This window comes from Streptomyces sp. NPDC096048, assembly GCF_044763415.1.
GTDB lineage: Bacteria > Actinomycetota > Actinomycetes > Streptomycetales > Streptomycetaceae > Streptomyces.
In genome coordinates this window covers 403,365-504,632 of sequence record NZ_JBIWGG010000008.1, presented here as the reverse complement: position 1 = coordinate 504,632, position 101,268 = coordinate 403,365, and the positions used below count along the sequence as shown (strand labels likewise).

At 71.9% G+C, this 101,268-nt stretch carries 88 protein-coding genes and 9 pseudogenes (1 of these 97 cut by a window edge); 53 read left to right on the top strand and 44 right to left on the bottom strand.

The window, feature by feature from the left end:
- Positions 1-98 precede the first annotated feature (98 nt).
- The 7 genes from rraA to ACIQ6R_RS24550 all read right to left on the bottom strand — a co-directional run bounded on the left by rraA (position 99) and on the right by ACIQ6R_RS24550 (position 6,230).
- A complete protein-coding gene (rraA, locus tag ACIQ6R_RS24580; protein ID WP_404223420.1) occupies positions 99-590 on the bottom strand; it encodes a ribonuclease E activity regulator RraA in 492 nt (163 codons plus the stop codon).
- 49 nt (positions 591-639) lie between these two features.
- Positions 640-1,284: a 3-oxo-tetronate 4-phosphate decarboxylase gene (otnC, locus tag ACIQ6R_RS24575; protein ID WP_404223418.1), complete on the bottom strand. Its 645-nt coding sequence runs from the start codon at positions 1,282-1,284 to the stop codon at positions 640-642.
- Positions 1,281-2,543 carry a 3-oxo-tetronate kinase gene (gene otnK / locus ACIQ6R_RS24570; protein ID WP_404223416.1) on the bottom strand — a complete coding sequence of 421 codons (1,263 nt, stop codon included), beginning with the start codon at positions 2,541-2,543 and terminating at the stop codon, positions 1,281-1,283. The genes otnC and otnK overlap by 4 nt, the downstream gene beginning before the upstream one ends.
- 90 nt (positions 2,544-2,633) lie before the next feature.
- On the bottom strand, positions 2,634-3,713 hold the full coding sequence (locus ACIQ6R_RS24565; protein ID WP_404223415.1) for an isocitrate/isopropylmalate dehydrogenase family protein: 1,080 nt from the start codon (positions 3,711-3,713) through the stop codon (positions 2,634-2,636).
- Between the two features lie 37 nt (positions 3,714-3,750).
- Complete coding sequence (locus ACIQ6R_RS24560) at positions 3,751-4,587, bottom strand: sugar phosphate isomerase/epimerase family protein (RefSeq protein ID WP_404223412.1); 837 nt, start codon at positions 4,585-4,587, stop codon at positions 3,751-3,753.
- A complete protein-coding gene (locus tag ACIQ6R_RS24555) occupies positions 4,584-5,276 on the bottom strand; it encodes an aspartate/glutamate racemase family protein (RefSeq protein WP_404223410.1) in 693 nt (230 codons plus the stop codon). Before ACIQ6R_RS24555 ends, ACIQ6R_RS24560 begins: the two co-directional genes overlap by 4 nt.
- 240 nt (positions 5,277-5,516) lie before the next feature.
- Entirely contained in the window at positions 5,517-6,230 is a 714-nt protein-coding gene (locus ACIQ6R_RS24550; RefSeq protein WP_404171702.1) for a FadR/GntR family transcriptional regulator, read from the bottom strand.
- A gap of 293 nt (positions 6,231-6,523) precedes the next feature.
- On the opposite strand from ACIQ6R_RS24550, the gene ACIQ6R_RS24545 reads away from it, so the two are divergent.
- From ACIQ6R_RS24545 to ACIQ6R_RS24535, 3 genes are read left to right on the top strand one after another with little or no spacing between them, the layout of a single operon-like run.
- Positions 6,524-7,819, top strand: a complete 1,296-nt coding sequence (locus ACIQ6R_RS24545; RefSeq protein WP_404223408.1) for a CitMHS family transporter — start codon at positions 6,524-6,526, stop codon at positions 7,817-7,819.
- 56 nt (positions 7,820-7,875) lie between these two features.
- Entirely contained in the window at positions 7,876-8,163 is a 288-nt protein-coding gene (locus ACIQ6R_RS24540) for an aldehyde dehydrogenase family protein (RefSeq protein ID WP_404223406.1), read from the top strand.
- 21 nt (positions 8,164-8,184) lie between these two features.
- Positions 8,185-8,643 (top strand): cupin domain-containing protein, encoded by a 459-nt coding sequence (locus ACIQ6R_RS24535; RefSeq protein WP_404223404.1) that lies wholly within the window; start codon positions 8,185-8,187, stop codon positions 8,641-8,643.
- A gap of 255 nt (positions 8,644-8,898) precedes the next feature.
- Here ACIQ6R_RS24535 and ACIQ6R_RS24530 read toward each other — a convergent pair whose 3' ends face one another.
- The 11 genes and pseudogenes from ACIQ6R_RS24530 to ACIQ6R_RS24480 all read right to left on the bottom strand — a co-directional run bounded on the left by ACIQ6R_RS24530 (position 8,899) and on the right by ACIQ6R_RS24480 (position 22,777).
- The gene (locus tag ACIQ6R_RS24530) at positions 8,899-9,303 is read right to left on the bottom strand and encodes a hypothetical protein (protein ID WP_404223403.1); all 405 of its coding nucleotides are present in this window, start codon (positions 9,301-9,303) and stop codon (positions 8,899-8,901) included.
- Positions 9,304-9,446: 143 nt separating this feature from the next.
- Complete coding sequence (locus ACIQ6R_RS24525) at positions 9,447-14,615, bottom strand: DUF6531 domain-containing protein (RefSeq protein WP_404223401.1); 5,169 nt, start codon at positions 14,613-14,615, stop codon at positions 9,447-9,449.
- Between the two features lie 467 nt (positions 14,616-15,082).
- Positions 15,083-15,439: pseudogene (locus ACIQ6R_RS24520) on the bottom strand (CoA-transferase); the annotation flags it as partial.
- Positions 15,382-15,519, bottom strand: a pseudogene (locus tag ACIQ6R_RS24515) (3-oxoacyl-ACP reductase); the annotation flags it as partial. The pseudogenes ACIQ6R_RS24520 and ACIQ6R_RS24515, both read right to left, overlap by 58 nt.
- The gene (locus tag ACIQ6R_RS24510; RefSeq protein ID WP_404223399.1) at positions 15,516-16,487 is read right to left on the bottom strand and encodes a fumarylacetoacetate hydrolase family protein; all 972 of its coding nucleotides are present in this window, start codon (positions 16,485-16,487) and stop codon (positions 15,516-15,518) included. The pseudogene ACIQ6R_RS24515 and the gene ACIQ6R_RS24510, both read right to left, overlap by 4 nt.
- Before the next feature lie 23 nt (positions 16,488-16,510).
- Positions 16,511-17,581 carry an MBL fold metallo-hydrolase gene (locus ACIQ6R_RS24505; protein WP_404223396.1) on the bottom strand — a complete coding sequence of 357 codons (1,071 nt, stop codon included), beginning with the start codon at positions 17,579-17,581 and terminating at the stop codon, positions 16,511-16,513.
- A 139-nt stretch (positions 17,582-17,720) separates the two neighbouring features.
- On the bottom strand, positions 17,721-18,653 hold the full coding sequence (locus ACIQ6R_RS24500; protein ID WP_404223395.1) for a VOC family protein: 933 nt from the start codon (positions 18,651-18,653) through the stop codon (positions 17,721-17,723).
- A 5-nt stretch (positions 18,654-18,658) separates the two neighbouring features.
- A complete protein-coding gene (locus tag ACIQ6R_RS24495; RefSeq protein ID WP_404223393.1) occupies positions 18,659-19,666 on the bottom strand; it encodes an amidohydrolase family protein in 1,008 nt (335 codons plus the stop codon).
- Entirely contained in the window at positions 19,663-20,793 is a 1,131-nt protein-coding gene (locus ACIQ6R_RS24490) for an FAD-dependent oxidoreductase (RefSeq protein WP_404223391.1), read from the bottom strand. Before ACIQ6R_RS24490 ends, ACIQ6R_RS24495 begins: the two co-directional genes overlap by 4 nt.
- 23 nt (positions 20,794-20,816) lie before the next feature.
- The gene (locus tag ACIQ6R_RS24485; protein WP_404223389.1) at positions 20,817-21,779 is read right to left on the bottom strand and encodes a cyclase family protein; all 963 of its coding nucleotides are present in this window, start codon (positions 21,777-21,779) and stop codon (positions 20,817-20,819) included.
- Positions 21,776-22,777 carry a fumarylacetoacetate hydrolase family protein gene (locus tag ACIQ6R_RS24480; protein WP_404223387.1) on the bottom strand — a complete coding sequence of 334 codons (1,002 nt, stop codon included), beginning with the start codon at positions 22,775-22,777 and terminating at the stop codon, positions 21,776-21,778. Before ACIQ6R_RS24480 ends, ACIQ6R_RS24485 begins: the two co-directional genes overlap by 4 nt.
- A 127-nt stretch (positions 22,778-22,904) precedes the next feature.
- Here ACIQ6R_RS24480 and ACIQ6R_RS24475 point away from each other — a divergent pair, with 127 nt between their 5' ends.
- The 4 genes and pseudogenes from ACIQ6R_RS24475 to ACIQ6R_RS24460 all read left to right on the top strand — a co-directional run.
- A complete protein-coding gene (locus ACIQ6R_RS24475) occupies positions 22,905-23,822 on the top strand; it encodes a LysR family transcriptional regulator (RefSeq protein WP_404223385.1) in 918 nt (305 codons plus the stop codon).
- Positions 23,823-23,937: 115 nt separating this feature from the next.
- Positions 23,938-24,207: pseudogene (locus ACIQ6R_RS24470) on the top strand (carbamate kinase); the annotation flags it as partial.
- A gap of 124 nt (positions 24,208-24,331) precedes the next feature.
- Positions 24,332-25,252 (top strand): universal stress protein, encoded by a 921-nt coding sequence (locus ACIQ6R_RS24465; protein WP_404223383.1) that lies wholly within the window; start codon positions 24,332-24,334, stop codon positions 25,250-25,252.
- A 108-nt stretch (positions 25,253-25,360) separates the two neighbouring features.
- Positions 25,361-26,154: pseudogene (locus ACIQ6R_RS24460) on the top strand (hypothetical protein); the annotation flags it as partial.
- A gap of 107 nt (positions 26,155-26,261) precedes the next feature.
- Here ACIQ6R_RS24460 and ACIQ6R_RS24455 read toward each other — a convergent pair.
- The 5 genes from ACIQ6R_RS24455 to ppdK all read right to left on the bottom strand — a co-directional run bounded on the left by ACIQ6R_RS24455 (position 26,262) and on the right by ppdK (position 33,680).
- On the bottom strand, positions 26,262-26,690 hold the full coding sequence (locus ACIQ6R_RS24455; protein WP_404223381.1) for an STAS domain-containing protein: 429 nt from the start codon (positions 26,688-26,690) through the stop codon (positions 26,262-26,264).
- Positions 26,691-26,848: 158 nt separating this feature from the next.
- On the bottom strand, positions 26,849-29,491 hold the full coding sequence (gene adhE, locus ACIQ6R_RS24450; RefSeq protein ID WP_404223380.1) for a bifunctional acetaldehyde-CoA/alcohol dehydrogenase: 2,643 nt from the start codon (positions 29,489-29,491) through the stop codon (positions 26,849-26,851).
- 232 nt (positions 29,492-29,723) lie between these two features.
- Complete coding sequence (locus tag ACIQ6R_RS24445; protein WP_404223378.1) at positions 29,724-30,371, bottom strand: CBS domain-containing protein; 648 nt, start codon at positions 30,369-30,371, stop codon at positions 29,724-29,726.
- Between the two features lie 91 nt (positions 30,372-30,462).
- Positions 30,463-30,846: a hypothetical protein gene (locus ACIQ6R_RS24440; protein ID WP_404223377.1), complete on the bottom strand. Its 384-nt coding sequence runs from the start codon at positions 30,844-30,846 to the stop codon at positions 30,463-30,465.
- A 131-nt stretch (positions 30,847-30,977) separates the two neighbouring features.
- On the bottom strand, positions 30,978-33,680 hold the full coding sequence (gene ppdK / locus ACIQ6R_RS24435) for a pyruvate, phosphate dikinase (RefSeq protein ID WP_404223375.1): 2,703 nt from the start codon (positions 33,678-33,680) through the stop codon (positions 30,978-30,980).
- 230 nt (positions 33,681-33,910) lie between these two features.
- On the opposite strand from ppdK, the gene ACIQ6R_RS24430 reads away from it, so the two are divergent.
- The 7 genes from ACIQ6R_RS24430 to ACIQ6R_RS24400 all read left to right on the top strand — a co-directional run bounded on the left by ACIQ6R_RS24430 (position 33,911) and on the right by ACIQ6R_RS24400 (position 42,803).
- Positions 33,911-34,855 (top strand): universal stress protein, encoded by a 945-nt coding sequence (locus ACIQ6R_RS24430; RefSeq protein ID WP_404223374.1) that lies wholly within the window; start codon positions 33,911-33,913, stop codon positions 34,853-34,855.
- A 142-nt stretch (positions 34,856-34,997) separates the two neighbouring features.
- Positions 34,998-37,256, top strand: a complete 2,259-nt coding sequence (gene pflB, locus ACIQ6R_RS24425) for a formate C-acetyltransferase (protein ID WP_404223372.1) — start codon at positions 34,998-35,000, stop codon at positions 37,254-37,256.
- 5 nt (positions 37,257-37,261) lie between these two features.
- Positions 37,262-38,014, top strand: coding sequence for a pyruvate formate-lyase-activating protein (gene pflA, locus ACIQ6R_RS24420; protein WP_404223443.1), 753 nt, complete (start codon positions 37,262-37,264; stop codon positions 38,012-38,014).
- A gap of 93 nt (positions 38,015-38,107) precedes the next feature.
- A complete protein-coding gene (locus ACIQ6R_RS24415) occupies positions 38,108-38,806 on the top strand; it encodes a response regulator (protein WP_404223369.1) in 699 nt (232 codons plus the stop codon).
- 165 nt (positions 38,807-38,971) lie between these two features.
- Positions 38,972-39,997 (top strand): type I glyceraldehyde-3-phosphate dehydrogenase, encoded by a 1,026-nt coding sequence (gene gap / locus ACIQ6R_RS24410; protein ID WP_404223368.1) that lies wholly within the window; start codon positions 38,972-38,974, stop codon positions 39,995-39,997.
- 122 nt (positions 39,998-40,119) lie between these two features.
- Positions 40,120-41,877 (top strand): GAF domain-containing protein, encoded by a 1,758-nt coding sequence (locus tag ACIQ6R_RS24405; protein WP_404223366.1) that lies wholly within the window; start codon positions 40,120-40,122, stop codon positions 41,875-41,877.
- Between the two features lie 257 nt (positions 41,878-42,134).
- Positions 42,135-42,803, top strand: a complete 669-nt coding sequence (locus tag ACIQ6R_RS24400; RefSeq protein WP_404223364.1) for an OsmC family protein — start codon at positions 42,135-42,137, stop codon at positions 42,801-42,803.
- Positions 42,804-42,897: 94 nt separating this feature from the next.
- Here ACIQ6R_RS24400 and ACIQ6R_RS24395 read toward each other — a convergent pair whose 3' ends face one another.
- Entirely contained in the window at positions 42,898-43,881 is a 984-nt protein-coding gene (locus ACIQ6R_RS24395; protein ID WP_404223362.1) for an Acg family FMN-binding oxidoreductase, read from the bottom strand.
- A gap of 271 nt (positions 43,882-44,152) precedes the next feature.
- Here ACIQ6R_RS24395 and ACIQ6R_RS24390 point away from each other — a divergent pair, with 271 nt between their 5' ends.
- The 7 genes from ACIQ6R_RS24390 to ACIQ6R_RS24360 all read left to right on the top strand — a co-directional run bounded on the left by ACIQ6R_RS24390 (position 44,153) and on the right by ACIQ6R_RS24360 (position 51,883).
- Positions 44,153-44,782 carry a hypothetical protein gene (locus ACIQ6R_RS24390; RefSeq protein WP_404223441.1) on the top strand — a complete coding sequence of 210 codons (630 nt, stop codon included), beginning with the start codon at positions 44,153-44,155 and terminating at the stop codon, positions 44,780-44,782.
- A gap of 152 nt (positions 44,783-44,934) precedes the next feature.
- The gene (locus ACIQ6R_RS24385; RefSeq protein WP_404223360.1) at positions 44,935-45,840 is read left to right on the top strand and encodes a universal stress protein; all 906 of its coding nucleotides are present in this window, start codon (positions 44,935-44,937) and stop codon (positions 45,838-45,840) included.
- 39 nt (positions 45,841-45,879) lie between these two features.
- Positions 45,880-46,902: an alcohol dehydrogenase AdhP gene (adhP, locus tag ACIQ6R_RS24380; protein ID WP_404223357.1), complete on the top strand. Its 1,023-nt coding sequence runs from the start codon at positions 45,880-45,882 to the stop codon at positions 46,900-46,902.
- Positions 46,903-46,907: 5 nt separating this feature from the next.
- Positions 46,908-47,771, top strand: coding sequence for a universal stress protein (locus ACIQ6R_RS24375; RefSeq protein ID WP_404223355.1), 864 nt, complete (start codon positions 46,908-46,910; stop codon positions 47,769-47,771).
- 148 nt (positions 47,772-47,919) lie between these two features.
- On the top strand, positions 47,920-50,616 hold the full coding sequence (locus ACIQ6R_RS24370; RefSeq protein WP_404223354.1) for a GNAT family N-acetyltransferase: 2,697 nt from the start codon (positions 47,920-47,922) through the stop codon (positions 50,614-50,616).
- 12 nt (positions 50,617-50,628) lie between these two features.
- Complete coding sequence (locus ACIQ6R_RS24365; protein ID WP_404223352.1) at positions 50,629-51,360, top strand: CBS domain-containing protein; 732 nt, start codon at positions 50,629-50,631, stop codon at positions 51,358-51,360.
- Between the two features lie 16 nt (positions 51,361-51,376).
- Positions 51,377-51,883 carry a flavodoxin domain-containing protein gene (locus tag ACIQ6R_RS24360; RefSeq protein ID WP_404223350.1) on the top strand — a complete coding sequence of 169 codons (507 nt, stop codon included), beginning with the start codon at positions 51,377-51,379 and terminating at the stop codon, positions 51,881-51,883.
- 92 nt (positions 51,884-51,975) lie between these two features.
- On the opposite strand, the gene ACIQ6R_RS24355 is transcribed toward ACIQ6R_RS24360, so the two are convergent.
- Together ACIQ6R_RS24355 and ACIQ6R_RS24350 are read right to left on the bottom strand one after the other, a co-directional pair.
- Positions 51,976-52,764: an alpha/beta hydrolase gene (locus tag ACIQ6R_RS24355; protein ID WP_404223349.1), complete on the bottom strand. Its 789-nt coding sequence runs from the start codon at positions 52,762-52,764 to the stop codon at positions 51,976-51,978.
- Between the two features lie 169 nt (positions 52,765-52,933).
- Positions 52,934-53,191: a hypothetical protein gene (locus tag ACIQ6R_RS24350; RefSeq protein WP_404223347.1), complete on the bottom strand. Its 258-nt coding sequence runs from the start codon at positions 53,189-53,191 to the stop codon at positions 52,934-52,936.
- 339 nt (positions 53,192-53,530) lie between these two features.
- On the opposite strand from ACIQ6R_RS24350, the pseudogene ACIQ6R_RS24345 reads away from it, so the two are divergent.
- Together ACIQ6R_RS24345 and ACIQ6R_RS24340 are read left to right on the top strand one after the other, a co-directional pair.
- Positions 53,531-54,600: pseudogene (locus ACIQ6R_RS24345) on the top strand (alcohol dehydrogenase catalytic domain-containing protein).
- Between the two features lie 153 nt (positions 54,601-54,753).
- Positions 54,754-55,239, top strand: coding sequence for a pyridoxamine 5'-phosphate oxidase family protein (locus ACIQ6R_RS24340; protein WP_404223440.1), 486 nt, complete (start codon positions 54,754-54,756; stop codon positions 55,237-55,239).
- A gap of 102 nt (positions 55,240-55,341) precedes the next feature.
- Here the strand turns inward: ACIQ6R_RS24340 and ACIQ6R_RS24335 are convergent, their stop codons facing one another.
- Complete coding sequence (locus ACIQ6R_RS24335; protein ID WP_404171684.1) at positions 55,342-56,007, bottom strand: CBS domain-containing protein; 666 nt, start codon at positions 56,005-56,007, stop codon at positions 55,342-55,344.
- A 157-nt stretch (positions 56,008-56,164) separates the two neighbouring features.
- The gene (locus tag ACIQ6R_RS24330; RefSeq protein ID WP_404171680.1) at positions 56,165-56,617 is read right to left on the bottom strand and encodes a cyclic nucleotide-binding domain-containing protein; all 453 of its coding nucleotides are present in this window, start codon (positions 56,615-56,617) and stop codon (positions 56,165-56,167) included.
- Positions 56,618-57,186: 569 nt separating this feature from the next.
- On the opposite strand from ACIQ6R_RS24330, the gene ACIQ6R_RS24325 reads away from it, so the two are divergent.
- The 5 genes from ACIQ6R_RS24325 to ACIQ6R_RS24305 all read left to right on the top strand — a co-directional run bounded on the left by ACIQ6R_RS24325 (position 57,187) and on the right by ACIQ6R_RS24305 (position 62,097).
- Positions 57,187-57,885: a CBS domain-containing protein gene (locus ACIQ6R_RS24325; protein WP_404223345.1), complete on the top strand. Its 699-nt coding sequence runs from the start codon at positions 57,187-57,189 to the stop codon at positions 57,883-57,885.
- Between the two features lie 157 nt (positions 57,886-58,042).
- Complete coding sequence (locus tag ACIQ6R_RS24320; protein ID WP_404223343.1) at positions 58,043-59,008, top strand: Acg family FMN-binding oxidoreductase; 966 nt, start codon at positions 58,043-58,045, stop codon at positions 59,006-59,008.
- A gap of 564 nt (positions 59,009-59,572) precedes the next feature.
- Complete coding sequence (locus ACIQ6R_RS24315) at positions 59,573-60,949, top strand: rhodanese-like domain-containing protein (RefSeq protein WP_404223341.1); 1,377 nt, start codon at positions 59,573-59,575, stop codon at positions 60,947-60,949.
- A gap of 39 nt (positions 60,950-60,988) precedes the next feature.
- The gene (locus ACIQ6R_RS24310; protein ID WP_404223339.1) at positions 60,989-61,351 is read left to right on the top strand and encodes a rhodanese-like domain-containing protein; all 363 of its coding nucleotides are present in this window, start codon (positions 60,989-60,991) and stop codon (positions 61,349-61,351) included.
- Complete coding sequence (locus ACIQ6R_RS24305; RefSeq protein WP_404223337.1) at positions 61,348-62,097, top strand: sulfite exporter TauE/SafE family protein; 750 nt, start codon at positions 61,348-61,350, stop codon at positions 62,095-62,097. Before ACIQ6R_RS24310 ends, ACIQ6R_RS24305 begins: the two co-directional genes overlap by 4 nt.
- Positions 62,098-62,138: 41 nt before the next feature.
- Here the strand turns inward: ACIQ6R_RS24305 and ACIQ6R_RS24300 are convergent, their stop codons facing one another.
- Positions 62,139-62,420, bottom strand: a complete 282-nt coding sequence (locus ACIQ6R_RS24300) for a metal-sensitive transcriptional regulator (RefSeq protein WP_018845516.1) — start codon at positions 62,418-62,420, stop codon at positions 62,139-62,141.
- Positions 62,421-62,496: 76 nt separating this feature from the next.
- Between ACIQ6R_RS24300 and ACIQ6R_RS24295 the strand changes: the two genes are divergently transcribed.
- Positions 62,497-63,063 carry a rhodanese-like domain-containing protein gene (locus ACIQ6R_RS24295; RefSeq protein WP_404223336.1) on the top strand — a complete coding sequence of 189 codons (567 nt, stop codon included), beginning with the start codon at positions 62,497-62,499 and terminating at the stop codon, positions 63,061-63,063.
- 86 nt (positions 63,064-63,149) lie between these two features.
- Here the strand turns inward: ACIQ6R_RS24295 and ACIQ6R_RS24290 are convergent.
- The 4 genes and pseudogenes from ACIQ6R_RS24290 to ACIQ6R_RS24275 form a co-directional block, all read right to left on the bottom strand.
- A pseudogene (locus ACIQ6R_RS24290) lies at positions 63,150-63,341 on the bottom strand (hypothetical protein); the annotation flags it as partial.
- 151 nt (positions 63,342-63,492) lie between these two features.
- Positions 63,493-63,702, bottom strand: a complete 210-nt coding sequence (locus ACIQ6R_RS24285) for a hypothetical protein (protein ID WP_404223334.1) — start codon at positions 63,700-63,702, stop codon at positions 63,493-63,495.
- Between the two features lie 488 nt (positions 63,703-64,190).
- Complete coding sequence (locus ACIQ6R_RS24280; RefSeq protein WP_404223332.1) at positions 64,191-64,760, bottom strand: hypothetical protein; 570 nt, start codon at positions 64,758-64,760, stop codon at positions 64,191-64,193.
- A gap of 230 nt (positions 64,761-64,990) precedes the next feature.
- Positions 64,991-65,255, bottom strand: a pseudogene (locus tag ACIQ6R_RS24275) (ZIP family zinc transporter); the annotation flags it as partial.
- A 166-nt stretch (positions 65,256-65,421) separates the two neighbouring features.
- Here ACIQ6R_RS24275 and ACIQ6R_RS24270 point away from each other — a divergent pair.
- The 5 genes and pseudogenes from ACIQ6R_RS24270 to ACIQ6R_RS24250 all read left to right on the top strand — a co-directional run.
- A complete protein-coding gene (locus ACIQ6R_RS24270; RefSeq protein ID WP_404223330.1) occupies positions 65,422-66,510 on the top strand; it encodes a YihY/virulence factor BrkB family protein in 1,089 nt (362 codons plus the stop codon).
- Between the two features lie 58 nt (positions 66,511-66,568).
- Entirely contained in the window at positions 66,569-67,117 is a 549-nt protein-coding gene (locus ACIQ6R_RS24265) for a phosphatase PAP2 family protein (RefSeq protein ID WP_404223328.1), read from the top strand.
- 85 nt (positions 67,118-67,202) lie between these two features.
- A complete protein-coding gene (locus tag ACIQ6R_RS24260) occupies positions 67,203-67,640 on the top strand; it encodes a phage holin family protein (protein ID WP_404223326.1) in 438 nt (145 codons plus the stop codon).
- Positions 67,637-68,068, top strand: a complete 432-nt coding sequence (locus ACIQ6R_RS24255; RefSeq protein WP_404223324.1) for a DUF3618 domain-containing protein — start codon at positions 67,637-67,639, stop codon at positions 68,066-68,068. The genes ACIQ6R_RS24260 and ACIQ6R_RS24255 overlap by 4 nt, the downstream gene beginning before the upstream one ends.
- Positions 68,069-68,296: 228 nt before the next feature.
- Positions 68,297-68,619, top strand: a pseudogene (locus tag ACIQ6R_RS24250) (transposase); the annotation flags it as partial.
- A gap of 158 nt (positions 68,620-68,777) precedes the next feature.
- Here ACIQ6R_RS24250 and ACIQ6R_RS24245 read toward each other — a convergent pair.
- The 3 genes and pseudogenes from ACIQ6R_RS24245 to ACIQ6R_RS24235 form a co-directional block, all read right to left on the bottom strand.
- Positions 68,778-69,779: a DUF389 domain-containing protein gene (locus ACIQ6R_RS24245; protein WP_404223322.1), complete on the bottom strand. Its 1,002-nt coding sequence runs from the start codon at positions 69,777-69,779 to the stop codon at positions 68,778-68,780.
- 133 nt (positions 69,780-69,912) lie between these two features.
- Positions 69,913-70,710 (bottom strand): annotated as a pseudogene (locus tag ACIQ6R_RS24240) (MBL fold metallo-hydrolase); the annotation flags it as partial.
- A gap of 102 nt (positions 70,711-70,812) precedes the next feature.
- On the bottom strand, positions 70,813-71,085 hold the full coding sequence (locus ACIQ6R_RS24235) for a LapA family protein (protein ID WP_404223320.1): 273 nt from the start codon (positions 71,083-71,085) through the stop codon (positions 70,813-70,815).
- A 369-nt stretch (positions 71,086-71,454) separates the two neighbouring features.
- Between ACIQ6R_RS24235 and ACIQ6R_RS24230 the strand changes: the two genes are divergently transcribed.
- From ACIQ6R_RS24230 to ACIQ6R_RS24210, 5 genes are all read left to right on the top strand, one after another.
- Positions 71,455-72,072 (top strand): hypothetical protein, encoded by a 618-nt coding sequence (locus ACIQ6R_RS24230; protein WP_404223319.1) that lies wholly within the window; start codon positions 71,455-71,457, stop codon positions 72,070-72,072.
- A 13-nt stretch (positions 72,073-72,085) separates the two neighbouring features.
- Complete coding sequence (pcaC, locus tag ACIQ6R_RS24225; RefSeq protein WP_404223316.1) at positions 72,086-73,456, top strand: 4-carboxymuconolactone decarboxylase; 1,371 nt, start codon at positions 72,086-72,088, stop codon at positions 73,454-73,456.
- A gap of 44 nt (positions 73,457-73,500) precedes the next feature.
- Positions 73,501-74,136, top strand: coding sequence for an MBL fold metallo-hydrolase (locus ACIQ6R_RS24220; RefSeq protein WP_404223314.1), 636 nt, complete (start codon positions 73,501-73,503; stop codon positions 74,134-74,136).
- 65 nt (positions 74,137-74,201) lie between these two features.
- Positions 74,202-74,981 (top strand): exodeoxyribonuclease III, encoded by a 780-nt coding sequence (locus ACIQ6R_RS24215; RefSeq protein ID WP_404223312.1) that lies wholly within the window; start codon positions 74,202-74,204, stop codon positions 74,979-74,981.
- A 72-nt stretch (positions 74,982-75,053) separates the two neighbouring features.
- On the top strand, positions 75,054-75,461 hold the full coding sequence (locus ACIQ6R_RS24210) for a DUF6278 family protein (protein WP_404223310.1): 408 nt from the start codon (positions 75,054-75,056) through the stop codon (positions 75,459-75,461).
- Positions 75,462-76,128: 667 nt separating this feature from the next.
- Here ACIQ6R_RS24210 and ACIQ6R_RS24205 read toward each other — a convergent pair.
- Both ACIQ6R_RS24205 and ACIQ6R_RS24200 read right to left on the bottom strand, forming a co-directional pair.
- Complete coding sequence (locus ACIQ6R_RS24205; RefSeq protein ID WP_404223308.1) at positions 76,129-76,530, bottom strand: DUF3224 domain-containing protein; 402 nt, start codon at positions 76,528-76,530, stop codon at positions 76,129-76,131.
- Positions 76,527-77,015, bottom strand: a complete 489-nt coding sequence (locus tag ACIQ6R_RS24200) for a hypothetical protein (RefSeq protein ID WP_404223438.1) — start codon at positions 77,013-77,015, stop codon at positions 76,527-76,529. The genes ACIQ6R_RS24205 and ACIQ6R_RS24200 overlap by 4 nt, the downstream gene beginning before the upstream one ends.
- A gap of 473 nt (positions 77,016-77,488) precedes the next feature.
- Between ACIQ6R_RS24200 and ggt the strand changes: the two genes are divergently transcribed.
- Positions 77,489-79,291, top strand: a complete 1,803-nt coding sequence (ggt, locus tag ACIQ6R_RS24195; protein ID WP_404223306.1) for a gamma-glutamyltransferase — start codon at positions 77,489-77,491, stop codon at positions 79,289-79,291.
- Positions 79,292-79,297: 6 nt separating this feature from the next.
- On the opposite strand, the gene ACIQ6R_RS24190 is transcribed toward ggt, so the two are convergent.
- Together ACIQ6R_RS24190 and map are read right to left on the bottom strand one after the other, a co-directional pair.
- Positions 79,298-81,826, bottom strand: a complete 2,529-nt coding sequence (locus ACIQ6R_RS24190) for an ATP-dependent Clp protease ATP-binding subunit (RefSeq protein ID WP_404223304.1) — start codon at positions 81,824-81,826, stop codon at positions 79,298-79,300.
- Between the two features lie 131 nt (positions 81,827-81,957).
- Entirely contained in the window at positions 81,958-82,734 is a 777-nt protein-coding gene (gene map / locus ACIQ6R_RS24185; RefSeq protein WP_404171594.1) for a type I methionyl aminopeptidase, read from the bottom strand.
- 77 nt (positions 82,735-82,811) lie between these two features.
- Between map and ACIQ6R_RS24180 the strand changes: the two genes are divergently transcribed.
- From ACIQ6R_RS24180 to ACIQ6R_RS24140, 9 genes are all read left to right on the top strand, one after another.
- The gene (locus ACIQ6R_RS24180; RefSeq protein ID WP_404171591.1) at positions 82,812-83,063 is read left to right on the top strand and encodes a helix-turn-helix domain-containing protein; all 252 of its coding nucleotides are present in this window, start codon (positions 82,812-82,814) and stop codon (positions 83,061-83,063) included.
- 126 nt (positions 83,064-83,189) lie between these two features.
- A complete protein-coding gene (locus ACIQ6R_RS24175) occupies positions 83,190-84,635 on the top strand; it encodes a hypothetical protein (RefSeq protein WP_404223301.1) in 1,446 nt (481 codons plus the stop codon).
- Positions 84,636-84,813: 178 nt separating this feature from the next.
- On the top strand, positions 84,814-85,656 hold the full coding sequence (locus ACIQ6R_RS24170) for a nitrilase-related carbon-nitrogen hydrolase (protein ID WP_404171585.1): 843 nt from the start codon (positions 84,814-84,816) through the stop codon (positions 85,654-85,656).
- Positions 85,653-86,936, top strand: a complete 1,284-nt coding sequence (locus ACIQ6R_RS24165; RefSeq protein ID WP_404171582.1) for an aspartate aminotransferase family protein — start codon at positions 85,653-85,655, stop codon at positions 86,934-86,936. The genes ACIQ6R_RS24170 and ACIQ6R_RS24165 overlap by 4 nt, the downstream gene beginning before the upstream one ends.
- A 47-nt stretch (positions 86,937-86,983) precedes the next feature.
- Positions 86,984-88,618, top strand: a complete 1,635-nt coding sequence (locus tag ACIQ6R_RS24160) for a PucR family transcriptional regulator (RefSeq protein WP_404223298.1) — start codon at positions 86,984-86,986, stop codon at positions 88,616-88,618.
- Positions 88,619-88,720: 102 nt separating this feature from the next.
- Complete coding sequence (locus tag ACIQ6R_RS24155; protein ID WP_404171576.1) at positions 88,721-89,563, top strand: nitrilase-related carbon-nitrogen hydrolase; 843 nt, start codon at positions 88,721-88,723, stop codon at positions 89,561-89,563.
- A gap of 31 nt (positions 89,564-89,594) precedes the next feature.
- Positions 89,595-90,998 (top strand): dihydropyrimidinase, encoded by a 1,404-nt coding sequence (hydA, locus tag ACIQ6R_RS24150; RefSeq protein ID WP_404171573.1) that lies wholly within the window; start codon positions 89,595-89,597, stop codon positions 90,996-90,998.
- 11 nt (positions 90,999-91,009) lie between these two features.
- Complete coding sequence (locus ACIQ6R_RS24145) at positions 91,010-92,032, top strand: TIGR03842 family LLM class F420-dependent oxidoreductase (RefSeq protein ID WP_404223296.1); 1,023 nt, start codon at positions 91,010-91,012, stop codon at positions 92,030-92,032.
- Between the two features lie 112 nt (positions 92,033-92,144).
- Positions 92,145-93,692 carry an NCS1 family nucleobase:cation symporter-1 gene (locus ACIQ6R_RS24140; RefSeq protein ID WP_404171567.1) on the top strand — a complete coding sequence of 516 codons (1,548 nt, stop codon included), beginning with the start codon at positions 92,145-92,147 and terminating at the stop codon, positions 93,690-93,692.
- Here the strand turns inward: ACIQ6R_RS24140 and ACIQ6R_RS24135 are convergent.
- The 3 genes from ACIQ6R_RS24135 to ACIQ6R_RS24125 all read right to left on the bottom strand — a co-directional run bounded on the left by ACIQ6R_RS24135 (position 93,683) and on the right by ACIQ6R_RS24125 (position 96,119).
- Entirely contained in the window at positions 93,683-94,345 is a 663-nt protein-coding gene (locus ACIQ6R_RS24135) for a hypothetical protein (RefSeq protein ID WP_404171564.1), read from the bottom strand. The two genes, ACIQ6R_RS24140 and ACIQ6R_RS24135, sit on opposite strands and share 10 nt — an antisense overlap.
- A 197-nt stretch (positions 94,346-94,542) precedes the next feature.
- Positions 94,543-95,109, bottom strand: coding sequence for a class I SAM-dependent methyltransferase (locus ACIQ6R_RS24130; protein WP_404223294.1), 567 nt, complete (start codon positions 95,107-95,109; stop codon positions 94,543-94,545).
- The gene (locus ACIQ6R_RS24125; RefSeq protein WP_404223291.1) at positions 95,106-96,119 is read right to left on the bottom strand and encodes a carboxymuconolactone decarboxylase family protein; all 1,014 of its coding nucleotides are present in this window, start codon (positions 96,117-96,119) and stop codon (positions 95,106-95,108) included. Before ACIQ6R_RS24125 ends, ACIQ6R_RS24130 begins: the two co-directional genes overlap by 4 nt.
- 167 nt (positions 96,120-96,286) lie before the next feature.
- Here ACIQ6R_RS24125 and ACIQ6R_RS24120 point away from each other — a divergent pair, with 167 nt between their 5' ends.
- Both ACIQ6R_RS24120 and ACIQ6R_RS24115 read left to right on the top strand, forming a co-directional pair.
- Positions 96,287-97,399, top strand: coding sequence for a sensor histidine kinase (locus ACIQ6R_RS24120; protein ID WP_404223289.1), 1,113 nt, complete (start codon positions 96,287-96,289; stop codon positions 97,397-97,399).
- Positions 97,396-98,127 (top strand): response regulator, encoded by a 732-nt coding sequence (locus tag ACIQ6R_RS24115; protein WP_404223286.1) that lies wholly within the window; start codon positions 97,396-97,398, stop codon positions 98,125-98,127. Before ACIQ6R_RS24120 ends, ACIQ6R_RS24115 begins: the two co-directional genes overlap by 4 nt.
- A 296-nt stretch (positions 98,128-98,423) precedes the next feature.
- On the opposite strand, the gene ACIQ6R_RS24110 is transcribed toward ACIQ6R_RS24115, so the two are convergent.
- Positions 98,424-99,488, bottom strand: coding sequence for a biotin/lipoate A/B protein ligase family protein (locus ACIQ6R_RS24110; protein WP_404171549.1), 1,065 nt, complete (start codon positions 99,486-99,488; stop codon positions 98,424-98,426).
- A gap of 113 nt (positions 99,489-99,601) precedes the next feature.
- Between ACIQ6R_RS24110 and ACIQ6R_RS24105 the strand changes: the two genes are divergently transcribed.
- Entirely contained in the window at positions 99,602-100,369 is a 768-nt protein-coding gene (locus ACIQ6R_RS24105; RefSeq protein ID WP_404223284.1) for an AraC family transcriptional regulator, read from the top strand.
- Between the two features lie 196 nt (positions 100,370-100,565).
- On the top strand, positions 100,566-101,268 hold the 5' portion of the coding sequence (locus tag ACIQ6R_RS24100; protein ID WP_404223282.1) for an iron-siderophore ABC transporter substrate-binding protein. The gene runs 338 nt beyond the window's last position; only the first 703 of its 1,041 coding nucleotides appear in the window; the start codon lies at positions 100,566-100,568; its stop codon lies off the right edge, out of view.

The window sequence follows — 101,268 nt, the reverse complement described above, 5'->3', positions numbered from 1 at the left end:
ACGATGCCGAAGGCGGCCCACCCCCCGTAGAAGACCGCGGCCACCAGGCCGAGCGCGGTGACCGCGAACGACCACCCGAAGGTTTTCAGAACCACCGGTCAGTTCACCGTGCCCTCGGGGAGGAGGACGATGCCGTCGTCGTCGGCGTGCAGGATGTCGCCGGGGTGGAAGGTGACGCCGCCGAGGACGAGGGGGACGTCGACGGCTCCGGCGGAGTCCTTGGCGCTCTTGCGGGGAATGGTGCCCTGTGCCTTGATGCCGAGACGGAGTCCGGCGAGTGTGGCGCTGTCGCGGACGGCGCCGTGCAGGACGAGGCCGGCCCAGCCGTTGTCCTGGGCGGCTCCGGCGATGAGGTCGCCGACCAGGGCGGTGCGCAGGGAGCCGCCTCCGTCGACGACCAGCACGGCGCCTTCGCCGGGAGTGCGCAGGAGGTCGCGCAGGAGACCGTTGTCCTCGTGGCAGGAGACGGTGCGGACCGGGCCGGCGAAGCTCCGGTGGGCGCCGAACTGGCGGAACGGCAGGTCGCAGACGCGCAGTTCGGTGCCGTACTGGTCGACGAGGTCGGCGGTGGGGACGGGGGTGACCATCATGGGCTCCTTGTTCGCTGGGTGGCTGCCGCGCGCGCGGCTCATCCGGCCGTCAGGGGGATGGGGGCGCGAGCGCGGCAGCCTGCTCGGGGGTGAGGGGGCGGGTGGCGTGTCCTCGCAGGAGGAGGTGCAGTTTGGCGGTCTCCTCCAGTTCCTCGATGGCGTCGGCGGCCTGCTCCAGGGAGGAACCGGCGATGACGGGCCCGTGGTTGGCGAGGAGGACGGCGTGGTGGGTGCGGGCCGTCCGCTCGGCGAGCGGTTCCAGGCCGCTGTCGCCGGGGGCGTGGTAGGGGAGGAGGGGGAGGGTGCCCACGCGCATGGCGTAGTAGGCGGTGAGCGGGGGCAGCGCGTCGGCCGGGTCCACGTCGGCGAGGCAGGAGACGGCGGCGGCGTGGGTGGAGTGCAGGTGGACGACCGCGTGCGCGCCGGGCCGGGCGCGGTAGAAGGCGGCGTGCAGGAACGCCTCCTTCGTGGGCCGGGGTCCTTCGAGGTGCGTGCCCTGCGGGTCCGTGCGCGACAGGTCGCCTTCCTCGACGGTGCCGAGACTGGATCCGGTGGGTGTGAGCAGCAGGCTGCCGTCGGCCAGGCGGACGGACAGGTTGCCGGTCGAACCGTGGGTCAGACCGCGCGTGAACAGGGAGCGGGCGGTGCGGACGATGAGCGCGCGGGCGGCCGACTCGTCCGCGTAGGCGGTCACTCGGTCTCCGTGAGGGCGCGGGTGAACAGGTCGGGGGCGCCGAAGTTGCCGGACTTGAGCATGAGGGCGAGGTCGCCGTGCTCGGTGGTGGCGTACGTCCAGGGCACACCGGGGTCGGCCTCCTCGCCGACCAGGACCGCACGGACGCCGAGGGCCGTGGTGACGGCGCCGGACGTCTCCCCGCCGGCGACGAGGAGTCGGCGTACGCCGCGCTCGACGAGGTGGGAGGCGAGGGTGCCGAGGAGTTCCTCGACCTGCGCGGCTGCTTCCGTGACGCCCAACTGGGCCTGCACGGCGGCCAGTTCTTCGGGAGAGGCGGAGGCGTAGATCAGGACGGGCAGCTCCGCCTCCTGTGCGTCGTACCACGCCAGTGCCTCGCCGGTGACGTCGCGGCCGGACGCGGCGGCGAGGACGTCGAGGTGGAGGGAGGGCAGGCCGGCGGCGTAGAACTGGGCGATCTGCTCCAGGGTGCGGGCGGAGCAGCTGCCGGCCAGGACGGCGGCCCGCCCCCGGGACGGCGTCGGTTCGGCGGCGGCCGGTCCGGTGAGGGGGTAGGCGTGTCCGAGTCCTTCGGCGAGGCCCGCGGCCCCGGCGACGACGGGCAGTTCGAGCGTGGCGGCACCGAGCACGGCGAGGTCCTCGTCGGTGAGGGCGTCGGCGACGACGTGCCGGACGCCGGCCTGCTGGTGCGCCGTGATCGCCTCGCGGACGGCCTCGACCCCGCGCCGCACGGTGGCCCAGTCGACCAGGCCCACCGGGTGGCGGGTCTGCGCGGACAGCAGGCGCACCAGGGCGGAGTCCGTCATGGGGTTGAGCGGGTGGTGGCGCAGGGGCGAGTCGGAGAGCAGCTGGTCGTGGACGAACAGGTGGCCCTGGTAGACCGTGCGGCCGTTGGGCGGGGAGGCCGGGCAGTGCACGGTGACGGCGCCGCCGGCGGCGTCCAGGAGGGCGTCGGCGACCGGGCCGATGTTGCCCTGCGGGGTGGAGTCGAAGGTGGAGCAGTACTTGAAGTAGACCTGTGCGGCCCCCTTGGCCCACAGCCACCGCTGGGCGGTGCGGGAGTCGGCGACGGCCTGGTCAGCAGGCGTGGAGCGGGACTTGAGGGCGACCACGGCCGCGTCACAGTCCGCCGGCAGGGTGGTGGTGTCGTCCGGGGCGCCGAAGACCAGGGCGGTGCGCAGGCCGGCACGCCGGAAGGCGGCGGCGACATCGGTGCCGCCGGTGAAGTCGTCGGCTATGCAGCCGATGCGCAGGGTCATGGTCGGGCTCTCTCCTCGGGCTGTGCGTCGTGCGGCTCATGGGGTCCGGGGCGGGCGGCGCGGGAACCCGCCCCGGACGACCGGGGGTTGCTACCGGCCGGCGCCGATGGCCTTGATGACGGCGGCGGTGAACTCGGTGGTGGAGGCCGAGCCGCCGAGGTCGCGGGTGGAGGTTCCGGCGGCGATCGCGTCGGCCACACCCCGCTCGATGATCTTGGCGACGGCCGCGAGCTGCTCGTCGCCGTGCTTGGCGGCGAGCCACTCGAACAGCATGGCGCCGGAAAGGATCATGGCGACCGGGTTGGCGATGTTCTGCCCGGCGATGTCGGGGGCCGAGCCGTGGGACGCCTGGGCCATGGCGGTGGTGGCGGAGGAGTTGATGGACGGCGCGGTGCCCAGCGAACCGGAGATCTCGCCGGCCAGGTCCGAGAGGATGTCGCCGAACATGTTCTCGGTGACGATGACGTCGAAGTCCTGGGCGCGGCGCACCAGGTGGACGGTCATGGCGTCGATGTGGAAGTCGTCCACGGCGACGTCCGGGTAGTCCTTCGCCACTTCCTGGCACACCGTGCGGAACAGGCCGGTGGTGAGCTTGAGGACGTTGGCCTTGTGGACGATGGTGAGCTTCTTGCGGCGCGAGCGGGCCAGGTCGAAGGCGACGCGGGCGACGCGCTCGGTGGCCTCGCGGGTGATGATGCCCAGCATGATCGCGGTGTCCGGGGTGGGCATGAACTCGCCGGTGCCCGCGAAGGTGTTGCGGTCGGCGTAGAAGCCCTCGGTGTTCTCGCGGACGATGACCAGGTCGGCGTTGTCGCAGACGGCCTTCGCGCCGGGGAAGGACTTGGCGGGTCGGATGTTGGCGAAGAGCTGGAAGTGCTTGCGCAGGGTGCCCGAGGGGTTGAGGGCGGACTTGTGCGGCTCGGGGTAGCTCACGGAGTCGTGCGGGCCGAGGTACCAGCCGTCCAGGCCGGCGAGGGCGTCCTTGGTCTCCTCGGGAACGGGGGTGCCGTGGGTCTCGATGGCGGAGGCGCCCAGCGGCAGGGTCACCCAGTCGACCTGGACGCCGGCGGCCTCGGCGGCGGCGGTGGCGATCTCGACGGACGACGGGACGATCTCGGGACCGATGCCGTCGCCTTCGAGGACGCCGAGGCGGTAGGTCTTGCTGCTCATGGTGCGGGTTCCTCTCAGAACAGGGGGGTGGGGCGGGTCAGGAAAGTGCTGTCGCGGCGTCGTTGAGCGCGGTCCAGGAGCGGGCGGCGGCCTTCGGGCTGTCACCGTCCTGGGTGTGCTCCAGAGTCAGCCAGCCGGTGAAACCGCCGGCTCGCAGCGCGGTGAACAGGGCGGGGAGCCGGGGATCGCCGATGGTCAGAGGGCCCCGGGTGGCGGGTGCGGCGAGTTGCAGACAGCCGGTGACCCCGGCGTGCTCGGTGACGGCCTGGACGACGTCGACGCCCTCGACATCGAGATGGTGGGTGTCCAGCACCAGCCCGGCCGGCACGTCGAGGGAGTCGATGACGGCGAGGGCTTCGGCAGGGGTGTGCCACAGGGAGGTGTTGGCCCGCGACTGGGGCTCCAGCGACAGGCGGCTGCCGCGCGTGGCGGCTTCCTCGGCCAGTTGCGCCACGGCCCGTTCGGCCCACAGCCGCTGCATGTCCGCGAGGCCAGGCAGGAAGGTGCCCCGGGTCTGGCCGAGGGTGACCGGCACCCCGAGGGCTCCGGCGAGACGGGCCGCGCCCAGCAGACGGGACAGGGCGTGGCGGCGGACGTCGGGGGAGGGGTCGGTCAGCGTCAGCCGGTCCTGGGCCGCGACCGGTCCGGTGCCGACGCCCAGGACCTTCAGACCGGCGGCCTCGACGGTCCGGGCGAGGGCCTCGGCGTCCTGCGCGCTGGTGTCGCGGACCTGTACCTCCACACCGTCGTAGCCCAGTTCGGCCAGTTGGCGGGCGGCCTCGGCGAGCGGTGCCGAGTGGCCGAGCGGCATGGGGGCGAGGCAGTCGGCACTGGAGACGGTGTAGGCCAGCGGCCACGGCAGCCCCGTGCTCATGACGCGACCGCCGGTGCTCCCGCCGGGGCGAGCAGGCTGCGCAGTTCGCGTGCGGCGGCGCCCGCGCCGTCCAGGACCGGCACGCCCAGCAGGTCGGCCAGGGCGTCGCGGGCCGGGGTGAGCGAGTACTGCGCCAGCAGCACCGCGTCGGCGTCGGCGCCCCCGGCCGCGCGCAGGGCGCCCGCCAGGCGCCGGGCGGCCTCCTCGGGGCGGGCCCCGGCGGCCTCCTCGCTCAGGGCGGTCACGATGTCGACCGGCTGGTCCGGGCGGACGGCCGGGACAAGTGCTTCGAGCTGGGCGACGGCCGCCGGTACGGCAGGCGGCGTCGAGGCGACGACGGCGATACGGCGGTACGGGCCGGCCAGTGCGGCCTTGAACATCGCCTCGTCGGACTTCAGGACGGGCACGTTCCACAGGGTCCGGGCGGTGTCCACGACCTCGCCGTAGGAGGAGCAGGTCAGCAGCAGGGCCTGGGCGCCGCCGTCCATCACGTTGCCGATCAGGCGGAGCATCCGCCGGCGCAGCGCGCCGGTGAGTCCGCCGACGCGGCGGGCGTCGTCCAGGAGGCGGTCGTCCAGCACGTTCCAGACCGTGGCCTGGGGGAACTCCCGCGCGAACGTCTCTTCGGCGATGCGGTGCGCGGTCGGCACGGCGTGAATCATGGCGACCAGGGGTCGGGGTTCGATCACCGGGGTTCTTACCTCTTCCGGTAGGCGGGGACCGGCAAGGGTCCCGACCGCGGGCCTGCCTCCGGCCGGCGTACGACATGTTTCCCGACGGCGGGGGGCACGGGCCCGAGATGGGGGACGGCGGCGTGGTGTCGCGGTGCCGTGCCGTCACTGTAGGCCGAACCGGTCAACCGGTCAACCGGTTGAGTCGACGCGGAGCCCGCGGGCGCCGGTACCGGCCCGGCTGCCCGCGGTCTCCCGCTACGCCTCGCGCTGTTCGAGGGCCTTCATCAGGCGACGGGACGCACCCTCCATGTGCCGGGCCATCGACGTGCGGGCGGCCTCGGCGTCACCGTTCGCGACCGCCTCGTAGATCGGCACGTGGTCGGCGTAGGCCACCTCGCGGGACCGTACAGCGCCCGTGCGCTCGACCCAGCCGCGCTGGATCATCGCGCGCATGCCCTTGAGCATGTCGCGCAGCACCGTGTTGCCGGCCAGCTCGCCGAGGGCGGCGTGGAAGGCGGTGTCCGCCTCGGGGAACTCGTCGTCCGGGCACTCCCGCATCGCCGTCAGCCGGGCCCGCAGCAGTTCGACGCCCGCCTCGTCGCGCGCCTGCGCGGCCAGGCCGGCGACGATCACCTCCAGTTCGGCACGGGCCTGCACCATGTCGCGGGCCCCCCGCTCGCCCAGGACCAGCCCCAGCTCGAACAGGCGGTAGAGCACGTCGGAGTCGGTGCCGCGGAAGTACGTCCCGCTGGACTGCCGGATCTCCAGCAGGCCGAGGAACCCGAGCGACTTGATCGCCTCGCGGACCGTGGGCCGGTTCACCCCGAGCATCTCGGTGAGCTGCCGCTCGGAGGGGATGCGGTCGCCGGGCTGGACCTCGCCGGACATCAGGTAGTCGATCAGGCGGCGGGAGACCTCGGCGGCCAGCGGCTCGCGCGGCTCGACCGTGATCCTGGCGAGTTCGGCCATCGATTTCCTCACTTCGGTATTGACGCGATGGCCGGATTCTAGTTACCTACCGGCAATCCGGTAAACCGGTTGTCCGGAAGAGGGGGCAGTCGGATTCGCCCTCTTCCCGCCCGTCGTCCGGCGAGCCCGCCGCACAGGAGCCGCACGTACCATGACCGACCCGACGCACGAGCCGAGTACGGCCACGCGTGCGCTGCCGGTCGTCACCCGAACCGACACGCACTGACCCCTGCGCCGTTCTGTGCCGCCGTCCGACCGGCGGCCCTCAGTCCTGCACCGACCAAGGAGCAACGATGCTCGCCGTCCTCGGCTTCGCCACCCTGGGCAGCTTCATGCTGCTCGTGATGCGGAAATACCTCTCCGCGTTCACCGCCATCATGCTCACGCCGATCGTCGCCGCCCTCGTCGCGGGCAAGGGGGCGAAACTCGGCGACATGATCATGAACGGTCTGGACACCGTCGCGCCCACCGCGGCGCTGCTGCTGTTCGCCGTCCTCTACTTCGGCCTGATGATGGAGGTCAAACTCTTCGAGCCGATCGTCCAGGCGATCGTCCGTGCCTCCAAGGGCGACCCGGTTCGCATCGTGGTCGGCACCGCGGTGCTCTCCCTGCTGGTCGCCCTCGACGGCGACGGCACCACCAGTTACATGATCGTCTGCTCTGCCTTCCTGCCCATCTACCGGCGCCTGGGCATGAACCCCCTCATCCTGGCGACGCTGGCGGCCATGGCGCTGGGCACCATCTCCGGCACCACTCCCTGGGGCGGCGCGGCGACCCGCGGCATCAGCGTCCTGCACCTGAGCGCCACCGAGTACTTCGTCCACATGATCGGCCCCATGGCGCTGACCAGCCTGGCCATCATCGCCGTCGCCTACTGGCTCGGTCTGCGCGAGCGTCACAAGATCGACGGGGAGAAGCTCGCCGCCTACAAGCTGGAGATCGCCTCCGGCGAGGCGTTCGAACCGGTCAAGGCGGACTGGCGCATGTGGTTCAACGCCGCCCTCACCCTGCTCCTGATGGTCCTGCTCATCATGGAGGTCGCCGATCTCCTCGTACTGTTCATGGTGGCGTTCGTCATCGCCCTGCTCGTCAACATCCGCGCCATCGGTGACCAGCAGGAACTCATCAAGCGCCAGGCCGCCAACGCCGTCCCGGTGATGATCCTGGTCCTGGCCGCCGGCGTCTTCACCGGCATCATGACCGACTCCGGCATGATCAAGGCCATGGCCGACGCGGCCCTCGCCATCGTCCCCGAGGGCTGGGGCAACATCATCCCGCTGTTCACCGCGGTCCTCGCCCTGCCGCTCGGCTTCTTCATGTCCAACGACGCCTACTGGTTCGGCGTCGTCCCCGTACTCGCGGAGTCCGCCGCGCACTACGGCATCCCCGCCAACGAGATCGCGCGCGCCGGGGCCATCGGCCAGATCCTCCACATGATGGGCCCCACCAGCGCCCCGCTCTGGGTCCTCCTCGGACTGGTCAAGGCCGAGCTGGGCGACTTCCAGCGGCACGCCCTGCGCTGGGGCGTCCTCGTGTCCGCCGCCTACATCCTCTTCGCCGTCGTCACCGGCGCCATCAGCGTCACCTGAGCCGCTCGCTGTGCCTCGCGGTTCTCCTCGGCCCCGGTGGGCCGCACCCCCTATCGGTGCGGTCCACCGGGCTCGTGCCGCGCCGGGGCAGGGGCCCGACGGTTCGTCGCCGCGGCTTCGGGCGTCGGGGCGACCGTGATGGCGCCGGTCACCCCCGACGGCCTGCCCGCCGCCTGTCCCGCGTCCTCGACGCCGGCGCCGTGTGCGTCAACGGCATGGTCGCCCCCGACCCGCGCCTGCCCTTCGGCGGCATCAAGAAGTGCGGCTACGGCCGGGAACTCGGCGCCGAGGGCGTCCGCGAGTCCGTCAACACCAAGACCGTCCGGGCCGGCCCGGACGTCTGACCATCCCCACTGGAGAACGCCATGCCCCACCACGACAGCGACGAGCCCTGCTTCGGTTCCTTCGAGCCCGCGGTCCTGCGCCCGGCCGAGCTGGCCTCCTTCAGCCGCGGCGGCGGCGCCCGCACCATCCCGCTGGTCACCCGGGCCGTTGGCGCCGAGGTCTTCCTCACCGGCCAGACCCTCTTCGACGGCGGCGCCGGCATCGCCCCGCACACCCACAACTGCCCCGAGAGCGTCACCATCCTCGAAGGCGACGCCATCGTGGAGATCGACGGCACCGAACACCACGTCACCCGCTTCGACACCACCTACGTCCCCGCGGGCATGCCCCACCGGTTCCGCAACGCCTCCGCCACCGAGCCGATGCGCATCCTGTGGATCTACGCGTCGGTCGACGCCACCCGGACCCTCGTCGAGACGGGTGTCACGGCGCGGGTCGACGCCGAGCACGCCAAGGCCCCCGCCGCAGGCCGCGACTGACACCAGGCTTCGCCCGCTGGCGGGCCGTGGCCGGACCGCACTTCGCGGCTCCGCCGCAGGTCGAATGCACCCGCCTGCGCCACGACCCATGCACCCAGGCCTACTGCGATTTGCGATCGCACCTTGCCCACTCGTCCGTGCGAGAGGTGCTCGCCCGCGGTGGGGCCGGTCATGTGGGGGCGGGAAGCGGCGGTCTTCGGCCGAGGTGGTCTCTGACCGCTGCCCTTCTGGTTCAGGATCGGGTGATTCGGCTGCTCAGCCCTGTGCGCGGAGAGACATGAAGAAGTCGTCGATATCCATGATCTCTTCGTCTGTGAGGGAGGGTGCGTGCCAATCCGTTCTCGCGCCGTGTTCCATGAACGCGGAAGGAAGCCGCGTGCCGTACGTCTCCACGTACTCGGCTGTGTCGCGACGCCAGTAATAGGTGCCGTCACTGTGAAGGGCTGATCCGCCCATGACCGAGAACTTCTGATCCACGACATCCTCCGTGTGTCCCATGAGGGCGATGATCACGGGTGCCGCTCTCAGATATTCCGCTACACGTACGCGTTCGTCGATGGGTATCTGACCGGAGAGTGCCTTGATCTCCTCCGCGTTGCGGCTGAAGCGGGACTGGCCGGAGAAGCTGCCGAACAAGCCGAGGGGGGTGACTTGACGCATGCGATGTCCTCCTGGTCGGACTGTTGGCGGCGGTGGACGTGGAGGTGGATATGTGGATGTGGTCACGCTAGCGCACGCGGGGGCGCCCGGAACGCGGTTCCGGGCGCCCCCGCCGGGCTACGGTCGGGCTGTTCCGGGCCGGTTCACTTCGGGTCGCCCAGGCTGCCCTCAGGCCACTCGCGGACTCTGCCGGTTCGTGGATCGAGGTCCACCTGATGGCCGCTCGCGTTCCTCACTTCCACGCCACCGAGCGCGTCGGAAAGTTCGTCCGCGGCCTTGCACGCGCCGTGGCAGGTCACCAGTTGGACGGGACCGCCGTCGTAGTACGGATTCTCTCTGACCAGATCAGCGATTTGCTGGGGGTGCGTTATCTTGCCGTCGACGATGAAGTCACCCTGCTCGTTACCGTGAACGATGACGTCATGGCCGTAATTTTCCTTCGATCGCAGCAGATTCTGAATCGTGTTCGCATCGTCGCCGACCGCTGTGGCGGTCCTCGTGTAGCGGACACTTCCGCCGGCCCAGGTGAAGGACGCGGCAGGCGGAACTCCCATAACGGTCGCTCCGGCCGCACCATGAGGAGAAGCCGCGGCCTTGCGCCACCCGGTCAGTCCGCCGACCCCGACGAGGACAACCTGCTGGGTGAGTTCCTCGGCGGCCTCGGCGTACAGGTCGGCGAGGGCGTCGCAGCCCTGCTGGCGGAGCATGTACTCGGCGCGGTAGAGGCGGTAGGCGGGGCGGACAGGGAGGTACTTGTCGACGAAGGCCCCGGCGCCGCCGTTCGCGCCGGTGAACGCGTCGTGCAGGTCCCCGGCGAAGACGAAGGGAGACTTGAAGACGTCGACGAAGGCGTCCCCGAAGATGCCCGCGGCTTCGCCGAGACTGTCGACGCGGTCGTCGTTCGGGTCGTCGGGGGTCAGTCCGCTGGGGTCGGTCAGGAGGGTGGGGACGTTGTCGGCGTAGGCGTAGGTCGAGATGTACGGGGCCGTCCGGGAGCGGGCGGCCGGGTCGGGTCGGGTGAAGCGGCCGGTGGTGGTGTTGTACTGGCGGGCGTGGAGGTCGAGGTTGCCGGTGGTGGTTTCGTGGCGGGCGCCGGTGTAGGCGGGAGGACTGGCGGGGGCGCCGCCGGTGACGGTGCCCAGGACCCGGGTGCCGAACGGGTCGTAGGCCCAGCGCTGGTAGAGGGTGCCGGTGCTGTTGGTGACGTCGACCGGGGAGCCCTGGGTGTCGTGGTGGTAGTAGAAGAGCGCACCGGTGCCGGTCTTGGCAGAGGTGGGCTGGCCGAGGGGGTCGTAGCGGAAGGACTGTTCGATGGTCCAGGCGCTGTCGTATTCGGTGGCCAGGATCGGTAGGGGGGCGTTGGGGTCCCACTGGGTGCGGTGGGTGACCGCTCCGTCCTTGAGGGTGGCGACCTGGTTGCCGCCGGCGTCGTGGTCGTAGGTGTAGGCGGTGCCCGCGACGGTGGCGGCGGAGATCTGTCCTGCCAGGTCGTAGGTGTAGGCGTCGGCGCCCTTCTTGGTCTGGTTGCCTTCGGCGTCGTAGTCGTAGGCGGTGGTCGTGGTGCCGGTGGTGGTGGAGGTCAGCTGGTCGGCCGCGTCGTAGGCGTAGCTGGTGGAGGTGGTGCCGAGGGTGGAGGTGAGGCGGTTGCCGACCTTGTCGTAGGTGTAGGACGTGGTGCGGCTGGTGGCGCAGCCGGCGACCCAGGGCTGCGGGAAGCAGCCGGAGGTGAGGCGGCCGGCGGTGTCGTAGGTGAGGTCGTAGCCGGTCGCGCCGACATTGGCGCGGGTGATGTCGATGTGCGTGGGCAGGCCCGCCGGGGAGAGGGCGAGGGCGGTCCTGGTGACGGTGGCGCCGGCCTTGGCGGAGGCGACGGCGGTGAGGCGGCCGGCCCGGTCGTAGGTGCGTTCCTCGGTCTCGGTGTTGGGCAGCGCGGACCTGGTGAGGTTGCCGGCCGGGTCCCAGGTGTAGGTGGTGGTCTTGCCGTCGGCCAGCATGGTGGCGGTGCGGCCGTCGTTGTCGTACGTGTAAGTGATCGTGCTGCCGTCGGAGTACTTGCGGGTGAGCATCTGCCCGGCGGCGTCGTAGGTGTAGGCGAAACCGCGGGTCTTGGTGAGGTTGCCGACCGCGTCGTAGACGAAGTCCTCGGAGATCTTGGAGTTGGCGCGGGCGGTCATGCGGCCGGCGTCGTCGTAGCCGAACGTCGCGTCGGGGGTGGAGTCGGAGTAGTCGATCTTGGTGAGCAGGCCGCGCGGGTCATAGGTGTAGCCGGTGGATCCGCGGGGCGTGGTCTTCTTGGTGAGGTTGCCGGCGGCGTCGTAGGCGTAGGTGGTCTCTCGCTTCAGCGGGTCGGCGACCGAGGTGAGGCGGCGGGCCGCGTCGTAGCCGTACGTGGTGACGTGGCCGTTGGCGTCGGTGCGCTCGGTGATGTTGCCGGCCGTGTCGTGGCCGTACGTGGTCACCGCACCGTCCGCGGCGGTGACCTCGGTCAGCCGGTCCAGCTTGTCGTAGCCGTAGACGGTGGCGCGCTTGTCGGCGTCCGTCCGCTTGACCACGTTGTTCACCGCGTCGTAGGCGGTGGTGGTCACGCCGCCCAGCGGGTCGGTGACAGTGGTCGGGTTTCCGGCCGGGTCGTAGCCGTAGGTGGTCGTGTACGGGGTCGGGTCGGCGCCGGCGGCGTTGCCGCGCGGGTCGACCGCGGTGGCCTGGCGGCCGTCGTCGTCGTAGGTCCAGCTCTCCTTGTGGCCGAGCGGGGAGGTGCGGCTGAGCAGGTTGCCGTCGGCGTCGTAGGCGTAGAGGGTGGTCTTGCCCAGCTGATTGGTGCTGCTGGTCAGCCGGTTGTTCTTGTCGTAGCCGGAGGTGACCGTCTTGCCTGCGGCGTCGGTGAGTCTGGTGACGTTGTCGTTGGCGTCGTAGGTGTAACTGGTGGTGTGGCCCAGCGGGTCGGTGGCGACGAGGGGCCGGTTGATCGCGTCGTAGGTCGTGCTGGTGGACGCGCCGGTCGGGCCGGTGACCTTCGTGGTGTTGCCTGCCGCGTCGTAGGCGTAACTCGTGGTGTGGGCGGCCGGGTCGGCGCCAAAGACGTTGCCGCGTGGCGAGACGCTGCTCAGCAGGCGGCCCACCTTGTCGTAGGTGTAGGTGGTCTTGCCGCCCGTCGCATCGGTCTCGGAGGCCAGGCGTCCACTCGCGTCGTAGGTGCGGCTGACGGAGTCGCCGGACGGGTCGGTGGTCCGGGTCAGGTGCCCGGCGTCGTCGTAGGCGAACGTGGCGGTGTCGCCCGCCGGGTTCCTGGCCGACGTCAGTTGCTCGGCGCCGTTGTACTCGTAGGTCGTGGTGCGGCCCAGTGGATCGGTGGCCGAGGTGAGCAGCCCGCGGCCGTCGTAGGCGTACGTCGTGGTGTGGTCGGCAGGGTCGGCGCCGGTGACGTTGCCGCGCGGGTCCGTCTTCGTCAGGATCCGGCCGGCCTTGTCGTAGGTGAACGTCGTCTTCTCACCCAGCGGCGTGGTGACCGAGGTCCGGTTGCCGGCGGCGTCGTAGCCGTAGGTGGTGACCTTCCCGCGCGGCGTCGTCACGGTCTCCAGCGGACCGAGCGGGGTGTACGTGTAAGTGGTCCTACCGCCCGACGGGTCCGTGGTGGACGTCAGTTGGTTCGACGTGTTGTAGGTGTACGTCGTCTTGTTCTTGCGGCCGTCGGTGTGACTGGTGATGTTGCCCGCACCGTCGTAGGTCCAGCTCTCCACGTAGCCGAGCGCGGACGGGGCGCTGCGGGTGAGCATCCGCCCGGCGCTGTCGTACGTCATCTCCGTGGTGTTGCCGCGCTGGTCGGTGATGGCGACGGGCCGCAGATCACGGTCGTAGTCGTAGGCGATGCTCTTGCCGTACGGGTCGATGGTCTCCATCAGGACGTTGCCGGCGTACACGTCGGTCCACACGCCACCGTCGGGCGCTGTGGTGTGCGACTCGCTCTTGCCGTCCCAGGTGAACGTCGTGGTCTTGCCGTTCTGGTCCGTCTGGGACTTGATACGGCCCGCGGTGTCGTAGACGTTGGTGACCTTGCCGCCCGCCGGGTCCGTGTAGGAGGACAGTCGCTTGTTCGCGTCGTAGGCGTACGACGACGTCCGGCCGGCCGGGTCGGTCACCGACGTCAGCAGACCGCCGGTGTAGCCGTACGACACGGACGTGCCGTCCGGCAGGCCCACCTCGGACAGCAGTCCGTCGGCACCGGGCGTGAAGGTGGTGGTGCGCCCGGCGGCGTCCTCGACGGAGGCGAGCGCGCCCGACGCGTACGTCAGGCTCAGACCCTGGCCGGCTCTGTCGGCCACGGAAGTGAGCCGGCCGCTGCTGTCGAACGTCCGCTTGGTGTGGTCCGACGTGGTGATCGTGTAGGTGCTCGCGCCCTTGACCAGCTTGGCCCCGGAACCCGCCGGGGCGGTGTAGGTGCCGTCACTGTTCCGGGTGAAGACGAACGACGCCCCGTCGTCCGTCCGATAGGTCGCCTTCCCTGTCGCGAGTGTCAGCTTCGCGTCGAACGGCGTCGCCCAGCCGCGCCCCAGCAGGCCGACGGCGCTCGCATCGGAGCGGTAGGTGCGCTCCAGAGCCAGAGGCACACCGGGGCTCACCAAGGTGGCGTCGGTGAGCTGTTCGAAGAACATGCCGGTGGCCGTGTTGACCGGGTCTGCACGGTGCGCCTGTGCGTAGCAGGTGCAGATGCCCGCCTGCGCTCCAGGAATCACCGGAGTGTAGAACGCCTCCACCAGCGGCGAGGTGGTGCCGCCAGGACTCGACGTCCCGTCGGCGCTGTTGAGGAAGACCCAGGCGTAGTACTTCTTGCCGTCCTGGAGGATTCCGCCCAGCGCGCTGCCGGCCCACCAGAAACACTGGTCGGTGGGGTAGGAGTTGCTCGGCCACCAGTCGTAGCACCAGGCCCCGGTGTCGGGGGTGGCGCCGCCGGGGTCGTCCGTGGACTTCTTGATCTCCTGCTGGACGACCGGGGAGCCGCCCTCGTCCAGGACGTACAGCCACATGCCGGTGTACGAGTCCCCCCGCTTGGGCAACTTCACCTGCCCGCCGATCGACAGCATGCCCGGGTACGCGGTGGCCCACGACGACACCCAGGTCGGGTTCTCGGCCGCCGCCGCGAGAGGCCGCAAAGCCACCTTCGACTCGGCTGCGGGACCGCGTTCGACGCGGTCTGCGTCCGGTCGGCTGTGGGGCTTGCCCTTGGGCGCCCGCTCCGGCGCGTTCATGTAGTCGCGCATCGGAGCCCGTTCGTGCCGGTCCTCGTCGACCTGCTCGCGGCGCTCGGCCAGCGTCATCGGCTTGGGGGGCCTGGGCAGGTCCGCGGCTGTGCGGGCCCGCGCCTGTGCGATGGCCGCGGTGCCTGCGGGGCGAGGCCCGTCCCCTGGCGACGCCCAGGAAGGGGCGACACCTGCTATGGCCAGCAGAGCCAGGGCCAGAACGACCGTGACGAGTCTTCGCGCTTGTGTGCGCACAGTGCATCACCTGTGAGTCAGGAGTGAAGAGAGGTCGCGGTGATGCATGATCAGGCAAGCCATCGAACTAACGTGCCGTGGGAAGCGGGGCCGAAACCCGACGAGGACCCCCACTCGCCTTGGCCATGAGTGCACTGGCTGAGGGGCCGAAGGGCTCCGCTTGGCCACTCGATATGGCGCGAAGGTGATCCGAAGCGCGAGGTGGTGCGGGTGAACGGACCTTTGACGGAGAGCCAGGAGAGTGTTTCCCCCGTGTCCATGGTTCGTGGACGAAGTCCCTCGGCCGCCGGTCAGCACGCGGCGGAGACGCTGTCCACCTCCAGGGCGGTGCTGGTGCGGGCGGTGATGTCCTCGACGGTGACGCCGGGAGCGGTTTCGACCAGGGCCAGGCCCTGGGGGGTGACGTCGAGGACGCCGAGGTCGGTGATGATCCGGTGGACGCACTGTTCGCCGGTGAGGGGGAGGGTGCATTCGTCGAGGAGCTTGGGGGCGCCGTCCTTGGCGGTGTCGATGTGGCCGCCGCGGATCATGCCGAAGGAGAGCGCGGAGTCGAAGAAGGATGCGCCGGCCAGGACGGTGACCGTTTCCTTGCCCGCGTGGCGTCGGTGGCGATGACGCGGGCGCCCTTGCGGGTGAGGGCCTCGGCCTCGGCGGCGCCCTGCCCGCGGGCTGCGCCGGTGACGACGACGCCCTTGCCGAGCAGCCTCTTGGGGTGCAGGTCGGTCACGGCCGCTTCCGGGAGCGGCGCCGGCCTGTGGGGAGGGGGACGGGCTCGACGCCGGGGACGATGGTGTTGGTGAGGGTGCCGATGCCCTCGACGGTGAGGGCGACGGTGTCGCCGGGCTTCAGGGGCGGCGGGGTCTGCTCGCCGCGCCGTCCCCAGAGTTCGGCGAGGCAGCCGCCGTTGCCGCAGGTTCCGGAGCCGAGGATGTCGCCGGGGACGACGCGGGTGCCGCGGGAGGCGTAGGCGGTCATCTCCTCGAAGGTCCAGCTCATGTTGGACAGCAGGTCCTCGCCGACCTTCTCGCCGTTGACCTCGGCGGTCAGGGCCAGGCGCAGGAAGCCTTCGGCGTCCCGGTACGGCTCCAGCTCGTCCGAGGTGACCAGGTACGGACCGAGGGTGGTGGCGGTGTCCTTGCCCTTGCACGGGCCGAGGCCCACCTTCATCTCCGCGCCCTGGAGGTCCCGCGCGGACCAGTCGTTGAAGACGGTGTAGCCGACGATGTGGTCGCGGGCCTGTTCGGCGGTGAGGTCGCGGCCCTCCCGGCCGACCACGGCGCCCACTTCGAGTTCGAAGTCGACTGCGGCCGAACCGGGGGGTACGGGGACGCCGTCCCCGGGGCCGTAGATCGCGTGCGGATTGGTGAAGTAGAAGGTCGGTGCCGCGTACCACTGCTCGGGGACTCCGGCGACGCCGTCGACGGACCTGCGCACCCCTTCCACGTGCTCTTCGAAGGTCACGAAGTCCCGCACGGACGTGGGCCGCAGTGGAGGCAGCAGCCGGACCTGGGAGACGTGCGGGCCGGGGGGTACGTCCAGGGCCGCGGCGCCGGCGGTGAGCAACCCGGGGAGCCCGTCGGTCCGCTGGATCAGTGCGGTGAGCGAGGTGACGCCCGGCAGGGGGAAGAGGGTGCCGTCCTCTTCCACGACCGCCGCCCGGTGGTGGTGTCGGTGTTCGTATGCGGCGAAACGCATGGTGCGGCTCCAGCGGAGTGTGATCAGGAGAGGGGGATGCGCATGAGGTCGTGACCCACGGTGACGCGGCCCCGGTAGCCGGCCGCCCGGGCGGAGGCGCGGGCCGCCGCGCCCCACTCGCGGTCGGAGAACTGGGCCGGGTCGGCCGGTGCGAGGTGGCTGAGGAGCACCTGGCGTGCCCCCGCGGCGGCGGCGATGCCGCCCACCTCGGCGACGTCGGTGTGCACCTCGCGCATGTGGTCGACGAGGGGAGCGGGCATGCCCTGCCCCTCGAACCACGCGGCGTCGACGGCCTCGTGGACCAGCAGGTCGCAGCCGCGGGCCAGCGCGATCAGGTCGTCGCTGCGGCTGGTGTCGCCGGAGAAGACGACGGAACCGTCCGCGGTGTCGAACCGGTAGGCGTATGAGGGGGACATGTTGCCGTGCGGGACCCGGGTCGCCGTCACCTTCACGGTGGCGGTGTCCAGGACGGTCACCACCGTGCCGTGCCGTGCCGACAGCTCGGTCACGTCGAGCATGGACACGGGGTCGATGCCGAAGCCCCCGGCGACGAAGGCGTTGGTGGAGGCGGCGAAGGTGGCGTTCGCACGCCGGGTGGTCTCGACGATGCCGGGCGCGGGCTGCTCGGGGGTGACGGGACCTGAGGTGATCGTGTCGCTCGGTCCAGGGCCCCACACCCGCACCGTGCCGCCGAACCCCGGCTGGGGCGGCATGACGCCGGCGCACAGCAGCGGGAAGTCGAAGTAGTCGACGATGTGGTCGGCGTGCAGGTGGGTGAGGAAGATTCCCCTGAGCGACGGCATCGACAGTTCCGCCCGCAGGTACTGGGTCACGGCGCCCCGGCCGCAGTCCACCAGGTAGGTGTCGGTGCCGACGGTCACGGCGGAGGCGATGCCCATGCGCTCGCCGTACGGCGGGGGGCCGCCCGCCGTGCCCAGCAGGTGCACGACTGTGCCCTTGCCCGGCCGGGACGTGTCCCGCGGCTCGGCGCGGGGCGCGGCGGCGGCCTGCGGGGTGACGGCGAGAGCGGTGGCGGCGGCGCCGCCGGCCAGCAGGCCGCGACGGGACAGCGGGAACATCGTGCGAGGGGTCATCGGGGGCGGTTCCTTCGATCGTCGTTGATGCGGGAGCCGTGGGGGGGGGGAGGAAGGAGGGCGAGCGGGGCCGGGGGCGCGGCGGCGGGAGTCAGGGCGTGGACGCCGCCGCCGCGTCCCCGGCGTACGGGGTGCGGGATCAGACCGGCGGGGCGACGAAGACGCCGCGGTCGGGGTCGTTGAAGGACTCCTTGGCGACGAGTTCGTTCATGGGGTTGGCGGTGCCCCACTGGTCGGTGACCTCGGGCTGGGAGAAGTCGTAGACGTGGGGGTGCCAGGTGTCCTCGTCCAGGTTCTCCAGCTCGGTGGTGTACTCCACGGTGTTGCCGTGCGGGTCGAGGAAGTAGGTGAAGGTGTTGTCGCCCGCCATGTGCCGTCCGGGGCCCCAGATCTTCTTGAACCCGGCCCGGATGACGCGCCCGGAGCCGCGCATGTACTCGTCGATGCCGCGCATCTCGAAGGAGATGTGGTGCAGGGCGGTGTGCGGGCCCTTCGCGAGGGCCATGGAGTGGTGCTGGCTGCTGATGCGCATGAAGTGCATGACCTCGCCCATGTGCGGCGAGCTGAGTGTGTCGGAGAGGGCGAAGCCGAGGTGGCGCTCGTACCACTCCCGGGTGTGGTTCAGGTCGGGGGAGTTGAGGACGACGTGGGAGAGCTTGACCGGGATGGACTCCTTCTCCTCGATCCTGCGGTGCTGCCTGACCTCGACGTCGGCCGAGACCTCGATGGTGCGGCCGTCGACGTCGAAGAACCGGAAGCCGTACCCGCCGCCCGGGGTGTCGACCTTGCCCGGCCGGGAGATCAGCTGCACGCCGCCCGCGAGCAGTCGCTCGGCGAGGGTGTCGACGTCGGCCGCGTTCGCGGCGCCGTAGGAGACGAGGTCGAGGCGCTTCTCCTCGGCCCTGCGCAGCCGGACGACGTACTGCTCGGGGGAGCCCTCGGCGGCCAGGAAGGAGATGCCGGAGTCCTCGGCGACCTTGGTCAGGCCCCAGACGCCGGCGTAGAAGTCGAGCTGCTTGTCGTAGTCGGGCACGGCGAGGTCGACGTGCCGCAGGTGGGTGAGCAGGCGCATGATGGTCAGTCCTTCCGGAGGAGGGCGGCGGCGTTGCCGCCCCGGACGGCGTGGAAGTCGGCGTCGGACAGGCGCGCGGCGCGCAGGGCGCCGACCGGGTCCTCGGTCCCCATGTCGAAGGGGAAGTCGGAGCCGAGCAGCACCCGGTCGGCCCCGGCGACCCGGATCAGCTCGCGCAGCACGTGCGGGTCGTGGACGAGGGAGTCGAAGTACAGGCGCTTGAGGTAGCTGCTGGGCAGATGGGCGCAGCCGGCGCCCGCGTCGGAGCGGGCCGACCAGGCGTGGTCGGAGCGGCCGATGTGGGTGGGCAGGTAGCCGCCGCCGTGCGCGGCGACCAGCTTCAGCCCGGGGTGGCGGTCGAGTACGCCGGAGAAGATGAGGTGCGAGAGGGCGACGGCGTTCTCGGTGGGCTGCCCGACGGTGTTGGACAGGTACCACTGGTCCAGGCGCTCGTCGAGGGTGCAGCCGAAGGGGTGCAGGAAGACGAGCGCGCCGGTCTCCTCGGCCCGGGTCCAGAAGGGCTCGTACGCCGGGTCGGACAGCTCGCGCCCCGGGGCGTGACTGGAGATCTCCACCCCGGCCAGGCCCTGCTCCAGGGCGTGGTCCAGGGCGCGGACCGCCAGTTCCGGGTGCTGGAGCGGGACCAGTCCGAGTCCGCGCAGCCGCTCGGAGGCGGCCGAACAGTGCGCTGCCGTGGCCTCGTTGGCGAGCCGGTACAGCTTCTCGGCGGTGTCCTCGTCGGTCCAGTAGTGGTAGTGCGAGGGCGAGGGGCTGACCAGCTGCACGTCCACGCCCTGGGCGTCCATCGCGGCCAGGCGAACGGTCACGTCCGTCAGGCGGGGGAAGCGCTCGCGCACCATGGGGCCGCTGACGGCGAGGGCCGCGGGACCGTTGCGCCGGGCGTCCAGCTCCTTGGCCTCGGCGTGGCCGGGCAGCCCGGCGACGAGCGCCTCGACCTCAGGGAGCAGGACGTGGGCGTGCACGTCCACGGTGGGCGGGTTCGCCGCGGTCACGGCAGCTCCCTGAGCATGGTCATGGTGCGGCCCATCAGGCCGGGCACGTCGGCGTCGCGGACCCCGTCGAGCTGCCACTGCCCGATCTGTACGGATGCCTCCACGACCGGGCGGACGCGGGCGATCCGCCGCTCGTAGTACGCCTGGAACAGGACGTCGTCCCACGCGTCGGACCCAGTCAGCATCTGCGCGAGCACCCAGGCGTCTTCAAGGGACAGCGCGGCGCCCTGGGCGAGAGTGGGCGGGCAGCAGTGTGCGGCGTCGCCGACGAGCACCACCCGGCCGCGGTGCCAGGAGCCCTCGACCAGCAGCCGGTCGAACCAGGTGTAGTTGACCTTCGCCGGGTCGGTGATGTGCTCGGTGATCTCCGGCCAGTGGCCGCCGTAGGAGGAGGTCATGCGCCGCATCTCCTCGGCGTACGACTCCGGCGGGATCGAGGCGCGGTCACGATTGGCCTCTACGACGTACGCGTACAGCGTGGTCTCGCTGGTGGGGCAGTAGCCGGCGATGTAGGCCGGGCCGCCGTAGGCGAGGTCGGTGCGGACGACTCCCGCCGGACGCGGGGCCGCGATCCGCCAGATCGCCATCCCGGTGGGCTCGGGCTCGTCGGTGATGCCGATCGCGGCGCGGGTGCGGGAGCCGAGGCCGTCGGCGGCGACCACGAGATCGTAGCGGTGCTCGGTGCCGTCGGAGAGGCGCACGGAGACACCGTCGGAGTCCTGGTCGAGGATTTCGGCGGTGGTGCCGAGGCGGACGGTGGCGCCGCCGGCGCGCACGGCGTCGATGAGGATCCGCTGGAGCCGGGGGCGCTGTATGCCGACGGTGGCGGGCAGGTCGTCGCCGCCGGTGCGCAGGTCGTTCCGGGCGTGCAGGCCGGTGCCGTCGGGGGCGGTGATGCCGACCGAGCCGAAGCCGAATCCGGACGCCTCCACCTGCTCCCAGACGCCCAGTTCGCGCAGCACGCGCAGGGCGTTGCCCTGGAGGGTGATGCCGGAGCCGGCGGTGGCGTTCCAGTCGTCCTTGGCCTCGATCAGGTCCACGGTGAGGCCGGCGCGGCGCAGCAGGACCGTGACGGCGTTGCCGGCCGCGCCTCCGCCGATCACCAGGACTTTACGGGCTTCGCTCATGGGGAACTCCCTTGTTCCTTGGACTACTTGACGGCGATCGGGTTGACGGGTGAGCCGACGGCCCCGGTGATGGGCAGGGGCGCGGCGGTGAGCCAGAACGCGTACTCCCCGTCGGCCGCGCAGTCTTCGGCGAGGGCGTCCAGGTCCCACATCTCGCCGATCAGCAGGCCGATGTGGGGGATGGATACCTGGTGCAGCGGCTGGAAGGCGTGCTCGAACTCGTTGGGGCGGACCTCGAAGCCCCAGGTGTCGGTGGCGATCGCGGCGATCTCGGTGCCGTGCAGCCAGCCCGCCGTGGTGAACGACAGCCCGGGCGCGGGCCCGCCGGCGTAGTCGCCCCATCCGTCGCGGCGCACCCGGGCGAGCTGGCCGGTGCGGACGAGGACGATGTCGCCGCGGCCCACCCGCACACCGTGCGCCTCGGCGGTCGCGGCCAGGTGCTCCTCGGTGATCGCGAAGCCGTCCGGTAGTTCCCCGTCGTCGCCGACGGTCCGTCCGACGTCGAGGAGCACCCCGCGTCCGGCGACGTGCGGAGCCATGTGCTCGATGCCGGTGACCTGGTCGCCGTCGGAGGTGACGACCTGCTCGGCCGGGCGTCCGTTCCAGGCCTTGCCGTGGTCGAAGATGTGCCCGAGACCGTCCCACTGGGTGGAGCACTGCAACGGCATCGCGATGACGTCGTCGGCGCCGCCGATGCCGTGCGGCAGGCCCTGGTTGCCGAGGGCCGCGTCGGTGCCGGTGTCCAGCATGGTGTGCACCGGGTTGGTGCGGCGGCGCCAGCCCTTCTGCGGGCCGTCGATGTCGAACCGCTGCGAGAGGGAGAAGCTGACACCCCGCCGGATCAGTGCGGCACCTTCGCGGCGCTTGGCCTCGTCGAGGAAGTTGAGCGTGCCGAGCACGTCGTCCTCGCCCCAGCGGTTCCAGTTGGAGCATGCCTTGGCGGTCCGGGCGATCGAGCCCTCGGGGTCGGTGCGGTCCAGTGTCATCGGGGCGCCTCCGTCACACAGCGGGTGCGCTGGGCGCCGAGCCCGGTGATGGAGGCGTCCATGACGTCGCCGTCGCGCAGCAGCCGGCCCCAGTGCATGCCGTTGCCGGCGGGGGAGCCGGTGAGCACCAGGTCGCCGGGAAGGAGGCGGGCGGTCTGCGAGGCGTAGGACACCATCCGCGACACGTTGAAGATCATGTCCTTGGTCGACTCGTCCTGCATGGTCTCGCCGTTCAGCTTCAGCGTCAGCCGCAGGTCGCCCGGGTCCGCGATGGACGCGGTGGGCACGATCCAGGGTCCGAGCGGCGTGAAGCCCGGGGCGTTCTTGCTGCGCAGCCAGTCGGTGCCGATCTGCGGCATGTCCCGGCGGAAGACCGTGGCCCGGTCGGTCAGGTCGTTGGCGATCGTGTAGCCCGCGACGTGGTCGAGTGCCTCCTCGACGGACACCCGGTGGGCGGGCCGGCCGATCACCGCGGCCAGCTCCAGTTCCCAGTCGGGTTTCTCGGCCCACGCGGGCAGCGCGACGTCGTCGTACGGGCCGGTGATCGCGCTCGGCAGGCCGATGAACACGTACGGCAGATCGTCGGCCGCCCGCCGGTCCATGATCTCGGCGGCCTCCGCGCGCCGCTCCTCCTCCGGCCGGCCGTCGTCCGGGGCACGGTGTGCGACGTGCAGGTCGATGACGTGCTGTCGGTAGTTGGCGCCGGACTGGAACACCTGGCGCGGTTCGACCGGTGCGTGCACCCGGAAGTCCGCCAGCGGCGCGCGTCGTGGCGCGCTGTCGCCGGCCAGCACCGACAACCGGGGCAGCACCGCCTCCCAGTCGTTCAGGAGGTCCCGCACGCTCAAGTCGGCGTCGTCCAGGGCGTTCCGCAGGTCGATCACCTGGGCGTCGGGGGTGACGAGAGCGGGAAAGGGCGTCTCCTCGGGGGCCGAAAGGGTGGCGAGGGCGAAGGGTCCGGCGAAGAGGGCGGACGCGGCTTCAGGTTTCACAGACATGTCCTCCTGATGGCGATGGCACTAATCTGGACTCGCCACCCGCGATCAGGGAAATAGATTCCGTGGATGACAGCCATCCATGAGCCAAATTCGCGCAGGTCACCGCCGAACAACAAGAAAAGTCGCCGTGAATCTCAGTCGCCTGGACCTCAACCTCGTCGTCGCCCTGCGCGCTCTCCTCGAAGAGCGCAACGTCACCCGCGCCGGACAGCGCGTCGGCCTCAGCCAGCCGGCGATGAGCGCGGCGCTCTCGCGTCTGCGCAGGCACTTCGACGACGACCTGCTGGCGCGTGTGGGCGGTCACTACGAGCTCACCGCCCTCGGACAAGTCCTCCTCGACCGCGCGTCCACCGCCTACGACCTGCTGGAACGGCTCTTCGCCAGCCAGGCGGACTTCGACCCGGCCAAGGAGAGCCGCGAGTTCAAGCTCGTGGCGTCCGACTACGCGGTCGCCGTCTTCGGCGCCGAACTCGCCCGGGTCGTGCACCAGGAGGCCCCCGGCATCCGGCTGCGCTTCGCCCAGACGCCGACCACCGTGGTGGACGCCACGGACACCCTGCTGAGCACCACCGACGGCCTGCTCATGCCGCACGGCGTCATCAGCGACTTCCCCGCCACCGACCTCTACCAGGACCGGTGGGTCTTCCTCGTCGCCGAGGACCACCCGAGCGTCGACGACCGGCTGACCCGGGAAGACCTGGCCCGGCTGCCCTGGGTCACCTACCAGCGCACCTATGACGCCCCGGCCGTCCGCCAGCTCGGCATGCTGGGCATCGAACCCCGCGTCGAGGTCTCCGTGGACAGCTTCCAGATCATGCCGCTGCTGGTCAGCGGAACCCGGCGCATCGCCCTGATCCAGGCCCGCCTCGCACACCTCTTCGCCCCGCTCGCCGCGGTACGCGTGGTGGAGCCGCCCTACGAGGCGGTACCGCTGCGCGAGGCGTTGTGGTGGCACCCGGTCCACACCCACGACGCGGCCCACATCTGGCTGCGCGAGACCGCCGCCCGGGTCGGCAGGCGGATGGCCGACCGGCCCGAGGAGTGACCGGGACCCGCCGCCCGCTCGCGGAGGGCGTCATCCACGGGACGGATGGAATCCATCCGTAACGTGAATGACGGTGGGGGTGGGCGGGGCCGCCCGCGAAGAGGGACAGCCCGGCAAGGCGGATCTCCTGCTCATCCGCACCGACGCCCCGAACGTGTACGCCGACTTCGGCACGCCTCGCCGGCAGCCCGTGCTCGACCCGACCTCCGCGCAACTTCGGGACAGGGCCTTCCCCGAGGGTTCGATGAAGCCCAAGACCGAGGCCGCTGCCCGGTTCGTGGAACGGACCGGTGGCCTGGCCGCGATCGGTGCGCTCGACGCCGCGTACGCCATCGCCCACGGAACATCGGGGACGCTCGTACGACCCGAACTCCCCATCGGATGACAAGCGGCAGGCGGCGAACTGAAAGCCGGATCGCGGGACGGTCGGCTCGTGTCCAAGGACCAGTGGCCCCTGCTGTCACCGCCTGACGGGACCAAGACTCGAAGCAGCCTGAAGGAGGATTTCCATGACCCGCACCATCACCGTCGGACTGGACGGCTCGCCGGCGAGCCTGGCTGCCGCAGACTGGGCCGGGCACGAGGCACAGCTCAGGGACCTGCCTCTGAGGCTCGTGACCGCGTGGGAGTGGCAAGCCCCTGCCTTCGCACCGGCGACCGGACTCGGCGTGCCGGTGCCGCCGAGCGACCTGCAGCGGGCCTCGGCACAGCACCTGCTGGCCCACGCGCGCGCCCGCGTCGGCGAAACCCGCCCCGGGCTGCAGATCGACACGGACGAGATCCCCGGCCTGCCCGTCCCGGCCCTGCTGAAGGCCGCCGAGGAGGCCGAGCTGCTGGTACTGGGCTCCCGAGGACTGAGCAAGGCGGCGGGATACCTGCTCGGCTCCGTCTCCCATGCCGTCCTGGCCTCGTGCGAGCGGCCCGTCATACTCGTCCGTGCTGCCGAGCACGGCGAGGAGGAGGCACCGCCGGAGGCCTCTGCACGCGAGGTCTCCGCCGTCCCCGGCCACCGTGACATCGTCCTGGGCCTGGATCTGCACAAGCCCAATGACGCGGTGGTCGACTTCGCGTTCGACGCGGCTTCACGGCGTGCCGCACGCCTACGGATCATTCACGGCTGGACGCTGCCGCCCTACCACTACGGCGGCGCGCTCATGCCCGACCTGAACGACGGCATGGTCAAGCAGGTACGGAGCGAACTGTCCAACGTCCTGCGCCCATGGCAGGACAGGTACCCCGCCGTGGAGGTTCACGCGCAGGCCACGATCGGTGGTGCCGGGCGCCACCTGGTCGACGCCTCCTACGACGCCGCCCTCGTGGTGGTGGGCAGGCAGAACCGCCGGGCGGTGGTCGGCGCTCATATCGGTCCGGTGACCCAGGCGCTGCTGCATCATGCCGTTGCTCCCGTGGCGGTGATCTCGCACGACTGACCGAGAAGGACGCCCAGGACAGCGAGCGCGTCGAGGGAGGTTTCCCCCTGTCCGATCCTCAGCCAGCCTGTACGCGATGGGTGAGACACCGCCGTGTACAGGCGGGCTGTTCCCTCTCCGGTGATGGCCCTGCACGAACCCACTCGCGTCTCGGCGACCTGCTGGAGTACGTCATGCACGAGACCGCCGACCGACGTGACTTCCGCGTCGTCGGCCCCGACGAGACCGCCTCCAACCGCCTCCAGGCCGTCTACGGCGCCAGCGGCAAGGCATGGCAGGCCCGCACCCTTGACGTGGACGAGCACCTGGACCGGCACGGCCGGGTGATGGAGATTCTCTCCGAACACACCTGCCAGGGCTTGGGCCGGCACCGAGGACGGCAGCCGCGAACCCGACGTCGTGCTCGCTGCGCGGGCGACGTCCCGACCCAGGAGGTACTGGCCGCCGCACAGCTGCTGAGGCACCACCTGCCGGAGCTGGCCGTCCGGGTCGTGAACGTCGTCGACATCGCCCGGCTGCTGCCGAGCGAGGAACATCCCCACGGCATGAGCGACTTCGAGTACGACGGCCTGTTCACCCCGGACAAGCCGGTCCTCTTCGCCTACCACGGCTACCCCTGGCTGATCCACCGGCTCGCCTACCGCCGCACCGGCCACCGGCACCTGCACGTGCGCGGTTACAAGGAAACGGGCACGACCACCACACCGTTCGACATGGTGGTCCGCAACGACCTGGACCGCTACCGGCTGGTCATGGACGTCATCGACCGTGTCCCCGGCCTCGCGGTGCGCGCGGCGGCCGTGCGCCAGGGGATGGAGGACGCCCGGCTGCGCCACCACGCGTACATCCGCGAGCACGGTGTCGACCTTCCCGAGGTAGCCGACTGGACGTGGGACGGCTGACAGGAACCCCGAGGGGCCCGGACCGCGGACGTCGGATCCGCTGTCCGGGCCCTGCTGCGTCCGCTCCCTGGGCGAGTGGGTGGCGCCCGCGGAGAACTGCCCGCCCGTCAGCGAGACCGGCTGAAGCCCCCGCTTGGGCGGTCGGCGAAGGCGGGCACGACGCGTCGGTACCCGCGGGGCCGGCCACCCAGGGCGTCCGTCAGCGACCTGTAGACATCGAAGGTGTGCGCCAGCCCGGTGCGGCGCACGATGTCGCGTAAGCGGTCGCTGCCCAAGACGAGACGCAGCCTGCCGTGCCGCTCGCGGATCCGCGCGCGTGCCCTGCACAGCACTCCCAGCGCGGCGCAGTCCAGGAAGGGCACAGGACGGAGGTCCACGACCAGATCGGGGTGTGGGCATGCGGTGAGGGCGTCCAGCCGGGCCGTGACGATCGGTGTCACGGCGATGTCGAGGTCTCCGCGCAGTTCCAGGACGGTCGTGTCGCCGACGGTGTACTCGGAGCGGATCGGGCCGGTGCGGGGGTGCTCGTGCGTCATAGGGACAGCCAAGACCAGGTGCTCGTCGGGCAGTAGGGTCCGATGGCCCATGCGCGGGGGCCCGTGCGACCCCTCGGGACGTCAGCCCCGCCGGGCATGGCGAAGCCGCCGCGCGGAAGCTGTCAGGCTCCCGTTCGGCGGCCTCCGGTACCGCCTGTTCAGCCGTGGTATGCCGTGCGCATGAGCTCCTGCATGTCGTCGAGCATCGGCATGCGCGGGTTGGCCGGCGCGCACTGGTCCTCGTAGGCGTTGAGGGCCTGCTGGGGCAGGGCGTCGAGGAAGGCGCGCTCGTCGACGCCGAGGGCCTGGAACGTCGGCTCTGTGCCGACGGCGTCGCGGAGCCGCTCGACGGCCGCGGCGAGTGACTCCACGCCCTCGGCCGGAGTGGCCGCGGGCAGCCCGAGGGTGCGGGCGATGTCCTGGAAGCGTTCGGGGGCACGGTAGTTCTCGTACTTGGGCCAGCCGGTCAGCTTCGTCGGGACGCTGCCGTTGTAGCGGATGACATGCGGCAGCAGGACCGCGTTGGTGCGCCCGTGCGCGATGTGGAACGTGGCGCCGAGGGTGTGCGACATGGCATGGACGATGCCGAGGAAGGCGTTGCCGAAGGCCATGCCCGCGATGGTGCCGGCGTTGTGCATCTTCTCCCGGGCCTGCGCAGCGTCCGCGCGGTTGCTCACGGCCGCCTCGAGATGGCCGAAGACCAGGCGGATGGCGTGCAGGGCGAGGCCGTCGGTGAAGTCGTTGGCGTAGACGGACACGTACGCCTCGATGGCGTGGGTGAGGGCGTCGAAGCCGCTGTCGGCGGCGAGCGCCGGGGGCAGGGCGGTGGTGAGGAGGGGGTCGATGATCGCGACGCTGGGGGTGAGGGCGTAGTCGGCGAGCGGATACTTCTTGCCGGTAGCGGGGTCGGAGATGACGGCGAACGGGGTGACCTCGGCGCCGGTGCCGGAGGTGGTGGGCACGCAGACGAGGCGGGCCTGCTTGCCGAGGGTGGGGAAGCGGAAGGCGCGCTTGCGGATGTCGGAGAACTTCTGCCGCATGTCCGCGAAGTCGATGCCGGGCTGCTCGTACAGCAGCCACATGACCTTGGCGGCGTCCATGGGGGAGCCGCCGCCGAGCGCGATGATCGTGTCGGGGCGGAAGTCCCGCATGAGGTCGGCGCCGTGCTGGACGGAGTCGATGCTGGGTTCGGGCTGGACGTTGTCGATGACCTGGAGGGTGACCGGTTCCCGACGCCGTTGCAGGACGCGGCTGATCCGGTCGACGAATCCGAGGCGGGTCATGGTGGCGTCGGTGACGATGGTGACGCGGTGGACGTCCGGCATGGAGGTCAGGTAGCGGACGGCCTGCGGTTCGAAGTAGATCTTCGGCGGGACCTTGAACCATTGGAGGTTGTTGCGACGGGTGGAGACCCGCTTGACGTTGAGGAGCTGGGCGGCGGAGACGTTGTTGGACACCGAGGTGCTGCCCCAGGAGCCGCACCCCAGCGTGAGCGAGGGCAGCAGACCGTTGTAGATGCCGCCGATCGCGCCCTGCGAGGACGGCGAGTTGACGATGATCCGTACGGTCTTCATCCGCATGCCGTACGCCTCCGCCACGGCAGGCTCCTCGGTGTGGACGACGGCGCTGTGACCCTGGCCGTGGAAGGCGACCATGTCGGCGGCGAGGTCGAACCCGCGGCGCTCGTCCTCGGCGCGCAGTACGGCGAGGACCGGGCAGAGCTTCTCACGGGTCAGCGGCTCGTCCGGGCCGACCCGTTCGGCCTCGACCAGGATGACCGAGGTGTCTGCCGGCACCGAGAATCCGGCCCGCTCGGCGATCCACGCCGGGCTCTGCCCGACGGCGGCCGCGTTGACCTCGGGTTCGCAGCCGGCGCCCGAACCGCCGGTGGCGGGAAAGAGGAAGGTTTCCAGCTTCGTCTTCTCCTCCGGGGTGGCCAGATGGGCGTGCAGGGAGCGGAACTCGGTGATCGCGGCGTCGTAGATCTCCGTGTCCAGGATGACGGCCTGCTCGGAGGCGCAGATCATCCCGTTGTCGAACGACTTGGACAGCACCAGGTCGTTGACTGCCCGGCGCAGCTTGGCGCTGCGGTGGACGTAGGCCGGGACGTTGCCGGCACCGACCCCGAGGGCCGGCTTGCCGGCCGAGTAGGCGGCCTTGACCATGGCGTTGCCGCCGGTGGCGAGGATCAGCGAGACGCCCGGGTGCTGCATGAGCGTGCGGGTGGCCTCGACGGACGGGGCCTCGATCCACTGCACGCAGTGCTCCGGCGCTCCGGCGGCAATGGCCGCGTCCCGCACGACGCGGGCCGCTTCGGAGCTGCACCGCTGGGCGGACGGGTGGAACGCGAAGATCACCGGGTTGCGGGTCTTCAGCGCTATCAGCGCCTTGAAGACCGTGGTCGAGGTCGGGTTGGTGACGGGGGTGACCGCGGCCACCACGCCCACCGGTTCGGCGATCTCCACCATCTCCTCGATGTCGTCCCGGCCGATGACCCCGACGGTCTTCGTGTGGCCCATGCTGTGCGTGACGTGCTCGCACGCGAACATGTTCTTGGCGGCCTTGTCCTCGAAGACCCCGCGCCCCGTCTCCTCGACCGCCAGGCGGGCCAGGGCGGTGTGCTGGTCCAGGGCGGCGACCGACGCCTTCTTGACGATGTGGTCGACCTGTTCCTGGGAGAGGGACTCGTAGTCGGCGAGGGCCTTGAGGTCGGCCGTGACCAGACGGTCCACGGCGACCGCCGTGTCGGACGGGGCGTCGATCCCGACGCGGTCCTTGGTCCGCACGTCCTGTCGGGTCATGGTGGTGTGCCTCCGTTGTCAGGGACCGCCGTGCTCATGCGGCGGCTCGGGACGGGAGGGACGCCGCGGGGGACCGGCGCCCCTCCCTGGCTCCACTCTCCGACGGATCCCGGTGCCCTGGCAGGCGCCGAAGGGCCCCTCTCGCGTCCGTCCGGCCCGGCTGGGCAGGGACCGTCGGCCCCGGCACCGCCGGCCCGCCCGGCCCGCCGCACGTCGGCGCCGGCCGCTGAGGTCACGGGCTCCCGGTCCGGTGGGACGGGGTGGGCGACTCGCGGTCGTCGATGCGGAAGCCCAGGCCGTTCACCACGCCGACCACGCCGTCGAGCCGCCAGACGGCGTGCACGAGTTCCGGCACCTGGCTACGCGCTGCCACCCGGCCGTCGAGGGTGACGACGCCGTCGCGGACAGCGACGCGGACCGCGTCGGACGGCATCCCCATCGCGGTCACGACGATCTCCTCGGCCACCTGGCGGCGGATGTCGTCGTCCGCGCGCAGGAAGACCCGTAGCAGGTCACGGCGGGTGGCGATGCCGATGAGGCGGTCGGCCTCGTCGACCACGGGCAGTCGCTCGACGCCGCGGCGCTCCATGAGCCGGGCGGCGTCCGGCACGGTCTGCTCGGGGTGCACGGTGATGGCGGGGCTCGACATCACGTCGCCCGCCGTCACGGACGGCGGTGGAGCGGGGCCGTCCCGGTGCGCCTGGTTGCGGACGAGGTCACTGCCGGACAGGACGCCGAGGACCTTGTCGTCGGCGTCGACCACCGGCAGTCCGCTGATCCGGTGGTGGTCGAGCAACCGGACGACCTCCTTGAAGGGTGTCGTCCGGCGGGCGTGGACGACGTCCCTGGTCATTACCTCGCCGACGATGTGAGCGGTCACGGCGGATCTCCTTCACGCGCGCGGGCGGGGGAGGGCCGGAGCCCGGTTCGGCTCCGGCTCCCCGCCAGGTCGGGCGGGCGCCGTGTGGCGCCTACTTCTGCGGGCCGCCGCGCCATGGGGGCGGGGCGGCCGTCCGGCGGGTGGTGTCGCTTCGGTGGGCGACGCGTTCGGTGGCGGAGCGCAGCCGGTCGTGGAGCCGGTCGGCGAGTTCGCGGGCGCTCGCCTCGCGCGCGTGGACGACGACGAGGTCGCTGCCGACCCGGATGTCGGTGCGGCCGGACCAGGGCAGTTCCACGTGGTGGGCCGATGCCCGCCGTACGCGCACCTCACCGTTCACGGGCGGCAGGCCGGGCCGGTCCAGAGCGGCGGCGACCTTCTCGTGGAGGTAGGCGAGAGATTCCTCGTCCACCTCGCCGTCGGCGCGGACCAGCACGGTGGCGGCGGTCTCACGGGCACCGATGTCCTTGGCGGTCATGTGTTCCACTCCCTGTGATCGTTCTGTCGCCTCAAGCCTGCTGCGCCGGTCGCTCCCGTCCCAGGGGCGACCGGCCCTGGAGGGCGGAGCGGCGGTCCCCGACATGAGGCCGAGCGGCCCCGCCCCGCGGTTCACCTGCTGTCGCTCCCCTCGGTCTCCGCCAGCGCCGCCCGCCCCGCCTCCAGTCGCGCCACCGGCACCCGGAACGGCGAGCAGGAGACGTAGTCCAGTCCGGCGGTGTGGAAGAAGTGCACCGAGTCGGGGTCGCCGCCGTGCTCACCGCACACCCCGATCTTGAGGTCCGGGCGAGTGGCGCGGCCCTCGGCGACCGCGATGCCCACCAGCCGGCCGACCCCTTCGCGGTCGAGCGCCTCGAAAGGAGAGGTGGAGAAGACGCCCTTGTCCAGGTAGGCGGAGAAGAACTCCGCCTCTACGTCGTCGCGGGAGAAGCCCCAGGTCGTCTGAGTCAGGTCGTTGGTGCCGAAGGAGAAGAACTCGGCTTCCTCGGCGATCCGGCCCGCCGTCAGGGCGGCCCTGGGCAACTCGATCATGGTGCCGACCGGGCAGTCGAGGACGACTCCGGCCGCCCGTGAGGTCTCGGCCAGCACCCGCTGGACCTCCGCGCGCACGAGGTGTAGTTCACGGACGTCACCGACGAGCGGGACCATGATCTCCGCCTGGGGTGCGCCACCGGCCAACATGCGCTCGGTCACGGCCTCACCGATCGCCCGGACCTGCATGGCGACCAGGCCGGGCACGACCAGGCCCAGGCGTACGCCGCGCAGCCCGAGCATCGGGTTCTCCTCGTGCATGCGGTTCACCGCGCCGAGCAGTTCGACGTCGTGCGTGTCCGGCTCCTCGCCACGGGCCTGAGCGGTGGCGATCCGCACCGCCAGTTCGGTGTGGTCGGGCAGGAATTCGTGCAGTGGCGGGTCCAGCAGCCGGATGGTGACAGGCAGACCGTCCATGGCCTCCAGGATGCCGACGAAGTCCCGCCGCTGCAGCGGCAGGAGGTCGGCCAGGGCCCGGTCGCGCTCGGCGTCCGTGCCGGCCAGGATCATCTGCTCGACCAGCTTGCGGCGGTCACCGAGGAACATGTGCTCGGTGCGGCACAGGCCGATGCCCTGCGCTCCGAACCGCCGGGCCCGGACGGCGTCCTCCGGGGTGTCGGCGTTGGCCCGCACCTCCAGCCGGCGCACGGTGTCGGCGCGGGCCAGCGCCCGGGCCACCGCGTCGACCACGTCCACGCCCTGCGAGCCACCGCCGCCCCGGCCGTCCTCCAGATACCGGATCACCGCCGAGTCCACCAGCGGCACCGAACCGGCGTACACCGCTCCGGCGGAGCCGTCCACCGAGACGACGGTGCCCTCCTCGACCACGGTGCCGTCCGCGGCGGTGAAGCGCCGGGCCTCGGTGTCCACGGTGAGCTCCTCGGCGCCGCACACGCAGACCTTGCCCATGCCGCGGGCGACGACGGCCGCGTGGCTGGTCTTGCCACCCCGGCTGGTGAGGACCGCCTGAGCGGCGATCATGCCGGGCAGGTCGTCCGGGGTGGTCTCCTGACGGACCAGGACCACCTTCTCGCCGGCCGCGGCGCGGCGCACCGCCTGGGCGGAGTCGAAGACCACGGTCCCGACCGCCGCGCCGGGAGAGGCCGGGACGCCGTGGGCGAGTGCGGTGCCGGTGGCGGAGGCGTCGAAGCGCGGGAACATCAGCCGGGCCAGGCCCTCGCCACTCACCCGGGCCAGCGCCTCGTCCGGGGTGATGAGCCCTTCGTCGGCCAGCTCGGCGGCGAGAACGAAGGCGGCCTCGGCGGTGCGCTTGCCGACGCGGGTCTGGAGCATCCACAGGGTGCCGCGTTCGATCGTGAACTCGATGTCGCACAGATCCCGGTAGTGGCGTTCCAGGGTGCGCATGTGCGTGCGCAGCCCGTCATAGGACGCGGCGTCCAGGCGCTTCAGCTCGGCCAGCGGCACGGTGTTGCGGATGCCGGCGACGACGTCCTCGCCCTGCGCGTCGGGCAGATAGTCGCCGTACAGGCCGGAGCGGCCGGTGGCCGGGTCGCGGGTGAAGGCGACGCCGCTGCCGGAGTCGGCCCCGAGGTTGCCGAATACCATGCGCTGGACGTTGACGGCGGTGCCCAGGTCGTCGGCGATGTGCTCGCGGCGCCGGTACAGGCGGGCGCGCTCGCCGTTCCAGGACTCGAAGACGGCCAGGATCGCCCGGCGCAGCTGCTCGGAGGGGGACTGGGGGAAGTGGTCGCCTGTCTCCAGGTGGATCAGGTTCTTGTACGTCTCGACCAGCTCGGCCAGGTCGGATGCCGTCAGGTGCACGTCGTCCTGGACGCCGCGCAGGTCCTTGAGGAGGGCGAGGGACCGCTCGAAGCGGGAGGAGTCGACGCCCATGACCGTGCTGCCGAACATCTGGACGAGGCGGCGGTAGGAGTCCCAGGCGAAGCGTTCGTTGCCGGAGACCTTGGCCAGCCCCAGGACGGAGTCGTCGTTGAGGCCGATGTCGAGGATCGTCTCCATCATGCCGGGCATGGAGAACTTCGCGCCGGAGCGGACGGACAGCAGCAGCGGGTCGTCCGGTTGCCCCAGGGAACGGCCGGCGGAGGCTTCGAGGGCGGACAGGCGTGCGGAGACCTCCTCCCACAGGCCCGCGGGTTCGCTGCCGGTCTCCAGGAAGGCGCGGCACGCCTCGGTGGTGAGGGTGAAGCCCGGCGGTACGGGGAGCCCGAGCCGGGTCATCTCCGCCAGGTTCGATCCCTTGCCGCCGAGGAGATCGGCCAGGCCACGGCCGCCCTCGGTGAAGTCGTACACGTAACGGACCATGACGCTGCGCTCCTCAAGCGTTGGGGCGTGATGATTCCAGCGTCGGACGGAGGTGGGCCCGGCGCGAGGTGCCGGCCGTCCCGCGTGAGGGACCGGTCGGCCCCCGACGAGCGCTTGCCGTTCCGCAGGGACCATCGGCTCCCTGCCGGGGCTGTACGGCCCGTGGACCACCGGCGCGGCCGGGCCGAGGCTGGAAGCCATCGGAATTCGACGACCGGGAGGGGACAGTCATGCCGCACGACATCGTGGTGGGGATCGACGGATCGACCGAGGGACTCGCCGCCGCGCACTGGGCGGCCCAGGAGGCTCAGCGGCGAGGAACCGGACTCGCCGTGGTCCACGTCTGGCACCGCCACCCTCACCCCGCGCCGTACGTCCCCATGGACAGCACCGAGCGCGACTGGGCCGAGCAGCTTCTGGGCGAGGCCGTACGCAGTGTCCGGGCCGCCCACCCAGGGCTGAGGATCACCGGCCGACTCGTGTGCGACTCCACGGTGGCCGGCCTGCTCAAGGCCGCGGCCGACACCGGCCTGCTGGTCCTCGGATCCCGTGGCCTCGGGCCTCTGGGCGGCTTTCTCACAGGCTCCGTGTCCCAGCGCGTCGTCGGCCGGTCCCCCCGCCCGGTCGTCCTGGTCCGCGCGGGACGGTCCGTCGCCGACGAGCACCTGCCGGCCACCGACGGCGTCGCCCCGGAGGAGATCCCGGAGACGCCCTACCGCCAGGTGGTCCTGGGGCTGCAGACGGATCGTCCCTGCGACGAACTGATCGAGTTCGCCTTCGACGCCGCCCGTCGGCGTGGCACCGGCCTGTCAGTGGTCCACGCTTTCCGGACCGCCTTCCGGCCCGCCCCCGTTCCGTCCGTGCCTCTGGTGTCCGCGGCCCCCGGGGGCCCGGCACCCGTTCCCCGGCCGCAGGCTCAGACGCTGGCGGACCAGGAGCGCACCGTGGCGGCGGTGCTGCGTCCCTGGCGGGAGAAGTACCCGACCGTCCCGGTGACCGAGATGGTCACCGAGGGGCGCGCCGCGGTGGTTCTGGTGCGGGCCGCTCAGGACGCGGGCCTCCTGGTGGTGGGCCGCCGCGGGCTCGATCACCAGGTCGGTGGCTTCACGGGGCCGGTCACGCACGCCGTCCTGCACCACGTCGGATGTCCCGTCGCCGTGGTTCCGCACGACTGACACCACGGCTGCCGGTCGGGGCCGAGGGTCCCGGCCGGTCGGGGCCGCACGGGACCACCCGGTGCCCCGTCCGGCACTGCTCGCCGCGCACCCGTACGACGAGCATCGACAGTGACAAGACCGTACGACGAGAGGACCTGTGATGACCGCGACGGTGACAGCCGGCCCCCGGACCGCCGACGCCTGGCGGCGGTTCGCCGGAAGCGGGTGGCGTGAGCGCATCGACGTGCGCGACTTCATCCAGGCCAACTACACGCCCTACGAGGGCGACTGCTCCTTCCTGGCCGGCCCCACGGACCGCACCCGCGCGGTCTGGGAGAAGGTCAGCGTGCTGTTCCCGGAGGAGCGGCGCAGGGGCGTGCTCGACGTGGACGCCGCCACACCCTCCACCATCACCTCACACGCCCCCGGCTACATCGACCGCGACCGCGAGCTGATCGTCGGCCTGCAGACGGACGCCCCGCTGAAGCGGGCGATCATGCCCAACGGCGGTCTGCGCATGGTGGAGAACGGGCTGAAGGCGTACGGCTACGAGCCCGACCCGTTCGTCACGAAGGTGTTCGACACCTACCGCAAGACCCACAACGCGGGTGTGTTCGACGCCTACACCCCCGCCATGCGCGCCGCCCGCAAGGTCGGCATCATCACCGGCCTGCCCGACGCCTACGGCCGCGGCCGGATCATCGGCGACTACCGCCGCGTCGCCCTGTACGGCACCGACCGCCTCACCGAGGCCAAGCGTGCCGAGCGAGCCCTGCTGGACGCCCGGCCGTCCACCGCCGACGTCGTCCGCGACCGCGAGGAACTCGCCGAGCAGATCCGGGCACTGGGCGAGCTGGCCGAGATGGCCGCGACCTACGGCTGCGACGTCACCCGACCCGCGGCCACCGCGCACGAGGCCGTCCAGTGGCTCTACCTCGGCTTCCTCGCCGCGGTGAAGGAGCAGAACGGCGCGGCCATGTCGCTCGGCCGTACCTCCACCTTCCTGGACGTCTACCTCCAGCGCGACCTCGACGAAGGGCTCCTCGACGAGGGGCGTGCGCAGGAGCTGATCGACGACTTCGTCATCAAGCTGCGCATCGTGCGCTTCTTGCGCACCCCCGAGTACGACGCCCTGTTCTCCGGCGATCCGACCTGGGTGACGGAGTCCATCGGCGGCATCGGCGCAGACGGCCGCCCACTGGTCACCCGCACCTCCTTCCGCTTCCTGCAGACCCTCTACAACCTCGGCCCCGCACCGGAACCGAACCTGACCGTCCTGTGGTCGCCCCGCCTGCCGGCCGGCTTCAAGGAGTTCTGCGCCCAGGTGTCCATCGACACCAGCGCCGTCCAGTACGAGTCCGACGACCTGATGCGCCCGCGCACCGGCGACGACACCGCCATCGCCTGCTGCGTCTCCGCGATGGCGGTGGGCAGGCAGATGCAGTTCTTCGGCGCCCGCGTCAACCTCGCCAAGGCACTGCTGTACGCCGTCAACGGCGGCCGGGACGAGATGACCGGCGACCAGATCACCCCGCAGATGCCGCCGCTGACCGGCGAGTACCTGGACTACGGCCAACTGTCGGCCGCCTACGACCGCGTCCTGGACTGGCTGGCCCGGACCTATGTCGACGCACTCAACGTCATCCACTACATGCACGACAAGTACGCCTACGAGCGCATCGAGATGGCCCTGCACGACCACCCGGTGCACCGGTTCATGGCGTGCGGCATCGCCGGCCTGTCCGTCGCCGTGGACAGCCTCTCCGCCGTCGAGCACGCCCGTGTGAAGGTCATCCGCGACGCGACCGGACTGGCCGTGGACTTCCACACCGAGGGCGACTTCCCGGTGTACGGCAACAACGACGACCGCGCCGACGCGATCGCCGTCGGCCTGGTGGAGTCGTTCATGGCGAAGGTGCGCGAGCACCCCACCTACCGCGACGCCGAGCACACCCAGTCCGTGCTCACCATCACCTCCAACGTCGTCTACGGCAAGCACACCGGCAACACCCCCGACGGCCGCCGCGCCGGCCAGCCCTTCGCTCCTGGCGCCAACCCGATGAACGGCCGAGACCAGCACGGCGTGGCCGCCTCCGCCCTGTCGGTGGCCAAGCTGCCCTACGAGGCGGCACGCGACGGCATCTCCCTGACCACCACGATCACCCCGGAAGGGCTGGGCCACGTCCCCGAGGAGCGGGCCGGTCACCTGGTCGGCATCCTCGACGCCTACATGTCCGCGGGCGGCTTCCACATGAACGTCAACGTGCTGGACCGCGCCGTGCTGGAGGACGCGATGGAACACCCGGAGAAGTACCCCGAGCTGACGATCAGGGTCTCCGGCTACGCCGTGAACTTCGTCCGCCTGACGCGCGAGCAGCAGCTCGACGTGATCAGCCGCACCTTCCACGGATCGCTGTGAGCACGATGCTTCCGACCGTGGCACCGGGATCGGTCGCCGGACGGATCCACTCCTGGGACCTGTCCACCGGCGTGGACGGTCCCGGGACCCGGTTCGTCCTGTTCACCAGCGGCTGCCCCCTGCGCTGCCTCTACTGCGCCAACCCCGACACCTGGCACATGCGGGACGGTCGGGAGGCCACCGTCGACGAGGTGATGGCGGAGATCGACAAGTACCGGGACTTCCTCGTCACGGCCGGCGGGGGAGTGACCCTCACCGGCGGCGAACCTCTGCTCCAGCCGGCCTTCACCGCGGCGGTCCTGCGCCGCTGCAAGGAGGCCGGCCTGCACACCGCCCTCGACACCTCCGGCTTCCTCGGCGCCCGCGCCACGGACACGCTCCTGACCGACACCGACCTGGTGCTGCTGGACATCAAGTCCTTCGACGTCCCGACGTACCGGAAGCTGACCGGCGGCGCCCTCGCCCCCACCCTGGACTTCGCCACCCGCCTCGACGGGTTGGGCAAGCGCGTGTGGATCAGGTACGTCCTGGTGCCCGGCTGGACCGACGACGAGGAGGCCGTCGACGGACTCGCCGGATTCCTCTCCGGCCTCGCCTGCGTGGAGCGGGTGGACATCCTGCCGTTCCACAAGCTCGGCGCCGCCAAGTACGACGCCCTGGGCATCCCCTTTCCCCTGCGTGACACCCCGGTCCCGGACAGGACGCTGGTGGACCGGGTACGGGGCCAGTTCCGTGAGCGCGGCCTCATGGCCCACTGACGCAGGCGAAATCGGGGCCGACCGGCCCTGGACCTCGGCCATCCTGGGAAGAAAGGATTCCGACACATACCGAGGCATGGCGAGGAGCATTCGATGGCGCACAGCGAGCAGGGCGACAGCACGGGAAGCCCGATCAGGGTCTTCCTCCTGGACGACCACGAAGTGGTACGACGCGGGGTGCACGACCTGCTGGACGACGAACCGGACATCACCGTGGTCGGAGAAGCCGCGACGGTGGAACAGGCGCTGGTCCGGGTCCCCGCCCTGCGCCCCGACGTGGCCGTCCTCGACGTGCGCCTGCCCGACGGAGACGGCGTGACCGTCTGCCGCGAGCTGCGGTCGCAGATGCCGGACCTCGCCTGCCTGATGCTGACCTCCTTCGACGACGAGGAGGCGCTGCTGGACTCGATCATGGCGGGGGCGGCCGGATACGTCCTCAAGCAGATCCAGGGCTCGGACCTGGTCTCGGCCGTGCGCACGGTGGCCCGCGGCCAGTCGCTGCTGGACGCCAGCGCCACGACCAAGCTGATGGCACGGCTGCGGGGCGGCGGGCAGCAGCCGGCCGAGGAGCCGGAGATCCTGCCGGGGCTCACCGACCGGGAACGCCAGATCCTCGAACTGATCGGCGAAGGGCTCACCAACCGGCAGATCGGCCAGCGGCTCTACCTGGCCGAGAAGACGGTCAAGAACCACATCTCCCGCCTGCTCGCCAAGCTCGGCGTGGAACGCCGTATCCAGGCCGCCGTCATCGCCACCCAGGCACGCGACCGGATGCGCGCCGAAGGCCAGTAGCGGGACGGACCCGCCGGTCGGCCCCGCACCCTGTCCGCCGTCGGGGCCGAAGGTCCCCACCATCCACGCCCCCCGGCCCATACCCGCACGGACTCCCGGGCGGCAGCCTGAGAGCGGTCCCGGAACACCGCCGGGCATCGCCGCACCAAGGGGAGGACGGAAGACATGACCGTGCGAGTGGGTATCAACGGCTTCGGCCGGATCGGCCGGAACTACCTGCGTTGCGTCCTGGAACGCACCGACGCCGCGGCATCGCCGCTGGAGGTGGTGGCGATCAACGACGTCACCTCCCCGGCGGCGCTCGCGCACCTGCTGACGTACGACTCGACGTACGGCCGGCTGAACCGCCCCGTCGAGCACGACGAGACCTCGCTGACCGTGGACGGACACCGCATCGCGGTGACCGCCGAGCGCGACCCGGCCGCGCTGGACTGGGGCGGCCTCGGCGTGGACGTGGTGATCGAGTCCACCGGCCGCTTCCGCACCCGCGACCAGGCCGGCCCGCACCTGGCGGCCGGCGCGCGCAAGGTACTCCTGTCCGTGCCCGGCAAGGACGTCGACGCCACGATCGTCATGGGCGTCAACGAAGGCACGTACGACCCGGAGAACCACCACGTGATCTCCAACGCCTCGTGCACCACCAACTGCGTGGCCCCCATGGTCAAGGTCCTCGACGAGCACTTCGGCGTCGTCAAGGGACTGATGACCACGATCCACGGCTACACCAACGACCAGGTGGTCCTGGACGGACCCCACAAGGACCTGCGCCGGGGCCGCTCGGCGGCGGTCAACATCATCCCCACCACCACCGGCGCCGCCCGCGCCGTCGGCCTGGTCCTGCCCGAGCTGGCGGGCACGCTGGACGGCAGCGCCGTGCGCGTTCCGGTCGAGGACGGCTCGCTGACCGACCTGACCGTGGTCCTCGGCCGGGAAGCGAGCGCCGAGGAGATCAACGCCGCCTACCGCGAGGCCGCCGAGGGACCGCTGAAGGACGTCCTACGGGTGTCCGACGCCCCGATCGTCTCCCGCGACGTGGTCGGCGATCCCGCCTCCTGCGTCCTGGACGCCCCCCTCACCCAGACCCACGGAGACCTGGTCAAGGTCTTCGGCTGGTACGACAACGAGTGGGGCTACACGAACCGCCTGCTCGACCTCACCTCGTACGTCGCGGCCCGGCTGCCCCGGATCTGACGGTTCCGGCCAGTCGGCCCCGCGGCCGCGGTTGATTCCTTATCGTCTCCCTGTTCGAGCCGCTACCGTGGCAGGTGCACGGTACGGCTGCCGACATGCGGTAAGGCGTTGGAGGAGCAGCGGTGGAGAACGCCGAGGAGGCCCACGAGGCACGGGTACGGCTGCCCCAGCTGCGGCTGGACGAGCTGCTGGAGGAGCTGCAGGCCCGGCTGGACGCGGCGCGCGGCACCCGGGACCGGGTCCACAGCCTCCTGGAGGCCGTGCTGTCGGTCGGCCGCGAGCTCGACCTGGAGCAGGCGCTGCGCAGCATCGTCGAGGCCGCGGCGGCCCTGGTCGACGCGGAGTACGCGGCGCTCGGGGTGATCGGTCCGGACGGCAAGCGGCTCTCCGCCTTCCACACCGTGGGCGTCGACGCGGAGCAGATCGCGCGCATCGGCCCCTATCCGGAGGGCCACGGCATCCTGGGTGAGCTGATCCGCCACCCCGAGCCGCTGCGTCTGACCAAACTCTCCGACCACCCTGCTTCCTACGGGTTCCCGGCCCACCACCCGCCGATGAACACCTTCCTCGGCGTCCCCATCCGGGTGCGTGACCACGTCTTCGGCAATCTGTACCTGACGGAGAAGCGCGGTGGGCAGCAGTTCGACGAGGACGACGAGTCGGTGCTGGCGACGCTGGCCGTGGCGGCCGGCGTCGCGATCGACAACGCCCGGCTCTACGAGGAGTCCCGGCTGCGCGAACGCTGGCTTCAGGTGAACGCGGAGATCACCCACACTCTGATGTCCGGCGCGGACCAGGGCGGGGTGCTGCCGCTGATCGCCGAACGTGCCAGGGAGATCACCGCTTCCGCCCTGAGCGTGGTGGCCATGCCGGTGAGCGGAACCGACAACCTCGCCGTCGAACTCGCCATCGGCCAGGAGGCGGACGTATGGCGCGGGATCGTCATGCCCACGGAGGGCACGCTCATCGGGCAGGCGTTCGTCCAGCGGGCACCGGTCAGCAGCCCGGACGTCTCGTGCGACTCCCGGGTCTCAGCCGGTCCGCCACGCTTCGAAGGGCTCGGGCCGGCCGTCGCCGTGCCGATCGGCACGGGCGAGGAGGCTCGCGGTGTGGTGCTGCTGGTCCGGCAGTCCGGCGGCCGGGAGTTCTCCGAGAAGGAGACCGAGCCGCTCCAGGTCTTCGCCGCCCAGGCCGCTGTCGCGATGGAGCTGGCGGAACGACGCGCGGACGCCGAACAGATCACCCTGCTGGAGGACCGCGACCGGATCGCCCGTGACCTGCACGACCTGGCCATCCAACGGCTGTTCGCCACCGGCATGACCCTGCAGAGCGCCGGTCGCCGCGTCCAGGACTCCATGGCCTCCGAGCGGATCCTGCGGGCGGTGGACGACCTCGACGAGACCATCAAGATCATCAGGTCGACGATCTTCGGCCTGCGCTCCCGCGACGACGACGCGGCGCCCGGCCTGCGCTCCCGCGCGGTGCGCGCGATCGGCGAGGCCGCCCCGCTCCTCGGCTTCGCTCCCAGCGTCCGCATGGAGGGCCTGCTCGACACGCACGTGCCGGCCCAGACCGCCGACCACGTCATGGCCGTCCTCACCGAATCCCTGACCAACGTCGCCCGGCACGCCGGCGCCGACCGCACCGACGTCGTGCTGGAGACGGACGGCAAGCAGGTCCGCCTGACGGTCACGGACAACGGCGTCGGTATTCCGGACGGAGGCCGCCGCAGCGGTCTGACCAACATGGCCGAGCGAGCGCGGAAGCTCGGCGGCGACCTGGAGCTGGAAAGCCCAGGTGGCAAAGGGACGCGGCTGGTGTGGCACGCGCCGCTGGCGCAGTCCCCGGACACGGTGGAGAGCGGCCGGTCCCCCCGGTGACGCACGGTGCCGCCGGGCTGCCGCCGGGCGAGCGGCACCTCGAGACCGCTGCAGAACGGGGACGGCCGCACCGGGACCACCGGCTCACGGAGCGCGGGTCCCCCGGCCCATGACGGCGGACCGCGACCGCGGTCCAATTGAGGTGCCGAGGCGGACGACCGGGGCCGGCCCGGCCCGCCGGCCTGGCTCGGGTCGGCGGAGAAGCCGCGTCGAGCACGCTCGAGGCTCGAGGGCGAGGCACCCGGCCGGGAGACGTCATGAAGATGACCAGCCGCTGCGGTCGTACCATCAACGTCACACGACTCGCGCCCCAGGATCTCCCGGCTTCCATGGGACGCGTCGTCCTGGACACTTCCCGTGCCCCGCACGACGGCCGGGCCCCGTGGCTGTCGCTGACGGCTGAGGAGGCGCGGCGCCTGGCCGGTCTGCTGCTCTTCCAGGCTGCCGCCGTGGAGCCCGCCCCTGACGGGCCGGCCGGACGCGTCGACGTGACGCCTGTCGCCGGCGACGCCTTCGAAGTGCGGGTACGGGGACACGTCCTGACCGTCGACCAGCCACGGACCGACGGTGGCAGGGACACGGCACCCACGCCCGTGGAACTCTTCATCGCGTCCGTGGCGTCCTGCACCGCGCACTACGCGGGCCGGTACCTGGACCGGCATGGCCTCAGCCGGGACGGACTGACCGTCCGGGCGGACTTTCGCATGGCCGACGACCGGCCCGCACGGGTCGCCTGCCTATCGATGACCGTCCACGCCCCGTCCCTGCCCGCCGAGCGGCTGGCCGCGCTGCACGCGGTGGTCTCGCACTGCACGGTGAGCAACACACTGGCCGACGCTCCCGACATGCGGGTGCACGTCCGATGCGAGCCGGAAAGCGCGGAGACACCACAGGCCGTGGAACACGGGCACGTCGACGTGGGGTGACACGCGCGGCAGACGGGCACGGAGTGCTCACGCTGACCGACTTGGAAGAGCACCGCCCGGTCGCGTCGTCGACGGGACCGGGCGGCACGCGTGGTCACACGCCGGCTTCTACCACCTTCTCGACCGGGCGGCGCGGTGACGCGGGACCCTCCGGCCCGTACCCGAGCCGGATCACCATCTGCGTGTACACGCGAGGACCGTCGGCCGGCAGACCGTCGAGGGCCCGGCGCAGATCGGGCCACTCCATGGCCTGGTGAAGAAGCGACGCGCGCACTCCGCGCCGGGTGGCCAGCAGAAGCACGTGTTCCAGGGCCTGGCCGGCCCGCAGCCAGTCCGTCCGCCGGTCGTGTGCCGTGGACAGCAGCGCGAGCGTAGGACGCGTCTCGAAGGAGCGGGCGGGCAGCACCTCCGGGTGCCGGTGGGCCCCGAAGTCCCGCATCGGCATGCGCTCCAGGGCGTCCTGCGGGCCGAGAACCGCTGCCGGGAGCCCCAGCCACGGGGAGTGCGGGCCACTGACCAGCCGACGGCTCTCCGCCGCGCGGTCGTTGTCGGCCCGGTTGCGCCACTCCGCCTCCCGCGTGGCGCGCAACACCCGCTCGGTGTCGTTGTGCCCCGGGAAACGCAGGGTCGCACCCTCCAGATGGGCGGCCTCGGCCAGTTCGGCGAGCAGGTCCGACGGCAGCGGTCGCCCGGAGAAGGGGAAACGACTGCTGTGCCGGCGCCACACCGCCTCGTACAAGTCGGTCGACGGCGCACCACGCACCGCTTCGGCGAGCCGGACCGTGGCGAGCAGAGCGGGAAGGTCCGGGCACGGGAGCAGCCGGGTCACCGGCTCCCAGCCGAAGTGGGCGGCGGCGACACGTAGATTGAGGACCGCGCAGCCCACGGACACATGCACGGCGCGGCCCACCGGGTCGGTGTGGCGCAGCGCCCGGTCAGCGGCGGCGTCGATCCGTACCGTGCGGGTGTCGGTATCGAGCCGGAAGCGCCAGGGCTGGGTGTTGTGCAGGGACGGCGCGGCCACGGCCGCCGCGACCAGCCGCTCCACGGCCGGAGCGTCGAGTGTCGTCGAGCTCATCGGGACTCCTTCCCGCCCACGTCCGGGGGCGGCTGGGCTGGTGGGTGAACCCTTCCCAGCCTTTGCTCCCGCCGGCGCGCGCGTAAGGGGCCGTCCGGTCACCGCCCGGCACCGTTCGGCCTTCTCGTCCCGTGGTGGCCGAAGGTCCCTGTGGATCGGGGCTGTTGGGGCCCTGGGGTGTGGACCTTCGGCGTCGGGTGCGGGGTGGTGGGGTCCGGGAGAGTGAGTGGTGTCCGGAACCAGCCGGATCTTCTCCGAAGGGGTCACTGTCATGGCCGTGCACCAGTCCACGCACCGTAGTTCGGGCTTCCACCTCCCGTCGTTCCGCCGTAACGGCGCGGCTTCCGCACCGGGGGTGGCCGAGTCGGCGGAGGGCGGCGCGCTCACCGCACGGGCGCGTGTCCTCGCGTCGGCCCGGGTGCTGATGGGGTTCGTCTTCCTGTGGGCGTTCCTGGACAAGACGTTCGGGTTCGGTTACGCCACCGCGTCCGGCAAGGGCTGGGCCGACGGCGGTTCGCCGACGGAGGGCTTCCTCGGTCATGTGGCGGTCGGTCCGATGGAGTCGACGTTCCACTCGTGGGCGGGGGCGGCGTGGGCGGACTGGCTGTTCATGCTGGGTCTGCTGGGGATCGGGCTCGCGCTGACCGCGGGGGTGGCGCTGCGTCTGGCGGCTCTCGCGGGGACGGTGATGATGGCGCTCATGTGGGTGGCGGAGTGGCCGCCGGCGAAGCACCTGTCCGACGGGTCGGCGAGCATGTCGACGAACCCGTTCGCCGACTACCACCTGGTGTACGCGGTGGTGCTGATCGTCCTGGCCGTGATGTCGGCGGGTGACGCGCTGGGACTGGGCCGCTGGTGGGCCGGCCTCCCGGTCGTCCGCGACCACGCGTGGCTGCGCTGAATGCGGCTGGTGGGGCGGGACCACCCGAAGACCCGCCCCACCAGTCTGTCGGCAGGGACCGTCGGCCCCACCCCGGGACCACAGGCCCCTGCCCCCCGGGACCGCCCGAGGAGACGCTGAGAACAGAACCAATGACACGGGAGGTGGCCGGCATGGCCCGCACGATCACCGTAGGACTCGACGGCTCGCCCGAGAGCCGGGCAGCCGCAGAGTGGGCGGCCCGCGAAGCCGCACTGCGCCAGATGCCGGTACGACTGCTTCACGTGTGGCAGCCGGTACCGGAGCCCATGGCCCAGGCCCCGCTCCTCGGCGCCGAAACACACCAGCACTGGACCGAGCGCATCCCCCGGGAAGCCGCCGAAGGGCTGAGGCTGCGCCACCCCGGCGTCGAGGTGACCACCGAGCAGCGGGCCGGGGCCCCGGCGGAGGTGCTGCTCGACGCCGCTCGCGACGCGGAACTGCTGGTGCTGGGCTCGCGTGCATTGAGCGGCCTCACGGGCTTCCTGATCGGATCCGTCGGCCAGTCCGTGGTCGCCCGCGCCGAGGCGCCGGTGATTCTCGTCCGGGCCGGCGAACAGGCCGCCGACGAACACGTCAAGGACCCCGCCGGCATACCGTCCGCCGCCACCGGATTCCGGCCCGTGGTCCTGGGCCTGGACACCGACAGCCCCGACGAGACGGTCATCACCTTCGCGTTCGAGGAAGCCCGGCGCCGAGAGGCCGCGCTGACCGTCGTCGCGGGCTGGAACCTGCCGCCCTACCACGTCTACAGCCTGGCCGCCGGCGTCGACCCCCGCGAGGGCGTCGTCCGCGAGCAGGCCGCCGCCCTCACCGAAGCGCTCCGGCCGTGGCGGGAGAAGTACCCGGACGTCGAGGTCACCGAAGAGTCCCGGATGGGCAGCCCCGCCAACCACCTCGTCGACGCGGCCCACGAGGCGTCCCTCGTCGTCGTCGGCCGCCGGATCCGCCGCGGCCCGTTCGGCGTGCACATCGGCGCCGTCGCTCATGCGGTCATGCACCACGCCACCACCCCCGTCGCCGTCGTCGCGCACGCCTGACGCGGCCCACCGAAGACAAGTACAGAAGGAGCAGGCACCATGAAGGCAGCGGTCGTCCGGGAGTTCGGCAAGCCCCTGGTCATCGAGGACAGGCCCGATCCGGAGCCCGGGCCGGGGCAGGTTCTCGTGGCCGTCGAGGCATCCGGCCTGTGCCACACCGACATCCACGCCGCCCGCGGCGACTGGCCGGTCAAGCCCACCCCGCCGTTCGTCCCCGGGCACGAGGGCGTCGGCCTGGTCGAGAAGCTGGGCGCCGGCGTGTCCCACCTCGCCGTCGGGCAACGCGTCGCCGTCCCCTGGCTCGGCAAGGCGTGCGGACGGTGCGAGCACTGCCGGTCCGGCTGGGAGACCCTGTGCGAGGACCAGGTCAACACCGGGTACGGCTGCGACGGCGGGTACGCCGAGAAGATGCTGGCCTGGGCCGACTTCGCCCAGCCGGTGCCCGAGGGCGTCAGCGCCCTCGACGCCGCCCCGCTCACCTGCGCGGGCGTCACCACCTACAAGGCGCTGAAGGTCGCGGACGTCCGGCCCGCCCAGCTCGTCGCCATCTCGGGCGTGGGCGGACTGGGGCACCTCGCGGTGCAGTACGCGAAGATCGCCGGAGCGCGGGTCGCCGCGATCGACGTCACCGACGACAAACTCCAACTCGCCCGGGAACTCGGCGCCGACATCGTCATCGACGCCCGCACCCAGGACGTCGGCGCCGAACTGAAGCGCCACGGCGGAGCCCACGCGGCCCTCGCCCTCGCGGTGAATCCGGCCGCTTTCCAGGCCGTCAACTCCGGTCTGCGGCGCGGCGGGAAGCTCGTCATGGTCGCCCTGCCCGCCCACGGCACCCTCCAGATCCCGATCTTCGACACCGTCCTCAACGGCACCTCGGTCATCGGCTCCATCGTCGGCACCCGGCAGGACCTCGCCGAGGTCTTCCAGCTCCACGCCGAGGGCCGCACGAAGGTCATCCGGGAGACACGTCCGCTCGCCGCCGTCAACGACTGCATCGACGAGGTCCTCGGCGGACAGGTCAAGGCCCGGATCGTGTTCGATCTCAACGCGGGAGGCTGAGAACGATGTACCTGCCCATGGTCGTCGGAGTCGACGGCTCCGAGTCGAGCCTGCGGGCCGTCGACTGGGCGGCCGACGAGGCCGCCCTGCACGGAGTACCCCTGCGGATCGTCCACGCCTACCGCTGGGACCGCTACGAGGGCGCCTCCCTCGCCCGGGAGCTCGGCAAGCCGGCCGGTCACGTCACCACCGACGACATCCTCGTCGTCGCGACCCGCCGCGCCCGTCGTCACCACCCGGACCTCGCCGTCACCACCGCGGCGGTGGCCGAGGAACCGGAGTACGTCCTCCTGCGCGAGGCGCGCAACGCCTCCGCCGTGATCGTGGGCACCCGCGGGCGCGGCGAACTCGCCGACCTCCTGCTCGGCTCCGTCAGCCTGGCCGTGGCCACCACGGCGGACTGTCCGGTCATCGTGGTCCGCCCGAACCACGACAACCGGGCCGCCGGCGGTCGGCGCGGCCGCATAGTCGTCGGCCTGGCCGACGCGCCCACCGCGGCAGTGGTCTTCGCCTACGAGGAGGCCCGGCGGCGCGGCGCCGCCCTGGACGCGGTACGGGCATGGCGATGCCCCACCCACGAAACGGTCGACCACCCGCTGCTCGCGGGCACGCCCGAGCGGGTGCACGAGGAACGGGCGGCCAAGGAACTGGAGGCCGCGCTCGCCGACGCCCCGGCGGACGTGCGCCTGCGCCGCCACACGACCGAGGGACCCGCCCGCCGAGTGCTGCTGACCGCCTCGCACGAGGCGGACCTGCTGGTCGTCGGCCGACGGCGTCCTGGGCAGTTCGGGTACCGCCTCGGCCGGGTCGCCCACACGCTCCTGCACCACTCCGCCTGCCCGGTCGCGGTCGTACCCGACACGGCGTGACCGCCCGGAGCCGCCGCCCGGGACGACCGGCGGGAGACCGGGGGCCGACCGGCCCCGCGAGCAGCCCCGGTCGGTCCCTGGGCGCGACCGACGTCGTGACAGACGCTCGACAGGCCAAAGGACCCGAGCGGCTCGAAGGAGAACCGCCATGAAGGACGACACGCCACCCCGCCCCGCAGTCCACGCGCTGCTCACGGACGGCACCACCGTCCGTATCCGCGCCGTCGAGCCCGGGGACCACGACCAACTGGAGGGGCTCTACGCGGAGATGTCACCGGACAACCGCCGCCTGCGCTTCTTCTCGGCCGGCTCCCGCTCCGCCGGCCTGGCCGCGGACACCGTGTGCGCCCCGGCCCGGCCCGGACACCGGGCCCTGCTCGCCGAACGCGCCGGACAGGTCATCGGCCTCGTCGAGTACCACGCCGCCGCCGACGCGCCGCACAGCGCCGAACTCGCCGTCGCGGTCGCCGACGGCCTGCACCACCGGGGCGTGGGAACCCTGCTCGTCGAGCACCTCGTCTCGGCCGCCAGGACCGACGGCATCACCGCCTTCACCGCCGACGCCCTCAGCGACAACCACGAGGTACTGCGGCTCTTCGCCGACCTCGGCCTCGCCGCGACCCGGCACTTCGACGGCCCCGAGGTGCACTGCGCCATCGACCTGCACGTCGACGAGACCTACCTGACGGCCTCGGAGGCCCGGGGACGGACCGCCGACGTGGCCAGTCTGGAGCCGCTGCTGAAGCCGCGCTCCATCGCCGTCGTCGGGGCCGGCCGCCGCTCCGGCTCGGTGGGACGCGCCCTGCTGCACCACCTCCACGAGGACGGCTTCACCGGCCGCCTGTTCGCGGTCAATCCCGCCACCACCGCCATCCTCGGGGTGCCGTCCTACCCCTGTGTCGGCGCCCTTCCCGTCGTCCCCGACCTGGTCGTCGTGGCGAGCCCGGCCGGGACCGTGCCGGCCGTCGCCGAGGAGTGCGGCAAGGCGGGCGTACGCGCCCTCGTCGTGGTCTCCGCCGGACTGGACACGGAGCAGTCCGAGGCCCTGCTCACCGCCTGCAGGACTCACGGGATGCGCCTGGTCGGCCCCAACTGCCTCGGCGTGGCCAACACCGCCCCCGGGTACCGTTTCGACGCCACCTTCGCCGCCGCACACCCCCGCGCAGGGACCGCGGGTGTCGCCGTACAGTCCGGCGGAGTCGGCATCGCCCTGCTGGAGGGCCTGTCCCGGCTGGGTATCGGCGTCTCCACGTTCGCCTCGCTCGGCGACAAGTACGACGTCAGCGGCAACGACCTGCTCCAGTGGTGGGAGGGCGACGGCCACACCGACCTCGCCCTGCTCCACCTGGAGTCCTTCGGCAACCCGCGGGCCTTCTCCCGCACTGCCCGGCGGGTCACCCGGCGCATGCCGGTACTGACCGTCGACGCCGGACGCACCGACGCCGGCCGCCGAGCCGCCGCCTCGCACACCGCCGCCGCGGCCACCGGCACGATGACCCGCCAGGCGCTGTTCACCCAGGCCGGCGTCACCGCGACCCGCTCCGTCGGCGAGCTGTTGGAAGCGGCGGCCCTGCTGCACGCACAGCCCCTGCCGGCCGGCACCCGCGTCGCCGTGCTCACCAACGCCGGCGGCGCGGGAGTCCTGGCCGCCGACGCCTGCGCAGAAGCCGGTCTGACCCTCGATCCGCCCAGCCCGGAACTGGCCGACGACCTGCTCGCCGCGCTGCCCGCCGGAGCGAGCGCCGGCAATCCCGTGGACGCCACGGCCGCCGTGACCGAGGAGGCGCTGAGCATCTGCGTCGAGCGGCTCGCGGGTCACCCGGCCGTCGACGCGGTGCTGGTGGCCCTCGTGCCCACCGCGGTCGCCGCCGCGACGGGCGACGACCTGGTCCGGGCCGTCACGCGGGGGCCCGGCCGCCGGGCCAAGCCCGTCGTCGTCGTACGCCTGGAGCAGGACTTGCCGGTCGCCCTGCTGCCCGTCGCCGACGGCGAGGCGATTCCCTCGTACGCCGAACCGCGGGCGGCGGCACGGGCGCTGGCCCACGCCGCCCGACGGGCCGCCTGGCTCGCCCGGCCCGTCGGCACCGTGCCGGCCCTTGACGACGTCGACACCTCCCGCGCGCACGCCTTGGCGGACGACTTCCTCGCCCAGCGACCGGAAGGAGGCTGGCTGGACCCGCGTGCCTGCGCCGAACTCCTCTCCTGCTACGGCATCCCTCAGCAGCCCTGGGCCTGGGCCGAGACCGAGGACGACGCCGTACGCGCCGCCGAGCGCCTGCGCGGTACCGACGGCCGAGTGGTCCTCAAGGCACACTGGCCCGGACTCGTGCACAAGAGCCTCCAGCGCGCCGTGCACCTCGACCTGCGCGACGAGGCCCAGGTACGCACGGCCTTCCAGGACCTGCGAACCCGCTTCGAAGGACTCATGACCGCAGTCCTCGTCCAGCCACTCGCACCCCGCGGCACCGAGCTGTTCGCCGGCGTCGTCCAGGACGGCGTCTTCGGCCCCCTCGTCGTCTTCGGCCTGGGGGGCACGGCGACCGAGGTGCTCGCCGACCACGCCGCCCGTCTCGCCCCGCTCACCGGTCAGGACGTGCACGACCTGATCACCGCCCCGCGCTGCGCCCCCCTGCTTTTCGGCACGCAAGGCGGCGGCCCCGTCGACCTGGAGGGGCTGGAACAGGTACTCCACCGGCTGTCCCGGATGGCCGTGGACCTGCCGCAGCTCGCCGAGGCCGACTTCAACCCGGTCCTCGCCACACCCGGCGGGATCACCGTTCTCGACGCGCGGATACGCCTGCTGCCCCGTCGGCCGCAGGACCCCTATCTGCGCCGACTGCGCTGAGGAGAAACAGACATGAGGAACCAGAAGGTCGGCTCCGTGATGACCACCCAGGTGATCCGCGCCGAGTACGGCACCCCCTTCAAGGCCGTCGCCGGGCTGCTCTCGGAACACCGCGTCAGCGGACTGCCCGTGGTGGACGACGATCAGCACGTCATCGGCGTCGTCTCCGAGACGGACCTGATGCTCCATCAGGCCGCGACGCCGCTCGCCTACGAGCCGCCCCCGCGGTTCCGCCTCGCACGGCTGACACCGCGCGCCCGTCGGCAGGCGGCCAAGGCCCGGGCGCGCACGGCCGGCCGCCTGATGACGGCGCCCGCCGTCAGCGTGCACGCCGAGGACACCGTGGTGGAGGCCGCCCGCACCATGGTCGAGCACCGGGTGAACCGGCTCCCGGTACTCGACGAGGACGACCGCCTGGTCGGCATCGTCACCCGGCACGACCTGCTGCAGACCTTCCTGCGACCCGACGCGGAGATCCGCGAGGAAGTGATCCACGAGGTGCTGCAACGCGGACTGTGGCTGGTCAACGGCAGCGTCGACGTCACCGTCACGGAGGGAGTCGTCACGCTGGAAGGCCGGCTGGAGCGGAAGAGCGAAACCGAGATAGCGGTGGCCATGACCCGCAGGACCGACGGAGTCGTCGACGTCGTGGACAGGCTCACCCACCGCTTCGACGACTCCGAGTTCCGGGACGACACGCGCGTGCCGGGAGGCGTCGCGGACGACTGGCTGCGGCGCTTGTGAGAGGAGGCGGACCACCATGGAGCAGAGGGTGCTGGTCGCCTACGGGACAGCCAACGGATCGACGCAGGAGATCGCCGAGGCCGTGGCGGAGGTGCTGCGGACGACGGGGATCACGGCCGAGGTGCTGCCCGCCCGGTCGGTGACGGACCTGGACCGCTATGAAGCGGTGGTGGTCGGCGGTGCCCTGTACGCCGGGCGCTGGCACAAGGACGCCAGGCGCTTCGTACGGCGGCACCGCGGAGCTCTGGCGCACCGGCCGGTGTGGTTCTTCAGCTCCGGACCGCTCGACTCGACTCCCTCGCAGCGGGACATTCCGCCCGTGCCGGGCGTCAACAGGGCCATGGCCAGGCTCGACGCCCGCGGGCATGTCACCTTCGGCGGTTGCCTCACCGAAGGCGCGCGAGGCCGCATCGCCCGCATGATCCTCCGCAACGGCAAGGGCGGTGACTTCCGCGACTTCGCCGCCATCGAGCACTGGGCGGCGGGCCTGGCGCAGGAACTCGGTGCCATGGCGCACCGGTGAACAACCGTGGCGGTACGGCATGTCGTGCCCCCGACGTCCGGTGTCCCGGCGTCGGGGGCACGGTCATGGCCACGAGCCGACGGCGTGGATGCTCAGGCACGCCCGGCCACATGGTCGGTGAACCAGTCCGTCGTCAGCCACAGGACCTGGTGCAGGGCAGCGTCCGAGGAGACGGGATCGGCGACGCCCGGTATCTCGACCACGCGGTGGGGACAGCGCAGCCAGTCGGCGGCCAGCCGATTACGGCTGAGCAGCGGCTGGTCGAGGTCACCGGTGACCAGCAGAACGGGGACGGACACCCGGGCCAGCGCGGACGGGCGGGCAAGTCCTGGCCGTCCGCTGACGGAGACCACCGCACGCAGGGTGTCGTGTTCCGCAGCGGCCTCGAGCGCTGCGGCCGCCGACGTGCCGTCGGCCGCACAGCCCACGGGAAGGCCGGTGCGCTCGCGCAGCCAGTCGCAGGCCGCACTCAGGCGGCGAGCCAGCATGACGACATCGAAGACGTTGCGCCTCTCTGCCGGCCGCCCTGTCTCCCACAGGCTCAGTGTCAAGGTGCCCAGGCCGGCGCGGTGCAAAGCGGCGGCGGAGTCCTGCCAGTCACGGTCACCCGTGAGCAGGACCACGCCCCGGGCCGCCACGGGCACGGCCAGCCGCCCGGTCAGTTCCGCCGACCCGGCGGGCACCGTCACAGCGTGGTCCCGCGACGGGGGGCGGCGGGGAGCAGGATCGATGGCCGGTGAGTCGACGGCGGTCGTCGCGCGGACGTCATTCAGGGCGACATGGCCTGCCTCGTGGCGGTCGCGACCGCGTGAGGGAATCACCGCGCGCTCGACATCGACGGGCCGATGGGTCGGGCCGTCCGTGTGGGTGTGGTAACGCATGCGCCGCCACCTCCTCCGTACCGCGGCGGCGTTGTGGGGTGCGCCGCCCTGGTACCAGTGCAACGCGCCGCCGCGGCCCGCACCAGAGGCGTCCGGCCCTCGGGGACGAGGGCCGGTCGGGCCTTGCCGGGGGGTCGAGAGGACGGGGCGCGCTCCGCCCGCCGACCATTCAGCCCGCTCTCCGGCTCCACCGCGGACCGACGAGCCGCCACTCCGCGTCCCACTGGGCCATGCGCCGTCGGTCAAGGCGCCGCCGGGCGAGGGATGCCGTACCGAAAGCGGCGCCGGCGAGGACGGAGGCGGAGCCGAGACCGAGCAGCACGGACGAAACAAGGGCGTCGACCGGACCGGCCGGCGGGGAGGCGATCTTGTCGCGGACGTCCACCCAGACCGTGACGTGCGCGCCGGGCTGCACCTGGCTGCTCACCACCTCATCGTCCGTAGCTCCTCCGAATCTGGCAGTCGGCCCGTGCCGACGTCACGGGCCGACCGGTGCCTCCAGAGACCGACAGGCCCTGCCTCGCACGCTCACGAAGAAACCCCCGAGAGACGCGTGTACGGGCACGTGACCGGATGAGTCACCGGTGAGCGGACGGGACCCGCCGGCGAGGCGCGGGGGCCGTCCGGCCCAAGCCACGGCGCAGGGAGAGAGGCACGGTGGAAGCAAGAGCCGAAAGCCTGTGATGACGGCAATCCGTACCGCATCCGAGGGCCGCCGTTCGCAGTCTCCCGGTTTCCGCCGCGGACAGCGAGAGGGTGAGGACACATGAGGGCATATGTCTTCCACGGCCCCGGAGAGGCCGCCTGGGAAGAGACAGCCGATCCGGTTCTGAGTGAGCCCACGGACGCGACCACCGGGTCGATGCCGTCACCGTCTGCGGAACGGACCTGCACATCCTGAAGGGCGACGTCCCCGAGGTCCGGCCGGGGACGGTCCTCGGCCACGAGGCGGTCGGGGAGGTCGTCGAGACGGGTCGGCACGTCCGTTCGGTGCGGCCCGGGGACCGGGTACTGATCTCCTGCATCAGCGCCTGCGGGCGGTGCCGCTACTGTCGGGAAGCCATGTACGGGCAGTGTCGGGGCGGCGGCGGCTGGGTCCTCGGACACCTCATCGACGGCACCCAGGCCGAGTACGTACGTGTCCCGCACGCGGACTTCTCCGTGCATCCCCTGCCCGCGAGCGTCACCGACCAGGACGCCGTGCTGCTGGCGGACATCTTCCCGACGGGCTACGAGGTGGGTGTGCTCAACGGCCGAGTCCGTCCCGGGGACACCGTCGTGGTGGTCGGCGCCGGCCCTGTGGGTCTGGCCGCCATCGCCACGGCCCGGCTTCTGGCACCCGAGCGGATCGTCGCCGTGGACGTGGCCGCAGCCCGTTTGGACGCCGCCCGCAAGGCCGGGGCGGACGCGGTCGCCGCTGCCCAGGAAAACCCCGAGCAGCTGGTCGCCGACCTGACCGAAGGGCTCGGTGCGGACGTCGTCATCGAGGCGGTGGGTGTGCCCGAGACCTTCGAGATGTGCACCCGCATGGTGCGGCCCGGAGGACGCGTCGCCAACGTCGGCGTCCACGGCAAGCCCGTGACCCTGCACCTCGAAGACCTCTGGATCAAGAACGTCACCATCACCACGGGTCTGGTGGACACCCACTCCACGCCCACGCTGTTGCGGATGGCGGCCGCGGGCCGCCTGCCCGCCGCCGGGCTGGTCACCCACACCTTCCCGCTCGACCGGATGGAGGAGGCGTACGACGTCTTCGCCCGCGCCGCCGACACCGGCGCACTGAAGGTCGTGATGGGCGGACCACGACGTGAGGTCGTCGAGGCCACCGCACAGTGAACGCGGCACCGGTGAACACCTCGGAGGGCGGGCCCACCGGGACGAGGGCCGTTCCGCGACAGATCAGGGACTGATGGCCCTCGCAGCCGGCCGCTCACCCCGTGAAGGATGGAAGTCCGCGCACCGGACGACACACGGAAAGACGACCGGCTGATGTACCGCAACGACGGATTTCGCGAACTGGACCGGCAGGAGAGCATGAGCCGGCTGGCCACGGCGGTGGTGGGCCGCATCGTGCACACACGCGAAGCCCTGCCGGCCGTCCTGCCGGTCAACTTCCTCCTGGAGGAGAGCGGTGCCGTGCTGTTGCGCACGTCGGCCTCCTCGGAGCTGGTCCGCGCCGTCGACGGCGCCGTGGTCGCCTTCGAAGCCGACGAGGTCGACGCTGCGGCGCACAGCGGCTGGAGCGTCGTCGTCACCGGCCCGGCCTCGGTGGTGACCGACCCTGACGAACACAAGCACCTGGTCCGCATCGGCCCCCGGTCCTGGGTGCCCTGGCCCGTGGAAGTCTTCGTGCGCATCGAGCCGGAACTGGTCACCGGCCGGGAGCTGGTCGGCGGGCGCACTCTTTACGGTATGGACATGCCGCCGTCGGCTTCGGAGCGGACGGCGGAACCACCGTCGACGAAGGAACACTGACCACGCGGGCCGAGGGTCGGCTCCCGGTTGAAGCACTCGCGACGCGCCTCCGAATCCCCTGATCGGAAGGCGCGTCGCGCGTCCTGCTTCGTGCCCGGCGGGTCAGTCCGCCTGACGCACCACATCGCCGTTCGACGGATCGAACTCGACACCGACCACTCCCTCGACCGCGCGGACCAGGCGGGCGGCCACGGGCACCAACGAGGTGTCCCGCAGGCGGCCGCTGAGCGTCACCCTGCCGCCGGAGACGTGGACCTGGACAGGTTGCGCGGAGGCGGCGAAGAGGGGGGAGACGATCTCCTGGCGAATCTCGGCGGCGAGTTCCTCGTCGGGCCGCAGGAAGACCTTCAGGAGATCGGCGCGACTTACCACGCCTTCGAGGAGCCCCTCGGCGGTGGTGACGGGCAGCCGCTTGACCTGCCGCTGTGCCATGATCCGGGCGGCTTCCGCCAGTGTGGCGTCGGCGTGGACCGTGACGGCCGGTGTGCTCATCAGCTCGCCCGCGGTCAGTGCGCCCGCTTTGGCCAGGTCGGGCAGCCGCCTCAACTGCGTGAAGCGGTCAGGGTCGCTGTCGCGGAATTCTTCTTTGGGCAGCAGATCTGCCTCCGACACGACACCGACGACACGCCCCTCGCCCTCCAGCACGGGCAGGGCACTGATCTTCCACTGCTGCATGAGCTCGACGATCTCTTTGAACGAGGCGCCGCGGCCCACGGCCACGACGGTGTGCGTCATGACATCGCTCACGAGATGCGGACCATGTGACATGAGGTTCCTCCTCGATGCGCCGCTCGTGCCGACGACGGTTTCCGCGCAGCCTTCGTTTCCCGGGTGCAGCAGCCGCGCTGGTCCAGGACCGAAACGGTGGACACCCGGCGTCTTCGCGCGCCACGGCTGGCTCGCCTGACGGTGCGGGGCGATGTACTCACACCTGGTACCCGCTGCCGTAGGGCGCGTACAGATCGAGCAGGCGAATCCGCGCTGCCTGCAAGCGGTGGGCGACCACGGAGCCGACCCAGGCGGCGACGGCCCGCCCGAACTCCGGATCGCGAGCGCACATGGCCCGCACGGCCTCCGCGTCGAATTCCCAGGCCCTCACCGGGCTCAGCGCCGAGGCGCCCAGCTGCCACTGGTACGGAGGAAAGTGCCAGGACCAGCCGAGGAGTTCCCCGTGACTCACCGACTCGATGGCGGCGGCCCGCCGGCCGGGAACCCGCGAGTCGAGTGTGACGGTGCCGCTGCGGATGACCCAGAATCGGTCGGCCGGCCGGCCCTCTTCGAACAGTCGGGTGCCCGCTTCGAAAGAGACCTCGCGGGCGATGCGCATCAGCCGGTCCCGGTGGCCGACGGCCAGAGCCCTGGTCATGTTGTTGGTCATCGTCCTGTCCCCTTCGCCGCGTGCGACTCGTAGTTCGGTGACGTGTGACCAGGCACTCGCCGTGACGGTGCGCGTCATGTCGAGCGCCCGGTCCGGCTTGAGACCGGCGAGGGCTGCCGGCGGTGTCTTCCCGGCCTCCCTCAAGGCTCCTGCTTTCAGCCTGCACGACAGGCGGCTGCTGCGGCACAGGTCACCCGGGCCACATCGCAGGGTCGTTCGGCCCCCAGGGCGTGGCCCGTGACCATGAGCACAGGGCTCATGTGCCGTGAGTGTCAGGTGGCGAAGAGCAAGAAGGACGGGACGGAATACCACTTCTGGTGGGCCCCGTCTCTGCGCGACCACTGTCGTGCAGTTGCGGCGGCCCGCGCTGCCCGCGCAATCGTCCAGCTCTTCGCCCCGAGGGGAGCCAGGGATGTCTTCTGCGCCTCGGCCGTGAAGTCCGCTCACGGACCGGGGGACGGCAGGGGCGGGTGGCCCTCTGAACGGACCGTTCGGCCCAAGCCGCCGCAGGTGGGACAGGCCGATCCTGGACACGTGGAGAACGCCGCCCCTATGTGCGGGAGGAAGCGATGTACGGCTCCGTCTACACCGTGAAGGACGTCATGACCCGTTCCGTCGTGGCGCTGGCCGCCGGGGCGGGGTTCAAGGACATCGTGCGGACCCTGCGAACGCGGCGGATCAGTGCCCTCCCCGTCATCGACGAGGGGAACCGGGTGGTCGGCGTCGTCTCCGAGGCCGACCTGCTGCGCAAGGAGGAGTTCCGCGACAGCGACCAGGACGTGCACCCGAGGACCGGGCCGGTCCCGGCCCACGACAAGGCGCGAGGGGTGACGGCGACGGATCTGATGACGTCCCCCGCCGTCACGGTGCGTCCCGGCGAGACCCTGGCCGGGGCTGCCCGCGTCATGGCGCGGCGTGGAGTCAAACGCCTGCCCGTCGTCGACGCCGACGGCGTGCTGCGGGGGATCGTGAGCCGTGGCGATCTGCTCAGGGTCTTCCTCCGGCCCGACCCGGAGATCGCTGAGGAGGTCCGGCACGAGGTCGTCGGCGGCCGCCTTCCGGACGGTATCGGTCCGGTCCGGATCGAAGTCCATGAGGGCGTGGTCACACTGGCCGGGCGGGTGCGCGACACCTCGGTCGTCCCGCTGGTCGAACGGCTGGTGCGCTCGGTCGAGGGCGTGGTCGACGTCCGCTGCGAGCTGGCCGGGCCCCGCCACCGGCCGGCACTGGAGCCCGACCTGGAGGCCGAACAGCCGAGCGGGCCGTGACACCGACCCCTTGAGGGGGCCCGCAGCCCGCGACGGTGACGGCGCCAGTCGTACCCGCGGAGGCAACGGCGACCGGGCGCCCAGTCAGATCCGCCCGGCGACGAACGGACTGAGGAGATGGATACCGGTGAACGGTCGGGCACCATCCGACGAACACGTGATCAGTCTGGTCGGTGACGCTGTCGCCGCGCCCTCGATGCACAACGCGCAGCCGTGGCGTTTCCGCTATCTGCGTCGGACGCGTACGTTCGAGCTGTACGCCGACTTCGACCGTGCCATGCCGTACTCCGACCCACGCGCGCGTGGCCTGCACATCGGCTGCGGCGCCGCCCTGCTGAACCTGCGGGTAGGCGTGGCCCACGACGGCCGGCACGCGGAAACGCGGCTGGTGCCCCGCCCCGACGAGGATCCGGCACTGCTCGCGACCGTGCGGCTGACCGGCCCGGGAGGGGTCGACAGCGACCTCGCCGTGCTGCATCCTGCGATCGCCGAGCGGCACAGCAGCCGTTTCCCGTTCGAGGAGAAGCGGATCCCTGACGGCCTGCGCGGTGAGCTGGTCGAGGCCGCCCGTCGCGAAGGCGTCACGCTGGCCTTCCCCGGCCCCTGGCATCTGCAGCACGTGCTGGACCTTGTGCGGGAGGCCGAGGCACGCGGTCTCACCGACCGCGCGTCCGAACGGGAACTGGCGGAGTGGACCCGCACCGACGCCCCGTCGGTGAACTGTACGGATGACGGCGTCCCGGACTACGCCTTCGGCCCCGCCAGAAGCGGGGGCCGGGCACCCCTGAGGGACTTCGCGGGCACCCGCCGCGTGGCGGGGCGGGGCACCGCGGTCTTCGAAGCGGCACCACAGCTGGCCTGCGTCAGCACGACGCGCGACCGCCCGGAGGACTGGCTGCGGGCCGGCCAGGCCATGGAACGTGTCCTGCTGCTGGCCACAGCCGAAGGTCTGGTCGGTTCCCTGGCCACACAGCCCCTTGAGCGGGCCGACCTGCGATGGCTCCTGCGCGATCCGGTGTCCGGTGCCGGCCACCCGCAGATGCTGCTGCGACTGGGATACGGCCCCAAAGGGCCTCGGACACCCCGGCGACCGGTGTCGGATGTGCTCGACGTGCGGCCCTGAGCCCTCCAGGGGGGAGCGCGGGACCCGGAGACGGACGGGGCTGCCGACCGCGGAGGGCCGGCACGGTGGAGCCGAGGGCTGCCTGCTTGCTGCCACAGGGGCTGACCCGAGCCCCGGAACCGGCGGTGCGGAGGGCACCCTCGGGGGCCGTCACCCGACCGGTGTGCCACGCTCCGAGGCGGGTGAGCGTGCTCCGGCAAGGCGAGTGAGGACGGGGCCGGTCAGGCCGGTCACGGCGAGCAGGAGGACGTAGTCGGTCGCCAGGCGGTGAGCCTGTCGTGACGCGTGCCCATCAGCCCGATGACGAAGATGGACTCGCCGCGAGCGATGAGGGCGGTCCCCGCCCGCAGCCGTCTCCGGCGTCCCGGGCCCTCGCGGCGCTAGGCGTATCAACGGGTCTCGACAGGGCCACGCCCCGCACCCCTCCACCGTCGCGCACCGACGGCAGGGTGAGGCGATGCCCGACAGGGCGTCTTGCGCCCTTCGGAATACCCCCCGGGGTACCCCTGTTAGGGTGAGTATCCGATACCCCCCGGGGTACGCCGTTCGTGAGGAGTCGTAGTCGTGTTCTTCATCGACACCATGGAATTCGAGGGTCTGGGCAACCGCGGCTACCTGGCCGGTGGACCGAGTGCCGCGGTAGTCATCGACCCGCCGCGCGATATCGACCAGGTCATCGCCGCCGCCGCCCGCCGCGGTGTACGCATCGCGTACGTGGCGGAAACCCACGTGCACAACGACTACATCACCGGCGGCCTGGAGCTGGCCCGCGTCACCGGCGCCGCCTACCTGGTGCCGGCGGGGGCGCACGTGGCCTTCGCCCGCACCCCGGTCGCCGACGGCGACACGGTGACGGTGGACGAGGGCCTGGTGCTGCGCGCGATCGCCACCCCCGGGCACACCCCGCACCACACCTCCTACGCTCTTGTCGACGACGGGCGCGGGGTCGGGGCGTTCACCGGCGGGTCGCTGCTGATCGGGACCGTGGGCCGCCCCGACCTGGTCGAGCCGCGGCTTACCGAGCAGCTGGCCCGCGCCCAGCACGCCTCCGCGCACCGCCTGGTGGACGAGTTGGATGACGAGACGCCGGTGCTGCCCACCCACGGGTTCGGCAGCTTCTGCTCTTCCTCGCAGGCCGAGGGGGACGCGACCACGATCGGCAAGGAACGCGCCACCAACGACGCGCTGAGGCTGGACGTGGACACCTTCGTCGCCCGGATGCTTGCCGGGCTGGACGACGTGCCCGCCTACTACGCGCACATGGGCCCGGCCAACGCCGCAGGCCCCGCGCCGGTCGACCTCACCCCACCGCAGCGTGCGGACGCCGAGGAGATCGCCTCCCGGCTGGCCGCCGGTGAGTGGGTGGTGGACCTGCGCAGCCGCATGGCCTTCGCCGAGGGCCACGTGGCCGGGTCGTTCAACTTCGAGGGGGAGGGCAAGCTCGCCACCTACCTGGCCTGGCTGATCCCGTGGGGCAAGCCCGTCACCCTGCTCGCCGACACCCCGGAGCAGATCAGCCACGCGCAGCGGGAGCTGGCCCGGGTGGGTATCGACCGCCCGGCCGCCGCCGTCACCGGCGACCCGGCCGGCTGGGTCCGCGCCGGCGAGCAGCTCGCCTCCTTCCCCCGCGCCCGCTTCGCCGACCTCGCCCAGGTGCGCGAGCGCGGCGAGGACGTGGTCGTTCTGGACGTGCGCCGGGACTCCGAGCGCGCGGGCGGCTTCATCGACGGCTCGGTCCACATCCCGATCCACGAGCTGCACGGCCGCATCAGTGAGGTTCCGGACGGGATGGTGTGGGTGCATTGCGCCGGCGGGATGCGCGCGGCGATCGCCGCCTCCCTGCTGGATGCCGCAGGCCGCGACGTGGTCGCCGTCGACGACGGCTTCGATGCCGCCAGCGAGGCGGGACTGACCCTCACACGCCCCGACTGCACCGGCTGACACGCATCCTCCGCACCATCCGCACGAAGGTGATCCAAGATGATCTCGCTTCTTCGCCGCGGCCCCGGCCGCCTCACCCCCCAGCGGGCCCACCAGCGCACCAGCGACGGCAAGGCCGTGCTGCTGGATGTCCGCGAAACACCGGAGTGGCAGGCCGGGCACGCGCCCGGCGCCCTGCACCTGCCGCTTTCCCGCCTGACGGCCGGGGCATCGCTCCCGGCCTCCACGCAGGACAGGCCGGTGGTGGCGATCTGCCGCTCCGGTCACCGCTCCCAGCAGGCCGCCAAGCTCCTGGCCGGACGCGGCATCGAGGCCGCCGACGTCATCGGCGGCATGACCGCCTGGGCCAGGGAGGGCCTGCCGATGACCGGTCGGGGCGGCGGCAGCGGTGTCGTAGCGTGAGCGCGCTGATCCTGGCCCTGATCGCTGGGGCCGTGGTCGGGCTCGCGCTCGGCGCGCTCGGCGGGGGCGGCAGCGTCCTGGCGGTGCCTGCGCTGATCTACCTGCTCGGCTTCACCCCGGCCGCCGCTACCACCGCCGGCCTGATCATCGTCACCGCCACCTCGCTCACCGCCCTGTATGCCCACGCCCGCACCGGCGACGTCCGCTGGAAAGCCGGCGCCTTGTTCGCTGCGGCCGGAATCCTGCCCGCCGCCGCGGCCGGAGCCGCCGCCTCCCGACTGCCCCAGCCCGTGCTGACCGCCGCGTTCGCCGCCATCGCCGCCCTCGCCGCCGTGAAGATGCTGCGCCCCAGCCGGGCGAGCCCCGGTCAGACGCCTGTGGTGCGGCCGGCGAAAGCCGCCGGAACCGGCGCGGGACTGGGTGCGCTGACCGGGCTGCTCGGGGTCGGCGGAGGCTTCCTCGCCGTTCCCGCCCTGGTCACCGTGCTGGCCTTCGAGATGCAGGCCGCCGTCGGCACCAGCCTGCTGGTCATCTCGGCGAACTCCCTAGCCTCCCTGGCCACCCGAGGCGCCACCACCGCCGGCATCGACTGGGCCGTCATCGGCCCCTTCACCGGGGCGGCGATCCTCGGCGCCTGGGACGGCAAACGCCTGGCCGCCAAGATCACCGGCCCCCTACTGCAGCGCACCTTCGCCATCGTGCTGCTGGCCGTGGCCGCCTTCATGCTCATCGACGCCCTCACCTGACACACCAGGCGGGCCGATCAGATACCGACGGCGCCACGGCTTCAGGCCAGAGAAAGGAACAGCTTCTCCAGACGGGCACGCATCTGCTCCCGGTCCCCGGAAGCGGCCATGTCCGCATCGGTCAGACAGTGCTGCAACCCCGTGGCGATGATCGCGAAACCCGCCTTGTCCAGAGCGCGGGACGCTGCGGCCAGCTGCGTGACCACGTCCTCGCAGTCCCGCCCCTCCTCGATCATCTTGATCACACCGGCGATCTGGCCCTGCGCCCGGCGCAGCCGGTTGACCACCGTCTTCAGTTCCTCAGCCGCCATCGCCAGTTCCACAACCCACACTCCTTCGAGATACCCCCTTGGGTATCTTACCGAAGGGGTAACCCCGACCGAGCAAAGGAAAATCCCCGTGACACCCACCAACGCCCTCACCGCCGACCAGGCCAACGCCCGCCTCCACGAGCTGACCGTCATCGACGTGCGCACCCCCGGCGCATACGCCTCCGGCCACCTTCCCGGCGCTCACAACATCCCCCTCGACCACCTCGGTACGGCCCTGCCCGCCGTGAAGACCGCCGCCGACCGGGGCGACCTCCTCGTCGTGTGCGCCTCCGGCGCCCGCTCTGCCACCGCCAGCCGGCGCCTGGCCGACCACGGCATCACCGCCGCCACCCTCACCGGCGGAACCACCGCCTGGACGCAGCTCGGCCACGACATCCACCGCCCCGCCGGCACCCGCGCCCCTTGGGCCATGGACCGCCAGGTCCGCCTTGCCGCCGGATCCCTCGTCCTGACCGGCCTCCTTGCCGGACAGCGCTGGAGCGCGGCCCGCTGGCTGTCCGCGGGCGTCGCCGGCGGCCTGGTCTTCTCCGCCCTCACCAACACCTGCGGTATGGCCAAGATCCTCGCCAAACTCCCCCACAATCAGCCCACAGCCACCGACCTGGACGCCACCCTCGCCGCTCTGACCGGCTGACGCCACCAGGCCCGGGAGGGAACCGCCCGCAGCGCCACGACGCGCCTTCGGTGGAGGCGGGCGGACGGCCGTCCTGGCGTACACGGTCAGTCCTGCGCACCGTCCTCGTCATCGAGCCCGGCGGCGTCCGGAGCGCGTAGCGCGAGCAGAACCCCGCCCGCCGGCACGGGGGCGCGGAAGCTGTAGCGGTCCAGGACGTTCAGATTCCTGTGCCCCAACCAGTCCTCCATCTCGTCCCGGTACGCCTGGTGGAGGGCGCCCTTCTTGCCGTGGCAGATGACAGCGATGAGCAGGGGGCCGGTTTCGTCCAAGCCCGGGGTGACGGCGGCGTCGATCAGGACGCTGGTGGCACCGTAGCCGGGCAGGGCGTGCGCCCGGGTGGGCGGGCCGGGGTGGAGCACGGGGCTCTGCTCGATGCCACTCCGGGCATCATGGCTGCGGCCTCCTGCCGCAGGGGCGAGGCCATGGCGGGCGCTCGGCGTGGACGAGCACCAAGAGCTGTACGGCGATCCCGGCGAGAACCGCGATCAGGACGGCGGCGGTGACAATCAGAGCCCAGAACGCGATCATGCCGACCGACATCGCGAACCAGCCCCAGCCGCTGACATCGTGGTCGAACCAGAACATCATCACGATCACCCCCCGGTGACCCGGACTGGACTGCGATCCCGCTGCCCGCCCGGTCATTCACCTCCGTGCTCACATGACTTGAGCGGTGCGGTGCAGGGCCGTGTGGTCCGCGCCGCTGGGGCCGGTCAACCCCTCCCTGGTACGGGCTGGCGCGCGGGACCCTGGAAGGGAGCGCACACGCGAGGAGGGCGATCTGCCATGGGTGCCGCCGATATCGTGGTCGTGATCCTGGCCGTCGTTCTGATCGGAAGGCTGGGCATGTTCACCGGCACCCTCGGGGAGGTCTTCGTCCGCCGGGCCCGCAGGTCTCGGCAATGAGGTTGCCGGCGAGGAGAGTAGTCGTACGAGCCGCGGCTTCGGTCCTGCTCGTGCGGCGCGCGGGCACACGGTAACGGAACCGCACGGCGACTCCGACCTGCTCGCCGTCGCCGAGTGGCTGTCAGCGGGCGGGCAGGCCGAGCCGCCTCAGACAGCGGGCCTCATCGCTGGGCGAGGCCTCACCGGACGAGCGGGGCCATGGACCGGGCGTGTTCCCACATGCCGTGGATCTGTTCCATGGGACGCTGCTGCTCGCCGTGGAGGGCGTTGAGGACGACAAGGCATCCGGTGAGGGCGGGCACTGCCCACTGCGCGCACGCGAGCTGACGCCGCGCCTTGTGCAGGTCGATGGGGTGCTGGTTCGCTTTCTGGTTGTCGTCGGGGTCGGAGGAACAGGCCAGTTCGACCTTCTTGCCGAGGACGCGGGCGTAGGCGGTGGCGGCCAGAGCCGCTGCGGTGACGACGGTTTTGGCGGTGGTGGAGGCGCCCACGCCGTGCTGGGTCTTGACCCGGTGGGCGTTCACGGCGAGCAGGCCGCCGCCACCGTACAGGTGCGCGCCGATGGCGGCGGCGTTGACCGGTACCCACTTCGCCCAGCCGACGGACGCGATCCGGGCCCGGGCGGCGACGGTGGAGCCCTCGTGTTCGGCCGCCCCGTTGAGTCCGACGGCGCCCATCAGGGAGCCGCCGAACCATGCGGCCAGTCCCACGTCGTGCAGGCTGCGGATGAGAGTGTGGCGTCCGGACATGATCGTGCTCCTTCAGGCAGGCCGGCAGCGGGAGCTCGCGACGAGGTGCCGCGTGCCTTCCCACCCTCGCCGGACCGCGCCGTCACCGCCAGCACGGCTGACCCAGACGATTCCCCGGGTCGGGCAGCGTCGACCTGTAAGGCCCCGAGGGACGGGGCAACCGGCGGCCGGGTTCCCGGATCGTTGCGGCGGTCTCCCGGAGGCGTCGCGACCGCAGCTCGCCGGTGCCGTCAGATGTGGGAGAGGGCGAAGGAGACGAGGAAGCCGCTGACAGTGACCAGGCCGATGGCCAGGTGGGCGTCCTCGAAGGCCTCCGGGATCACCGTGTCGGCGATCATGGCGAGAACGGCGCCCGCGGCCACCGCGGTCACGGCGGCGATCACCGCGGGGGAGAAGCCGCCGACCACGGTGCAGCCGACCGACGGCGGAGAGCGTGCTCGCCGCGGCGATCGCGCCCCGCACTCCGAAGACGTACGCCTTGCCGCGGCCGGCCTTGACCGGCAGTCGGGCACCGTGTTCTTCCGGATGTCTGTGCCAGCGTGCACGTGGAGGGAGGTGCAGGAGGCCGGGCCGCTACCGCCCCAACGGTCAGGGTCCGTGTGTGCCGGCGGGCGTACCACTACGGCGAGGCGGTGCTGCGAAGCAGACCTGCGATGCGCGCATGTTCACATCAGAAGCGGTAACTCCCGATCTCATGGAAGGGACATCAGGGAAGGACGAGGGCAGGTTGCACGGGACGGCAGACGGTGAGGCGGTGCTGCCGGAACCGAAGGCGGGCCCCGACGCCGAGGTGGAGCGGCGGGAACCCGAGGAGCCCACAGAGTTGGGGAAGCGGTCGTGGTGGGCGGTGCTGAAGGGGACGGTGAAGGAGTTCCAGGACGATGAGCTCACCGACCGTGCGGCGGCACTGACTTATTTCGGGGTGTTGTCCCTGTTTCCCGCGCTGCTGGTGCTGGTGTCGTTGTTGGGCCTTGCGGGGAAGTCGGCGACCGACCAGGTCCTGCAGAACTTGCGGAAGCTGGCGCCGGGTTCGGCCAGGGACATCATCAGTGACGCGGTGACGCAGTTGCAGGGCCGTGGTGGGGTCGGCTCGTTGATGGCCGTGGTCGGTCTCGTGCTGGCGGTGTGGTCGGCTTCCGGGTATGTCGCGGCGTTCATCCGTACCGCCAACGCCGTCTACGACATACCGGAGGGGCGTCCGGTGTGGAAGGTCCTTCCGGTGCGTGTGGGGGTGACGGTCGTCCTGTTGGTCCTGGCCGTGGTCAGTGCACTGATCGTGGTCTTCACCGGCGGCATCGCCGAGCAGGTGGGATCCGCGCTGGGCATCGGGGACACCGTGCTGACGGTGTGGTCGTTCGCGAAGTGGCCGGTGCTGGTGGTCCTGGTCATCTTGATGATCGCGATCCTGTTCTGGGCGGCTCCGAACGTGAAGGGCCGCGGCTTCAGGTGGGTCAGCCCGGGCAGCGTGATCGCGCTGGTGATCTGGATGCTCGCGTCGGCCGGATTCGCGTTCTACGTGGCCAACTTCTCCTCCTACAACAAGACCTACGGCACGTTGGCCGGGGTGATCATCTTTCTGGTGTGGCTGTGGGTCAGCAACATCGCGATCCTGTTGGGCCTCGAGTTCGACGCGGAGATGGCCCGCCAGCGTGCCATCGCCGGCGGCATGGACCCCGACGAGGAGCCCTACGTACCGCCGCGCGACACTCGCGCCTGGGACGAGCAGGATCGCCGTGAAGTCCGACAGTGACCGTGCGGTTGCCACGCCTCATGGATTGACGCCGCCTACACGGGTGACTTGCCTGGTCATGAACGTGGGAGCCGAGTTGTGCCGGGTGGAGCGGGGCCTGTTGTGGCGGGTGGCCGCATGGAGGCCCGGGTGGGTGCGCAGGTGCGTGCCGGTGGTGGAGGAAGCGGCGGAGCGGACCAAGCTGTGGTGGGGCGCCGCGCTGGTCATGGCAGCGGTCGGCGGTATGCGGGGCAAGCGGGCCGCGCTGACGGGACTGTCCGCGATGGCGGTCTCCGAGATCCTGTCGAACGCGGTGGTCAAGCCCGTGTGGGAGCGGCGGCGTCCGCCCAAGGAGTTCATTCCGCACGACGACGTCGACGACCGCCCCGACTCCTCGTCGTTCCCGTCCGGGCACACCGCGGCCGCTGCCGGGTTCACCGCAGCCGTCGCGGCGGTGTGGCCGGCGGCCGGCACGGTGTGCGCGGTGCCGGCCGCGGTGGTGGCGGCGCAACGCGTGCATTCGGGCGCGCACTATCCCAGCGACGTCGCCGCAGGCGCCGCTCTCGGCGGCATCGTCGCATGGACCGTGCACCGGCTGCCGCGCCTGCTACGGAAGGTGATCTTGTGAAGGTGGTGTGTCAGTGCTGCCGGGCAGGTGTTCCCGCACCTTCCGGTGGGACTCGGGTGGCCAGTACGGCAGAAGGGTGACGACGATGGCTGAGACAAGCCGTCCCGACTTCGGCAGCCACACCGCACGTTCCTCTTCGGGTGGCGAGCCGGTGGGGGAGCTGGTGCAGCGTGCGTCGCAGCAGCTGACCGAGCTGGTGCGTGCCGAGATGCGGCTGGCGCAGGCGGAGATGACGGAGAAGGGCAAGCGTTACGGCAAGGGCGGTGGCCTGTTCGGCGGGGCCGGTCTGGCCGGCTTCTTCACGCTGCAGGCCCTCATCGCCACGGCGATCGCCGCCCTCGCCGTGCCGTTGCCGGTGTGGGCGGCGGCCCTGATCGTCACCGCGGTGCTCGGCGTGGTCACGGGTGTGCTGGCGCTGACGGGCAAGAAGGAAGTCACCCGGGCCGCCCCGCCGGTCCCTGAGCAGACCATCGACAGTGTGAAGGCCGACGTGGCCGAGATCAAGGAGAGTGCCAAGCGATGACCCAGCCGCCCCATGACGAGCCCACCGCCGCCAGCCCCGAGGAGCTGCGCGAGCAGGTCGAGCACACCCGCCATGAACTGGGGGATACGGTCGAGGCCCTGGCCGACAGGACCGACGTCAAGGCTCGCGCCCAGGAGAAGGCGGCCCAGGCCAAGGATCAGGCGTCGGCGAAGGCCGCGGAGCTGACCGGGCAGGTCAAGGCCAAGGCGGCCCAGGCCGCGCACCTCGTGGAGGAGAAGCTGCCCGACCCGGTCAAGGCGAAGGCCGCCGCAGCCGCGGAACAGGCGAAGGCCAAGGCGGGGCAGGCCCAGCAGATGTGGCACGATCAGGCGCCCGAACCGGTACGCGACAACCGCACCCCGCTGATCGCCGCAGGAGCAGTGCTGGTCGTCGCCTGTCTGCTGCTGCGCCGCAAGAAGAGGCAGTAGACGCGAGGACCGCAAGGAAGGCAGCGACGAAGGCGTCGAAGGTGGCGTACAAGCCCGCCGGACTGGCACTCGGGGCCGTCAGTGGTGTGCTGACGGGGGCCTGTTCAAACAGGTGTGGAAGATGCTCGGGCATGACGAGGACGCACCCTGGCCCCGCCCGGCGAGGGCGTGCGCCATCTCGCCACCGGCACGACCCCGCCCCCCCACCGACCTCATAGAGGCCCTGGCAGGGCCCTCGGCCGGTCCAGAGGCGGTCTGACCAGCAAGATCCACCTGGCCTGCGACGGCCGGGGCCGACCGCTCGCCCTCGCCGTCACGGGCGGCAACGCCAACGACTGCACCCGGTTCACCCCTGTGATGGAAGCGATCCGGGTGCACCGCCCGGCCCGGGACGCCCCCGCACCCGGCCCGAACACGTCCTGGGTGACAAGGGCTACAGCTCGAAGGCGATCCGCGCTTGGCTCCGCCGCCACGGCATCCCGCGCACGATCCCCGAGCGCACCGACCAGGCACGCGACCGGGCCCGGCGAGGCAGCCGCGGCGGCCGCCCGCCGGCCTTCGACCGCTAGGACAGGACCGCCCAGTCCTACGAGGCAGCCGTCACCCTCGCATCACTCCTGATGTGGGCGTGTGATGAGGGCGTGACATTCGACGACAGAACCTCGGCGGAGGCCGCTGCTCGGGTATGACAGACGCCGTCCGAAGGGCCTCATCCACCGACCTTGCCGGCCGTGATCCGCTGGCCGCGTGTGCTGTCGACCACGATGGGGACGCCATCGGGGAGGTGCCCCTCCAAGCTGTTGAGCAGATCGTCGATCGGGGGCAGGTCGCTGGGACTGCGCACGTGGATGTACAGGGTGCGGGAGCGTGCGTCGACGCTGGTGACCGTCGCGCCGGGGCTGTGCGAGAGCCACCGCTCGGCGGCGCTCTCGGCTCTGAGGGTCCAGGTGTTGAGCAGTACGGTGACGACCGTGTTGGCGCCCAGGGGGAGCAGGACGGCGGCGAAGAGCAGCCCGAGCATGACGTGGGCGCGGCGTGGCCGGTGACGGCTGTGCCGTCCGGCGGTGTGGGTGTAGCCGAGGGCGGTGAAGACGCTCATGCCGGCGAAGACGAGGGCGAAGAGGTTGGACAGGAAGAGAACCAGGGCGCCCAGCGCCGGCCACCATGCCGCCTGGCCGGCGCAGACGCCGGTGACGACGAGGGGTGGTACGAGGGAGATCGCGATGGCCACGCCCGGCAGTACCGCGGCGACGTCCTTGCGGGCCAGTGCCACGGCGCCGGCGAAGCCCGTGGCCAGGGCGGAGATCAGGTCGAGCAGTCCCGGTGAGGTCCGGCCCGAGACCTGGCTGTTGGTCAGCAGGTCGTAGGACTGCGGCACCACCAGCGAGGCCACCGCCCCGACCAGGATCACCAGCAGGCACCCGAGGGCCACGAACGCGGCGGCGGTGGTGCGGCGGCGCTGTACGGCACCGAGGGCGATGCCCATGATGGGGGTGGAGAGCGGGGCGATGATCATCGCGCCGATGACGGTGGCGGTGGAGTCCGTCAGGATGCCGCCCGCCGCGATGACGGCGGAGAGCGTGAGCATGGTCCAGAAGGCCGACTGCTTCGACCGGCTGTCCCCGGACGAGAGATCGAGGTCCTGCTGGAGGTCGTCCAGAGACCGGCGTTGCCGGTCCGGCAGAACTTTGGCGCGGAGTTGGCCGGGCATGTGCTCAGTATCGGGACCGGGGCGACCTCCGCCGGGCAGCAACACGATCCGGCCGGTCGGCGTCGCGGTGTGGTCCGCGAGTGTCCCCCGGCCGGTTCCGCCCGGGGCCGGCTGCTGAGCGCCCGCGGGTCAGGATCAGCCCGACCGCGCCGGTGGAGGTGCTCTGCCCGAGCCCCGCACCGATCCGTCCGCGCTCACCGGCGGGTAGGGCGGCTCCATACCTGTGGGCGGCGCGGCGGCCCATGGCCGTCCCGGCGTACACGTTCTCGCTGACCGCGTGCTCCAGGAAGCCCTCCAGGGCGATGACCGGCACCCCGCCGTCGACATCCTCCTGGCTCACCACGCCCCGGACGCCGCCGACATGGTCGACGTGGCTGTGCGTGTACGGCACGCCGGTCACCGGACGCTCCCCACGGTGGCGCCGGTACAGCGCGAGGGCCGCCGCGGCCGTCTCCGCGCTGATGAGGGGGCCGATCACGAGAACACCGCGGTCGCCCTCGACGATCGTCATGTTCGACAGGTCGCACCCCCGGACCTGGTAGATACCCTCGACCACCTCGACCACCTCGACCACCTCGACCACCTCGACCACCTCGACCACCTCGACCACCTCGACCACCTCGAACAGGCGGTGCCGGGCCACCAGGCGGCTCTGGCGCCACAGACTGGGATTGGCGGTGTCAGGGCAGTCCCGGTCCAGGAAGTCGTACGCGGTCAGGTTCCAGACCTCGTGGCCCTCACCGTCACGCACCACGGTGTCCTCGGCGGTCCCCACGAACCCCCGGCCGACGTCCTCGAAATCCTGGGTGTCATCGAAGGTATCGCGCTCACGGACCTCGGCGTTCTGCGCGGCGACGTCGGGTTCCGCGGCTCGGGGTCCTTGTTCCCGGCCATCGCGAATTCTTCCTTCCGGGCGGTGGGGCTCGCTCATGACACAGCCCCTCAACGCTCCGCCAAGGCCGCGGTGACAGCCGGCGCACACCGCCGTTCGGGACACCTTCGCCAGGCGCTGAAGGCTTGCCGGCAGGCATGGTCACCGACGGCTGCGGCGCCGGTTGCTGACCAGAAGGGCTCCGCACACACCACCGAGCCCGAACATGATCAGCAGCGCCAGGTACAGAGGCATGGTGACGACCGGGACCAGTAGCCGGATCCTGATCTGCCGGTTGTTCTCGACGATCAGTACGACCGCGACCGCGACCAGTACCAGCGCCAGCCATCGACTCGGCGGGAACCTGTCCCGCCAGCTCACCTCGGCCCGCCGACGAGGCCCGTCCGACGCGCCAGGCGTCTTTCGTCCGCACATGGCAACCAACCTGGACCGGCGACACACGGCACGCGCCGCGGACTGCTCCGAACGGCGCATGGCCAGGACCACGAGCCGGACGGGGCCCGCCAGCAGGCCGCCGGCGCTCCCCGGGGGCTGGCCCTCTCGCTCGGGTCGGGTACGAGGAGGCGCTCACGGGGGACGCGGTCGGGCAGGCACCGCCTCGGCAGTCGGCGTAGCTGGCGACTGCCGCTGCGGGATGCTGCCTGCCACCGAGCCACAGGGCGTGGCCGTGTCTCCTTGACGAGTAGAGCAGTTGGGGCTGTCTACTGTGCGGGGCGACTTGATCGAGCCTTGATGTGGGTGGCCGGGCTGTTCTCCGCCGCGGGGCGGGGCCACAATGATCATGTGGACGGACAGGACTCGGTTCAGCGGGCGGAAATCGACCGGATCATCGATCCGCTGAAGACGAACATGCCCCAGGCTGGGGACCTTGGCTTCGAGGCGATCCAGCAGTTGGGGAACCCGGTGCCGCTACTGGTGCAGAACGACGGCAAGGAGCATTTGCAGCTGTGGCTCGAGCCGTTCGGGCAGGACTACTGGCTGAAGCCGGGGGAGGCTGTGTACGTCACCTCGTACGGGACGTGGAATGACCACCCGTTCGAGACGATCCACGAGACCGACTGTCTCACCGTCTGGGCCACGTCCTGGTTCGCGACGGTCTCTGACTGCGACGGCAATGAGTTCCCCCCGGGCCGAAGGGAGCGCGCCTGTGTCGGCCGACGGCGCACACGTCGGCTCAACTACGGCGGCGACCGCCAGGGGAACGCCGCCCTGCACCGCATCGTCTTCACCCGCTGCGCCACGACCCGCGCACCCAGGCGTACTACGAACGCCGCACCCAGGAGGGCAAGACCCGACGGGAGATCATCCGACGCCTCGAGCGATACGCAGCCCGCGAGGTCTTCAACCTGGTCAGACCAGTGTCCAGCACCCCCGCGTTATAGGGGCGTCTGTGAGACGTGAGAGGGTGCGGGGCGTGAGTGAGACACCGTCGAACACCCTGCAATACCGCTTTGACGGGCCAGAAGAGGCCCCGGTCCTGATCCTGGGCCCCTCACTGGGTACCACATGGCACATGTGGGACCGGCAGGTGCCCGAACTGGCGCAGCAGTGGCGGGTCTTCCGCTTCGATCTGCCGGGACACGGCGGCGCCGCCGCGCACCCGGCGGGCTCGGTCGCCGAGCTCACCACGCGTCTGCTGGCGACACTCGACGGACTCGGCGTGCAGCGCTTCGGCTACGCGGGCTGCGCCTTCGGCGGTGCCGTCGGTATCGAACTGGCCCTGCGCCACCCCGAGCGCCTCGCCTCCCTCGCGCTGATCGCCGCCTCGCCGCGCTTCGGTACGGCCGACGAGTTCCGCCAGCGCGGCGTGATCGTCCGTACGAACGGGCTGGACCCCATCGCCCGCAGCTCGCCGGAGCGGTGGTTCACGGGAGGGTTCGCCGCCGCCCAGCCCGCGATCACCGAGTGGGCCGTGCAGATGGTGCGGACCACCGACCCCGGCTGCTACATCGCCGCCTGCGAAGCGCTCGCCGCGTTCGACGTGCGTGGCGAACTCGGGCAGGTCGGCGTCCCGACCCTGGTCCTGGTCGGCTCCGACGACCAGGTCACCGGACCCGCCGAGGCCCGCACCCTGGTCGCCGGCATCCCGGACGCCCGCCTCGCCGTCGTCCCCGGCGCCTCCCACCTGGTCCCGGTCGAGCAGCCCGCGGCCGTCACCGACCTGCTGGTGCGGCACTTCACCACCGCCTGGCAGACCGGCCACGACGCCTCCACGGGCCAGATCGCCGTCCCGGCCGCCCACGTGACCCCACCCGTCGCCCCCGCGGGTCCCGTCGCCCCCGCGGCCCTCGCGGCCTCGGCCGCCCCCGTCCAGCCGGCCATGGCCCCGCCGCCGCAGCCGGCCGGGCCGATCGCCGAGATCGCCCCGGCCGCCGCAGCGCCGCAGGCCCCGGCGCAGGGGCGGCCCGACCCGTACGAGGCGGGGCTCAAGGTGCGCCGCGAAGTGCTCGGCGACGCGCACGTCGACCAGGCGCTGGCGCAGGCGGACGAGTTCTCGGGGGAGTTCCAGGAGCTCCTCACCCGGTACGCGTGGGGCGAGGTCTGGGACCGGCCCGGTCTGGACCGGCGCACCCGCAGCTGCGTCACCCTCACCGCCCTCGTCGCCGGCGGCCACCTGGAGGAACTCGCGCCCCACCTCCGGGCCGCCCTGCGCAACGGTCTCACCCCGGGCGAGATCAAGGAAGTACTGCTCCAGGCGGCCGTCTACTGCGGCGTACCGGCCGCGAACGGCGCCTTCCGGGTGGCGCAGCAGGTCATCCGGGAGGAGACCACGCCGCCCGAGTGAGTCCTGCCCGGCCGCGGGCCGGCCCGCGGCGGCAGGATGGAGTCATGAAGCTCACCAAGAAGTCGCACGCCTGCGTCCGCCTCGACAAGGACGGGCGGACGCTCGTCCTGGACCCCGGCGGATTCAGCGAGGAGGACGCCGCCCTCGGCGCGGACGCCGTCCTCGTCACCCACGAGCACCCCGACCACTTCGACGAGCCGCGGCTGCGCGCCGCGATGGAGAACAACCCGGGCGCCGAGATCTGGACGCTGAAGTCGGTCGCGGAGAAGATCTCGGCGGCGTTCCCGGGCCGCGTCCACACCGTCGGCCACGGCGACACCTTCACCGCCGCCGGTTTCGACGTACAGGTCCACGGAGAGCTGCACGCGGTGATCCACCCGGACATCCCCCGCGTCACCAACGTCGGCTTCCTCGTCGACGGCGGCAAGGTCTTCCACCCCGGCGACGCCCTCACCGTCCCCGACCACCCGGTGGAGACGCTGATGCTCCCGGTCATGGCGCCGTGGAACAAGATCGCGGAGGTCATCGACTACGTCCGCGAGGTGAGGCCGCGGCGCGCCTACGACATCCACGACGCCCTCCTCACCGACCTCGCCCGACCGATCTACGACCGCCAGATCGGCGAACTGGGTGGCGCCGAGCACCTGCGGCTCACCCCGGGTGACTCCGCGCGGGTGTGAGGCCCCGGCCGGTGACGATCCCGGGCGGGACGGGGTTGTCGGTCCCGCCCGGTAGGTTGTGGGACATGCGCATCGCGACCTGGAACGTGAACTCGATCACCGCCCGCCTGCCGAGGCTCCTCGCCTGGCTGGAGAGCAGCGGCACCGACGTGCTGTGCCTCCAGGAGGCCAAGGTCGCCGAGGAGCAGTTCCCCTTCGACGAGCTGCGCGAGAAGGGCTACGAGGCGGCGGTGCACGCCACCGGCCGGTGGAACGGCGTGGCGGTGCTCTCCCGCGTGGGCCTGGAAGACGTGGTCAAGGGCCTGCCCGGCGACCCCGGCTACGACGGCGCGCAGGAGCCCCGCGCGATCTCCGCCACCTGCGGCCCGGTCCGCGTCTGGTCGGTGTACGTGCCCAACGGCCGCGAGGTGGAGCACCCCCACTACGCCTACAAGCTCCAGTGGCTGGAGGCGCTCCGCGCGGCCGTCGAGGGCGACGCGGCCGGCAGCCGCCCGTTCGCGGTGATGGGCGATTACAACGTCGCGCCGACGGACGACGACGTCTACGACCGTGCCGCCTTCGAGGGCTCCACCCACGTCACCCCCGCCGAGCGTGCCGCCCTCGCCTCCCTGCGCGGCGCCGGCCTGTCCGACGTGGTCCCGCGCCCGCTGAAGTACGACCACCCCTTCACCTACTGGGACTACCGCCAGCTCTGCTTCCCCAAGAACCGCGGCATGCGCATCGACCTGGTGTACGGCAACGAGCCCTTCGCCAAGGCGGTCACCGACTCCTACGTCGACCGCGAGGAGCGCAAGGGCAAGGGCGCCTCCGACCACGCGCCGGTCGTGGTGGACCTGGACGTGTAGGCGCCCCGGCCTCCCGCGCCGCTCCTGCGTGCCCTGTGGTGCACATGGCGGTACGAATGACAGTCTGGAGGTATGAACTTCCCCTTCCTGGGCAAGCGGCGCGAAGATCACCGGGCTCACGACGCCGAGGGCATCGGTGACCTGCTCGCAGACTGTGATCTGCTGCGCTCCCAGGCCCTGCGGGAGGGGGTCCGGCTCGACGACTCCGAGGTCTCGCTGGAGCAGCTCGACCAGGTGCTGCCGCGCTGGCGGAGCGACGAGGAGATCCTGGCCTGGCTCGGCAACGACGCCGGCCTGTACCTCGGCACCGTGATCGTGCGCACCGTGCCCGGCGCCGCCTGGTCCATCCGGTCCGACGGCCAGCCCGTCGTCCGGCTCGCCTCCGGCCGGGAGTTCGACGTGGTGGAGTCCGGCCACGCGTGGGCGGCGGACGGCGTGCCCGAGCTCTCGCAGCTGTACGGCGAGGTCGCGGAAGCGTGAGGGCGTTCAACCTCTGGTCCAACGATCGCCTTAAATAGGGCTAATGCCCGAAAGGTGCGTGTCGTTGGCATACCTGCCGTCTGTGTCGATACGTTGCAGTGGCCAGGTCGCACACGAACGCACAGGGGCATACGCAGGGTGCAGCCGGAGATCACTGCTCGCGCGGCGGATCGGACACCAGGACGGGCCGTCCGCAGGCGAGAAGAAGGTCAGCTGCACACCGGGCCTGGGCGCGGTGGGAGTTGCGGGTAGTCGGTGCTGCTCCGGGGCGCCCGGGCGATGAGCTCTTGCCGGGCCGCCCCGAGTCGGCGCTGCCGCAGACGCCACGCTGGGCCTGGAGGAGGCTCTCCCGGCCCGCGGCTTCCACTCTCCGCTCCTGATCGCCGGTGCTGCGGTCCGCCGCGCGGCGAGACCTCCACCGAGCGCCGCCAGATGAGCATCGCCGCGATTCGGCCCCCGGCACGGTGTCTCCTCGGCGGCCGGGCGCAAGACGGCGACGCCACCCGGGGGCCGCTCACCCCACGACACGAGCTGCCGAGGACGGCTCGGGCTGGGGCATCTCTTTCCCGTTCTCCCCGCGCCGACGCCAGTGGTGCGTTCCCACCGACGATCTCGGCAGGCCTGCCGGATCCAGGGCGGTGAGGGCCGGATCCGGCAGGTCAGGCGATCACACGTCGTAGTCGAGGGACCATTCGGCCGGCTGGCCCATGTGCATCTCGAAACGGCCAGTGCCAGTCAGGCCCGCCAGCTCGCCGCTGCCCGAGCCGGCCACCACGGTCAGGTCGGCCTTGACCGTTCCGTCGGCGAACGTCCCCTCGTGACGGAGCACGAAGCTGCCGCTGCGCCCGCCCAGCGTCGTGGTGATGTGCTCAAGGCCGAGGAACGTGACCGGGGTGCCCTCCTGTTCGGGGTAGACCAGCAGGTACTCGACCGTGCTCACCTCGGTCTCCATGTCACCCCGGTAGGCGTTGCCCACCTCGGCCCGGTGCAGCTTGGGACTGACACCCTCCGGCGTCAGCGGCTTCTCGTCCCAGCTCTTGTTGTCGAACTGACCGGATGCGTTGCTCATTCTCTACTCCCGAACTGTGTTCGCTTACGGCGTGTGCGTCTGGCATGTTGCCAGGGCAACTGGAGCCAGGTCATGTGGACTTGTCCGCTGAACGGGAAGCGTCGGCGCCGGAGAGCTTGGGCGGCTGCGGGGCGCTCCGCAGCGGAACCTCCTGCAACGCCAGGGACGCCGTCGTGATCATCAACGTGAAGGTGCGGTTGCGGAACAGTCCGAACGGGATGATCGGATGGGTGGCGGCCGACTCCACGCGGCCGAAGACCGCGAGCAGGACCACCCCGGCCAGCAGGGGTCCCCAGACGAGCGGCTCGTCCCAGCCGTGCCCCTCGCCGGCCCAGGACAGGCCCAGGAGCAGGGGAACCACTCCGCAGGCCAGGACCAGGGCCCCCAGGAAGTCGATGTCCCGCCACGCCGCGTCCGTGTGGATCACGGGCAGCGCGCGCCGCGGCGACGAGGAGAAGGGACACGAGGCCGACCGGCACGTTGATGTAGAAGATCCAGCGCCAGTCCAGGCCGTCGGTGATCCAGCCGCCGAGCGGCGGGCCGAACTGAGCCCGAACAGCGAACCGGCGATGCCCTGCACTTTGCCGCGGCTGTCCGGCGGATAGATCTCGCCCAGCGTGGTGAGGCAGTTGGACAGCAGCAGCCCGCCGAACGAGCCCTGAAGACCGCGCAGGGCGATCAGCTCGGGCACAGCCCGCACAGCCCGCACAGCCCGCTCAGCCCGCTCAGCCCGCTCAGCCCGCACAGCCCGCACAGCCCGCACAGCCACGAAGCGGCCATGAAGGCCGACGACCCTTCGTCCCGGGACCGCCCACACGCAGAACTCCGTACGCTCGCATGCCAGCGGGCGTCGGGTGCCGGAGTTCGACGGGCCGCGGTGCATGCGCTCCCGATGGGCTCCTGACGCGACCATGGCGATCAACTAAGCTGCCCGAACGGCCCTTCCCTGGAGGTGCGGATGCGTCGCCCTGTGACACGGAAACTGACGGTTCTGGCGGTCTCGGCCGCCGTGGTGTCGGTGGGGGCGGCGGCCCCACCCACCGCCCAGAGCAGACCCACCGCCCCGAAGACCCCCGTCGCAGTCGGCTACGGCGGCGCGGTCGCCAGCGTCGACCCGGACGCCTCCGCCGCCGGCATCGAGATCCTGCGCAAGGGCGGCAACGCCGTCGACGCCGCCGTCGCCACCGCGGCCGCCCTGGGGGTCACCGAGCCCTACTCCGCCGGCATCGGCGGAGGCGGCTACCTGGTCTACTACGACGCCGAGTCCCGTACGGTGCGCACCATCGACGGCCGTGAGACCGCGCCGCTGAGCGCCGACGAGAACCTCTTCACGGAGAACGGCGAGCCGATCCCCTTCGCCGACGCCGTCAGCAGCGGCCTCGCCGTCGGCACCCCGGGCACCCCCGCCACCTGGCAGACCGCTCTCGACAAGTGGGGCAGCCGGAAGCTCGGCTCCGTGCTCAAGCCCGCCGAGCACCTGGCCCGGCACGGCTTCACCGTCGACGACACCTTCCGCTCCCAGACCGCCGCCAATGAACAGCGGTTCCGCTACTTCCCGGACACCACCGAGTTGTTCCTGCCGGGCGGCGAACTCCCGGTCGTCGGCTCCACCTTCAAGAACCCGGACCTGGCGCGCACCTACAAGGAACTGGGCCGCGAGGGCGTCGGCGCGCTCTACCACGGCGAACTCGGCGAGGACATCGTCGCCACCGTCAACAAGCCGCCGGTCGACCCCGACTCCGGCTGGAACGCCCGCCCCGGCGACCTGTCCGCCAAGGACCTCGCGGCCTACGGGACCAAGCTCCAGGCGCCCACCAGGACCTCGTACCGCGGCCTGAACGTCTACTCCATCGCACCCTCCTCCTCCGGCGGCACCACGGTCGGCGAGGCCCTCAACATCCTGGAGCGCACCGACCTCTCCCGGGCGAGCAAGGCCCGATACCTGCACCGCTTCATCGAGGCGAGCCGCATCGCCTTCGCCGACCGGGGGCGCTGGGTCGGCGACCCGGCCTTCGAGGACGTACCGACGAAGGAGCTGCTGTCCCAGCGGTACGCCGACGCGCGCGAGTGCCTCATCAAGGACGACGCGGTGCTCACCAGCCCCCTCGCGCCCGGCGACCCGCGGCACCCCGCCCCCTGCGCGCGCGGCGGCACGGCGGCGCCGACGACGTACGAGGGGGAGAGCACCACGCACCTGACGGTGGCCGACAAGTGGGGGAACGTCGTCGCCTACACGCTCACCATCGAGCAGACCGGCGGCAGCGGCATCACCGTGCCCGGCCGCGGCTTCCTGCTCAACAACGAGCTGACGGACTTCTCCTTCGCCCCGGCCAACCCTGCCGTCCACGACCCGAACCTGCCGGGACCCGGCAAGCGCCCGCGGTCGTCGATCGCGCCGACGATCGTGCTCGACCAGCACCACGAACCGGTCGTCGCGGTCGGTTCGCCCGGCGGCGCGACCATCATCACCACCGTGCTCCAGGCACTCACCGGCGTCATCGACCGCGGCCTCCCGCTCGTCGACGCGATCGCCGCCCCGCGCGCCAGCCAGCGCAACGCCGAGCGGACGGAACTCGAACCGGGCCTCTACGACAGCGGCGTTCGGGCGGAGCTGGAAGCCCTCGGGCACTCGTTCAAACGCACCCCCGAGATCGGCGCGGCGACCGGCGTGCAGCGGCTGCCGAACGGCAGGTGGCTGGCCGCCGCCGAGAAGGAACGGCGCGGCGGCGGCTCGGCGATGGTGGTCAGGCCCGTCAGGTAGCGCGGGTCACAGCTCGGGGACGGGCCGTTCGGGTGTCCGGAACGCCAGCCGCCCGTCCTCGACGTCGACCGTCACCCGGCCGCCGTCCGCGATGCGGCCGTCCAGCAGCAGGCGGGACAGCTCGTTGTCCACCTCGCGCTGGATGGTGCGGCGCAGCGGGCGGGCGCCGTACTCGGGCTGGTAGCCGCGTTCGGCGAGCCAGTCCACGGCCGCGTCGGTGAACTCGGCGGTGATGCCCTGCGCGTGCACCATCCGGCGGGTCTGCTCGAGGAGCAGGCTGGTGATCTGCCGCAGCTGCTCGCCGCTGAGCTGGCGGAAGACGACGATCTCGTCGATGCGGTTGAGGAACTCGGGCCGGAAGTGCTCGCGCAGCGGGCGCAGCACCTGCTCGCGCCGGGCCTCCTCGTCCGCCTCCGAACCACCGGGACCGAAGCCGATGCCCGCACCGCGCCGGGTGATCACGTCGGAGCCCAGGTTGCTGGTCATCACGACGACCGTGTTGGAGAAGTCCACCGTCCGGCCCTGCGAGTCGGTCAGCCGCCCGTCGTCCAGCACCTGGAGCAGGATGTTGAAGACGTCCGGGTGCGCCTTCTCCACCTCGTCGAGCAGGAGCAGCGAGTACGGATGCCGGCGCACCACCTCGGTGAGCTGGCCGGCCTCCTCGTGCCCGACGTAGCCGGGCGGGGCCCCGACCAGGCGGCTGACCGTGTGGCGTTCCTGGTACTCGCTCATGTCGAGCCGGACCATACGGTCCTCGCTGCCGAACAGCGCCTCCGCCAGCGCCCGCGCCAGCTCGGTCTTGCCGACGCCGGTCGGGCCGAGGAAGAGGAAGCTGCCGATGGGCCGGTCGGGGCTGGAGAGCCCGGCGCGGGAGCGCAGTACGGCGTCGGAGACGACCCGTACGGCCTCGTCCTGGCCGACGACCCGCTCGTGCAGGTGGGACTCCAGGCCCAGCAGGCGGTCCTTCTCCTCCTGGGTGAGGCTGCTGACCGGGATGCCGGTCTGCCGGGACACCACCTCGGCGATGGACTCGGTGCCCACCACCAGGTTCAGGCCCTCGTCGGCCTCGCCGCCGCCGTCGGCCTCGGTGATCCGCTGCTTCAGCTCGGTGATCCGGTCCCGCAGCTGCGTGGCCTGCTCGTACCGCTCGTCGGTGACCGCCTGGTCCTTGTCCCGGATCAGCTGGTCCACCTCGCGCTCCATGGCGCGTACGTCCGTGCCCTTGGTGCGGGCCCGCAGCCGCACCCGGGCGCCGGCCTGGTCGATCAGGTCGATGGCCTTGTCCGGCAGCCGGCGGTCGGTGAGGTAGCGGTCGGACATCTCCACGGCCGCCACCAGCGCCTCGTCGGTGTAGCGGACCTGGTGGTGGGCCTCGTAGCGGTCGCGCAGGCCGCGCAGGATCTCGATCGCGTCCGCGGTGGTGGGCTCGGGCACCAGGATGGGCTGGAAGCGGCGGGCGAGGGCCGCGTCCTTCTCGATCCGGCGGTACTCCTCCAGCGTGGTGGCGCCCACGATGTGCAGCTCCCCGCGGGCCAGGGCCGGCTTGAGGATGTTCCCGGCGTCCATCGAGCCGCCCTCGCCGCCACCGCCCGCGCCGACGACGGTGTGCAGCTCGTCGATGAAGATGATCAGCTGGTCGGAGTGGGCGCGGATCTCGCCCACGATGTTGTTCATCCGCTCCTCGAAGTCGCCCCGGTAGCGGGTGCCGGCGACCACGCCGGTCAGGTCCAGCGCGACCACCCGGCGTCCGATCAGAACGTCGGGCACGTCGCCGTCGGTGATCCGCTGGGCCAGCCCTTCCACCACCGCGGTCTTGCCGACGCCCGCGTCACCGATCAGCACCGGGTTGTTCTTGCCGCGGCGGGAGAGCACCTCCACGGTCTGCTCGATCTCCTCCTCGCGGCCGATCACCGGATCGATCCGGCCCTGCTGGGCCAGGTCGGTGAGGTCGCGGCCGTACTTGTCCAGGGTGGGCGTGTTCGTCGACCGGGGACCCTCGGTACGGCCCTTCGCGGCGTCCGGCGGCTCCGTCGGCAGACCCGAGGGGGCGAACCGGGCCGCGTTCAGGATGTGCCCGGCGGCCGAGTCGGGGTTGGCGGCCAGGGCGCTGAGCACGTGCTCCGGGCCGATGTACCCGGTGCCGGTCGACCGGGCCAGCTCGTGCGCGTCCAGCAGGGCGCGCTTGACGGCCGGGGTCAGGGAGAGCGAGGTCGGCGGCGGGACCTCGCCCGGCGGATGCTGCACCGGGCCGGTCCGCTCGTCGATCTGCGACGCCATCGCGTCGGGGTCGGCACCGGCCCGGCTGAGCAGGCCCCGGGTCGGCTCGGTGGCGAGCGCGGCCCGCAGCAGGTGCTCGGTGTCCAGGTCCCGGCTGCCGTGCTCCGCGGCGTACTGGGCCGCGCCGCGCACCAGCTCCCGCGCGGGCTGGCTGAGCAGCCGGCCGATGTCGATCTGCCTCGGCCTGGGCCCGCCGAAGAAGCGTGCCAGGAATTCCGCGAACGGGTCACCCTCCGGGCCCATGAAGCCGCTGCTCATCGTTTCCGGTCCTCCGCTGCTTCGCTGATCGACGTGCCGGGGCCGGGTAACCCGGGCGGCGTGCGCTCATGCCCAACATGACACGTTCTGTTCCTGCGGGCATGTGCGGCGACCCCGGGCCCCGGCCCGTCTCAGAGGCCGTCCCGCGAGGTCAGGACCCGCGGTCCGGCGTCCGTGACGGCGACCGTGTGCTCCACGTGGGCCGCCCGGGAGCCGTCGTTCGTGCGCAGGGTCCAGCCGTCCGGTGCGCAGTGGTAGTCGTCCCGGCCGCCGCCGATCAGCATGGGCTCGATGGCGATGACCATGCCGTGGCGCAGCGGCAGTCCGCGTCCCGGCCGGCCCTCGTTGGGGACCCCGGGGTCCTCGTGCATGCGCCGGCCGATGCCGTGGCCGCCGAAGTCCTCCATGATTCCGTAGCCGCCCCCTCGGCACACCGAGCCGATGGCGTGCGCGATGTCGCCGATGCGGTTGCCGACGACGGCCGCGTCGATGCCCGCCGCGAGGGCCCGCTCGGCGGTCTCGATCAGGGTCACGTCCGCCGCCCGAGGGGCGCCCACGGTGAAGCTGACCGCCGAGTCGCCGGCCCAGCCTTCCAGGATCGCGCCGCAGTCGATGGAGACGAGGTCGCCGTCGCGCAACCGGTAGCCGTCCGGGACGCCGTGCACGATCGCGTCGTTCACCGACGCGCAGATGACGGCCGGGAAGGGCGTCGGGGCGAAGGAGGGCCGGTAGCCGAGGAACGGCGACGCCGCCCCCGCCTCCCGCAGTACCTCGTGCGCCACCGCGTCCAGCTCCAGCAGGGACACCCCCACGTCCGCGGCCTGCCGTACGGCGGTCAGGGCGCGCGCGACGACCTGGCCGGCCTCGTACATGGCATCGATCGACGTGTCTGTCTTCAGTTCCACCATGCCAATTACTATACCGGTATTTGAATTGGCTTCGACTCGACCCGGCCGGTACGGGAAACCGGTATTAGAATGACGGCATGGTACGCACACCCCTGACCCCCGAAGAGCGTGAACGCGGCGAGCAGCTCGGCCGGCTGCTGCGTGCGGCCCGCGGCGAGCGGAGCATGACGGAGGTCGCGGCCGAGGCGGGCGTCTCCGCCGAGACCCTGCGCAAGATCGAGACCGGCCGCGCCCCGACCCCGGCGTTCTTCACGGTGTCCGCGCTGGCCCGTGCGCTGGGGCTGTCCATGGACGAGCTGGCGGGGCGGTGCGCACTGACGGCGGTGTGAGAGTGGTGTGACGACACTCCTCGAAAACTCCCTGTAGCGGCGTCGTAACACGACTGGTGTTCCCTACGTGACCGGATGGACCGGATGGACCGGACCGGTGTCCTCCAGCGGGGCGGGAGTCGTGCGATGGCCGTGGAACAACTGCCGGGTCGGGTAAGGCGGTTCGCCCGGTACCTGACCGACCTGCTGACGCTCCTGGACCAGGAGGGCGGCTGGTGCGGGGTGTTCCGGCAGCGCGACCCCGACGGCATGCGGGCCTGTCTCGACGGACGCGAGGTGCCGCCCTGGGACGTGGTGGAGGCCCTGCTCCAGGACTTCGCCGGCCGGTACGGCGCCCCCGCCGCCACGACGGAGACGGACCGCGCCCGTGCCCTCCACGCCGCCGCGCTCACCGCGTACGACTCCCTCCCCGGCGCCCGCGACGCCCTCGGTGACCGGCTCGACGTCATGCTCCGCGAGCAGCGGTACGCCGCCGACCGCCAGGTGGAACTGGGCCGCCTGCTCACCTCGGCCACCGACCGGGAGGCGGCCGACACCCTCCGCCTCGACCTGGCCTGGGCCCGCGACGACCACGCGCGGGCAACGGCCCGGTGCGCCGAGATCCGGGCCCGGATGACGGAGCTGGACCGCCGCACGGAGACCGTCCGGCGGGGGGAGACCGGGACGGGGGCCGGGAGCCGCGCGCCTGGCGCCATGGCCAGGGAGAGCGGGGTGCAGGCCGCTGGGGGAGGGGCCGTGCCCGAGGGACCCGAGCGGGTGGGCCCCACGCGCGGGACGGCGGGCCCCACGCGCGGGACGGCGGAGCCGCCGCGCGGGAAGGCCGGTGCCGGGGGCGCGGGGCCCCGCGGACGCCGCCGGGGCGGTGCGCGTTTCGCCGGGGTCGTCGAGGAGGACGCGGCCCCCGCCTCCGTAGCGCCGGACCACCTGCCGAGCCCTCTCGCCGTCCCGGCGGCGAAACGCGCTCCGCGCGGCGCGCGATTCGCCGGTACCGCGGAGACGGTGGAGCGGCCGGCACCACGGCCCGAGCCGCCGACCGCGGTGGAGGCGGACCGGACAGCGGCAGGCCGCCTCGTGGAGGCGCTGACGCGGCTGCGCGCCGAGGGGCGCGGTGGGGAGGCGCACGCCCTGCTGGCCGAGGCCGCGCGCGGGTCCGCCGCCCGCTTCCCGCTGCTCGCCGCCCGGCTGGAACAGGCCGGACTCGGCGCCGACTGGACGACCCTGCTGTGGGAGACCGCCTCCCTGCCCGCCGAGAACCTGGTCGCCGCCGCCGACGCCCTGGCCGCGGCCGGACGCGGCGCCGACGGGGAGCGGATCCTGCGGCAGGGCGTGGTACGTCCCGCCGCCGAGATCGGCGCGGCCGTCCTCGCCCTGGTCGCCGAGGGCCGGCACCGCGAGGGCCGCGCGCTCCTCGACGCCTGCGTCCGCGCGCGCTCCCCGGAAGAGGCCGCCCGCAGCGCCGAACCCGCCCCGCCGGTCCTCGTACCGCTGTTGCTGGCGGCGGCCCGCGGAATCTCCGACGAACGCCACCGGGACCTCGTCCACGCCCTCCGCGTCGCCGGGTTCGCGAGTTGAGACACGCCTCAGCCACCCCACCGGTCCCACCACTCACCCACAGGAGTGCCAATCGCGATCGACACCACGGCTTGGCGACGATGGTCTTGGCAAGCCCGTCCGGCCAGGCTTACGTTCGTCCCTCTACTGCCTGCTCTACGGGCGTAGAGGCTCTGACGTCGTGTCGAAGGAGCAGCTCATGGCCAACGTCGTACGTGCCGCTCTGGTCCAGGCCACCTGGACCGGCGACACCGAGTCCATGGTGGCGAAACACGAGGAGCACGCCCGGGAGGCGGCCCGGCAGGGAGCCCAGGTCATCGGCTTCCAGGAAGTCTTCAACGCCCCCTACTTCTGCCAGGTGCAGGACCCCGAGCACTACCGCTGGGCCGAGCCCGTGCCCGACGGCCCGACCACCCGCCGCATGCAGGCCCTCGCGCGCGAGACCGGCATGGTGATCGTCGTCCCCGTCTTCGAGGTCGAGCAGTCCGGCTTCTACTACAACACCGCGGCCGTGATCGACGCCGACGGCACCGTCCTCGGCACCTACCGCAAACACCACATCCCGCAGGTGAAGGGCTTCTGGGAGAAGTTCTACTTCCGTCCCGGCAACCTCGGCTGGCCCGTCTTCGACACCGCCGTGGGCAAGGTCGGCGTCTACATCTGCTACGACCGGCACTTCCCCGAGGGCTGGCGGCAACTCGGCCTCGGCGGCGCCCAGCTGGTCTACAACCCCTCCGCCACGCACCGCGGCCTCTCCGCCCACCTGTGGCGGCTCGAACAGCCCGCCGCGGCCGTCGCCAACGAGTACTTCGTCGCCGCGATCAACCGGGTCGGGCAGGAGGAGTACGGGGACAACGACTTCTACGGGACGTCGTACTTCGTCGACCCGCGCGGGCAGTTCGTCGGCGAGACCGCCAGCGACACCAAGGAGGAACTCGTCGTCCGCGACCTGGACTTCGACCTCATCGACGAGGTGCGGCAGCAGTGGGCCTTCTACCGCGACCGCCGCCCCGACGCCTACGAAGGGCTGGTGCGGCCGTGACCAAGGACCTGTTCGGCCGGCACCGCGCCGTCCTGCCCGACTGGCTCGCCCTGTACTACGAGGACCCGCTGGAGATCACGCACGGCGAGGGCCGCCACGTCTGGGACGCCGCCGGCAACAAGTACCTCGACTTCTTCGGCGGCATCCTCACCACGATGACCGCGCACGCCCTGCCCGAGGTGACCAAGGCGGTGAGCGGGCAGGCCGGGCGGATCATCCACTCCTCCACGCTCTACCTCAACCGGCCCATGGTCGAACTCGCCGAACGCGTCGCCCAGGTGTCCGCCATCCCGGACGCCCGGGTCTTCTTCACCACCTCCGGCACCGAGGCCAACGACACCGCGCTGCTGCTCGCCACCGCCCACCGGCGCAGCAACACGATCCTGGCGATGCGCAACAGCTACCACGGCCGCTCCTTCAGCTCGGTCGGCATCACCGGCAACCGAGGCTGGTCCCCGACCTCGCTCTCCCCGCTCCAGACGCTCTACGTCCACGGCGGAGTGCGCACCCGCGGCCCCTACGCCCACCTGGACGACCGGGACTTCATCGACGCCTGCGTCGCCGACCTCGAGGACCTCCTCGGCCACACCCGCCCGCCCGCCGCGCTGATCGCCGAACCCGTACAGGGTGTCGGCGGTTTCACCTCACCGCCGGACGGCCTGTACGCCGCGTTCCGCGAGGTGCTGCACGAGCGGGGCATCCTGTGGATCGCCGACGAGGTGCAGACCGGCTGGGGCCGCACCGGCGAGCACTTCTGGGGCTGGCAGGCCCACGGGCGCAGCGGCCCGCCGGACATCGTGACCTTCGCCAAGGGCATCGGCAACGGCATGTCCGTCGGCGGGGTCATCGCCCGCGCCGAGATCATGAACTGCCTGGACGCCAACAGCATCTCCACCTTCGGCGGCACCCAGGTCACCATGGCGGCCGGCCTCGCCAACCTCACGTACCTGCTGGAACACGACCTCCAGGGCAATGCCCGGCGCGTCGGCGGCATGCTCATCGAACGGCTGCGGGCCGTCGCCGCCCAGGTGCCGCACGTACGGGAGGTGCGCGGGCGCGGGCTGATGATCGGCATCGAGCTGGCCCGGCCCGGCACCGACGAGGCCGCCCCCGAGGCGGCGTCCACCGTGCTGGAGGAGGCCCGCGCGGGCGGGCTGCTCATCGGCAAGGGCGGTGGCCACAGCACCAGCGTCCTGCGCGTCGCCCCGCCCATGTCCCTCACCGTGGCGGAGGCCGAGGAGGGCGCCGCCATCCTCGAACGCGCTCTGCGGAGCATCTGACAGCCGTACACGGGCCGTGCATCGAGCAGAGGAACGGAACCGCCGCGATGACCTCCACCTCGGAGACTTCGGGACCCTCAAGGACCTCGGAGCAGCACACCTGGGAACCCGCCCTGTCGGTCCGTCAGATCCTCACCCTGGAGCGGGTGCTCGCCGGGCAGCCCGAGGTGGTGGCCGGCGCGCACCGGCTCGACCGGCCCGTGCGCTGGGTGCACGTCGCCGAGGCCGCCGACGTCGGAGTGATGCTCAGCGGCGGCGAGATGGTGCTCACCACCGGGGTGCTGCTCGCCGTGGACGAGGACAAGCAGGGCGAGTACATCCGCTCCCTGCACCGTGCGGAGGCCGCGGCCGTCGTACTCGGCCTCGGCCGCGCCTTCCCCACCCCGCCGGACGTGATGCGCCGGGTGGCCGAGCGGTGCGGGCTGCCCATGGTCGTCCTGCACCGGCCCTTCCCCTTCGCCGAACTGACCGAGGAGGTGCAGTCCCGGCTGCTGCGGCGCAAGTTCGCCGCCGTCAGCCTCTCCGAGGCCGTACGCACCGAGCTGACCGGGCTGATCACCGCGGGCGCCCCCGTGCAGCGCCTCCTCGACGAGGTGGCCCGGCACGGCGGCTGCCCGGTCGTCGTCACCAACCTCGCCCACCGCGTCCTCGCCACGGCGGGGGAGCGGTCCGCGGTCGACGACGTGCTCCGGGACTGGGAACGCATCGCCCGCCAGGCCGGTGCCGGGACGGCCGACGGCTGGATCCGCGCCGAGCTGAGCGGCCGCCAGGAACGCTGGGGGCGGCTGGTGCTGTGCGGCTACCGCGGTGACCGGGCCGCCGGACGGCTGATCGCCGACCGCGCCGCCGAGGCCCTCGTCCTGCACCGCATGCTCGGCGGCGACGGGGACCGCGCCGGGGCCTCCGCGAACCCCGGCAGCTCCTGGAACTCCTGGGAGGCGCAGTCCGCGCGGAGCCTGCTCACCGACCTGGTCAGCGGTGCCGTACCCGCACGGCAGCTGCTGCCCCGGGCGCGCGCGGCCGGACTGCCGGTCAACCGGCGCGTCTTCGTCCCGCTCGTCGTCCGCGACCAGGAACCCGCCCGGCTGAACCGCGTGCTGCGGCTGCTGGGCCTTTCCGGAATCGTCGCCGAACTCGCCGACGGTGCCGGCGCCGTCCTGCTCAGCCTCGCCCCCGACCAGGACGTCAGGGCGCTGACCGCGCACTTCGCGGCCCGGCTGCGGTCGGAGCCGGAGTCCTCGCATGCCGTGGTGGCGGCGGCCGACGCCCGCACCGCCTGGGACGGCGTACCGGCCGGCCTGCGCGAGGCCCGGCACGTCGCCGACGCCGTGGCCGACTCCGCGAACTCCCTCGACCCGCCGCCCGTCGTGCGGCTGCGCGACATCCACCTGCGCGGACTGGTCCGGCTGCTGCGCGACGACCCCCACGTGCAGTCCTTCGCCGAACGGGAGCTGGACGGGCTGCTGCGCGGCCCCGACGAGGACCTGCTGTCCGTACTGCGCACCTACCTCGCCACCGGCCGCAACAAGTCCCGCACCGCCCAGCTCCACCACGTCTCCCGGCCCGCCCTCTACCGCCGTCTGGAGGCCATACAGGGCCGCCTCGGCGTGGACCTCGACGACTTCGAGCAGGCCGCCTCCGTCCACATCGCGCTCCTCGCCCACGACGCGCAACAGGGGTGACACCGTGCAATGCCCGACCCCCGCAGACGTGACACCGTGCCACTCATTCCGGCCACCCGCCCTTCCTAAGCTCGCGGCACACCGAGCGAGTGGAGGCCGAAGATGAGCCGAGTGATCCGTGCCGCGCTCTTCCAGACCGCCTGGACGGGCGACAGGGAGTCGATGATCCAGGTGCACGAACAGGCGGTGCGCGACGCCGCCGCGCAGGGCGCACAGGTCATGTGCTTCCAGGAGCTGTTCTACGGGCCGTACTTCTGCCAGGTCCAGGACCCCGAGTTCTACGCCTACGCCGAGCGCGTCCCCGACGGCCCCGTGGTCGAGCGCTTCCAGCGGCTCGCCCGCGAGCACGGCATCGTCCTGGTGCTCCCGATGTACGAGGAGGAGCAGCCCGGCGTCCTCTACAACACCGCCGCCGTCATCGACGCCGACGGCTCCTACCTCGGCAAGTACCGCAAGACGCACATCCCGCAGGTGCGCGGCTTCTGGGAGAAGTTCTACTTCCGTCCCGGCAACAGCGGCTGGCCGGTCTTCGACACCGCCGTGGGCAAGGTCGGCGTCTACATCTGCTACGACCGGCACTTCCCGGAGGGCTGGCGGGCGCTGGGCCTCGAAGGCGCGGAGATCGTCTTCAACCCGTCGGCCACCTCGCGCGGCCTGTCCGGCTACCTGTGGCAGCTGGAGCAGCCGGCGGCGGCCGTCGCCAACGAGTACTTCGTCGGCGCCATCAACCGGGTCGGCGTCGAGGAGTACGGCGACAACGACTTCTACGGCACCTCGTACTTCGTCGACCCGGAGGCCCGGTTCGTGGGCGAGGTGGCGAGCGACAAGGAGAGCGAACTCGTCGTCCGAGACCTCGACATGGGCAAGCTGCGCGAGGTGCGCGACCGCTGGCAGTTCTACCGCGACCGGGCGCCGGGCGCGTACTCCCCGCTGACCGCGCCCTGACCGACCGGGGCACCTGACAGGAGGGAACAGCATGAGCAGCCGTACCGTCATCCGCGGTGGCCTGGTCGTCACCGCTTCCGACGAGATCCACGCCGACGTCCTGATCGAGGACGGCCGCATCGCCGCCCTCGCAGCGACCGGCACCCCGGCCGCCGAGGCGTTCGCGGCCGAGAGGGTCATCGACGCGAGCGGCAAGTACGTCATCCCGGGCGGCGTGGACGGCCACACCCACATGGAGATGCCCTTCGGCGGCACCTACGCCGCCGACACCTTCGAGACCGGTACCCGGGCCGCCGCCTGGGGCGGGACCACGACGATCGTCGACTTCGCGATCCAGAGCGTCGGCCACTCCCTGCGCTCGGGCCTGGACGCCTGGCACGCCAAGGCCGAGGGCAACTGCGCCGTCGACTACGCCTTCCACATGATCGTCTCCGACGTGAACCAGAAGACGCTCAAGGAGATGGACCTGCTGGTGGAGGAGGGCGTCACCTCCTTCAAGCAGTTCATGGCCTACCCGGGCGTCTTCTACTCCGACGACGGCCAGATCCTGCGCGCCATGCAGCGCGCCGCCGACAACGGCGGCCTGATCATGATGCACGCCGAGAACGGCATCGCCATCGACGTCCTGGTCGAGCAGGCCCTCGCCCGCGGCGAGACCGACCCGCGCTACCACGGCGAGGTCCGCAAGGCCCTGCTGGAGGCCGAGGCGACCCACCGTGCCATCAAGCTCGCCCAGGTCGCCGGAGCGCCCCTGTACGTCGTGCACGTCTCCGCGACGGAGGCGGTCGCGGAGCTGACCCGGGCCCGCGACGAGGGCCTGAACGTCTTCGGCGAGACCTGCCCGCAGTACCTCTTCCTGTCCACCGACAACCTCGCCGAGCCCGACTTCGAGGGCGCCAAGTACGTGTGCAGCACCCCGCTGCGCCCGCGCGAGCACCAGGCGGCCCTGTGGCGGGGGCTGCGGACCAACGACCTCCAGGTGGTCTCCACCGACCACTGCCCCTTCTGCTTCAGCGGCCAGAAGGAGCTGGGCCGGGGCGACTTCTCCAAGATCCCCAACGGCATGCCGGGCGTCGAGAACCGCATGGACCTGCTCCACCAGGCCGTCGTCGACGGGCACATCAGCCGCCGCCGCTGGATCGAGATCGCCTGCGCCACCCCGGCGCGCATGTTCGGCCTGTACCCGAGGAAGGGCACCATCGCCCCGGGCGCCGACGCCGACGTGGTCGTCTACGACCCGCACGCCGAGCAGGTCATCTCCGCCGAGACCCACCACATGAACGTCGACTACTCGGCGTACGAGGGCAAGCGGATCACCGGCCGCGTGGAGACCGTGCTCTCGCGCGGCGTACCGGTCGTCACCGAGCGGGAGTACACCGGGCGCAAGGGCCACGGCGTCTACACCCCGCGCGCCACCTGTCAGTACCTGAACTAGGAGCGGTGCCCATGGACTTCGGACTCGTCCTGCAGACCGACCCGCCGGCCTCCCGCGTCGTCGACCTGATGAAGCGGGCGGAGAACAACGGCTTCCGCTACGGCTGGACCTTCGACTCCGCCGTGCTGTGGCAGGAACCGTTCGTGATCTACAGTCAGATCCTGGCCCAGACCTCGGAACTCAAGGTCGGCCCGATGGTCACCAACCCGGGCACCCGCACCTGGGAGGTGACCGCCTCCACCTTCGCCACCCTCAACGACATGTTCGGCAACCGCACCGTCTGCGGCATCGGCCGGGGCGACTCCGCGATGCGCGTCGCCGGTCGCAAGCCCAACACCCTGGCCCGTATGAGCGAGGCCATGAAGGTCATCCGGGCGCTGGGCCGGGGGGAGGAGGCCGACCTCGGCGGCGGCACCGTCGTCAGGTTCCCCTGGATCCGGCCGGGCGCCGAAGTGCCCGTGTGGATGGCGGCGTACGGACCCAAGGCACTGAAGATGACCGGCGAGGAGGCCGACGGCTTCATCCTCCAGCTCGCCGACCTCTACCTGACCGAGTACATGGTCAAGGCCGTCAAGGACGCCGCCATCGCCGCCGGACGGGACCCGTCCGAGGTGCGGATCTGCGTCGCCGCCCCGGCCTACGTCACCGCCGACGACTCGCCCGAGGCGCTCGCCCACGCGCGCGAGCAGTGCCGCTGGTTCGGCGGCATGGTCGGCAACCACGTGGCCGACCTCGTCGAGAAGTACGGCGCCCACACGGGCGCGGTCCCCGACGAACTCACCGACTACATCAAGGCCCGCGAGGGCTACGACTACGCCCACCACGGGCGCAGCGGCAACCCGGACACGCGGTTCGTGCCGGACGAGATCGTCGACCGGTTCTGCCTGATCGGTCCCGCCGAGAAGCACATCGAGAAGCTGGGCGCCCTGCGCGCCCTCGGCGTCGACCAGTTCGCGCTCTACGACATGCACGACGCGCAGGAAGCCGTGATCGACGCCTACGGCACGGAGATCATCCCGGCCGTCAACGCCTGACCCCCTCCCTCTTCCCCTCTCGGGGGAGGAGGGCCCAGGACGCAGCACCCCGCGCACCCCCTCGGCACCGCCCGCACGGCCTCTCCCGTCCCACCGCACGATTGGCCTGCCCATGACCGACACCGCGCCCACGGCGATACCGCCGTCCGCCCAAGTCACCCTCCCCGACGGGCGCGTGGAGCTCGCCCCCGGCTCCCCGCCGCCGAGCGGCCCCTACGCCAACGAGGACCTGCTGCCCGTCCCCGTCGAGGGGCGCACCTGGACCACGTACAACTTCTCCGCCCTGTGGGTCGGCATGGCCCACAACACGGCCTCCTGGACGCTGGCCTCCGGTCTGATCGCCGTCGGCATGGACTGGAGGCAGGCGGTGTTCACCATCGCCCTGGCCAACGTGATCGTGCTCCTGCCGATGCTGCTCACCGGGCACGCCGGGCCCAAGTACGGCATCCCCTTCCCGGTGTTCGCCCGCGCCTCCTTCGGCATCCGCGGCGCCAACCTGCCCGCCGTGGTGCGGGCGCTGGTGGCGTGCGGCTGGTTCGGCATCCAGACGTGGATCGGCGGCGAGGCGATCTACTTCCTGGCCGGGAAGCTGATCGGTGACGGCTGGACGAACGCGGCGACGTTCGGCGGCTACGCCTGGACGATGTGGCTGTCGTTCGCGATCTTCTGGGCCATCCAGGTCGCCATCATCTACCGGGGCATGGAGACGATCCGCCGCTTCGAGAACTGGGCGGCGCCCTTCGTGCTGGTCGGCGCGTTCGTGATGCTGTGGTGGATGGCCGACAAGGCGGGCGGCTTCGGCCCGCTCTTCGACCAGCCGTCGCGGCTGGGCTGGGGCGGCGACTTCTGGAAGCTGTTCTGGCCCTCGCTCATGGGCATGATCGGCTTCTGGTCCACCCTCTCCCTCAACATCCCGGACTTCACGCGCTACGGAAAGAGCCAGAAGGCGCAGACCCGGGGCCAGGCCCTGGGTCTGCCGACCACCATGACGCTGTTCGCGTTCCTCTCCGTGATGGTCACCTCCGGTTCCCAGGCGGTGTACGGGGAGGCCATCTGGGACCCGGTGAAGCTCGCCGCGAAGACGGACAACGTGGTGGGGCTGCTCTTCGCCCTCGTCACCGTCCTGGTGGCGACCCTGTCCGTGAACATCGCGGCCAACCTGGTCTCACCGGCCTTCGACTTCTCCAACGTCGCCCCGCGCAAGGTGAGTTTCCGGGCCGGTGCGCTCATCACCTGCGTCCTCGCCGTGCTGATCTTCCCGTGGAAGCTGTACTCCGACCCGCAGGGCTACATCTTCACCTGGCTCGGTCTGGTCGGCGGGCTGCTCGGCACGGTCGCCGGCATCCTCATCGCGGACTACTGGATCCTGCGCCGCGCCCGTCTCGACCTCGTCGACCTGTACCGCACGGGCGGACGCTACTGGTACGACCGGGGCTGGAACTGGCGGGCGGTCGTCGCCTTCCTCGTCGGCGGCGTCCTGGCCATCGGGGGCGCCGACTTCCACCCGCTGATCGACGGCAGGCCCGTGCCGTTCCTGGAGCCGCTGGCCGACTACGGCTGGGCGGTGGGCCTCGGCACCTCCATGGCGCTGTACCTGGCGCTGATGCTGCTGCCCGCCACCCGGCCACCTCGTGCGCCGGCCGCTCCGGTTCAGCTCTGACCGTCGTCCAGGGCGGCCACCGCCTCCTTGGCCGCCTTGATGGCACCCTTGTTGATCGTCTCCGTACTCGGCGCCTTCTTCGACTCGAAGTCGCTGCCGTTGTACGTGATCACCACCAGGGCGTTGGACGCGCGGACCAGCACCGTGCCCTCGCGCGTCTGCTGCTTGTCCTCGGTGGTGAGGTTCACGACGGAGTACGCCGCGTCGCCGAGCCCCGGCACCTCGCCACCGCCGCTCCGGTCGGCGACCCGCTCCTTGTACGACTTCAGCGCGGCCTCGTCCGACTTCATCACCTCGTAGGAGACGTCGAGCCACCGGTAGTCGTACCCTTTGAGCGCGTTCCAGGAACAGGTGCGGCGCACACCGGTGTCCGTCGAGGGGATCTCCTTGCCGGCCGCCTCGGCACCCGGCACCAGTGAGGTGACCGTCTTCCGGGCCAGGCTCTCGCAGGGTGCCGGAGCGGCGGCGTACGTCTTCGTCACCGCCTCGGTCGCGGGTGCGGAGGCGGACCGTTCGGTGGTGTCGGGCGGCGTCTTGCCTTTCGCGGCCGGTGACGTGTCCGGCCCGGACGACAGCGCCCAGCCCGCCGTGGCGAGCACGGCGACCGGCGCCAGACGCGCGGTCAGGGCGAGCGGCAGGGGAAGAGAACGCACGGCGCACTTCTCGTGGGGGACGGTGCGGAGAGGGTCCGCACTGCGGACGGGACGCCAGTGTCACACGAGTCCCCGTGGGGCGGAAGGGCGAACTCGGTGCGTGGCCGCGTGGTGACGCAGACGAACGGGAAACGCCTGTTCCGGGCGAGGGGCCGTCAAGGCCGGACGGCCCCAGCGCCTGGCCCGGCGGGAAGCCGTCAGGGCCGGACGGCAGTCACCAGCCGCATACCGTCCCGCATCCGCACGCCGGTGCCGGTGCCGGTGCCGGTGCCGGTGCCGGTGCCGAACGGGCGCAGCACCTCCTCCAGACCGGCGAGCCGCGAGGCGGGGAGCGCACCGCCCGGTACGCGCGACAGGAGGAACTCGGCGGCATCCGGCACGTCCCGGCCCCGGACCGTCCCGACGCCGACCGGGACGACCCCAGCGGCCGGGAACGCGTGCACCTGGGCGCCCGCGCACACGTACGCCGCGTTCGCGAACCCCTCGGCCGCTGTGCTCGCACGTGCCCGCTCCAGCAGAGGCACCGAGATGTCGACGCCGACGGCGTGCCCGTGGGCGGCGTTCCGCGCCGCGATCCGGGTCGTCGCGCCGGCCCCGCAGCCGACGTCGGGGACACGGCCGCCGGGGGCGACGGCCGCCGCGCCGAACAGAGCGTCGTCCACGCCCGCGAGCATCGCGTCGTAGCGGTCCTGGTGGCCGGCCCAGTGCGCGCCGACGGGGCCGTTCCGGGCCTCGGCCTGACGGGGGTCGGCGACGAGGGTCATGAGGTCTCCCGAGGGGTGGACGGGGCGGCCGGTGCAGTCAGGGCGGTCTCGATGCGGTCCACGGCGGCGAACGCGCCGTACGCGACGAGATGCACCAGGCAGTGGTCGGTGTGCTCGGGCCGGCGCCATGCCGCGACGTCCGCGTCCGTGACCCCGCCCGGCGCGAGCGCGGCCAGCAGTGCCAGCCGCACGCCGGGCCGCTCCCGCCGGTCGGGGAAGGGTCCGTCGGCGAGGGACGGGTGAGACCCGTCCCAGTCACGCAGGGTGGCGTGTACGAGGGCCCGGTCGTCGGCGTCGAGGAGACCGGCGCCCGTCGTGGCGGCGGTGCTCAGTGCCGCGTACGCGGGGCCGACCGGGGTGCCCGCCGCCCACGCCGGTCCCGGGCCGGGGTCGTCGAGCAGGGGCAGGGCGGCTCCGGGCACGGCCGCGCGGCGCATGGTGCGCGACAGCGACCTGCCCGCCAGGCTCCGCACCGGACGCAGCCGCTGCGCGTCGGCGGGGAGCAGGTTCTCGGTCACCAGGGCCGACACGACGCGGTTGATGAAGTGGAAGGCCAGCGCGGTGCCGAGATAGCCGGGAGCCTCCTCGCGCGGGAACGGCCACGGCTCCCGCGCGGCCCCCGGGACACGGGTGCGCCGCGCCCAGTCGAGCACGCGCGCGTGCTGCTCGTCGGCCGGCTCCTGACCCCGGGCCAGCCGCTCGGCCAGGGCGTGGTCGCCGGTCGCGTGCAGCAGCATGGTGTGCGCGTCCACGCAGAACCGGCACCTGTTGGCCTGCGACACCCCGAAGGCGGCGACCTCCTTGCCGGTCCGGCCGCCGGGGCCGGCGATCAGGGACTCCCGCATCAGCGCCCACGCCGGGGCGACGAGCGCGGGGGCGGAGGAGAGGACCACGAACGGGGCGGGCTCGGGGATGCCGAAGTCCCGCGCCGCCTGGGCGTAGACCTCGGCGACGCGGCCGGTGGCCGCCTTCGGCGGAAGGGGTTCGGTGTGACGGAAGGGTGTGGGCATGCACAGCAGCGTGCGCCACCGGGGCGCCCCCGGTCGTCGTACGGCCGGATGCGGTCGGCGCTGCGCCACCGAGGCCCGGTCCGGCAGCGCACTACTTCCCCGGGAGTAGTCCGCAAGCCGTCCACAGGGCCGACGCGCCCGTCGGCGAGGCCGTCTAGGGTGCGGGCATGAGTGGGCGTCGGATCGATCGCGGACGGCTCGCCGACACGATCCTCGCGGTCGTGGTCGGCGCCCTCGGCATGACCGTCGCCGCCTTCGACGACGACACCCGGGCCCTCGACCACGTGCTGATCGCCCTCGCCTCGGCGGCGCTCGCCTTCCACCGTGCCGCCCCGCGCGCGGTGCTCGCCGTCGCCACCGTGCTCGGCACAGCGTACGTCGTGCACGCCCATCCCGGGCCGCTCTCCGCGCTGCCCGTCCTGGGCGCCGTGCACACCGCGGCCCGGGTCGGCCACCGGGGCGTCGCCGCGGCCGGCGGCGCGGTGTTCCTGGCCGGGTACGTGGCGACGGGCCCCGGGACGCAGGAGGTGGCCGAGCGGGCCGGGTTGCTCGCCGGCTGGTTCCTGTGCGCGGTGGTGACCGGGCTCGCCGACCGGAACTGGCAGGCGTACCTGCGCCAGACCGAGCAGCGCGCCCTGGAGGCGGAGCGCACCCGGGAGGAGGCGGCCCTGCGCCGCGCCGGTGAGGAACGCCTGCGCATCGCCCGGGAGTTGCACGACTCGCTCACGCACAGCATCTCCATCGTCAAGCTCCAGGCCGGCGTCGCCGTCCACCTGGCCCGCAAGCGCGGCGAGGAGGTGCCGCCGGCACTGCTCGCCATCCAGGAGGCCAGTGGTGAGGCGATGCGCGAGCTGCGCTCCGCCCTCCAGGTGCTGCGCGCCGACGAACCCACCGGCACCCCGGCCCTGCTCGTGGAGCGGGCCCGCGCCGCCGGCCTGGCCGTCGACCTGAAGGTCACCGGCGACGAACGCCCGCTGCCGCGGGCCGTCGACCGGGCCGCCTACCGCATCGTCCAGGAGGCCCTCACCAACGCGGCCCGGCACGCGGGACCGGCGAAGGTGACGGTCCTCATCGACTACGGCGGGGGAAGCGAGGGCCGGTTGGCGATCGACGTGGACGACGACGGAGCCGCCGACCCGGCCCGCCCGCCGGCGCCGGGCACCGGCCTGACCGGCATGCGTGAACGCGTGACGGCTCTCGGCGGCACCCTGGTCGCCGCCCCGCGCGCGGAGGGCGGCTTCTCGGTGCGGGCCCGGCTGCCGCTGGGGGAGACGGTATGAGCGAGGTCCTGCGGGTGGCGCTCGTCGACGACCAGGCGCTGATGCGCGCCGGCTTCCGGGCCCTCCTCGACGCCGAGGACGGCATCGAGGTGGTCGGCGAGGCGGCCGACGGGGAGCAGGGCGTGGCACTGGTGCGGGACCGGGTGCCCGACGTGGCGCTGGTCGACGTGCAGATGCCCGTGATGTCGGGCATCGAGGCGACCCGCCGCATCGCCGCCGACCCGGCCCTCGCCGCCGTCCGCGTGGTCATCCTCACCAACTACGGCCTGGAGGAGTACGTCTTCGAGGCGCTGCGCGCGGGAGCGAGCGGCTTCCTCCTCAAGGACACCGAGCCCGCCGACCTGCTCCAGGCCATCGAGGTGGTCGCACGCGGTGAGGCGCTGCTCTCCCCGTCGGTCACCCGCACCCTGATCGGCGAGTTCGTCTCCCGGCCCCCGGACCGTGCCACCGCCCCCGGCCTGGACCGCCTCACCCGCCGCGAACGCGAGGTCACCGCGCTCGCCGCCCGCGGCCTGAGCAACGAGGAGATCGCCGTGCACATGGTGATCAGCCCGTTGACCGCCAAGACACACATCAGCCGCGCGATGACCAAGCTGGGCGCCCGGGACCGGGCCCAACTCGTGGTGTTCGCCTACGAGTCGGGCCTCGTGGAGGCGCGTCGGCGGGAGAGCGGGCCTCGGCCGGCGGGCTGGACGAGCGCGCCGTCGGCCGGTTCCGCGGCGGGCTGACCACGGAGATCTCTCTCGCGGCCGACAGCCGGTGCCGGCCACTGGCGTTCGTTCCGGGAGGTCCGGGGCCTCGGCGTGCTGGGTCTCGTCGGCGGTGTTCTCCCGCACGTAGTCGTCGCGCGGCCGGATCAGGTTGCTTCGTCCCCGGCGCCGCCGCGCCCGCCGACACGCTCCCGGCCGGATCGCGCGAAACGAACCCGAGCACGGCACGCGAACCCGAGCACGGCACGCGAACCAGAGCACGGCACGCGAACCAGGTCGCGGCACATGAGCCGGATCGCGCGAAACGCAACCGTCTAGGGGACCCGCGCCGTCCACCCGTCGGAGCCGAACTTGGTGCCGGCCAGCTCCCGCGCCCGGGCCAGCTCCTCGTCGGTCACCTTTCCCTGGGCGAGCCCGTACCGGCCGGCGAACGACTCGATCATCCGCTCGATGACGGCCTCCCGCGCCAGCCCGGTCTGCCGGCGCAGCGGGTCCACCCGCTTCTTCGCGCTCTTGATGCCCTTGTCGGACATCTTCTCCCGCCCGATGCGCAGCACTTCCAGCATCTTGTCGGCGTCGATGTCGTAGGACATGGTCACGTGGTGCAGCACGGCGCCCGGACCACCGCCCGGCCCCACGACGCGCTTCTGGGCGGCTCCCGCGATCTTGCCCTGGTCGGTGGCGATGTCGTTCAGCGGCTGGTACCAGGCGCGGATCCCCATCTCGCCGAGCGCGCCGAGCACCCAGTCGTCGAGGTAGGCGTAACTGTCCTGGAAGGAGAGCCCCTGCACCAGGGCCTCCGGCACGGACAGCGAGTAGGTGATGGTGTTGCCGGGCTCCACGAACATGGCGCCGCCGCCGGAGATCCGGCGCACCACCTCGACGCCGTGGCGGGCGGCGCCCTCGGCGTCCACCTCGTTGCGCAGCGACTGGAAGCTGCCGATGATCACCGCCGGGGCGCCCCACTCCCACACCCGCAGGGTCGGCGGACGCCGGCCCGCGGCGACCTCGGCGGTCAGCACCTCGTCCAGCGCCATGTGCAGCGCGGGGGGCTGCGGGCCCTCGTGGATCAGCTGCCAGTCGTAGTCCCTCCAGTCCGTGGCGCGCGCCAGGGCCCGGCGCACGGCGATGCCGACGCCGTCCGAGGTCAGCCCGTACATCACGGTGCCCTCGGGCAGCGCCGCGTCGATCCGCGCGGCGAGTCCGGCGGCGTCGGTGTCCGCGGGGGCGCCCTCCAGCGCGCGGTTCACGGCGTCCAGCGCCTCGTCCGGTTCCAGGAAGAAGTCGCCCGCCACGCGCACGTGCCGCAGCACTCCGCCGTCGGCCTCCACGTCCACGACGACCAGCTTGCCGCCGGGGATCTTGTATTCACCGTGCACCGATCCGCCTCCGTTTCCGCACACGAGGGGCAACAGCGGAGCCGAGCACGGTGTTCCCGGGGCCGTCCCGCCCGCGTACGGGGCGGGCGGCCGGTGCCGGTTAGCCTGACCGCATGCGGGTCACCAGGGAGCTGCCGACGCTCGCCGCCGGCGAGGTGGACGTGCCCTTCGTGATCAAGGGGTACGAGGAGGTCGTCGCCGACGACACGGCCTGGAACGAGCACGCGCACCCGTGGCACGAACTGCTCTGGAACGAGCACGGCGCGTCCACGGTCGTGGTGGGCCCCCGGGTGTGGTGCGTCACGCCGACGCTGGGACTGTGGATGCCGGCGGGGCAGTTGCACTCCGCCTCCGCGGTCGCGGGCACCTCGTACCGGGCCCACTTCTTCCGGCACGGCACGGTGTCGGCGCTGCCCGACGTACCGGTCGCCGTGGACATCACCCCGCTGCTCCGGCTGCTCCTGGAGCGGCTGGAGGAGGACCTGACGTCGCGTTCCCGGGCCGTGACCGAGACGATGGTCCTCGACGTCCTGCGGCCGTCGCCCCGGGCCCTGTTGGTGCAACTGCCCACGTCCCCGTTGCTGCGGCCGATCGTGGACGCGGTACGGGCCGATCCCGCCCACCAGCGGACGCTGGCCGGCTGGGCGGCCTCCCTCGGGTGCAGCGCCCGCACACTGACCCGGGCGTTCCGCACCGAGACGGGCACGAGTTTCGCCCGTTGGGTCGCCGCGGTACGGGCCCAGCACGCCGTGCAGCTGCTCTCCCGCGGATTCGAGGTCGACGTGGTGGCCGACGCGGTGGGCTACCGCTCGGCGAGCGCCTTCGGGGCGGCCTTCCGGCGGACCACCGGGACCACTCCGGGCAGCTTCCGGACCCGCTGACGGATCCACGGCTGTCCCGATCGCTACATGGCCTGTCCAAAAGACTCGATTGATGCGCGCGCACCGACTCCATAACCTATGCAGGTAAGCCTTACCTAACTAGCTGGCGCGCGTGCTGTGCCCTGCTTCCGGCCGCCGAGTGAGCGTGCCGGAGCGTGGGCCCGGCACCGCCGACCGAAAGTGACACCACGGGTCGATGAGAACTCCACGCCTTCCTGTGCTCGCCCTCGCGGCGGCCCTCCTGTTCGGCCTCACCGCCTGCGGCGGCCAGGACGGTGACCAGGACGACAGCGGCGCCGCCGGCGCCGACGGCTCCGGCTTCCCCGTGACGGTGAAGCACGCGCTCGGGACCACGGTCATCGACTCCGAGCCCAAGCGCGTCGCCACCGTGAACTGGGCCAACGAGGAAGTCCCGCTCGCCCTCGGCGTCGTCCCCGTCGGCATGGCCAAGGCCACCTTCGGCGACGACGACGGGGACGGCGTCCTGCCCTGGACCGAGAAGCGGCTCAAGGAACTCGACGCCAGGACGCCGGTCCTGTTCGACGAGACCGACGGCATCGACTTCGAGGCCGTCGCCGACACCAGGCCCGACGTCATCCTCGCCGCGTACTCCGGGCTGACCGAGCAGGACTACGAGACCCTCAGTCGGATCGCCCCCGTCGTGGCCTACCCCGAGGCCGCCTGGGCGACCCCCTGGCGCGACATCATCCGCCTGAACAGCAAGGCCATCGGACTCGCCGCGGAGGGCGACAAGCTGATCGGCGACCTGGAGGGGCGGATCGGCGCGACCGTCGCCAAGTACCCCCAGCTCAAGGGCAAGTCGGCGATGTTCATGACGCACGTGTCCTCCAAGGACGTCAGCCAGGTCGGCTTCTACACGACCCACGACACCCGCACGC

Coding starts and splice junctions, on each gene's coding strand:
- ACIQ6R_RS24505 (WP_404223396.1), bottom strand. CDS start 17,581: ATGACCCCTCGCACGATGTTCCCGCTGTCCCGTCGCGGCCTGCTGGCC.
- ggt (WP_404223306.1), top strand. CDS start 77,489: ATGCGTCGCCCTGTGACACGGAAACTGACGGTTCTGGCGGTCTCGGCC.
- ACIQ6R_RS24370 (WP_404223354.1), top strand. CDS start 47,920: ATGAAGGACGACACGCCACCCCGCCCCGCAGTCCACGCGCTGCTCACG.
- ACIQ6R_RS24365 (WP_404223352.1), top strand. CDS start 50,629: ATGAGGAACCAGAAGGTCGGCTCCGTGATGACCACCCAGGTGATCCGC.
- ACIQ6R_RS24145 (WP_404223296.1), top strand. CDS start 91,010: ATGGACTTCGGACTCGTCCTGCAGACCGACCCGCCGGCCTCCCGCGTC.
- ACIQ6R_RS24430 (WP_404223374.1), top strand. CDS start 33,911: ATGCCGCACGACATCGTGGTGGGGATCGACGGATCGACCGAGGGACTC.
- ACIQ6R_RS24310 (WP_404223339.1), top strand. CDS start 60,989: ATGATCTCGCTTCTTCGCCGCGGCCCCGGCCGCCTCACCCCCCAGCGG.
- hydA (WP_404171573.1), top strand. CDS start 89,595: ATGAGCAGCCGTACCGTCATCCGCGGTGGCCTGGTCGTCACCGCTTCC.
- ACIQ6R_RS24280 (WP_404223332.1), bottom strand. CDS start 64,760: ATGTCCGGACGCCACACTCTCATCCGCAGCCTGCACGACGTGGGACTG.
- ACIQ6R_RS24115 (WP_404223286.1), top strand. CDS start 97,396: ATGAGCGAGGTCCTGCGGGTGGCGCTCGTCGACGACCAGGCGCTGATG.
- ACIQ6R_RS24190 (WP_404223304.1), bottom strand. CDS start 81,826: ATGAGCAGCGGCTTCATGGGCCCGGAGGGTGACCCGTTCGCGGAATTC.
- ACIQ6R_RS24175 (WP_404223301.1), top strand. CDS start 83,190: ATGGCCGTGGAACAACTGCCGGGTCGGGTAAGGCGGTTCGCCCGGTAC.
- ACIQ6R_RS24550 (WP_404171702.1), bottom strand. CDS start 6,230: ATGGCCGAACTCGCCAGGATCACGGTCGAGCCGCGCGAGCCGCTGGCC.
- ACIQ6R_RS24215 (WP_404223312.1), top strand. CDS start 74,202: ATGCGCATCGCGACCTGGAACGTGAACTCGATCACCGCCCGCCTGCCG.
- ACIQ6R_RS24490 (WP_404223391.1), bottom strand. CDS start 20,793: ATGAGCGAAGCCCGTAAAGTCCTGGTGATCGGCGGAGGCGCGGCCGGC.
- ACIQ6R_RS24485 (WP_404223389.1), bottom strand. CDS start 21,779: ATGACACTGGACCGCACCGACCCCGAGGGCTCGATCGCCCGGACCGCC.
- ACIQ6R_RS24155 (WP_404171576.1), top strand. CDS start 88,721: ATGAGCCGAGTGATCCGTGCCGCGCTCTTCCAGACCGCCTGGACGGGC.
- ACIQ6R_RS24220 (WP_404223314.1), top strand. CDS start 73,501: ATGAAGCTCACCAAGAAGTCGCACGCCTGCGTCCGCCTCGACAAGGAC.
- adhP (WP_404223357.1), top strand. CDS start 45,880: ATGAAGGCAGCGGTCGTCCGGGAGTTCGGCAAGCCCCTGGTCATCGAG.
- ACIQ6R_RS24330 (WP_404171680.1), bottom strand. CDS start 56,617: ATGACCAACAACATGACCAGGGCTCTGGCCGTCGGCCACCGGGACCGG.
- adhE (WP_404223380.1), bottom strand. CDS start 29,491: ATGACCCGACAGGACGTGCGGACCAAGGACCGCGTCGGGATCGACGCC.
- ACIQ6R_RS24400 (WP_404223364.1), top strand. CDS start 42,135: ATGAAGATGACCAGCCGCTGCGGTCGTACCATCAACGTCACACGACTC.
- ACIQ6R_RS24530 (WP_404223403.1), bottom strand. CDS start 9,303: ATGCGTCAAGTCACCCCCCTCGGCTTGTTCGGCAGCTTCTCCGGCCAG.
- map (WP_404171594.1), bottom strand. CDS start 82,734: ATGGTGGAACTGAAGACAGACACGTCGATCGATGCCATGTACGAGGCC.
- ACIQ6R_RS24385 (WP_404223360.1), top strand. CDS start 44,935: ATGGCCCGCACGATCACCGTAGGACTCGACGGCTCGCCCGAGAGCCGG.
- ACIQ6R_RS24140 (WP_404171567.1), top strand. CDS start 92,145: ATGACCGACACCGCGCCCACGGCGATACCGCCGTCCGCCCAAGTCACC.
- ACIQ6R_RS24130 (WP_404223294.1), bottom strand. CDS start 95,109: ATGACCCTCGTCGCCGACCCCCGTCAGGCCGAGGCCCGGAACGGCCCC.
- ACIQ6R_RS24525 (WP_404223401.1), bottom strand. CDS start 14,615: ATGACGCTGGCCGAGCGCCGCGAGCAGGTCGACGAGGACCGGCACGAA.
- ACIQ6R_RS24545 (WP_404223408.1), top strand. CDS start 6,524: ATGCTCGCCGTCCTCGGCTTCGCCACCCTGGGCAGCTTCATGCTGCTC.
- ACIQ6R_RS24245 (WP_404223322.1), bottom strand. CDS start 69,779: ATGCCCGGCCAACTCCGCGCCAAAGTTCTGCCGGACCGGCAACGCCGG.
- ACIQ6R_RS24510 (WP_404223399.1), bottom strand. CDS start 16,487: ATGCGTTTCGCCGCATACGAACACCGACACCACCACCGGGCGGCGGTC.
- ACIQ6R_RS24325 (WP_404223345.1), top strand. CDS start 57,187: ATGTACGGCTCCGTCTACACCGTGAAGGACGTCATGACCCGTTCCGTC.
- ACIQ6R_RS24160 (WP_404223298.1), top strand. CDS start 86,984: ATGACCTCCACCTCGGAGACTTCGGGACCCTCAAGGACCTCGGAGCAG.
- ACIQ6R_RS24480 (WP_404223387.1), bottom strand. CDS start 22,777: ATGTCTGTGAAACCTGAAGCCGCGTCCGCCCTCTTCGCCGGACCCTTC.
- pflA (WP_404223443.1), top strand. CDS start 37,262: ATGCTTCCGACCGTGGCACCGGGATCGGTCGCCGGACGGATCCACTCC.
- ACIQ6R_RS24270 (WP_404223330.1), top strand. CDS start 65,422: ATGTTCACATCAGAAGCGGTAACTCCCGATCTCATGGAAGGGACATCA.
- ppdK (WP_404223375.1), bottom strand. CDS start 33,680: ATGGTCCGTTACGTGTACGACTTCACCGAGGGCGGCCGTGGCCTGGCC.
- ACIQ6R_RS24335 (WP_404171684.1), bottom strand. CDS start 56,007: ATGTCACATGGTCCGCATCTCGTGAGCGATGTCATGACGCACACCGTC.
- ACIQ6R_RS24170 (WP_404171585.1), top strand. CDS start 84,814: ATGGCCAACGTCGTACGTGCCGCTCTGGTCCAGGCCACCTGGACCGGC.
- ACIQ6R_RS24260 (WP_404223326.1), top strand. CDS start 67,203: ATGGCTGAGACAAGCCGTCCCGACTTCGGCAGCCACACCGCACGTTCC.
- gap (WP_404223368.1), top strand. CDS start 38,972: ATGACCGTGCGAGTGGGTATCAACGGCTTCGGCCGGATCGGCCGGAAC.
- pflB (WP_404223372.1), top strand. CDS start 34,998: ATGACCGCGACGGTGACAGCCGGCCCCCGGACCGCCGACGCCTGGCGG.
- ACIQ6R_RS24375 (WP_404223355.1), top strand. CDS start 46,908: ATGTACCTGCCCATGGTCGTCGGAGTCGACGGCTCCGAGTCGAGCCTG.
- ACIQ6R_RS24500 (WP_404223395.1), bottom strand. CDS start 18,653: ATGCGCCTGCTCACCCACCTGCGGCACGTCGACCTCGCCGTGCCCGAC.
- ACIQ6R_RS24355 (WP_404223349.1), bottom strand. CDS start 52,764: ATGCGTTACCACACCCACACGGACGGCCCGACCCATCGGCCCGTCGAT.
- ACIQ6R_RS24440 (WP_404223377.1), bottom strand. CDS start 30,846: ATGACCGCCAAGGACATCGGTGCCCGTGAGACCGCCGCCACCGTGCTG.
- ACIQ6R_RS24180 (WP_404171591.1), top strand. CDS start 82,812: ATGGTACGCACACCCCTGACCCCCGAAGAGCGTGAACGCGGCGAGCAG.
- ACIQ6R_RS24465 (WP_404223383.1), top strand. CDS start 24,332: ATGACCCGCACCATCACCGTCGGACTGGACGGCTCGCCGGCGAGCCTG.
- otnK (WP_404223416.1), bottom strand. CDS start 2,543: ATGACCCTGCGCATCGGCTGCATAGCCGACGACTTCACCGGCGGCACC.
- ACIQ6R_RS24235 (WP_404223320.1), bottom strand. CDS start 71,085: ATGTGCGGACGAAAGACGCCTGGCGCGTCGGACGGGCCTCGTCGGCGG.
- ACIQ6R_RS24125 (WP_404223291.1), bottom strand. CDS start 96,119: ATGCCCACACCCTTCCGTCACACCGAACCCCTTCCGCCGAAGGCGGCC.
- rraA (WP_404223420.1), bottom strand. CDS start 590: ATGATGGTCACCCCCGTCCCCACCGCCGACCTCGTCGACCAGTACGGC.
- ACIQ6R_RS24205 (WP_404223308.1), bottom strand. CDS start 76,530: ATGAGCAACGCATCCGGTCAGTTCGACAACAAGAGCTGGGACGAGAAG.
- ACIQ6R_RS24105 (WP_404223284.1), top strand. CDS start 99,602: ATGCGGGTCACCAGGGAGCTGCCGACGCTCGCCGCCGGCGAGGTGGAC.
- ACIQ6R_RS24560 (WP_404223412.1), bottom strand. CDS start 4,587: ATGAGCACGGGGCTGCCGTGGCCGCTGGCCTACACCGTCTCCAGTGCC.
- ACIQ6R_RS24360 (WP_404223350.1), top strand. CDS start 51,377: ATGGAGCAGAGGGTGCTGGTCGCCTACGGGACAGCCAACGGATCGACG.
- ACIQ6R_RS24455 (WP_404223381.1), bottom strand. CDS start 26,690: ATGACGCACGAGCACCCCCGCACCGGCCCGATCCGCTCCGAGTACACC.
- ACIQ6R_RS24415 (WP_404223369.1), top strand. CDS start 38,108: ATGGCGCACAGCGAGCAGGGCGACAGCACGGGAAGCCCGATCAGGGTC.
- ACIQ6R_RS24565 (WP_404223415.1), bottom strand. CDS start 3,713: ATGAGCAGCAAGACCTACCGCCTCGGCGTCCTCGAAGGCGACGGCATC.
- ACIQ6R_RS24390 (WP_404223441.1), top strand. CDS start 44,153: ATGGCCGTGCACCAGTCCACGCACCGTAGTTCGGGCTTCCACCTCCCG.
- ACIQ6R_RS24395 (WP_404223362.1), bottom strand. CDS start 43,881: ATGAGCTCGACGACACTCGACGCTCCGGCCGTGGAGCGGCTGGTCGCG.
- ACIQ6R_RS24210 (WP_404223310.1), top strand. CDS start 75,054: ATGAACTTCCCCTTCCTGGGCAAGCGGCGCGAAGATCACCGGGCTCAC.
- ACIQ6R_RS24340 (WP_404223440.1), top strand. CDS start 54,754: ATGTACCGCAACGACGGATTTCGCGAACTGGACCGGCAGGAGAGCATG.
- ACIQ6R_RS24265 (WP_404223328.1), top strand. CDS start 66,569: ATGAACGTGGGAGCCGAGTTGTGCCGGGTGGAGCGGGGCCTGTTGTGG.
- ACIQ6R_RS24120 (WP_404223289.1), top strand. CDS start 96,287: ATGAGTGGGCGTCGGATCGATCGCGGACGGCTCGCCGACACGATCCTC.
- ACIQ6R_RS24255 (WP_404223324.1), top strand. CDS start 67,637: ATGACCCAGCCGCCCCATGACGAGCCCACCGCCGCCAGCCCCGAGGAG.
- ACIQ6R_RS24535 (WP_404223404.1), top strand. CDS start 8,185: ATGCCCCACCACGACAGCGACGAGCCCTGCTTCGGTTCCTTCGAGCCC.